Source organism: Falseniella ignava (assembly GCF_002847645.1).
Lineage (GTDB): Bacteria > Bacillota > Bacilli > Lactobacillales > Aerococcaceae > Falseniella > Falseniella ignava.
In genome coordinates this window covers 1-90970 of record NZ_PKHE01000005.1, presented here as the reverse complement: position 1 = coordinate 90970, position 90970 = coordinate 1, and the positions used below count along the sequence as shown (strand labels likewise).

Genomic DNA, 90970 nt, shown 5'->3' with positions numbered 1-90970 from the left:
CGATCAGGTAGATAGGCTAGAAGTGGAAGTGCAGTGATGTATGGAGCGGACTAGTACTAATCGGTCGAGGACTTAACCACGAGTCAGTCAGTTTAAGGAAACTTTTGGAAGAGATATTCAGTTTTGAGTGGACAAAGGTTCATTCAGATAATTTAGTGTGGTGATGGTTGCAAGAAGGACACACCTGTTCCCATCCCGAACACAGCAGTTAAGCTTCTTAGCGCCGATGGTAGTTGGACCTTGGGTCCTGTGAGAGTAGGTCGTCGCCACGCTGAATTATTGTTAATTCATTTAAGAGAAGATCTGATCTTCAGTTGGATGATTCCGCCATAGCTCAGTTGGCAGAGCGCATGACTGTTAATCATGATGTCGTTGGTTCGAGCCCAACTGGCGGAGCTTTTTATTCTAAGCCAGTCGAGCTTATTTTTTTTGCTTAAAATTAAATTATCCTGTTGAAAATTATATTTTTATGAGTTGAGAGATTAGATTATCGAATTTCGAATGGTTGAATTGGTTAGCTCGTATTTGATCTGATACAACTCCATTGAAAAAATATAAATTGGTGAAAATGATTAGAAGCTCAACTTGACTAAAATCATCAAAAATACACCTTGCAAACGCATACAAACGGTGGTAAATTATAGTTGGAAAAAGAACAAAACGCTTTTCTATACTTATAAAATCCGAAGACATCTTATTGGGTACTCTCTTTGTAGCGGCGAATGATCACTTTAAGCAGAGACTGTGCTAAGGCGTAAGAGATCTTCGGATTTAGTGTTTACTTTACTCGTAAAATCGGGTATAATTATGTTGTTATGTGTTAATAAGCTACATCTTATTTGCCGCCTTAGCTCAGTCGGTAGAGCGCTTCCATGGTAAGGAAGAGGTCGTCAGTTCGATTCTGACAGGTGGCTTAAATAGCTAATTCTTAGCTTGTATTAGCTATACAAAACCTTGATATATCAACGTTTTATATTTTTAGTAAGCGGTAGTTTTATTATCTCTTTCTACAAATTTTCAACATTAAGGCATCCTAGAAATTCAGTGCGGACTGGATTTTCTCGATGTCTTTTTCTTTTAATTTCGTCAAAAGATGCGAATACACTTTCTGTGTGACTGTGATATCTTTATGTCCTAATCGTTCAGCAACAGTTAAAATGTTTAATCCATCTGACAACAACACGCTAGCGTGTGTATGCCTTAATCCATGAGAAGTGATTTGTGGATTTATTTCAAGATGCGATTGAATGTTTTTAAGCATTTTGTTTACTCCGTTTGCCGAAATTGTATCAGGGATCACTCGATCAATTAGCAGATCGTTTTCTTCTTGGAATTTATGATATATTTGAAACAATTCAATCAGTTGATTTGGCATCGTGATCGTTCTGATTTCTCGATTTTTCGTGGGGATAAACGTTGCTCTTTCTTTCTCGTTATACGACCACGTCTTTTCGATCCTCAGTGTTTTTTCTTCATAATTTATATTATTCCACGTTAAACCTTGTGCTTCTGCCAATCGACATCCCGTGTAACACATAATCAAAATCAGGTAGTGAGAATGGTATTTACTCAACCTTGACCACGTTTCGTTGACTAAGCGTTTAAAGTCATCATATTCTAAATATTTTTCTTCTTGTGGCTTAGAGGGGATTTTACCCGTTACTACCGCTCGGTAAGTTGGGTTTATCAAGATGACTTTATCTTCCAATGCATCTGTGATGCACGCTTTTAAGTGAGAATGGAATGTTTTTGAAGTATTTAAAGAATGTGTTTTTCCGAATTCATTCAACAGTTTTTGATATTCCTTGCGATCTAAATCGCACAACCGATGATGTGGAATATATTTTTTGATATTATTGTATGTCGCTTTGTATTTTCTGATCGTAACATCTGTGATCACTTGTTTTTTATAAAGCTCATACCAATCTTTAAAATATTCTGAGAACAACATTTCTTTTTTTATCGGGTTATATCCTTCAGATATCGAGACTTCTAATTGCCTCGCTTCAGATTCAGCTTCTTTCTTCGTTCTAAATCCACCTTTAGTGAGTCTACCGTAATCTCCTTTACCTTTCTTATAAGAGACCGTGTATTCCCACGTCTTGCCTCTTTTTTTAACGCTCGCCATATTAATGCACCTCCAAATGTGATATAATAAAGCAACAGGAATAACCTTCATCATTGAAGGCATTTCGCACTACATCTCACTCATTTTGTTTGGCGACAGGGGAGTGAGGTGTTTTTGTTTTTAAATTATTGATCCAATACTTCTTTTATATAATTTGCAGCTTCATCTGCTTTTGCTGCTTGAAAGAAAGGGAAATCAATCACATCAAAAGCACCGCTTGAACGTTCGATAACCAATTGGCTTGTGATGGCTTTCGATGCAGAACGTAATAAAAATGGAATGGTTAATCCGAGTGCAGGAATAGAAATTAATAACCAAATAAATGCAAAAATAAAATGCTTAATACTATACTTTCTATTGGTGTGGACACCTGACACAGAATTTAATGTTATTCTCCGTTCATTTTCTCCCATTGGAATTAATCCGAAAAATGCTAAATTCTTTTTAATGCTCGTAATCGCCTTATCTGTTACAGTAATTTGATCAGAATACCAAAATGGCCAAAAGCCTGGAATATAGTTAACAGTTTTCTTCATTGAATATCCTCCTAATAATTAATTGAGATACCTCCGCGCTAGTTAGAACTCCTTTCTATAAATCTACTTCTAATTTAACTGCTTTTCCGATTATTCTAGCTGGATTATCTTCATTGATAACATAAGGTTCATAAGCATCATTTAATGCTTCTAATAACACAGTTTTCCCTAATTTTCGTACCTTTTTAAGGGTTGCTTCCTCATCTCCGTTCAAAAGAACGGCAGCAATTTCTCCGTTTTCTACATCGGATTGTTCTCTTACCAATACATAACTACCGTCAGGTATTTTAGGTGACATCGAGTCACCTTTTGCTTCTAAGTAAAACAGGTTTCCTGAGGGTAAATTATCTTTAAGGACTTCACGATACTCATTAATATTTTCATCGGCTGTAATCGGTTCGCCACAAGCGATGATGCCAAGGATGGGGATAGAAACGGTCTCCTCAACATTTGGAACATTACCAAAAAATGTACCAATTGGAACATTGAAGAAATTTGCAAGTTGGACAACTCTATCCATAGTAGGGAAGTTCGCACCTCTTTCCCAAGATGAGACAGTTGTTGCGCCCACATCCAATATCTTTGCTAATTCTGATTGAGTGATATTATTCTTTTTTCTTAGATATTTTATAACGTTGCTGAAATCCATTTTCCCACCTCCTATTAATATAAATTATACAGGTAAAAAATCTTTAAAACAATAGTATTTCTGTACATTAATTAATAAAACTTGTTAAAAAGTACAAAAAAAATGTATTTTTGTGTTGACTACGGAAAAAATGTAGTTTATAATGAAGACGTTGAATCAAAGGAGGTGATTATAAATTGTACACAATCAAGCAGGCAAGACAGTTAGCAGGGTACACACAAAAAGAGATAGCGGATAAGCTGAAAGTGTCTGAGACAACGTTTTTTAAATACGAAAACTACATTACTTATATGAGAATGGATACAGCGTTTCAGTTTTCTAAATTAGTTAACCTAGATATAGATGATATTTTTTTTACAAAGGAAGTACGGAAATTCAGTACTACTTAAAAGGAGGTCCGCATGGAACAACAACTCAAATTGCAAGCAACCGTGACCATTCCTCCAGAACTCATTCTCATTGAGCGAGCAGAATACGAAAGATTATCTGCAAGTGACGAAATTGGTACATGGTGGAGCTTACAAGATTTAGAAGATAGGACGAATAGAAAGTCAAAATGGCTAAAGGAGAATATCCTTGAAAATGCACGGTTTAAAAAACATATCGATGTAGAGAATGGGGGGTTTGTCAAATATCCAAGCGGAGGGAAATCGGGGTATTTATTCTTAGCGAGCAAGACAAAAGAGTTTTTAGAAGACAACTTTCGAATTATTTTAGGAGAGTGATCAAGTGGAAACAGCAGAAGATAACACGATTGAGTACGACATTCAATATTTTAGAAATAGAAAACCGAAGAAAGTTAAGGAGCTAGAACGAGATGTTCAAGGCTACCGAGAAGCGAACATTGGTTTAATCAGAACGAATAACAGATTGGTTCAAGAGAATAAAGCGTTAAAGCGTGAGTTACACGAGCGCAAAGCGAAAGAGTTATTGCTTGAAACGACTGAAAGAGAAAGCAGAAACTTATCAATTACTTTAGCAATGATATTAGTTGTTCCACCAGTAGCGATGATCTTGCTGTTCTTCATGGGGATGTAGCGATGTGGCTTGATTACAAAGTGCCAGATAACGCACCGCACAACTATTGCAAGAATTGTCGCAAAGGATCTGGGAGCAAATACAAAGAAACAGAAAAATCAATCACATATGTTTGTGGCAGATGTGGCAAGGTTTTTACGAGGTTGAAGAATTAATTTTAAAGGAGGCACAAGAATGGCGGCAGATCATGAAGAAACAAAGAAAGTAACCTGCAAGTACTGTGGAAGTGACAACTGTATAGACATTAGTGCGTATAGCGTAAAAGAAATTAGTGGGTATAGCTTATATGTATGTAGAGAGTGTGGAAAGTTATTTGAGGTCGAAGATGAACGAGATTAAGGGGTGTATCAAAAGGTTTAAGAAGACGAAAGATATCCAACATATTTTAGACGTATTTCGATTAATTGTTTACTACAGCAAAAAGCACCTGCAGTAACAGGCGCTTAACAAATATAACTAACTTCATTATAACACAGGAGGCAACGATAGAAAATGGTATTAAAAGATAAATTCGGTGTACCCATGGAACCTGAAGAGCCGAAAGCAATTGCAAAAGATTACTGGGGGTACGATTTATACGAGGGTGACGAAGTTGTGAATTTTAAGGGTGATCTTGTCCGATACGATGCTGAAGACATCATGGATTATATTCGAGAGAACTTAGATATTGAAGTCGTTGAGGAGGGTTGGAGATGAAACTTTACGAACTAGCCGATAACTTCAGAATTGCAGAAATGCAACTGCATGAAGCCGAAACGGATGCAGAGTTAAAGGAAGCGCTTGATCAGTTTACAGATATTCAAGGCGAATTAACAGATAAGGTTGAAAATATTGCGAAACTCATTAAAAATTTCGAAGCTTCAGAAACAGCCTATAAAAACGAAGCAAATCGATTATCAGAACAAGCAAAAGTGTATCGAAATCGTATTAATAGCTTGAAGCAATACGTACAACAAACGATGGAATTTAACGATATTAATAAAGTGAGTGGCGAATTATTCACAGTATCGCTTCGGAATAACAGTGTTTACTCAATGGATATTTCAAAAGATGCAAAAATCCCGAGTGAATACTATATTCCTCAACCGAGTAAATTAGATCGTCGTAAATTGCTCGACCACATCAAGGATACTGGTGAGCTGTTTGACGGTGTATCTGTACGCAAGGGCAAACACATCAGAATTAGTTAGGGGGTAATAAAATGGCATTAAAAAGAGCAGTCCGAGCCAAGATGAAAGTGCCTATTATGCTGATGGGGGCAAGTGGTTCGGGAAAGACCGTTTCAGCATTATTAATTGCAAAAGGCATTGTCCGGGAGATGTTTCCTGATTTATCAAATGATGAGAGATGGGAAAAAATCGCAGTTATTGATACAGAACACAGTCGTTCAACATTGTACGCAGGCATGACAATAAATGAACAAGAAATTGGAAGCTTTTTACATTATGACTTAACAGCACCTTTCACACCACAAAGATATAAAGAAGCTTTTATGGAATGCAAAAAGGCAGGATGTGAAGTCGTTATCGTGGATAGTATCACGCATGCATGGAGTGGTGAAGGTGGCATACTCGATAAAGTAAATTCATTAGGTGGCAAATTTTCAGATTGGAACAAAGTGAAACCAGATGAGAATATACTGATGTCTATGTTTTTAGATACTGACGTCCATGTCATTGCGTGTGTAAGGTCTAAACAAGGTTATGAGTTGACCACTTTGGAAACAGGAAAACTTCAAATCGAGAAAGTTGGCTTAAAAGCAGAACAAAAGGATTCGCTTGAATATGAGTTTGCGATTACTTTTCAGTTATATCAAAACCACACAGCTGAAGCGATGAAAGATAACTCAAATAGTTTTGACGGACGTTTTATCATCACAGAACAAACAGGTAAGCAAATTTATGACTGGGCTGAAGAGGGTATCGATATCAAAGCAATGGAACGTAAGAAAAAAGCAGAAACGATCAGTCAAATTAAAGAATTAGCTGATTTATCCGAAGAACATCAGAAGTTATTAGATGATATCCGATTTAAGATGAACGGGATCGAGTTAGAAGAATTTGAACAAGTAGCATTAAACAAAGCCTTGAAGTTATTGGAAGGGGTAGATAATGAATGACTTATCAACTCTTCCCTTACCAACAAGACCTTGTAGACCGAACTTTAAAAGCTTATACACAAGGATATAAAGCACCTTGCATCGTCTTAGGGTGTGGTGGGGGAAAGTCAATCATCATTGCAGAGATAATCAGAAGGTCAACGCATAAAGGAAACCGAGTATTATTTCTCGTCCACCGAAAAGAACTAAAGGAACAAATCGAGAAAACGTTAATAAATAATGACGTTATTATGGACAGAGTTCATGTCGGCATGGTTCAAACGGTTGTAAGGAGATTAGATCAGCATCCACCATATGACCTAATTGTGATTGATGAAAACCATCACTCGTTAGCCAAGTCGTACCGAAAGATTATCGATTATTTCGATACGTTTATTGTTGGATTTACAGCTACACCCATTCGATTAAACGGTGATGGGTTAGGAGATGTGAATGATGTGTTGATCGAGGGCGTAAGCGTGAAGTGGATGATTGAGAATCATCGTCTATCACCTTATCGATACTTTTCATTGCCAGCAATCGATTTAGCAAAATTAAAGATGTCTTCCACAGGGGATTACACCAGTAAATCGACGGGGGATGCATTAAGTAAAACGATTTACGGAGATGTTGTCGATAATTACAAACGATTAATAAACGGTCAAAAAACAATCCTTTATGCACATAGTGTGGAATTTTCAAGAGGATATGCCAAGCATTTTAATGACAACGGTATACCTTCAAAACACATCGATGCAAATACGCCTAAAACAGAAAGAGAAGAAATTATTCAAAAGTTCAGAGATGGAGAGATACTCGTTCTATGCAACGTTGATATTTTAGGTGAGGGGTTCGACGTACCCGATTGCACTGCTGTGATGCTACTTAGACCGACAAAATCGTTGTCGCTTTACATTCAACAATCCATGCGACCAATGAGATACCAGTCCGATAAAATAGCTTACATACTGGACCATGTTGCTAACTTTGATCGACACAAATTTCCTGACGAACAAAGAGAATGGTCATTGGAGAAGAAAGACCGAAAGCGAAAAGGCGAAGAAGAACATTATAGAACGTGGGAATGTGAAATTGGGAATGGGGGATGTGGTGTTCTCTTAGGTGAAGAAGATATACCTAAAATACAAATAAAATATATCCCGGTAAAAGAGAATGAGTTTGAGGTAGAGCGTTACCGACAATGTCCTATATGTGGATTAAAACATCACATTGAAAAAAACGACAAAGAGGAAGTTGAAGGCGACCTTGTTGAATATACACAAGAAGAAAGAAAAAAACATTTTTATAAAAACAGAAACTGGCGACAAGCTACCAGTTACAAAGAATTACAAGAAATTGGTAAAGCGAAAGGCTACAAAGCAAGTTGGTCAGCCTTTAAAGCCAAAGAACTAAATTTACCTGATGCCCCCTCATGGGTGTATCACTATCAACCGAAAAACAAAGGTTTTAATTTAAATGTACAATCATCAAAAATTTAAAGAAAAAAGGAGAATGAATTATGGCATTTCAATTTGATTTTAACGACACATTTGAAGGTGGACTGGCAGATGGAACTTACGAGGCAGTGATTTCCTCAATTAGCGAAGATGCAACACAAGGTGGATCAAAATTCATCAACTGTGTACTAACTGTCAGAAATGATGTTGATCAAAAAGGAAAGAATGCGTTAATCTTCCATCGTATTTGGATGGCAAAAGCAACAGGGAAATATAATAAGTCGATGTTAAATACGATTGGTAAATATGCACAGATGAGTGAAAACAAAAAATACGAGTCGCTTGAAGATGTGTTTGAAGACTTAGGCGGAAAGCCCGTGAGAGTTACTGTTAAGAATGAAGAATCAGAATATAACGGAAACACGTACAAAAACTTAAATGTGAAGCGTTGGGATTATACAAAATTCCCGAATGTACAACATCAATTCAAGAAAAAAGAAGGTTCACCGTTTGAGACCAACCAAGAAGCGACGGTGATTAGTGAAGATGACCTGCCATTCTAAAAATCAATACGATTACATTCCTGATGAACTTGTCGAACAAGATAATTGGTGTAACTTCAAACTTGAATGGGATGCAGAACGAGAGAAATTTACAAAACGTCCATACAACAGCAGTACAGGTTACTATGCAAAATCGAACGATCCGACCACATGGTCGGACTTCGATACTGCTGTATCCGTCGTAGATAAATACGATGGGATAGGCTATTTTTTTGACGGAAATTATTACGGGATTGATTTAGACAACGTAGAATCTGAAATCATGCGTTATATGCAAGGAGATAATCAAGATAACATCGTGGCTGAATTCATTGATATTCTCGGAAGTTACGCAGAAATCAGTCCATCTGGAACAGGTGTTCATATTATTTGTAAGGGAACACTCCCACCTGGAGGCAGACGAAAAGGCGACATTGAAATGTACGACAAGGGTCGTTTCTTCACGATGACGGGAAACCGATTAGGCGAGTACCGAGGTATTTATGATGATTCTGAAATGGGAAAAGTTAATTATCTACACCATAAATACATTGGCGAAGATTCAATCTCCGTTCAAGATTTATCGGCAGTGGATGCAGAACTAGGGAATAATTTATCTGAAGATGAAATTATCGAACGAGCCTCCGAGAGTAAAACGGGCATGCGCTTCAAAATGTTCATGGATGGAGCGTGGGAACAGTTTTACAATTCGCAGTCTGAAGCGGATTTAGCATTTTGTAATGATCTAGCTTACTGGACTGCATGTGATCCTCAGAAGATGGATGCGATTTACCGTGAATCAGGCATGATGCGTAGTAAATGGGATGAGAAGCGAGAGAATTCCACCTACGGAGCATTAACGATTCAAAAATCCATTCAAGGTACAACAAACTATTACCAACCCGTGGATGATTTTGATCTAAATATTTTAGATATGTCTTCAAAACCGAAACTGAAACCGAAGCATTTTTCATATGACGATACAGGAAATTCAGGTCGGTTCATGCGTGCATTTGGCGAACGAGTGAAGTATTCATTCAACAATAAAAAATGGTATTACTACTCAGGTAAAGTCTGGGTAATGGATGATTTAGGCAAGGTTTATGAGATGGCAGATATGATTGCAAGGTCAATCTATAAAGAGCCAATTGTCGTCAGTGATGAAACGAACGAAAAACTCGTTGAACAAGCCGAGAAAAACAAGGCAAAACACGTTAAATACAGTCGATCGGTCAGTGGTAAACAACGGATGATTACCGATACCCAACATCGTGTGGCGATTGGTACAGATGCATTTGACCGTGACCCTTACTTATTTAACACGGTGAGTGGCTACATTGATTTAAATAACCGTCATCTGATGAAACACAATCCAAGTAAGATGATGAGTAAAATGTCGTATTCAGAATATAATCCCGAAGCTGATTGTCCGCAATGGATAAACTTCTTGGATGAAATATTTCAAGGTGATCAAGAATTAATCGATTATATCCAACGTGCGATTGGTTATTCGATGTCAGGGGACGTATCGGAACAAGTGATGTTTTTCTTAGTTGGAGACGGTCAAAACGGTAAATCGGTGTTTGTCAACGTCTTAAACGACGTGATGGGTAGTTACGGAACAGCGATCCAACCGTCCACATTGATGGCAAGTAATCGTGACGGGTCGTCAGCGAGTCCTGATATTGCAAGGCTAAAGGGCGCACGTTTCGTCACCACCTCTGAGCCGAATAAAGGCATGAAGCTCGATGAGGGAATCGTCAAGCAGATGACGGGAGACGACAAAATCACAGCTCGTCACTTAAACGCAGAATTCTTCGAGTATAAACCTGAATTCAAAATCTGGATGACAACCAACCATAAGCCAGTTATTCAAGGAACAGACACAGGAATCTGGCGACGGATTGTCATCATCCCGTTTGAGTATCAAATACCGAAAGAAAAAATCGACAAGAAACTAACGAGTAAGCTCAAAGGTGAACTCACAGGTATCTTAAACTGGTGCGTTGACGGTTACGAGATGTGGCGAGAGAACGGACTGATGGAACCTGATTTAATCGCAAAACAACGTGGCGAGTATCGTAACGAAATGGATATCGTGCATCGGTTTGTGGACGAGAATTGTGTGATCAACCCGAATGTAGAGGAGACAGCATCTAATTTATGGAAAGCATACCATTCATGGGTCAAAGAGGGTAACGAATGGGGTCACATGAGCCGAACGAAATTCGGAATTGAATTATCGAAACGATTTGACAAGAAAAGAGACGGAAGAGGATACGTTGTATACCAAGGTTTAAAACTAAATGATTCTGAATTATCAGCAGATGCTAAACGAAGCAATGTCATTAGCTTTTTAGTAGACAATCATTAACGGAGAGTACAGAGGGTTAACGGAGAGTTGCTTTTAAACTCTCCGTATACCTAAACCGTTGGTACAACAATGATAATTATATATTTACGGATAGTACGGATAGTTTTTATATAAGTTATAAATATTTAAAATGAACACCTATATATAGTGCTAAGGGAAAATAAGGTATAACCGTCATTTTTTTCATAACAAAAACTTTCTAATCCATTGCTACACAAGGGATTAGAGATACTGATGGTAATTTTTGAGCTATCCGAAACTATTCATCTAAACATCACTTAGGAGGTGTAATTTGAACAAAGAAACAGCATTAATGAATCGATTGCGAGTTAAAGCATCAGAATATGGAGTTTGTTTTCGGGCAAACGTTGGAAAAGTCAGAATGGCAGATGGACGTTTTTTTGATACAGGATTGCCAAGAGGGTTTTCAGATTTATTCGGAGTTCGTAATGAAGACGGTAAAGCATTTTTCATTGAAGTGAAAACAGAAAAAGGCAGACCGAGCAAAGAACAGTTAAATTTTATTGAACAGATGAATAAACGAGGTGCGCTTGCAGGGATCTGCAGGAATGAAAAAGACGTGGAGGAATTGTTGAATGGAAATTTCTAAAATTAATTTAAATAAATTAGTTGAACAAGTTCAAGGCTGGTTTGTAGAGCGCAACTTGCATACATTTGACGGTACAGCGCAATTGGAGAAGTTGAAAGAAGAAGTACAAGAGTTATTAGACGCACGAGCGAATAATGATGTTGAAGAAGAAATTGACGCAATTGGAGATATTACCGTTGTTTTAATTGGGTATTGTATGCAACGAGGGTTCTCGTTCGCTAAGTGTTTATATTCAGCGTATCAAGTGATTAAGGATAGAAAAGGTAAAGTAATCAACGGGTCGTTCGTTAAAGAAGCAGATTTAAAGGAGGAGTAAAATTATGAGTAAATCAATCAATGAAATTATTAAAGAGAGTCTTATCGAAGAGTTAGATGCAAGTAACATTAAGGCGGGTGAGTTAAGCGATTTTGTTAGACATTTATATGAAAAAGGAATAAAAACGGCTGACTTAACCGAGCGAGTTACGGCATTAAAAGAAGAAATTGAAGCGATATTAGAGGAGATTGCTTTAGAAAATGGCGAGGAAAAGAAAGAAGAGTTTAAACCTGAGTTTGGCGACACGTACTGGGTTGTTAGAAGTAACGGAGAAGTTGTCCACCTATTTTGGACAGACCATTCCTATGATGATATAGCACTACAAAACAACGCAATCTTCAAAACGCAAGAAGAAGCCGAATTTGAAGCAGAACGCCTTAAAGTGTTGCGTGAGTTAGAAAAACTAGGGAGAGCGTTTAGACCATACGGAGAAAACTACAGTATCGAGTTAGAATATCCTTTACTACACAAAGAAAGATTATCTATTAGTATCTTTGGTGCAACGCAACATTGTTTTGGCAATTACTACTTTGACACCGAAGAAGAAGCGCAAGAAGCAATCAATATAATCGGCGAAGAACGTATCAAAAAATACTTATTCGGAGTGGAGGAGTAAATATGAACGAAGAAATCAACAAGCTCATTGAAGAATTTGAAGCGAGATTGAAAGAGGTAAAAGATAAATATGAAAAGATAAAGCCTAAACTTGGTTATACGGAAACGTATTGGTATATACATAATGACGGACGTGTGTTTAGTGATTTTTGGGGCGACACACAGCCTGAGCACAATATATTTGCCATTGGAAACGTCTTTAAAACTAAAGAAGAAGCGGAGTTCGAGGTTGAAAGACGAAAAGTGCTGCACGAATTGAGTATGATGGGAAGACCTTTTAAGGAGAACGCAAAAAATTGGGTGGTTTCGTTGGATATTGACAACAATATCTCGGCTACTTATTCGGTTTTCAGTAGGTTTGTTTACGGAGACTATTACTTTGACACTGAAAATGAAGCGCTTGAATATGTTGAAAAAATAGGCGCAGACAGAATTAAAAAATACCTGTTTGGAATCGAGGAATAGCTATGCAACCTTGGGAAGAATTCAAGCGTAAATATCCGTCAGGCGAAGTGATGTATTCAATTGATGGCGAATATCTCGGTCTTATTAGAATAAATACTTTAAACGTATTATGTGGTTATGTGAAATTGCCTGAAAATCATCCGTACATCGGATTAGATTTATACGATATTATGCACGTTAATAATCCGTTATACGAGCTTGATGTTCACGGTGGTGTGACTTTTGCTGATTATATCGAAGGTGGTTGCGCACACGTAGGCGATTATGCAATTGGCTTCGATTGTGCGCACGCAGGCGATTATGTGCCGAGATTTAGTGACTTTACGCCTTTAGCAGACGGTATATGGCGAGATGAAACATTCGTCATCAACGAGCTTAAAAGTTTGACGGAACAGTTAAGGGGGATATAAAACATGGGTATCGATAAAACAAATCAATTTAAAAAAATAACCGATAAACTCCTATCCATTTACATCGATAAAAACCACGATTACGGTGGCAGTTTCGGTGATACGTTTAAAAAATTAGGCATTATTTCAGCCGTAACACGTATTACGGATAAAACCAACCGATTAATCTCACTATCAACAAAAGAAGCTCGGGTCAACGATGAATCGATTGAAGATACATTAATGGACTTAGCAAATTACGCTATTATGACGTTGATTGAGTTAAGAGGTGAATCGGATGAATAACATCGACTACCTCAGTCGAAAAACATTGAAAGACATCTATGACCTTGTGGAAGAATATTTTGAGCTACCTCATGATTTCGGCGAAGTCACTTTAAGTGACATACGGATGCTGCTTTCAGATTATTATGAAAACGTTGATTTCATTCTTAACAGTCAAGCCAGACGATATGATCAATATATTAATAGGGGTGATTGATGAATGGATGGCTATGAACAATTAGCGATAGCGATCGTACAAAGTGCTGTCAGTGATTATATTGCGAGGGTTAGATCTGCTGCTTTAAAGGGTTACGTTGATGAAGATTGCAACGTGCGTGAAGAGTGTATGCTGTATGTTGATTCAGTTGAAATCCGAAAGTTAATCCGATTCTTTAAATCGGATTATTGCTACCTGCTATCAGGTGTGGATGGTGATTTAATTATTGAAAAGGCGAATCATCAAATCAAAACTAAACGTGATTTTAAACCTGTCCCATTTATAAATAAAAGGAAAAATAAAACCAAACCGTTGATTGCAACAAGAATATCAACCGGGGAAGAAAAAGAATTCGACAGTATCGTTCAGTGCTCAAATTATTTTGGGATTGCTGAATCTGCAGTCAGCACTGCTGTGAGGTACGGCAAAGTTGGATCAAGGAGCAGATTGAAAGGTTGGACGTTTAAATTTAAAAAGGACGTGACAGATTGAACGCAAAAGAGTTTTTAAATCAAGTGCGATATAATGATGCTAATATCGCCTCAAGAATCGAAGAACGAAACCGACTATGGATAAGCTTAACGTCCATTAAATCAAGCCGAATTAAAGAAATATCCGTCCAAGAGTCAAACCAAAGAAAAGATGATAGATTAGATCGTGTGGTGGAGTTAGATTGTTACATAGATAAAGAGATAGATAAATTATATAAATTAAAGTTAGAAGTATCTCGTAGGATAGACAGATGCAGCGAAAGTATAAATTCAATCATCTTAAGAGAGCGTTATTTAAACTATAAATCATGGGACGATATAGCGATACTGTTAAATTATGATAAAAGACACATTTTGAGAATTCATGGTCATGCTTTGATTGATTTTTCAAATCATAATCAAGATGTCACTAAATGTCACTAAATGTCACTGAATGTCACCCCCACTTCTGATATTATGGTAGTGTGGAAATGAACCACAAAACTCAACTATATAAACTATAAATCTTTACTCAAAACGGCAATCCATAACAGATTGCGACGGAACGTTTCAGTAAAGTCAGTCGTTACTCCATTTCCGACTGTTATATATATCGCCACCTCTATTTTAGGGGTGGTATTTATTTTTCATTTTATTAGGTGGTGGTGGAAAATCAGTAAACTGACACTGAAGCAACAACGATTCGCTGATGAGTACATCATCAGTGGGAATATCTATCAATCCGCAATTAAAGCTGGTTATAGCGAAAATTATGCTAGAACAAACGCTAGCAAATTGTTAGAAAAAGATAGTATAAAAGCGTACATAAAAAATAAAATCAAAGAGATTGAATCAAAGCAGATAGCCACAGCAAGTGAAGTATTGAAGGTATTTACATCTGTTTTGAGAGGCGAACGTTTTGAGGTTAAGCAAGAGATCAATCCGATAACTGGTGAGGTCGTTGAACTTAAACAACCGCCTGCGATAAAAGAAGTGATACGTGCTGGTAGCGAATTAATGAAACGTTATCCGACAGCTGCGGAAAGCGAAAAGCTAAAACTCGAAATCGAAAAGCTAAAACAACAACTTGCTGAGGAAGATATATCCACACAACAAATAGGCTTTACGTTTGACAGAGGTGAAGCAGATGCTAAATATAGCAACTCTGATTAATCCTGCGTTTGACGAAGTTTTATTTACAGATAAGCCGTATGTTGTGCTTAAGGGCGGACGAGCTTCAACGAAGTCATCAATAATTGTTTTAAAGATGCTCTTAGATTTTTTAGCGGATCCCAAGGCGAATGTTCTTTGTCTTAGGAAAGTCGGTAAGTATTTGTCTACTTCTGTTTATGAACAGGTAAAATGGGCGATTTACATGCTAGGTGTAGAGAAACAATTTAGGTTTTATTCCAGTCCGCTCAAAATTGTGCACAAGCAAACACAAACTGCTTTTTATTTCTCAGGTGTAGATGACCCAATGAAATTAAAAGGTTTCAAAATTGCTCAAGGGTATATCCATGCATTGTGGTATGAGGAATTGGCTGAGTTTTCAGGCAGAGAAGATATTGACGTTGTGGAAGATACATTCTTGCGTGTTGATTTGCCTAACGGTAAGCCAGTGAAAGTTTATTATTCGTATAATCCGCCTAAAAATCCATATGACTGGATTAATTTGTGGGTAGCTGAAAAGGAAACAGATCCTGATTATCTTGTACATCATTCGACTTATTTGGATGACAAATACGGATTTTTAGGCAAGCAAATGATTAAAAAGATTGAGAATTACAAAGTAACAGATCCTGATTATTATCGATGGATGTATCTAGGAGAGGTAATTGGATTAGGTACGCATATATATAACATGGGACACTTTAAGATGTTAAAAAAATTGCCATCCGACGATAAATTAATAGGAATTGTATTCGGACTAGATACCGGACACCAACAATCGGCAACAGCGTGTGTGGCATGTGGTATTACTGTAAAAGGCAAGCTTATTTTGCTTGATACACTGTATTATAATCCGTCTGGCAAAGAGAATAAGTTAGCGCCTAGTCAATTATCTGTATTAGTTCATGACTTTGTTGACGAAATAATGTTTCGATACAAAGGAGTTCCTAAGTTAAAGATGACGATTGATTCAGCTGAAGGGGCTTTGCGAAATCAGTATAAGTTGGATTATGGAGAAGTATGGCATCCGGTTGCAAAGAAGAAAAAACAAACAATGATAGATCACGTCCTTAGTTTACTTGCTGAGGGACGTTTTTATTATCTAGAAACTGAGAACAACAAAATATTTTACGAAGAGCATAAGATGTATCGGTATGATGAAAAGACCATCGAATCATCAGAACCTAAAGTGATTAAAGAGGATGATCACTCGGTTGATGCGTTTCAATATCTTGTTTTGGATAATGCAAGATTACTAGATTTGAAAGTATAGGAGTTGATACCTGTGGGGGTGATTAACACCATCAAAAATTGGTTTACAAGGGGGAAAGGGATAGTGAACCCAATCAAAAGCATCTTAGATCACGAGAGAGTTGCTGTATCGAAAGAGGAATATGCAAGAATTCAAGAGAATTTGCGCTATTACGAATCGAGAGATAATCGAGTTAGTTATACAAATACGGAATACCAAATTCGAGAACGTGATTTTAAACATTTACCCATTGCTAGAACAGCGTGTAAGAAGATTGCGGGGCTCATTTATAACGAGCAAGCAGAAGTAAAGATTGATAACGAGGCGGCTAACGAATTTATTAACGAAACACTCAAGAGAGATCGTTTTAATAAGAACTTCGAGCGCTATTTAGAATCTGCTCTGGCTTTAGGTGGTATGGCAATGCGACCTTATTTAGACGGAGAAAGAATTCGAGTTGCGTTTATTCAAGCGCCAGTCTTTTTCCCTTCTCAGACGAATACGCAAGACATATCGAGTGCTGTGATTGCGATGAAGTCAACAAAAGCGGATAAGAATAATATTCGATATTATACGCTTTTAGAAATACACGAGTGGTTGTCTGATGGTAAATATAAAATTAGCAACGAATTGTATCGTTCTGACATTAAAGAAAATTTAGGAAATCAAGTGCCACTGTCTGAGTTATACGATGATTTAGAAGAAAGTACAGTTTTCACAGGATTATCTCGTCCGTTATTTACTTATTTTCGGACTCCTGGAATGAATAACAAAGACATTAATAGCTCACTAGGATTATCTATTTTTGACAATGCTAAGACGACAATTGACTTTATTAACACGACTTACGACGAATTTGCATGGGAAATTAAGATGGGGCAGCGAAGAGTAGCTGTTCCTGCTCAAACAGTTCGAACGTATTATGACCAAAGAGGCGATAAGGTTGTAATGAAACAACACTTTGACCCCGATCAAAATGTTTTTGTTCAGTTGGATAGCGGGGCAGATGATAAACCGGTTGGAGTTCATGATTTAACAACTGAGATACGTTCGGAATCATATATCGCTGCGATTAATCAAGGCTTAAAATTATTTGAGATGCAAATAGGTGTTTCGTCAGGCATGTTTACTTTTGATGGCAAATCAATGAAAACAGCGACAGAAGTTGTGTCAGAGAATTCTGATACTTATCAAATGCGGAATTCGATTGTTTCATTAGTTGAGCATTCAATGAGCGAGTTAATTGTATCTATCTGTGAATTAGCCAAAGCGACAGGATTATATACAGGAGAAATTCCTACGTTGGATGAAATTACAATTAATTTAGACGATGGTATTTTTGCGGATAAGAATGCAGAGCTAGATTACTGGAGCAAAGCGTTAGCAGCTGGATTAGTTCCTAAACGTTATGCGATTGAGAAAGCTCTCGGAATGACCGAGGAACAAGCTCAGGTGTTGGCGGATGAAATCGAAAAAGAAACAACGCAAGCAATGAACCGAAATAGAAGCCAATTTGATATTGACGTTTATGGTGAGTAGGTGATTTTCATTGTCTAGAAAGCTAGATCTTGAAGAATTGCAATTTAATCAAGAACAATATTTTTTGACTGGTGATAAGGTGGCAGATATCTATCATCAGTTGCAAACAGATATGTTTTTGAGAACTGTTAGGCGATTAGCCAGGCGTGGCACCGCAGATTTAGAGCGTGAACCATATATTTGGCAATTGGAAAAGTTGAACGATATGCATATGCTAAACGAGCATAACATTCAATTAATTCTTAAGTATTCAGGAGTTGCTGAGAAAGCGTTGAGAAATGCAATTGAGAATGAAGGTTTCAAAGTATACAAAGATACCTACGAGCAATTAGCCGAAGATATGCAAATGGGCGGAACTGTTGCAGAGCATTATGAAGTTCAAAAAGCACTCAAGGCTTATTCTGATCAGACGTTCAGAGAAGTGAATAACATGATTAACACTAGCTTACCTACTGAATCACGACTGATGTATGAAGATGTCATTACTCAGACAGTTGCCGAGGTAGTCACTGGCACAAAATCAGCGCAACAAGCCTTAAGTGACACCATCTATAAATGGTTTGATCGTGGGTTTTATGGTTTCACAGATAAAGCGGGGCGGAGATGGCAAGCAGATGTGTACGCTAAAACTGTAATTAAATCTACAACTTACCGTGTCTACCGTGAAATGAGAGAGAGACCTGCTGAAGACTTAGGCATTGATACGTATTATTACTCAATGAAAGCTACAGCAAGAGAAGCGTGCGCTCCTTTGCAACATCAGATTGTAACTAAAGGGGTTGGATTTACAGCTGAAGATGGTACAGAAGTGTTATCCCTTGCTGATCATGGGTATGGTTCGCCTGGGGGCTGTCTAGGCATTAACTGCGGCCATATGATGACACCTTTTATCATTGGTGCGAACAGAAAACCTGACCTACCCGATTATTTAAAGAACATCACACCCGAACAGGCAGAAGAAAATGCAAGAATGCAACAAAGACAGCGTGCATTTGAACGGAACATCAGAAAAGAAAAAGAGCGCTTGGCAGTGGCTAGAGAATTAAAAGACGTTGACCGAATTCAAAAGTCACAACTTAAAATTAATTCCATGGAGTCAAGCCTGGCTAAATTGATTAAGGGTAATGAATTCTTAGTTAGAAAACAAGAACGAGAACGCTATTATAATAATCCAGAATCATACAATAAAGCTAAGCAAAACATGGAGAAAGCGATTGAAAAAGAGTATAATAAGTTTAATGAAAGACTTAAACAAAAACTCTCTAAGGAGCAGTATCGGGATTTAACAAGTCATGATTTGAAGCGGATTAATAAGGTTATGTCTGAGAATATAGAATTGGGCCAACGACTACGCTTGAAGAATAATAAGCAAGATCAACATATAATTGGTACTGAACAATACAATATTAGAAATGATGGACAGAGTTATTTTAAGAATACAACCAGCAAAGCTTTACATGATTTTATTTTGAGCAAAATTGATATGAAATCAATTTTTAGACATTATCAATTCATTGATATTGAAAAAGATGATGTAGATGCCGTTCATGTATATATGGATGGATCTGATATAGAGGCTGATCAAATAAAGGTTCACCAAAGCGGTAAAGGTATTCATGGTGTTCCGAATAAAAAGAGGTGATTTGTAAGATGGTAGAAGCTAGGAGTTATAATCTTCCTAAATATATTGGCAGAAGCATTATACTACACATGAAAAATGGGAATGTGGACAGAGGTAAATTTTTAAGCTACGATTCTATTTTTGATAACGACATTGGAGATGGTTTTGTACTCGATGTAAACGGAGACGATTCAATTGGCCGTCTAGTCCTTGAAAAAGACGTTGAGAGAGTAGAATTTGAAGATTAGCACTTAACAGTTCTGTTAGGTGCTATTTTTATGAGTTGAGTAGTGAGAAGAAAAGTTGAGAAACGATAAGTAATCGTGAGAAATCTCGATATTATTTCGAGATAAATCGCTGTAAATGTTGATAATAAAGGGTTCTTATCTCGAGAAATCGTGAGAGAATCGTGCGAAAACTACACGTAAATTCACACGATTTCAGAGTAGTTAAGAGTAAGTTCAGAGTAGTTTAAGTCGTAGCAATACGGCTTTTTATTATGTCCTGAATAGGACAATAAACTGTTCACGGACTTGGGTTCAGTCGTAAAACTGCCCACACAAAAAGCCTGGACATGCTTAACTGTCACATTGTCCATCGGACGTAAAAAAAGGAGTAGATAAGATGAGTGTTACTAGAGGAATGTTAAAAGATGCAGGTGTTACTGAAGACGTTAAAATTGATGAGATTATGGATGCTTACAGCCGTGCAATCGGAAGTGCTAAAGCACAAGGCGAATCAGATTTGAAGTCTGAGAATGAATCGCTGCGTAATCAGTTGCAAGAGGTTAATCAAACGATCGAGGAGCTGAAAAACAATGAAACGACAGCACAAGAAGCAAAAGATACCATAGCACAATTACAATCTCAGCTAGCAGATAAAGATGAAGAACATGAAGCGCAACGTTTAATTGACAAACAGACGTTTGCTGTTCAATTAGCGTTGAAAGACACAGACACTTTAGACAGTGACTTACTGTTTAGTTTGATTGACATGGATAAAGTTCAATTTGATGAAAATGGCAGACCGCAACTAGACGACACGATTCAATCACTTAGAGAAAGCAAGCCTTATTTATTTCAAACACAAGCCGAAGAACCGACAGACGATAAATCCCCGTCAATCGTTCGTGGCGGAAATCCAACGGCGGGTAGCGAAAGTGAAGGCGATCCTTTCGAAGCAGCAATGAACATGTACAAATAAATTATTAAAGGAGGCCTATTAAATGGCAGGAGAAAACTTAAACTTACCAGTAAGACGTTATGAGAAGCAATATCGAGGAATGTTACAAACAGTGTTTAGCGCAACTAATGCATTTCAAGGAGCAATCGCACCAATTCAAATTTTAGACGGAGTGCAAAATAACGCATCCGCATTCAGCGTTAAAACGAATAATACTCCAGTAGTGGTTGGAGAATATAAGACAGATAAAGATGTAGCTTTTGGCACAGGAACGTCTAACTCATCACGGTTTGGTCAAATGACGGAAGTTATTTATCAAGATACGGACGTACCATACGATTACACATTAGCTATTAACGAAGGTATTGACCGATTCACGGTGAACAACGATTTAAATGCTGCTATTGCAGACCGTTTACGATTACAGTCAGAAGCTCAAACACGTAAAATGAACAAGCGCATCGGAGAATACGCTTCGAAGGTAGCTGGCAAAGAGGAAACATTAGCTTCTTATGAAGAAAAAGCTATTAGAGATTTATTCAATAAGATCAATACTTACTATGTTGATTTAGAGGTGACAGCGCCAGCGACAGCTTATGTTAAATCAGATTTATATAATGCGATTGTAGACATGGCACACGTTAATAAGGGTAAAGGTTCATCTGTAAACATTGACCGAAACGGATTAGCTTACTACAAAGACATTGCATTACAGCCTGTGGCTGCTCAATATTTTGAAGAAAACACGCAAGCAATTGTCATGCCGAACGGTTTGATTATTCCTTTCGTGGGCATTAACACTGCACGCACGATTACTGCAGTGGACTTTGATGGTGTAATTTTACAAGCAGCCGCTAAAGGTGGACAGTTTATTTTAGAAGATAACAAGAAAGCTGTTATTAAAGTAACGGGGACACCAACTGTCCCAGGACCATAATCAAGGAGATGATAAATAATGGCGAAGTATAAAGTGTTAACAAATTTCGGCACTACAAATGATGGTAAAAACTATACCAAAGGCGAAGAAATCGAAATGAAAGTCGCAGAAGCAGACACAATCAACGAACAGGCGAAAGAGTTGCACAAACGTGAATTCTTAGAGCGTATTGAGGATAAAGTGGAAGATAAAAAAACAGAGCCATCTAAAAAATAAGGAAGGTGATCCAATATCTCTCAACTAGTGAGTGACTAGTCTTTGTATAAATGAGAGGAGTTGATAATGTTTGTATTTGACTGAGATTGAATACATCGAAATGGGTTATGATCCGACTGAACACTTTTCAAAGCTTTATTATAAAGCAAGTGCAATGATAGATATGTATACAAGACACTGTTACAGTTATTGCGATTTTGAAGATGACATAGACATTCGCAAGGATGCAGTAAAAAAAGCTATTGCTCTTCAAATTGCTTATATGGACGAAACAGGTATCGATACAGCTGAAGACAGACAGCATCTAGCCAATATATCCATCGGTAGAACATCTGTGTCTTATGGCGGAACAGATAAGAAAGGTATTAATTTCACACCTTATGGTTTGACTTTAGATGCCTTAAACCTGTTAAACAGCGTTGGGTTTGGATATAGCGGGGTGGCTTATGATCGATAAGCGACTATTAATTGACTCTGTTCAAATCGAAAAAGTTCTAGATAGAGATGAGTGGGGGAAAGAGAGTTATGGGGGCACTTTAACTCTCTCCCCTGTTCGTTTTGATAGAGCGACAACATTAACGCACGGTAGTAAAGATGATACTCAACAAAAGCCAGGCGTTATTTTTGTTTATTCACGCTACTGCAAAGTTATGCTAGATGATAGTTATATTGACGGTCGGATCATTGATGGGGATAAAAAATATAAGGTGATCGGCATTATTCCTATTGGCTTGTATAAGAAAGTAATAGGATACGAAATCGAGGTGATTTGATGAGTGTTGGAGCTGCGTTTCATGTTAATGTTGAAGTTGATTTTTCAGGTGCCGAACGGAAATTCTCGGAGTCATCGATTAAAAAGGGCGAATTAGCAATGGCGAATCAGGCTTTGCTTGATATGGAGCCATATGTGCCTTTACGTGGCGGACGTTTGCGCTCTGGTTCTCATGCTTCGCCTGGTAAGGTAACTTATCCAGGCCCTTACGGAAGAGCTCATTTTTATGGTACGAACGGGATTGTCACTTTCAGAAAATACACTACACCAGGGACAGGCAAACGATGGGATAAACGAGTTCCGAAAGGGACTATTAGAGAGTGGGGTGTCGTTGCAATTAAAGCAATGGGATTATGACAAATGCAATTGATTTTCAAATCCAATTGATAAGATTTATTAATCAGCTTGATCTATCTCTAGTAGCAAGACTCGATTTTCTGACACATGAAGAGGATTTAGTCGTTTTTACTTTGCCTGGTGGCAAAATAGATAAGATGTTTATGGATGGAACACAAGAAGTTAGATTGCCTTATCAAATCGCAATCAAGACGAAAGATAACCAGAAGGGCAGCCACACCTTATGGACGATTAACGAAGCCCTTTCTGAATTTAATCTTGATATACCAAGCGGTAACGAATCTTATCGATTTTTAAGTATTGAGTTGTCTAAACCTTTTTTAGAAGGAGTGGACGAACAGGGATATTATGTTTATTTATTACAATTAGAAGCAAAATTGGAAATAGGAGGAAATATTTAATGGCAAGATTAAAGAACGCTTTACGTGGTCACTTTGTCGCAGAGATTACAGCTGAATCTCCGGATAAAGAGCCAACAAAATGGTTAGAATTAGCAAAGTATATTTCAAATATCGAAACAGAGGACGAGGAAGAATCGGATTCGGAAGGATTCTACGACGGAGATGGAACACCTGAAGAATTCGTGAAGACGTTCGCTGCAGGGTATTCATTCGAAGGTTATCGAGATCATGAAGATGAGGCACAGAATTTAATTTGTGGTATGAAGTATAAGACAGGTGAAGGTCGTCGTGTATGGCATAAAGTTGTATCATCAGATGGTAAAAAACAGTGGGTTGGTAGAGCGAACGTTTCAGCAATAAACGACGGTTCTGGAGAGGCCACTGAAGATGAATCATTTGGATGTACCATTAAGTATGTTGAGACACCGAAAGAATCATCTGTCGTTGAAGGTTCATCAATGTAGGAGGGAAGTCCCCTCCTATTTTTTTATCATTTATTCAGGGGGAATTATATAAAATGTCAAAAGTAATTAAATTTGAGAAGCGAAACAATGTCATTCCAATTGATTTTGGAGAGTTTAAATTGGAATTTGTTGCAAATGACGTTAATTTATTGAAATTAGATAAAATGCACAAAGAATTAGTTAGAGAGTCAAATGAATTAGAAGAACGTATCAATGATGATAACGTACATGAAATGTTAGAAGCGCTACGTCAGTTAGTATCTAAAGCATGGGATGAAACATTTAGCGAAGGAACATTCAATCGTGTTTATGAGTTTGCAGGGCAGTCTGTAACTGTAACTGTGAATTATTTTGTTCAAATGTTCGAAGGGATTGCTGAAGAGTATCAAGATCAAATGGATACGGAAAAGTTAAAGAAGTATATCGAGGACTAACACATGGACATCTCTCGGAAGTTAGTTGATAAATACGTAATTGGAGACAAAGAATACACCTTAAATTTAGCGTTTAATGTAGTTTTAAAGGTGATTGAACTAATGAGGGATGATTCAGTTGATGAGATTAATCGTTTGTTTACAGCGTTATTTTTGTTCTTTGGTGAGGATGTAAGAGGAGATCTGACATTAGAGATTGCGACAGAAAGCTTCATGGATATTTTCGATACTTACGTGAGAATGGAAAATGAAGAAGCGGATGTAGTAAGAGATATTAAAGGAAATATAATTCCTCGTGAAATTATTGATAAAAGCAAGTCTGAGGAAGACGATCAACCTTTGTATGATATAAGCCAAGATGGCGAGTATATTTATTCAAGTTTTATGCAAGCATATGGAATTGATTTATTCGATGAACAAAACAAAATGCACTGGCATAAGTTCAATGCATTATTGTCGGGATTGCCTTCAGACACAAAATTTGCTGAAGTGATTCGAATAAGGTCTTGGAAACCGTCCAAAGGCGAAAGTTCTGAGTATAAAAAAGAAATGCGAAGGTTACAAGAAGTATACAGATTATCAAGTTAGGGGGTGAAACTTATTGGCAGATGGAACGGTAATTATTGAGACAAAATTAAACGCTTCAGAAGCTAAATCAGGCATTTCTAGAATAAAAAGTGCGTTTCAAGAGTTGGGTAACTCTGGAGGCCAAGGTGGACTTTTCGGAAAAATTCTAGGTGCAAACTTAGTATCTGCGGGGATTCAAAAAACAATTGGATCTATCTCTGGCGGTGTGCGGTCATTGAATGGCGAATTAACAGAATCATCGATGGCTTGGAAAACATTCGATGGGAACATGCGAATGATTGGTAAATCTAGTTCTGAGATAGACAAAGTGCAGAAGTCGCTACAAGACTTTGCGACTCAAACAATCTATTCTGCATCGGATATGGCCTCAACTTACAGTCAGATGGCAGCAATTGGCTATGATAATACAGAGAAGCTTGTAAAAGGGATGGGTGGACTTGCAGCATCATCTGAACAACCTGCACAAGCGATGAAGACGATGAGTCAGCAAATGACACAAGCACTCTCTAAACCGACAATGCAGTGGCAAGATTTTAAATTGATGATGGAACAAGCCCCGGCTGGGATGGCTATGGTGGCAAAACACATGGGCATGAGCTTGGATGAGATGGTTCTGGCAATTCAAAACGGAGAGATCTCATCTAAAAGTTTTGCAGATGCTGTTGCAGAAGTAGGGACAAACGCAGACTTTTCTAAAATGGCAACAGAATTCAAATCTGCGGGTCAAGCTATGGACGGATTGCGTGAGACACTTTCAAACAAACTCATGCCTGTCTTTGAAAAGTTAGATGGTATAGCCATTAAAGCGATTGAAGGCATTACTGATATGATAGATCGTATTGACTTCACGAAAATAACCGATGGAATTGATACGGCTTTAAATAAAATAAAATCATTTGGTAAGCAAGCAAAGCGAGCTTTTGATGATTTTATGAGTGGGTTTAAATCTACAGGCGCAGCTAAGGCTTTTAGTTCAGCCATGCGTTCAATTGGCGCAGCGATAAAAAATGTACTGAGTGCTTTGAAGCCAGCAAACGCTGACTTTAGAGAGATTGGGAAAGTTGTCGGAGAAGTTGCAAAAGTCATAGCGGATGCCGCTAAAAAAATAGCCGATTTTATATCAAAATTAGATCCTGGACTGATTCAAGGTGTCGTTAAGAGCGTTATCGCACTCAAGTTGGCATTTATGGGACTGAGAACAGCTATGAAGATAAAGAATGCCTTCAACCTATTCCAACCTATACAAAAAGGCCTTGGTGGACTGACACGGTCTGCAGGTCGTTCTAAATCTATAATCGCAAGTACTTTCAACGGAATATCGAACATTATAAAATCAGCTGGGACTTCTATAAAATCCATCCTTTCAGGAATGGGAACAATGTTTCGTGGATTAGGCACAGGCCTATCTAAAGCTTTTAAGGGGATGGGCGATGGCATAAAATCGATTCTTGTCGGTTTGGGTAAGATGACACAATCTATGAACCCAGTTAATATGTTGGCATTCGCAGCAGCAATAGGGATTGTTGTAGCGGCATTTACTCTCCTTGCTACTCAAGGGGAAGGCGTGAAGGCAATTCTTGAAGGTGTTGGATCAATTGTAAATCAATTGATTACAGGCTTTGGGAACCTCTTAGGAACAGTGATTACAAGTTTAGGTACAGCCATTAGCACTATCGCTCAAGGCATTGCATCTGGGATTGCTATGATCATAACGGCTCTTGGACCAAACGTTCAAATTATAGCAAATATGTTTGTTGAAATTACGCAAGTGATCAGTAACGCAGTAGTCCAGATTGTATCTGCTTTAGCTCCTTTTATCCCAGAAATCACAAGGATGGTTGAAGTTGTCGTATCAAATCTACCATTAATAATCGCTGCATTTGGTGAGCTTGCATCAAATGTTGGTTCTGCTATCGCTGAGGTGGTAGGAGCTATCTCGAGCGGTGTTGCTGAAATTCTTTTAGCTTTAGAACCGTTAGTTGAAACGATTGGAGAACAAATTCAAGGAATTATCAAAGAGTTTGGATCCTTCGCAAGAGAAGTCGGTCAAGCAATTAGCGAAGTGGCTGATTCGATCTCTACGGGCGCAGAAAGGATAATTAATGCTTTAACGCCATTAGTCGAGACTGTTCTTGAAGGCGTAGAACAAATTATTCAAGCGTTTGGAGATTTAGCACTTAAAGTTGGCGAAGCTATTGAGAAGGTTAATAATTCCATTGCGAAGATTGTTGATTCATGTACTGAATTCGTTGAACAAATCGGGAGCACAGCAAAAGATATTGCTGAAGCATTTGACATGATTGTGGAGTCATTTACTAAGCTTCAAGGACTAAGCCTTTGGGATATCGGAGCGGGTTTAGCACGTATTGGACTAGGTATGAAGGACATATTAAATGCACAACCTGAGACCATAGCGCAAGGGTTAACGACAATATCAGATGCGCTAGCGAATACGTTCAGAGTGTCTGCATTAGCAACAGACTTCGAAGCGTTAGGTCAAGCATTTGCTGGTTTCCCTTCGCTCGAATCAATTGGAACTGGACTTACTTCTATCGGTACAGCATTGGGTACGATATTTAGAGTATCGGCTTTAGCAACGGACTTTGAAGCGTTGAAGCAAGCGATGAGTGGTTTTCCTGATTTAAGCGGTATAGCAAGTGGATTAAATTCAATCGGAGAAGCTTTTAACTCCATCAACACAAGTGTAAGTTCATCGTTATCTTCACTATCAACCACAGTATCTACAGCGATGACAACAATCAGTAATACGGTATCTCAAAGTTTTTCAGCTGTTGAATCAACTGTGTCAAATTCAATGAGTTCTGTTCAAACAACTGTTACAAACAGTATGAATGCAATTAAGACAGCTGTAACGAATGGATTCCAACAAGTTGTTAATTCGGCTAATACAGGTATGAGTCAATTTGTTAGTGCGATTTCTAATAAAAAAGGAGCGACTTCAAATGCAATGAAAGCATGTATCAATGCGGCTGCGAATATTGCTAGAAGCGCTATTGGCACTTTTAGAAGTATTGGTTCTCAGATTGGGAACGGGCTTGCTCAAGGAATGTACAGCGCCTTAGGAGCAATCACGGCTGCAGCAAATGCAATGGTGGCGCAAGCGAATCGTGCGGCGAGAGCAAAAGCTCGAATCAAATCACCTTCTCGTCTTTTTGCTGATACAGTAGGTAAATTTATTCCTAGAGGGGTTGCAACAGGTATTGATAAGAATACTAAGTATTCAAATCAAGCTATTGAAAATATGATTAGCTCAATGAGTAAATACAAGATGCATCCTGAAGATTTGCTTGGCGGCGGGGCATCAAGTCTAAAACATAAGATGCAATCTGTAGGTAATTCTTTGGGAGTGTTGGGTGGATCTAACACAAACGCAACTTATAACCAAAGCTACACATTGAATGCAACAGGTGGAGATAAAGCGGACTTCTTCACACCTGATAATATGAAACGATTGCTTAAGGAATTTGCATACTACGTTAATCTGGAAGGAGTGAATGCATGACAGCATATATTGAATTCAATGGAATCCGAAGTGATAGTTTAGGATTACGGATTTATAACGACATGACTCATGAGTCTACAGGTTATGATGTTGAAACTGTGGTTGTTCCTGGTCGACACGGCGAGTTGCTGTTAAGCAATAATCGCTTGAAGGCTGTAAATAAATCATTTCCATTCAGATTACTCTCAGAAAAGAATGTAACAGAACAACAAATAAAAATTAGTGAATGGTTGAATGTGGAGGGGTATAAACCTCTCCTTTTATCTTGGGAAAAAGATTTTGAATATCGAGCAGCCTTTATATCCACATTTGAAATAAAAGAGATCTTAAGCAATTTTGGGAAGTTAAAAGTAGATTTTTTAGTCCATCCCATTAAATACTACAAAGATGGATTGAAAATGCGAAGTATAAATAATGGTGAAACCCTAATCGGCAAAGGAAATGTTTCTCCTCAACCAATAATAAAAATTGTCGGCTCAGGCAATTGTGAATTGTCGATTAACGGACGACTGACAAAACTTAGGGACATTCAAGGTGGGATAACCTTAGATATGCAGTCAAATACTATTTATCATGGTATGCAAGGTGCATGGGATAAATTTGTCCGTTCTCCGGAGTCCGTGAAACCTTATTTAGATACAAGTAATAATGTAATCCGGTGGACAGGAAACTTCAAAGTTGAAATTGCACCGCATTGGGGGGTTAAAGTATAGATGAAACCTATTTTATACCCTGCAAATGAAAAAACATTTCTAACATACGGATTAGGCGAGATCAATGCGATAAAAGCAATAGCGACTCGAGAACGAAACGGCAATTACACTTTATATATTGAGTATCCGTCAAACGGAGAGATGGCTAGTGTATTCCAACGAGAAATGAAAATAAAGTCCGATGTTGGTGTGCGCACAAAAAATCAGACCTTTGAAATTAATCGAATCAATAAGAACAGTGACGGTATCATAAAAATATATGCAAAGCATATTAGTCATAAAGCGGAACAATCTGTTTTGAACCCTAATGTTAGTGTCTTAGGAGCCAGTGCGCAAGATGCTCTTTCGACGTGGAACGCTAATTTAATTGGTGGATTGAAGTTCGACGTATGGTCAGATATTGAAACGAATAATTCAACAAATTGGAAAATCGAAGAAATTACTAATGCTCGTGAGGCTTTAATGGGTAAACGAGGTTCTATCCTCGATGTGTGGGGTGGAGAGTACGAATTCGATAATATGACGATAAAACTTCATAAACAGCTAGGTAGAAAGACACCTACCGTCCTTGAATATGGAAGAAACATTGTCAGTGCAGAGTCCGATGAGGACATCGAGAGTACCGTGACTTCTATCTTACCTTTTGCAGTTTATACACCCACAAACGAAGAGGGTAATTCATCTGAAAGTAAAATTGTAACGCTTGATGAAAAAATTATTGATGGTGATTACCTAGATTTATATGCCAATCGAAGAATCGCAACGATTGATCTATCTTCAAAATTTAAACAAGACGAAGTGCCAACACAAGATAAATTGAGAAGTATAGCTGAAAGCTATGTGAAAAACAATCGCATTGGGATGCCAAAGATAAACACTAAAATTGAGTACATCGATTTATCAACTACATTGGATTATCAAAGCTTGAAATTAGTTGAAGAAATCGAATTATGCGATATTGTTCCGATATTCTATCCTAAACTAGGTATCACATCAGAAGATGCAAAAGTTGTTGTTGTAAATTATAACGTCTTATTAGATCGAAATGATTCCATAGAAGTTGGGACCATAGGCTCTGGTTTTCGTTCTGCATTAACTGGAGATATCGAAGACAGATTATTTGATTTAGAAAACCGACAAGAAAACCTTGAGGATGAATTGCCTAAGTACCTCGTCAATAGTCTGGGAAATCGAATTTGGTATGATACGCCACCTTCAAATATCGAACATAAAATTGGTGATACTTGGTTTGAAAAGAATGGGAAATATCATCGAATTTACGTCTGGAATGGCGAAACTTGGGAAAAGTTAATAGATACAGAAACATTTGATCGAGAAATTCAAGAAAAAATCAACGCTTTCGAATCTAAAGTCAAAGAATTCGACGAACAATTTCAAGCGACTCAAGAGCGTAATCAATCTGAGTTGGATGCGTTTAGAAAAGAGTTGGATTCACTCGATCTACCGACCGATGTTATAAATGACATGGAAGCAAAAATCAATGCACTAAGAGATCGAACTGAAATGAGTTTGGATTTAATCGGAAATGACGGAGTCACTCGATATAACAAGAACCTGTTAAAAGGCGAGTTTAAGCGCAAAGTACTTTTCGATAACCCAATCACTGAGATCGTTGCGAATGACGGAGGCTTTAAGGCAGGTCAGACGTATACGATTAGTTTTGATGCGATATGTGAGATGCTGCAAAAAGCTATTTTAAATGTGCATCTTGAAGCTCCGTCTGAGATTTTAAAAGCACAGCTCAAATTAGTACCTGAACGAGAACGATTAGAAACGTTCGAAGTTGAGTCAAGTAGTCATGAGAACAAGTTCAATGTGATTGCTGACGAGTCTTATCAAATAACGATATCTGGTGATTGGTATAAGGAGCAAGCATTCAAGCACAGCATCAATAAAAATGACACGAAGCGTGTAGAACTGCAGTTTAAAGATATTGCGGACGGCAACCTTGACAACAGTTGGGTTGGCGAATGGTCAAGCGAGCCGATATTGATATTAAACGGTGGACGTGAGAACGAGATACCGACCGTACTAGATTCCAACGGTGGAAATTGGATAGTTGGCGAATGGGCGGAACAGCCTGAAATTATTTTTAACGAAAGGAGCTGATGTTTTTGGCAGAAGAAATAAATGTACGTGTTAAACACAAAGGTATGACGAGTGGCGAGTGGAAGTTGTCACCAGTCATATTGCTTGAACGAGAACTTGGGGTTGCCACAGATACTGGTGAAGTGCGTGTAGGTAACGGTACGGACAAATGGTCAGCGTTGCCGATTATTAAAGGTGCAAAGGGCGACAAAGGCGAATCTGTCACGGTATCTAAAATGAGCAAAGACAGCCGAGGTAACACGATTATCAAATTTAGCGATGGTGAAACCGTCACGATTGAAAAAGGTGACAAAGGGGATTCCATCACGGTTTCAAGTCACAAAAAAGACCGTCAAGGTAACACCGTCATTAATTTTAGTGATGGAAGTAACGTTACCGTTGACAAAGGCGATTCGATTAAGGTTGAATCCACATCAACGGACAGCAAAGGTAACACGTTGGTTAAGTTCAGTGATGGCAGTAGTGCTACGATTGCGAAAGGCGAAAAGGGCGACCCTTTAAAATTTGAGGATTTAACACAAGAGCAAATCAATCAGATTAAAGCGAAAGACGTTGACATGTCTAATTATGCGACTAAAGATGATTTAGCAAAGGTTGATGTAAGCAGTCAATTAGAGGGTTATGCGAAGAAAGACCACACGCACGAAATCGAAGACGTGGACGGTCTACAAACCGAGCTAGACGGCAAGGCGAATAAATCAGATTTAAGTTCAATCGATATGAGTGGCTATGCTAAAGCAACCGATTTAGATAAGAAAGCTAATTCAACACATACGCATGAAATTAGCGATATAAACGGATTGCAAACTAAATTAGACGACAAAGCAGAAAGAAACCATACGCACGCTCAATATTTAACGGTTGTGGACGCAGATAAACGTTATTCGAAAGACAATAATTCCGTTCAATTAAAAGTGATGAGTGAAGATGAATTTAACCGACTATCTGTTAAAAACTCGAATTGTTTTTACTTGGTGGTGTAGCTATGAAATTTATGACATCAGATAACAAGCAAGTAAAGCGAATTTACACAGGCGAAAATTTAATATTTATCAACAATCCCACAAAAGAAGAGGAGATTCTCTCGAGAAAAGGGGAGTTGGTAAGAAATTTGGATAGAACTTCACCATTGAAAAGCAAATACGGTGTATTCAAAGGCACTAAAGGTGCAGGTGCTGGGACATACATCTTCGTGCTTGAAGCCGAGGAAGAAGATGCTAAGAAGATAAAAACTTACGAGAGCCAAGGTGGCGTTAAAGAATATCCGTTCGCAAGAGTTTTTGGGAACGTCTATGTTGCGGAACATCAAAAAACATCAGGCGAAGACGCTAATTTTGGCTATTCGAACGATGGCGATAGTGACACAGTTAACCCATTCAAACTATCAATTTATCGAGAAGCCACTTCTCCGAGTATAGCGACTACCGCAAACCTTAGGAAAATTTATAAAGGTAACAATCTCGTGTGGTCAGGATTTGTAAACATATTAATGCGATGGGAGAGAGAATATAATAACGTTGCTAAAATTTATTATTATCCTTGGAAAATCAAACCTCAACGAGGAAAAACATATCGAATGGTATTAAATCAATATGACGGCAGTAAATATACAGTCGCTGGCGTGCTGTTAGCCGATGGGAGAGAAGTACGGTTAAAAAACACTAACGGAGAAAGTTTGAATGCCAATCGTATATTGTCAGGACAAGGTTACGTTTCAGGCGATTTATTAGAGGGGTCTATTGGAGTCACTTTTGGAACTAGTGAAGTAGACATCAAAGTTCTCACAACTTAGTAGGTATCACTATTTTGAACACAATTAAGCATACCGCTCCTGATATATACGCGGTGTTAAATATAGCTTAATGAGCAGAGTTTATATTTTTATAAGAAAGTAGGTGATAACCATTGAAAATAAATTTAAACGATTTAACGTTTAAAGATGGAAAATATACTTATACATTTACTCCTGAAAGAGACATGCAGTCGATTGAATTGGAATCGGACTGCTATGGAGACTTAGCCATTAATCATATGCAAGTTGAACGAAATCCCGATGCGACTTATTTTGTTCCTCCGGAGGTCTACGAGGGAAATTTAAGTGGTATTTTTAAGAACTTAAAAGAAATTAATGCTGAAATGAAAGACGAAGAAAATTCTGAGTTATGGTCAAGGATACGCATTAATGTGGGTGGCATGATGAGAAAGTACCATCATGATCATATTTCAACTGAAATTGTTGAAACAGCAAATGGGATAGGCATTCGTATTGATGATGTTGAGAAGAGCCTAAAACATGAAATAGCAGCAACATCAGAGGCTTTGCAAGTTAAATTATCATCGACAGATAGCAGAGTAACACAACTTGCTGCAACGGCGAATGGAATTCAGTTGAGTGTAAAGGACCTGAAGTCGGATACTGAAGCATCTATTAATCAATTAAAAGGCCTCATTGACTTAAAAGTAACGAGGTCACAAGTAGAAGGAATCATCAGAAACTCTGGTGATTCTATTTATTTAGCTGTAAAAGACAAGATTCCTGACTCGAAAATGACAGCGAGTGAGATAAAAAGTGCATTGAATTTATCCAGGGACGGAGTTCGAATTCAAGGCAAGAACATCATGCTGGATGGGAATTCTTATATCTCCAGTGGTGTAATTAAAGATGCGCACATTGGTAGTTTAAATGCGAGCAAGATTAACGCAGGAACTATAAACGCAGCAAATGTCCGGATTATCAACTTAGACATTAATAATTTAACGGGAAATCGAGCTGATTTCATTCAAACATACTGGAACGGCATTAATAGTCGGATTTCAATTAATGCGAACGGGTTGACAGCAACGCATAGAGACGGAAGTAAGACGATTATTAATGCACAGGGTCTTTATACACAAGTTGGCGGAACAAATTATCACACCCATTATCTGATGCATATTCAAGAGGTTTCGAACGTACTCAATGATGGCTCCGACCACTCACGAATTATCGACCCATTGGGGGTTCACCCATGGCACCATTGGGTGCAACTACCAGCTGTATTCAAAGGAAAAAGATTTAAAGCGATCGCTTCGATATCCGATACGATGACATTTAACTCACCTGATTATTCAAGCGGACGTTTACAGTTGCTCAGAACAGTTTGCTATGTTGATGCGTATGATTACGAGAATGCAAAAGTCGGTTTGGTTGGATACGCACACGTTTACGAACCGAGCCGAGGCAAACGTTGGAATTATCCGATTCGAGCGATGGTAAGTGTGACTTATTGATATAGGAAAGGAAGATATTATGCGACACATCGAAAAGACACTCGAAGAGTTATCAACTGAGAATTGTAATCTCAGGATTGAGAAAAATTTATTATTAGTGCAATTAGCAGAAGCTGAAGAAGAATTGGCAGCGTTGAAGAAAACCGAAGAAAAGGAAAAGGAGAATGAAAATGAATTATAGAATTGCAAATCCATCTTATTATAAAACAGCAACGAATATGACAGAGATCCAAATTATTTGTGACTCGCCTTATACTGTTGTAACTCGTGATGTTGTGGGTGACTTGACTGGACAATCAAAAGAAAAACAAATTCAAGCCGTACTAGATCAACTCGCAATGGAGTTTGATCCAACTGATAAAATCAAAGAGCTTGATGCGACATTTAGTCAAAAGATAAGTGAAATGGATGCTTTTATCGAAAAATCAAAAGAAGAATTTGGCAGCATTAAAACGCAGTATGACCTGATGAATGACACGATGTTGGATGCAGTTGAGATGTTAGGTTCACTTGTTGAAACAAAAGAATAAATCGAGAGGAGAATATAGAATGGCAAAATTCTTAGCGGTAAATATTATTAATGGGAAGTATACGTTTGATCGAGTGCCTAAATTTTTAAAAGAAAAAGTCAAAGAGATTTTGATTGATATGGGAGCTGAAGATTTAATCACAGAATAGAGAGAGTGAAACATGATTTATGATTCATTAGTAGAATATCTAACTTTAGTCGCAGGTATCGTTAGTCCTCTTGTGCTTATTTTGGGATTTGGCTATCAATACTTTATAAAGCCTTGGGAAAAGCGTAAGGCAAAGGAAGCCGAGAAAGCACAACAGGAGCGACTAGCGCAAGAAAAGAATTATCAGGATAAGATGCTTGAAATTGCAAGGCGGCAAATTGAACCGATTCATGCTGTGTTAGAGGAAATCAAAGAAATCACAGTGGACAGTGAGTATGATCGCAAGCACTTGAACAAGGTCACAAAACAAAACTCTAAGCGAATTGAGAAAGCTGAAGATAAATTAGATGACCACGCTGAACGTCTTATTGTGCTTGAAGCAAGATCAGATTCGGGATCTCAAGAAGTAATCTACAAAGAAAAATACGGAAATATAAAGGAGACGAAATAATGGATATTTTAATCGAATTATTTAAAGAGGCAGAACTTGTTGCAATTGTATTGATTCCAGTAGTGAGTGGGATAGTGGAGGTATTTAAACGTGCATTTACGATTAATGAACGTTATCTACCATTATTATCGCTCATCACAGGTATTGTGTTAAATGCAACCTTTGCAATGTTGTCAAATGCGCCAATGCAGAATGCGATTTTAGTGGGGGCAATTGGCGGGTTAGGAGCAAGTGGATTGTACGATAATTTGCAAGTTGGGAAGTTAGACGGAAGATAGCAGATATAACTAGCGCTTAGATACGTTTGTATCTTTGCGCTTTTTTATTTTATAGAAAGGAGAAACGAAATGGCAAAACTTTATCCAATTGAACAAGACATAACAAATATAAATATAGGTGGGTGGAATAATCCTCAATGGATCGTCATTCACTTTGTAGGAGCGGCAGGTCAAGCGAGAGATAACGCTAATTATTTTAGAAACGTATATCGAGAGGCATCAGCACATTACTTTGTGGATCCACACCGAATCATTCAGGTAGTGCCTGATAATCGACAAGGCTGGCACGTCGGAGATGGGTTTAATTCTGGAAGAGGACAGTTCAACGGGTATCATCGTTATGGCGCAACGAATCGGAATTCTATTGGTATTGAAATGTGTCAAGATACATCCACTGGGAATAATGTATGGGAATGGCAACCTCATGCTAAGACTTATGAACAGGTGCTGTTATTAACTCAGCACTTGCAACGGAAATATAATATCCCTGATGAACGAGTGATACGTCATTTTGATGCATCAGGTAAATCGTGTCCTGGGTGCTGGATGAAGAATAATTGGGAAAAATGGCACAAATTCAAACGTGATCTCGAAGCATTAAATAAGGGTACATTGAATTTCAAAGAACCTAAGATTCAGCCGAAAGAGAAGCCGGCACAACCTACTAACTCACAAGATATGTATACGATCCAAGTTGGAGATTCACTCTCTAAAATCGCTAAAAAATTCAATGTAACAGTGAAAGAGTTAGTAGAATGGAATGACATAAAGAATCCTGACTTGATCTATCCGGAATCACGTATCATCGTTAAGAAAGCAAAAGAAGTGAGTAAACATGGTAGATTCAGATTTAACACCACGGTCAATGTGCGCAATCTACCACAAGCGACAGGACACGTTCCAGCAAAGTATTATAAGGATGAAATCGTGTATTACGATGACTATAAGGATATCGATGGCATGAGATGGCTCAAGTATACCTCGTATGATGGGCGGACACGATGGATATCGGCAGGGACGAAAGATAAACCGTATGGGGAGTTTATAGAATAAAATACCTCAATAATAAAGTGCCCCCACCTTAATTGGTGGGGGGATCAATTATACAATGTTTTTGTTTTCTTTCCAATCAATGAATGTTTGACATTCGCATTTCTCTTGAACGTTTTTTAGCTTTTTTATAATAGTATCTAATAATGCTTCTGGAATATGACCAGCTATTTTTGCATTATTATTATCAGATTGGTATATGTATCTTAAATCTATGTAAGAAACTCTTTTTAATTTATTGTTACGGGTAGGTCTAATTTCAAAGTGGTTATCATCATCTTTGAAACGTTTATCTGTAGACATTTTGAGTAAATAACAATGATCGTCAGTAAAATTAAAATCAGATATTACTAAAAAAGGTCTCATAGAGGTTTTAACATCTATTGAATTGTCGTCGAGGAACGGAATGTGTTTAAGTAAAATATAATCTCCCTGTTCATAGTAAAACATTAATAGGCTACCAACTCTCCGCAATCTTTGTATACAAATATCTCTTGGCCAACAACGTTTAAAAAGTCACGTTCTAAATTTTTTTTATCTTCATCAGTCAATTCAGTTTCTGAAGGTTCATATATATAAGTGTTTCCGCCAATAGTAAATCTTTCTTCTCTTGGAGGATTTAATTGACGATTAATAAAATCTTTATAGTACTGAGCCATGCTATCTCTATCGATAATAACTTTATTGTAAGGCCCAACAGAATTTTCGTGAACCTTCCAAGGTTCTTCTTGATGTGTCATTTCTACTAGTTCATCGGCTGTAAAATTATCAAACAGATTTAACGTGCTTTTTAAAATTGAAATAGTTTCTTCCATTAAATTGCATACGGTCTCATTCCACAGGTCAAAATATCGATATTGTACGTAAGCAGACCTAACAACAGGTCCTTCTGACCAAGCTTCTATAGGTTCGGGGAAAAGCTCGATGTTGTTAGTTACCAAGCTTATAATATTACTATAATATAAAAGTTTTTGAAGTTTTAAATTTCCTTTTTTAGAAGGGAATTTCATATCACTACCGTTGTTAATCAACCATATACTTATGTCTTTTACTGAATCCAACGCGACTTCCTCCTTTCAATCATATCTTTTATAAGATAATGACATTATAACACACAGAAAAAACAAATACATGAAACGCATATTATTTATGAGTAACCCCTTTTGATATAGCTTGATCATCAGATAGTGAGTTGTAATACTTACATAATTTGTACGCTATACCGATTCTCATGTTTTCGATTTTACTGCCATATCTCCTATAATTATCTAGTGATTGAGTAGCAATGCCAGTAGCTTTAGAAATTTGATAAGATGTAATGTCGCTTTCTAGTAATTTTTTAATATAGTCTGTATTAATTATCATTTTTATCATCATCTTTCTTATTAAAGGTCGACCATACAACTAGACAACATAGCATTACGAAAATAAACTCTTTCATTGTCATCCAACCTTTCTATTGTTATAATTAGGGAAGAGGGGGAGCGCAGCCCCCTGTACCCTATAGGCGATTACTTAGAGGTCTTGTTATTCTTCTTAGTGTCGCCTTTTTTACTGACTTCAATTAATTTTGCAACGCTTGCTATTAAAGCGCCAATTCCGCCAGCTAATGTTCCAATTGCTTTCAACCATTCTTCCATTACCTCACCTCCTTTACTATCTATATTATACAGTTATAACTGTATAAAGTCAACCCTTTTTCCTTTTATTTTTAATAAAACCCCATTTTTTATTGGGGTTTTGTAGAATGTAATAGAAAATATATTTTCGGCAAGTTTTTGGCAACTTTTTTAAAATGCTCGCTAAAATCGCTTTGTGACAAGGTTTCTTTTCGAGTTGCGCTTCCATGGTAAGGAAGAGGTCGTCAGTTCGATTCTGACAGGTGGCTTATTTTTATTCCAAAAAGGTTAAATAATATTTTTGAACTGTTATAAGCCCTATAAATAACCCCACTCTATATCTTTTAGATAGGAGTGGGATTTTTAAAATGTGTAAATTTTCCTCGGTTTATTTTTTATTCAAATATACGTTCGATAGATTACTTACATCAATTTTGTATCCTTCTTCTAGCTTGAGTTCCATTTGATCTACGCCTCTGAACATATTTTCACCAAGAATTTCAGTGGTAACAAGGTATCCATCCTTATCGGTTACAAATACATTGCCAGACTGTTCTTTTTCTGTCGTCGCAATATATGTACCCGGTTCAACGTCAATTCCAACGATCCAAAATCCTGCATGGATTTCTTCGTGTTTCTCCTCAGGACCAACCGGTGTAAAGGTGACTGAATCCAATCCTATAATTTCAATTTTTTCGCCCCCGGTCAGATATACCCTAATTTGTTCGACTCCACCGAAATGATTAAAGCCAAGCACTTCATTAAGAAGAAGAGAGGATTTATCTTTTTGGTTTATCATTATATTTCCACTATCTTCTTCGTCTGATGGCTTAATATTATATCTACCTGGCTCAATATCTTCTCCTACGATCCATTCTCCCGAAGAAAGTTCGGTGGGCTTGATATTTTGAGAAGAAGTGATTAATGCTTCATAATCTGTTAATTCTAATCCATATGCAACTGCAGAATGACTGTTAAATAAGCATACAAAAATAAGCATCAGTAACAATTTTTTCATGATAATCCTGTTTCTATAAATTCATTATCCCAATAACTTTTACTTAATAAGTAGTTTTTTCAATCTTATTATATTTATTATGATTGCTTATTTCAATTTTCATGTATTTTTAAAAAATAATGTGATATGTTATATGCCCCCTAAAAATTAGAGTTAAAAACTAACTTTTAGGGGTCACATCATTTAAGATTTTTATTTAATTATTCATTTTTGCTCGGATATTGATCTGTGATAGTGGTACTAAGTTTATAATTATATTATATGAGCCTTTATTTTAGTAAATTAGATAATAATATAATCTCTAAGTATTTAATTATAATATCTTATCTGACTTAGTCCGATTACATTTCCAGCAAAGTGTTTGTAAATTATCTTCAGTTGACAATCCACCTTTTGATACTGGAATAATATGGTCAACTTCAAGTAGTAGTAAATCTTGATCTTTTGTTGATACTTTGCAATTCTGGCACGTATAACGGTCTCTTTGCTTTATTTTTTCTCTAAATTTCTTCGTCATGAGGGAACGCTGAGCTTTAGCACTTTTTTTATATTTGATTCTATCTGATATATATTTCATTGTTTCTTCTATTACGGGTTCGTCTAGTGTAATAGTTGTTGTTTGACTACTATTTCCACCCGCGCTAACATATTCAAATACGTAATCGACATATTCAACGTTTAAATCAGGTATATCAACTTCTAATCTCTTCATCAACTCATCTCGATAATGTTTTCGAATAAATTTTGGTGGATTAAAGTCATCTTCAATTTTACGTTGGCGCTTATTTAAGTTATCAATAGCGTTATTCAATCGATATATATTTTCGGATAGTTCTTGAAGCGTATTTAAGTTATTTTCATTAGCTCCAATATTAAAGTACTTACAAAGGTATTTAATGGGCTCTTCTGACGCTCTTCTGACAACTTGAAGCGACGCCTGATGAACGTGCTTATCATGTAATGATTTTTTATTTTTATCGCGTTTCATATTATATTTACTTTTATTTTCAAATTTAGCAAGATGAGAGTTTGAGAATTGTGTATTATCTGCGACAAAATCATGTTCTCTAGGCATGGTCTTAACGTATTCGGAGATTTCATTGTACTCGCGTACCATGTTTGAGACCTTTTGTTTTTGTTCTAGAAAATGTTCGCTTTTAAAATACCTCTCTTTTCGTATGTAGCGTATCAATCGATACAAAATATAAATTGTTAAAACTAATGGTATGATTACCATTTTATCCCTCCTACAAAATAATTTTCCTAATAATATGCGCCTACTTATCGACTATCATATCATAATATTTGTCATTGATTAATCTTAATATAAAATCTTTACCGCTTCTATACTGATCAATAGTCTGTATTAGAACTCCAATTGCTTTGGCAATCAAATAGCTTGTTTCCTCAGATACTAACATTATTTTACTGGTAATCGATGTTTTTGAGGTGGAGGGTTTTGATTTGTTCGAATAGATCCGGGCTGAGTTCGTGTTTGGTCACTTGGATGTCGCATTCTTTGAACAAATCAATAGCATTGGGGTCATTGCGGTAATCGTAGAGATAATGAACTTTTTTAATGCCAGCTTGAATAATAACTTTTGTACAATTATAACAAGGGAAATGCGTAATATAAATTTCTGCGCCGTCAGTCGAAGTTCCCATCTTGGCGCATTGGATTACTGCATTCACTTCGGCATGGATGGTACGAATACAGTGCCCGTCCACTACAAAACATCCGTGGTCAATGCAGTGTGTTAGGCCGGAAACTGAGCCATTATACCCTGTTGCTACAATCCGGTTATTTCTTACAATGACGGCTCCAACCATCAGTCGGTCGCAGGTGCTTCGGGTTGAAATCACTAGACTTTGTGCCATAAAGTAATCTGTCCAACTAATTCGTTCCATTTGCGTCACCTCATTTGATAATCTTTTCGCTTTTAATTCTATCATGAATTCAAGTCAGTTATAAGTCTATTGATTGATATTGCTTCTCGATTCATCCTATGATTAAATAATGACAAGTACGAGCGATGAAGGAGAAAATATATGAAAGAACGGACATTAACGTTATTGGAAGAGATGTTGCGAATTCATTCACCCAGTCGTCATGAGCATCAAATGACGGAATATTTAGTGAAGTATTTGAATAACATGGGAGCCCGGATCTACCTGCATGAAAATCAAGCTCAGTATGGCGGGGATTCGCCAGTGATTTTTGCCGAGATATTGGGAACGCTCGATGCGCCACCCGTTACTTTAAATGCACACACCGATGTGATTGAGCCCAATGCAGGACTTAATATTATTAAAGATGGAAATCAATGGCGGACGGATGGCACAACGACGCTCGGTGGAGATGACAAGGCGGGACTCGCCGTAATTCTCGGTGCCATAGATTATTTAAAGCGCCACGCGATTCCGCATCGGACATTTTATTTAGTCATTACACCTGGGGAAGAACAAGGAATGCTCGGCGCCCGGCATATTAACTGGGAGGAAGTTGATGCTGAGATGACTTTACCTAAAAATATGATCGTCTTTGATAATGCCGGTCGAGCCAATCGGGTCGCATACCAAGCACCTTGTTCGTATCATTTCGAAGTGACAATTCATGGGCGAAAAGCCCATGCAGGTATTGAGCCGGAAGCGGGGGTCAATGCGATCCAACTCGCAAGTCGAATTATTAGCGACCTACCTCTACTTCGGATTGATTCGGACACCACCGCAAATATCTCGACTGTTCAATCGGATTTTCCGACAAATGTAGTGCCGGATCGGTGTACATTTACTGGAGAAGTTCGGGCGCAAAGTCAAGAACGTGCGGATCAAATCCTAGCTCAATATGAATCAATTGTCCAGCAACACGTAGGAGATTCAAATTGCTATGACTTTAAAGCAACGTTAGATTATCCAGCGTTGCGCTCAAAAGACGGAGGGGCGTTCGTTCAAGAGGTGATTGAAGCCTATCAAGCGGTAGGTGTTCAAGCGGAGCCACAGATTATTGGTGGCGGATCGGATGCGAATTTCTTTGCGGCGGAAGGATTTAATGCAGCCATTGTCGGTGTGGGGATGCAACAAGTTCACACAACTGAAGAGTACTTAGAGATTGATCAACTGCTTTTAACAACGGAGATGTTAGTTCATTATTTAACCCAATAAGGAAGAGAAAAGATATGAATCCAAAATTATTATTACAACTCGCACAACAAATCTTACCTCAAACCATCCAATGGCGAAGAGCACTACATCAAATACCTGAACTCGGGCTGGAATTGCCAAAGACGGTCGCTTATGTCTGTAGTGTGTTAGATGAATTGGGTATTGAATATGATTCACATTATATCGATGGAAATGGGATTGTAGCCTTAATTCATGGGGAGCAATCCTCTAATAAAGTATTAGCTTTACGTGCAGATATGGATGGCTTACCGATTGAAGAGGACACGGGGATGGATTTTGCTTCGACCAATGGCGCCATGCATGCGTGTGGTCATGATGCACATACCGCCGTTCTGTTGTCGGTTGCAGCGATCTTATCGCAACATCGCGATCAATTTGCGGGAACGGTCAAATTGATTTTCCAGCCGGGTGAAGAATATCCTGGCGGAGCTTTGCCGATGATTAAAGAAGGTGCGCTGGAAAATCCTACCGTGACACGAATTTATGGAATGCACCAAGGACAACTTGACAGTCAACAACCCGAAGGAACGATTGGCTTGATTGAAGGGCCAATGATGGCTTCGATGGATCGATTCTTAATTGAAGTGCAAGGCAAAGGGTACCATGGTGCCTATCCAGAATTAAGTCATGATCCGATTGTCGCAACCGGTCAACTGATTACGGCGCTTCAAACGATTAAATCTCGCAATATTTCAGCTTTTGATCCATCAATCTTATCGATTACCCGTATACAAGGTGGCTTTAATCAAAATATTATTCCCGATACCGTTGAGTTGGAGGGCACGGTCCGTACTTACAGCAATCAACTGAGAGAGAATATTCACCACCGAATTCAAGGGATTGCGGATGGAGTTGCGCAAGCATTCGATGTGCAATGCAAGGTCACGTATGATTACAAATACCCTGCGATTATTAATACGCCTGAAGCTGTTGAAGAAGCCCATCAAGTGCTAGAAGAAGTTCTGGGCGAAGATGTATTATATACTTTGCCGCAACCTCTGATGTCTTCTGAGGACTTTGCCTTTTACCTAGAGGAAGTCCCAGGCGCCTTTATTTACTTAAGTAACCCTGGCCACATCGAAGGCCAATTCCACGGCCATCACCATCCAAAGTTCGATATTAACGAAGATTATCTCGAACTCGCCATCCAAACGTTTTTAGTTTTGACGTTGGATTATTTGAAGACTGCATAAAATCAAGTGGATATTTCATTTGAGATAATAACTTCTCCCACTTCCCTTATCGAACGTTTGTTCGTATAATAGAAGGTGGGAGGTGAAGTTGATGCGTTCGATTCGATACTATGAAGGGCAGCGCTACTTTAATGTGAAGTCCTTTCTCAAGGAGAAAGGCTATAAAATCCAAACGGAATATCATCTTTTTAATGACCATATCCAAATCAAAGAGCGCTGGTGTGAGATATGGTCGCTTCACTTAGACTTGGGGGCGGAGAATTATTTGATCGTACGGCAAAAACAACCGCCTTATGCGGTCTATATTATTGATGTAGCGGGGACGATGATTACTTCGCAAGCGGTGAAGCAGTATATTGAGTCGGGGATTGTTCCAGAAGGTAGAGATTATCTTGAGGGGATTCCTCCAGAAGTGTACAATGGAGACAATCATTAGTATCAAGAGATTAGAAGAGGTGGAGCATGAGAAGACCTATTATTGGTATTACGATGGATGTGGGTGCGATGCAAGCGAGTGGGACTTATACGGGGCTCACGGTGCATTATGCACAAGCAGCCTTTGCGGAAGCCGTTGAAGCAGCGGGCGGGATACCGTACCTTATTCCTTTGAATGCCCAAGCTTATTTGAGTGAAGTGATCGAGTTAATCGACGGATTGATCTTAATCGGTGGCAGTGATGTGGGGCCGATCCATTATCAACAACAGCCGCGTGAGAAGTTAGGTCTGATCAAGCCGGATCGCGATTTGAACGATATTGCATTGTTTAAAGCAGCAGTAGCAGCGCAAATACCAGTATTAGGAGTCTGTCGGGGGATGCAACTGCTGAATGCGGTCTTAGGTGGTACGTTGCATCAAGATTTGTCAGAGAATCCGAACATCTCGATACAACATGATCAGAAGTCGGCGCCGAATGTTGTGACACATACGATTGAAGTAGAATCTCAAAGTTATTGGAGTCGTCTCGTGACCGACCAAAGTTATGTGAACTCGTATCATCATCAAGTGATTGATCAATTGGCTCCGGGCTTGAAAGCAACGGTATTTAGTCCAGATCAAGTGATTGAAGCAGTGGAGAGTGAAGAAGAGGTGCCGCTCATTCTAGGCGTACAATGGCATCCTGAGACACTCTATCAAGATGCTTCAGATCAGTTAGCGATATTTCAAGATTTGATTCAACGAGCGAATCATTATCGCCAATAACGAGAGGGGGATGGGTATGCAAGAAGCAGGCAATCAAACGTTCAAAGAAGCGATTCGCGCTTATGCGCACTCGATTGGCATTGATAAGATTGGCTTTACCCATGCAGAACCTTTTCTAGCGTTGGAACCGAAATTACGTAAACAACAAGCGCTTGGTCATCAATCTGGCTTTGAGCACCCGGTCATTGAGGAGCGTATCTATCCGGAGTTGACCTTACCGAAGGCGCAATCGTTCATTTCGATTGCGTTAGCCTATCCGAGTCGGCCGAAGCAACGGGTTGAGACGCGGAAAGGCGAACCGCGGGGAAGTTTCGCGCGAGCCTCTTGGGGAATTGACTATCATCATATTTTGCGAGAGAAGTTAGCGTTATTGGTATCCTATATCGAACAATCAGCGGAAGATTATGGCATCGAAGCGGGGCAGATGGTTTCGATGGTGGATACGGGAGAATTCTCGGATGTCTCAGTGGCTGCCCGTGCGGGGCTCGGGTTTATCGGGCGTAACGGCTTATTAATCTCACGTGAATTCGGCTCGTATATGTATTTGGGGGAGATTCTAACATCAATTACCTTTGAGCCCGATCCACTGGTAGATTATGATTGCGGCGATTGTGACCGTTGCATTCGAGGATGTCCAACACAAGCGTTGTTAGGGGATGGTAGTATGAATGCTAAGCGCTGTCTGTCGTATCAGACACAGACGAAGACGCTAATGCCTCGGGAATTTCGCAAGCCGATGGGACGGGTGATTTATGGGTGTGATATTTGTCAGATTATCTGTCCGTACAATCGTGGAATCGACGTTCATCATCATCCAGAGATGGAACCGGAAGGGGAAGTCGTCTTTCCAGAGTTAAAGCCAATGCTGAAGATGAGTAATCGTGAGTTCAAGGCGAAGTTTGGCCATCTGGCAGGGTCTTGGCGAGGTAAAAAACCACTGCAACGCAATGCCATTATTGCGTTGGCGAATTATCAAGAGATGACGGCAGTGCCCATCTTATTAGAGTTGATAGAAGAAGATCCACGACCGGAGATTCGTGCCACTGCTGCCTGGGCGCTTGGTGAGATGCCAGATCTAAAGGGAAATCAAGAAGTGATTCGATTGCTCAAACGGACTCGAGAACAAGAATCCGATTCGCTGATCCAAGCAGAATATGACGATGCGATTTACCAACTTGAAATGCATAGATAAAAATAGACCGTTCGTTCTGAGAGAAAGCTCAGGTCGAACGGTCTTTAAATTGTTGAGCATTCGTCGCTCAATAATCCATGATTATTTATGGTTAAACATCCCGGTAACACCACGGGTAATGGCACGTCCCATCTCGCGGCCAACTGCACTCATCATATTCTTCGTAAAGCGATCCATCGGTGAGTCGCTGTTACGACGGCGCTTCGGCTGAGCAGATTGCGTGACCGCTTCTTTCAATGTATCAAAGATTGAATCTTTTTGCGGTGTATCGAGCGGAACTTCGGAGACTTCGGCCGATTGACCAGCTTGAATTAAAGCTTCCTCCTGTTCTTTCACAAGTGCTTGCAGGACTTCATGGGCACTTTCACGGTTAATCATTTCACCGTATTTCTCCATTAAGTCAGATTGATTGATCACTTGTAATAGGCGGCTCGGCTCAATCGTTCCGATCTTACTCATCGGTGGATAAATAATTGCTTTCTCAACGGAAGTAGGTACCCCGTCCGAATCTAAGACAGAGACAACGGCTTCTCCGACTTGTAAGTCTTGGATAACGCGCGGTAAGTCCATTGAGTCGTCCTGACGGAACGTTTCGGCGACACTTTGAATTGTTCGGATTTCTTTTGGCGTATAGGCACGTAGACCGTGTTGGATCCGGTGTCCTAGTTGACTGCTGACCGAATCGGGTAGGTCGGTTGGGTTTTGGGTGACGAAGAAGACACCAACCCCTTTTGAACGAATCAAGCGAACGACTTGCTCAATTTTGTCAACTAATGCTTTCGGGGTATCTTTGAATAAAGAGTGTGCTTCATCAAAGAAGAATACCATTTTGGGTTTGTCTAAGTCGCCAACTTCAGGCAGCTGTTCAAATAATTCCGAGAGTAACGCGAGTAAGACTGTCGAATACAAGATTGGCTGGTTATAGAGCTTGATGGCGTTGAGAATATGAATATACCCACGCCCTTGCTCGTCGGTTGAGAAAAAGTCGTCCAACTCAATGGCAGGTTCGCGAAAGAATTGTTGGCCACCTTGATTTTCAAGCACTAAAATACTGCGTAAGATGACACCAATCGACGCTTTGGAGATATTGCCATAATGTCCGCTAAGCTCTTTGGCATGTTCGCCGACATAATTCAACATAGCGCGCAAGTCCATTAAGTCGATTAATAGAAGTCCTTGCTCATCAGCCACGCTAAAGACAATATTCAATATACCCGCTTGCGTCTCATTCAGGCCGAGCAGTCTAGCGAGTAAGACTGGGCCCATTTCTGATACAGTCATGCGCAACGGAATTCCCGACTCTCCACTAACATCCCATAGGTGGACTGGGAACCCTTGCGGCTCGTAGTCGTCATAGTGGGTAGCTTTGAGGCGGTCTTCAAGCCCTTCACCTGAATTCGCATCGACAATACTCATAATATCGCCTTTAATATCGGATAGAAATACTGGAATTCCGGCTTGGCTGAGTTGTTCGGCTAACACTTTTAAGGTGATGGTCTTACCCGTCCCGGTCGCACCGGCGATAATGCCGTGACGATTGAGCTTGTCGGTCTGTAACGCAATGGGGTGCGTACTGTAACCTAGCTTAATTTGCGCCATAAGTCATGACCTCCTTCTAATTAATTTAATGGTCTGATAAATCCGGATTAATAATGAGTAATTCTTTGGTAAAGTGATTTAACACTTCGCAACCATCTTCGGTAACAGCAACTAAGTCTTCAATTCGGACTCCAAAGTTATCTGGTAAATAAACACCGGGTTCAATCGAGAAGACTTGGTTGACTTGGCATGGTTCTTCATTGAATTTAGAGACATCACCCGCTTCATGTGCCTCTTGTCCGATAAAGTGTCCTAAGCGGTGAGTGAAGTATTTGCCGTAACCTGCGCAATCAATGTGGCGACGAGCGGTTTGGTCGATTTCGCAAAGCGGTACACCTGGCTTCACCGCTTCAATGGCTGCTTCATTCGCATGCTTCACCACGCGATAAACTTCTAGAGCTCTTGGGCGGGGCGTGCCAACACAGATGGTCCGTGTCATATCAGACGCGTATCCTTTATAGAGACCGCCGATATCAATAATCACCAGGTCACCTTGCTTTAAGGTTGCATCCCCATTGACGTGGTGCGGGTCTGATCCATTAGCGCCGTAGGCAATAATTGGTTCAAAAGAGACGCTCTCGTGACCTGTTTCAGCGTAGAGTTGCTTCGCATAATCGGCCATTTCGCGTTCACTTAATGGGTCTTCTTCTAATTTCTTAATGACTTGCGCCATGACTTGGTCGTTTAATCGTGAAGCTTCGCGCATAATCGCAAGTTCTTCTTCAGTCTTAATTGCACGTAAGCCGTCGATTAAGTCGGTACGATCTACCGGTTGTAGATTTGGTTTGGCTTGCATTAAGCGTAGTAAGAAATGACTAGGCCAATATTTATCGATACTTGTTACCCCATCAAGTAGATGTTCTGCCATCGCTTCAACCGCTGGTTCGCCGTCGTGATAGGTCACTACGTTGACACCTTCCAGATGTTGATAAGGAGGGAACAAGTCATTCAAAATCAATGTCAGTGGGCCTTCCACCGGCACGATCAGTGCTAAGAGACGTTCGCCGGGGTCCGTATAGTATCCGGTTAAGTAGCGAATACTGTAAGGGTCCGACACAATCATGTTCGCAACATTTGCTGCTTGCATCGCTTCGGTCAATCGTTTCAAATTCATTTGATATTCTCCTTCTCAAGTTGGATTCACTTTCTATATCTATCTATAGTATAATGAATAAGCAATCTGATTACTATTTAAATTGTTGATTTTTTACTTTGTCAATCTAAAGGAGCTTCACTATTGAGAAGATTATCGTTAGAGACTCGGCGTCAAATCATCCGTGTTACGACCATTCTAGGAGTGATTTTGACCATCGTAGGGTCTATTTATATTAGCCGCTCTCCAATGTTTAAACCTGGAGGGGAATTTGAGGCACTCTTACGCCGGATGGGTGTTTTTGCACCGGTTTTATTTATCTTAGTTCAAACAAGTCAAATTATTTATCCGATTATTCCGCTCGGATTAACCAATGTGATTGGGGATTTAATTTTCGGGCATTTGGGAGGTTTTTTATTAAATGCGACTGGGATGATTATCGGATCAGGGATTAACTTCCATCTTGGGCGCAAATACGGCGAAGCCTTTGTGCGCGCCTTTGTGTCGGATTCGGATTTCAACCGGTATATTCAGAAGATGAATGAAGGGGAAGGGTATCGCCGTCTATTAAAAATTGGTTTTATTGCACCACTGTTCCCGGATGATATCTTTTGTATGATTTCGGGGATGTCTGATATGACGTTTAAAGAATTTATGGGTTACGTGATCAAGTATCGTCCAGCTTCGATGTTCTTGTATACATATATTGTTTCGAATGTGATTCAATTTATTTATCAATACATTCACCGTTAAGGGGTGCTCGGATGGAAAAATTATTTATTAAATTAATTCATGGCTATCAACGCTATATTTCCCCAGGGTTACCGCCAAGTTGCCGTTATCATCCGAGTTGTTCGAACTATATGATTCAAGCAATTCAAAGACATGGCATGTTCAAAGGAGTGGTCATGGGGACGGCTCGAATTATTCGGTGCAATCCATTTGTCAAAGGGGGCATCGATTATGTCCCCGATTACTTTACGATCCATCGGAATCCACTCTCACCGGAAGAACAACATGAAGTTGAATTGGCTAGGATGATGAACCAAAAATTGTGATATAATATGGAGAACGAACTGAGAAGAAAGTGGGTGTGATTGTGCAAGAATTTATTTCGCAATATATAACGGACCAACCACTCATCCGTCTATTAGATATTTTAGTGGTTTGGTATTTAATTTATTTGCTCCTGATGAATGCTCGCGGCAGCCAAATTATGAACTTACTTAAAGGGGTCGGCATTATTATTACCGCGAAGTTCATTACGGGACTGATAGGTCTACATACGGTCGACTGGCTTATAGGACAAGTACTGTCATGGGGGGTTGTCGCTTTAATTATTTTATTCCAACCCGAACTGCGTCGCGCGCTTGAAGTGATCGGACGGGACTTATTCCGCAATAAGCGCTATACCAAAAATGCCAGCGTCAAGATGATTGAAGAGCTAGAAAAGTCTCTATATTATATGTCGCGCCGGAAGATTGGGGCGCTGATTTCAATTGAAGGAACGGACTCGCTAGAAGAGTATGTTGCGACAGGCATTCCATTGAAAGCAGAGACGAGTAACCAGTTGTTGATTAATATCTTTATTCCAAATACTCCACTTCATGACGGGGCTGTAATTATTAAAGATTTCAAAATTATGGCAGCGTCTTGTTACTTGCCACTCTCAAATAGCACCCATATTCCGAAAGAATTAGGGACACGTCACCGTGCAGCAATCGGCTTAAGTGAATTAACCGATGCGGTAACCTTAATTGTTTCTGAAGAGACGGGCGATATTAGTATCGCAGTAGGTGATGAATTATATCGAGGAATTCAAGGGGAAGAATTAACAGACTTATTGATGAAATATTTATATACTAACGATGAAGAAGCACAGGAAACCTTATGGAATCAAATTATTAGCTTCCTAACTGTTCCGATGAAAGGAGGCAATCGAAATGATTGATAAATTTTTAAAAGACCGACGAGGGGCCGCGGGTGTCTCCTTAATCATTGCGATTTTCCTCTATTTATTTGTAGCTTCGGAGAACAACGCTTTGCGTTTCCAACGAGCAGCGAACCAACAATTTGCGAGTGTCAATGTGACTGAGACACTCTCCAATGTTCCGGTTGCGGTCGGTGAAATCGATGAAGGGCAATTTATTAGTGGCTTACCAGAATCTGTTCAAGTCCGACTAACTGGACCACGGAACGTGATTAATCAAGTTATTGATGGCAATCTAATTGTTATGACTGAAGATCTTAAGGGGAAATCCCCGGGGAACCAATATATTCGTCTTGTATTACCGGATTTACCTTCTTCCGTTGATTACCAGATCACACCGTCACAGCGTTATGTAAAAATTTCGACGATTAAATCTCAATCTTTAACGGTAGGTTATGAATTAGATCCAGAGCTGGTAGCAAATGGACTTGAAGTTAAACAAGTGACTCTCGCTCCGAAACAAGTGACTTTAACCGGGGACGAAGATGTTATTAATCAGATCAGCCGAGCGTACATTTATATTACGCGCTCTGAGCGCATGAGTGAGTCTTTTACAGATAAGTATCAGATTCGGGTGGTGAATCAGCAAGGCGAAGTGTTAGACGTCAATGCAGACATTACAGAAGTAGAAGCCCAGGTGGAGATTGGTCGACCAAGTAAGAAAGTTGATTTAACGGTGGTACCATTTGGTGAGAATCCAAATCGTTATCGGTATACGTATCAACTGCAAGAACCGAGTCAAGTAGAAATTGTCGGTAATCGTGCCTCGTTAGATATTATTGATCAACTCGACTTAGTCGTCGATGTCACAGGTATTACGCAAAGTGGTGACGTGGACGCAGAAATCCAATTGCCACGTGGCGTGGAATTAGTTGAGGACCTCAATCCTACGATTCACGTCGAAGTAGAACCAATTAGTGAATAGTACTTTAAGAGATGAACATAAAAGGAGAAACAACATGGGTAAATATTTTGGAACAGATGGTGTCAGAGGAGTAGCTAACACCGAGCTCACACCGGAACTAGCATTCAAGCTTGGGCGCGCAGGAGGGTATGTATTAATCCAACATACGAGTGAAGAAGAGTTGGCTGACCATGCACCACGCGTTGTTGTGGGAAGAGACACACGTATTTCAAGTCAGATGCTTGAAGCGGCGTTGACAGCAGGGTTATTATCCGTTGGAATTGAAGTGATGCATTGTGGTGTTATTCCAACACCGGGGATTGCTTTTTTAACGACAGATTTAGGCGCCTCAGCGGGCGTAATGATTAGTGCATCGCACAACCCAGCTCAAGATAATGGCATCAAATTCTTTGGCCGAGATGGCTTTAAATTATCTGATGATCAAGAATTAGAGATTGAAGCTTTGCTCGATACTGAAGAAGATACCTTGCCGCGCCCAACTGCCGCAGGATTAGGAACGATCGATGATTATCCAGAAGGCAGTGGTCGTTACGTAAGACATCTACAATCTACCGTACCGGGTGACCTGGCTGGATTGAAAGTTTGTCTCGATGCTGCCAATGGAGCAACCTCTCCGGTGGTTAATCAATTATTTGCGGATTTGGAGACAGACTTCCTTACAATGGGTGACCGTCCTGATGGCTTAAATATCAATGACAAAGTGGGGTCAACGCATCCTGAAGCCTTAAAAGCGATGGTCTTAGAGAAGGAAGCAGATGTTGGTTTAGCTTTCGATGGAGACGGAGATCGAGTGATTGCGGTAGACGAACAGGGCCAAATTGTGGACGGCGATGCAATCATGTTTATTTTAGCGAAGTATCTAAAGGAGCACGGTCGATTAAATGAAGATACCGTCGTATCTACCGTGATGAGTAATATCGGTTTCCATAAAGCGTTAGAAGCTGAAGAGATGACCGCTGTAGAAACTCAAGTAGGGGATCGCTATGTAGTGGAAGCAATGCGCGAAGGTGGTTATAACCTCGGGGGTGAGCAATCCGGGCACGTTATTTTAATGGATTACAACACAACTGGAGATGGTCTTTTAACAGGCATTCAATTATTAAGTGTCATGCGTGATACTGGGCGTAAGTTATCAGAACTAGCCGCTGAAGTTACGATTTATCCTCAAAAGCTCGTCAATATTGCGGTGCATGATAAGCGAACTGTAATGGATCAACCGGAAGTGCAAGAAATTATTCGCCAAAAAGAACAACAACTTCAAGGGCAAGGCAGAATCTTAGTCCGCCCAAGCGGTACGGAACCGATCGTTCGCGTGATGGCTGAAGCGCCAACCGATGAACAAGTCGATGACGTTGTCGATAAAATCGCAGATGTCATTCGTCAGACATGTGGCTTAGAAGAATAAGAAAATAATAAATTTAACAAAAATATTAAGCTGGGAAGGATGCTCGAAAAGGGCTTGCTTTCCAGCTTTTTGAGTGGAAACTCTTCCAAAAAATAGCGATTTTTGGAAATATTTTTCATGAATTATTATCAAATGTTAGAACTCTAACATTTGATAACGATTACATGTGGCATACTGTAGTCAAGGTTATGGAAGAGAGGTTCGACTTATGAAGGAGCGTCAAGTTGCGATCATTTCTAACAATCGATTAATTCAAGATCGTTTTGAAAACGTTATTAGTATTGATGGCGACTTTCGGGATGTATTACTTAAGGTGAGAGATTATATTCACCTTAATTACCGGCCGGTTACGCATCCCCTTCCTTCTTCGAGTCGAATGTTTCTTTCACCGATACGTACAATTATTTTAACAAAAGGAATGCTTAGCGATTCAATTGAAGTAATTGAAAGTTCAATCCAAAAGTATGACACTACACTTGGAGAGCGTCAGCCGGATTGGGCGCATCGTGAAGATTATGAGTTGATCGATGCCGAACTCTTCCAATCTTCTCTTGCTGAGATAGGTTATCTCTTTAGTTAAGGTGATGTACAAGAAGTAACTGTTGATTACATGTCTTAAAATAATAAAAATACGGAGGTTTGCAACAATGGCTGAAAACAAAGATTACAAATTCGTAGATGAGTATGGTTTTAATGAAGAAGCACTTAAAGAAGCATTTGCTGAAGCGCGTCGTATTTATAAAGAGCGTGGATTCATGCGTGAGATGGGTGTAGGTAAAGCACCTGCAATTACAACAGTTGACATGGCTAAAGCATGGATGTCTGAAGGACACCCATTCACATGTAACCATGCGGAAGAAGTATGTGCGAATGCACTGAAAGTTCTTAACGCAGCTCGTAAATCAGGAGTGCCAATTTTCCATACAACGACAGGTTATGTAGGAACTGAACAATGGGATCTTCCTCGTTGGGATGAGAAAATTCCTATGCACTCATTAGACATCAACTCTCACTGGATGGAAATCGATCCGAAATTAGAACCAAGACCAGAAGAGCCAGTGATCCACAAAAAGTTTGCATCTAACTTCTTTGGTACTCACTTAGCATCAACCTTAACTTACTTAGGTGTTGATACGGTAATCGTTATGGGTGCTACAGCTTGTGCATGTGTACGCCATACTGCGATGGATTCTACAGGATATGGATTCAAGACATTAATTCCTGAAGGAACAATTGGAGACCGTGTACCAGGTGTTATCGAGTGGAACTTATTCGATATCGAAGCTAAATTCGGTGACGTATGGCCAGTAGACAAAGTGGTTGAATACTTAGAAGGTATCGACCCATCTGTATACCGCCGTCCAGAGCGTCGTGACGAAGAAAAAGTTAAAGCTGTTGACGCATAGTTAAGCCGTATTACCAATCGGTAATCAATGCTAAGGAGTGAAATAATGGGATTATTAATTAAAAATGGCCGAATCGTTACTCCTACGTCAGAATATATTGCAGATATCTTAGTTGAAAATGAAAAAATTGAGTTAGTCGGTGAAAATATCCCAGAAGATGGTCATGAAGTTGTCGATGCCTCCGGGAAATATGTATTTCCTGGAGGGGTTGATAACCATGTTCATATGGGACCATTTGATACCTATGGCTTTGAGACATCCCATGCTGCACTAGTAGGGGGGACTACGACATTAGTTGACTTTGCCCCTCAAGACAAGGGCAAGGGTGTTATCGAGTCGATGCATCGTCACAAAGACGAAAAAGCAGATGGGATTGCATCAGTAGACTATTCTTTCCATGGAATGGTAATGGATACTTCTGAAGCTGTTTTAGATGAAATACCAAAAATGGTAGAAAATGGCATTGTCAACTTGAAATTTTTCATGGCATACAACGGAACACCTTTCCACGTTGAAGATGACTTAATCTTCAAGGCGATGCAGCTCTGTAGAGATCATGGGATTACTGTGATGACTCACTGTGAAAATGGCGACATGATTGAAGTGTTGGTCGACGAATTACATGCAATGGGGCAAAAAGCACCAATTAACCATTCATACTCTCGTCCACCGCTAGTTGAAGATGAAGCGACACAACGCGCGATTTATTTAGCAGAGATGGCAGATTGTCCTCTGTTCGTCGTTCATGTTACTTCTAAAGGGGCGCTGAAGAACTTAGTCAGGGCAGCTCGCGAAGGTAAAGATGTTTATGGAGAAACGTGTGCGCATTATTTAACATTAGATGAATCATTCTTCTTGAAAGATAATTTTGAAGGAGCCAAATATGTTTGTGCGCCTGCTTTAAGAACGAAAGACCACTTAGAAGCTTTATGGAAAGCGGTGAAAAATGACGAGCTTAAAGCGATTTCGTCAGACCATGCCGCAGTCGTAGGTGGTTTTGAAGCGAAGAAAAAGGGTATCGATGATTTTGCGAAGATTCCTAACGGAGCACCAGGTATGCAAGATCGACTTCATATGATCTGGACTCAAGGTGTTGAGAAAGGCAAAATTACGCCTCAAGACTTTGTGCGCTTATGTATGGAGAACCCAGCTAAAATTTGTGGAATTTACCCTCAAAAAGGAGCGATTTTACCGGGATCTGATGCAGATATCTTAATTTGGGACCCTGAGTATGAAGGCGTTATTACTCACGCGAATAGCTATGAAGGAACCGACTACGCATTGTATGAAGGTTTCGAACAAAAAGGTCGTGCAGATAAAGTATATCTTCGCGGAAACCTTGTTGCTGAAAAAGGTGAGTTCGTAGGTGAAAAAGGTACAGGTAAATATATCGAACCTAAACCATACGCTTTATGTTATCAAAATTATAAACCTAAAGAAGATAAAAGAATTAGAGCATAGTGCTCAATTCAAGCATACAGAAAAGAAGGGGGATTGTTTCGGCAATTCCTCTTTTATAATCAGAAAAATTGAAGAGGTGATAAGATGAAGTTAGAGCTACAAGAAATTGTAATTAATGATGTAAAATTTGGTGATCAAACAGCAGTACAAGACCAAACATTAATCATTAATCAAACAGAAATGGCGGAGTATTTAGCAAAAATAGATTATGTTAAAGAAGTCACCATTGATCTGGCTCGTCCAGGCGAACGTGTTCGGATTATTCCGGTAAAAGACTGTATTGAGCCACGCTATCGTGTCGATGGCGAATCGTCATTCCCAGGTGTGACTGGTCCTGCAGAACAAACAGGTGACGGCGTCACGAAAGTGATGAAAAATGTAGCGGTCGTAACTGTAGGGGACATTGTTGGTTTCCAAGAAGGGATTATCGATATGTGGGGCGAAGGGGCCAAATGGACACCATTTTCTAAAACATTGAATGTGGTTGTTGATATCGTACCTGAAGAGGGCATCGAGCCACATGTTCATGAGGAAACGTGTCGAATCGTGGGACTCAAGGCCAGTGAATATTTAGGTCGAGTGGTAAAAGAACATGAACCGGACCATGTTAAAGTCTATGAAGTCGAAGACCTTGTAACAGGATTAGATAAACATAAAGGACTACCACGCGTAGCTTATGTGCAAATGATGATCGCTCAAGGCTTACTTCATGATGGGTACGTCTATGGTGTCGACATTAAGAATTCATTGCCAACCTTACTGAATCCTCTGGAAGAAATTGATGGGGCAGTGATTTCTGGGAACTGTGTGGCGGCTTGTGATAAGATCACAACTTACCAACATCAAAATAATGCGGTCGTAAAAGAGTTGCTCGAACTTCATGGCAAAGAGCTTAACTTCGTTGGACTCATTGTGGTGCCAGAGTTGACTACCCTTGACGGGAAATATCGTACGCGAGACTTTACGGTGAAGTTATGTAAGATGCTTGAAGTAGATGGGGTTATTATCTCTGAAGAAGGCTATGGAAACCCAGACTCAGACTTAGTCATGATTTGTGAAGGTGTTGAACAAGCTGGCATTAAGTCCGTATTAATTACCGACGAATGTTCAGGTTGGGATGGCGATTCACAACCATTAACAGATACGAAAGAAGAAGCTGTCGCTGTTATTTCAACAGGAAACGTTTCTCACTTAGTACATCTTGAAGCAGCTGAAAGAGTCTTAGGTGATGAGAAGGCTGTAGCGAACTTAGCCGGAGGTTGGGAAGGTAGCTTGGCAGAAGATGGTACGATGACCGTTGAGCTAAACGCCGTCATCGGAGCCACGTCTGAAATAGGTTATCATAACTTAACCGTAGAAGAAGTGTAAGGAGGTGTCACATGAAAAAAGTACTATACTATGTTAACCAGTTCTTTGGACAAATCGGGGGTGAAGATCAAGCCCATATCGAACCACGACTTGTAGAAGGAACCGTGGGTCCTTCAATGGCCTTCTCGAATATGTTAGAAGGTGCGGAAGTCACGCACACGATTATTTGTGGGGATAACTACTTTAATGAACATAAAGAAGACGCTATGAAGTTTGTGCAAGATGCATTTGAGGAGGTTCAACCTGATCTAGTCGTTGCAGGCCCTGCATTCAATGCGGGACGTTACGGTATGGCGGTTGCAGGGGTAGCTGAAGCGCTTAAAGGTAAAGTGCCGATTTTGACATCCATGTATGAGGAAAACCCTGGGGTTGACGCGTGTCGTTCCATTGCATATATTGTTCCAACTGGAGAGTCCGCAGCAGCGATGCGAAAAACATTGCCTGCTTTAGCCGAATTGGCGAACAAAATTTTAGCAGGTAAAGCGGTCAAAGCCAAGGAAGATGGCTATATGCTTCAAGGACGCCGCTTGACAATTCATGCGGAAGATATTGGGGCTCGACGCGCAGTCAATATGTTGGTAAAACGTTTCAAAGGAGAAGAATTTGAGACAGAATTACCAATGCCCGAATTTGATTATGTGGATCCGGCAGCACCGATCGCTGATCTATCGAAGGCCACGATTGCACTTGTAACGACCGGGGGGATGGTTCCGAATGGAAACCCTGATCACTTACAATCTGCTTCAGCCCAGAAATGGGTAAAATATGATGTTTCAAGCTTAGATGAACTGAAAGGTGTCTATCAAACTGTTCACGGTGGGTTTGACCCGGTCTATGCTAATGAACGTGCCGACCGTGTGGCGCCACTTGATGAATTGAAGCGCCTCGAAAAAGAAGGCAAGATTGGTAAAGTGTTTGAATACTTCTATTCAACAACGGGAACTGGGACATCGGTTGCGAACTCTGAAAAATTTGGTCAAGAGATTGGGAAGGAATTGAAAGAATCCGGAGTTGATGGCGTGATTCTAACTTCCACTTGAGGGACCTGTACACGTTGCGGAGCAACGATGGTAAAAGAAATCGAGCGGTACGGGTTACCGATCGTCCATATGGCAACGATTACTACTATTTCAGAATCAGTTGGAGCTAACCGAATTGTTCCAACGGTAGCAATACCTTACCCGGTGGGTAATCCTGAATTAGGCACGAATGAAGACCGTCAGGTGCGCGATGAGCTCGTTGAACGAGCAGTAGAATCATTGGCCACTGCAGTTGAAAAACCTACGGTTTTCCAAAAAGCGAGCCATTAATTTATTTGATTTTCGACCTCTTAAATGCGGTGCATTTGAGAGGTTTTTTGTATAGAAAAATTATTTGATTGATGAAAACGTTTTTGATATATTGTAAAGTATAAAATAAATATTATGAAAGGCAGGAGTACTAGAATGTATAAAGAACTACTTGATTTTCATATATTTGAAGGCATCTCTGAACAATCGAAAGAGAGAATCATGAAAATTCCGATTCTTTATAAAGAATATGAAGCGGAAGAAATAGTTTCTTTTTTTGGAGAAGAGCTTAAATATATTCATTTTATTTTAAAAGGTACTTTAAAAACAACAGAGTATTCCATTCAAGGAAGAGAAATCGTCTCGTCATATTATCCTAAACGAAGTATCTTCCCATTTTACTTACTTTATTCTGGTGCTCAAACTCAGCCTTACAATATCACTTGCTTTAAAGATGCTCAGGTCATCCATGTCCCTGCAACATGACTCGACAAAGTGATCCGGGACGATCCACAACTTATGTTGAATATCATAAAATTCATCTCAGAATACTGTTATTATAACAAACGAGTAATTCGAACTACGATATATTCAAAGGTAATTGAACGTCTTGCCTTTTGGTTACTCACTTCTAATGAAATAGCCCCGAACAAGATTCTTATGCCGGGAACGCAGGCCGTGTTTGCGGATATACTTCAAACATCCCGCTCGACATTGAATCAAGAGTTACAAAAATTAAAAGAGGCAGGTGCTATTTCAGTTAAAGGCTCCTATATTTCAATCCATAATCGAGAATATTTAGAAAAGATCATTGGAGACGCTTAGTACAAGCAACAATCAAAAACTGTCAAATATTAAAACCTAGCAACTTGACTATACAAGCTGCTAGGTTTTTGTGTGTCTTCGTATTACTAAGAGGTTAGCTGTTTTTCTTACGGTGACGCTCACCGAAGCCTAATAAGCTATAGCGTTTACGGTATTCCGTAGGGGTACAATGATTGGCTTCTTTAAAGGTCTTAGTAAAGTGAGAAGGTGAGTGGAATCCAACCATATCTGAAATATCTGAAACTTTAGTATCGGTCTGTGATAAGAGGCGTTCGCCTTCTTGAAGTCGTACATGAATTAAATAATCAATGGGTGAAAGACCTGTCTTCTGTTTGAACAATCGGATTAAGTAGTACTTATTAATACCGACTAATTCTGAAAGTTGAGACAGCGTGATTTTGTGCATGTAGTTTTCACTAATAAAATCAAGCAATTTATCGATATCATCGTGCTTTATCTTAATGCTGGCATCTTTAATCGATAAGCTATCATTGCGTAAGATATGAACGAGCATTGATTCAGTTATTTTTCGTAAAATCATATCCGTTCCGCGGAATGGATTGGCTTGTTCGAGTACTGCCAATTCGAGGTAATCACGAATAAGTCCTGACTCATCTATAGAGGTAAAGACGGCTTGTTTTGAGTTAATATCATTGCTAGAAGTAAATAAAATTCCCTGAAGGGTAATCATCGTGCAATCAATATTCCGAATAGCTTTGAGATAAACTTCTGTTTGCGGGTTGACAATTAATATTCCACGTTTAGCTAAATCCCCGCTCAACCCACTATCTTCGTAGCTCGCTGCTCCTTTGTTGATATAGCAGATAATCACATTGTCGTCCGAGTAAATTCGTTCGACATCTCCTACCGAGATAGCGGTATGCTCAACCGACTGTAAATTAATCGATGATGAACTAATGTTAGAGATATACATCGATTCGCTCCTTTCTATATATTATATTCGTTTCATTTAAACTATATATCCATAATATAATGATATTATAAAAATGAACCTCTATCAACAAATTTTTTCAAAAAATATAAAAATTTTTTATCGCAAATTTATTTTGTTTCGCTTGCGATACTCCGTTGGTGTTAAGTGGTAAGTCCGCTTAAAGTAAGTTGCAAAGTAACTTTTTGAACGAAAGCCGGATTCGTCTGCAATTTGTTGGATAGAAAGACATGAATTTTGGAGAAGATCACAAGCATGTTCAAGACGTAATTGAATCCAATATTCTTGGGGAGAGCAACCTGTTTCAGCCTTAAATTGTGTCGAAAGAAACCAAGAGCTTCGCTGTATATGATTCGCAACTTCTTGAATCGAAAGATCTGTCCGAAAATGATGATGAATATATAGGGTAGCTTGGTGGATTAATGGGGATAAAGAGGGAAGATTAGGTTCTGAGTCATGAGTCCAATAACTAAGTAAGTGGTTGAAGACCATCGTTTGAAGTGTTTCACTATTAGGAATATGTCTCAGATGATTGAGCGACTCGATTGATTTATGTAGAAGCATATCAAGACCTTGAGAATGTTGAGAAGGGAGTATGGTAACGAAAGAAGTGTCAAAGGCTAGCATCGGTTGCGTCGGTGATTGGAGTTCGAAAGTCCAAATAACGTAGTTTAGTGGAGAATTCAGAGTAGTTTGTAATTTGTACCGCTGGTGCGGATTTATCCAGAAGGCTTGGGAATGGATGACTTGAGTGGATTGATTGATCGTGTTGAGTAATCCAGAACCTCGAAGAATATAAAGTAATTGGTATTCCCTCGATTGAATCCACCGTGTCTGGCAGTCATCCGGGAGATGAAACTCACGGTGGCTCATTTTGAGAACCGACAGATCTGTGGCTGCAGTACGGTTGGCACTGCAGCCATTGATCTGATGTATGTTAATTAACTCGCTCATAGTGTTCTGGTTCAAGTTGGCTGGCAGCGGCTTCATCTAAGAGAATGTAACAATCTGGGTGGTTTTGTAAGATACTGGCGGGAACCGCTTCGCTGATAGGTCCTTCAACGGTATCGTGGATGGCCTGCGCTTTATTTTCGCCAAATGCCAGTAAAATAATCTTTTTCGCACCCATAATGGATTGGATTCCCATCGAGTAAGCTTGTTTAGGGACATCTTCCATCCGTTCGAAGAAGCGTTGGTTGGCTTGAATGGTTGATTCGGTCAGGTCAACTAAGCTTGTTTTCGAATTAAAGGATGTCCCAGGTTCGTTAAAGCCAATATGCGCATTTTGTCCGATTCCTAAAATTTGCAGATCAATCGGATTGTCTTCAATTAGCTGGTCATATCGAGCTGTTTCTTGAAGCGGATCGGTATTTGTCCCGTCGGGTAAGTAATGATGTGCAAAGGGTTTTGCATGAAAGAGTTGTTCATTCATATAGTAAGCGTAGCTTTGAGGGTGATCGGCGCTCAGCCCGTAATATTCATCCAAGTTGATCGATGTTGCCTGAGTAAAGTCCAAGTCAGACTCACGTAGCAGTTGATACAGTGGCTCGGGTGTCGAACCAGTCGCTAGACCAAAGGTTGTGGCCCCGTCTTTTAAGGCTTGCTCAAACTGATTGTAAGCATATTGCGCAGCAGATTGAGCGTTATCGAATACGATGACTTTCATAAAATACCTCCTATAGTAATTCGCTGTAGTTATATCATAACGCGAAAAAAAGCGAGCGACAATTATTTTTTTATGACGGTGTTGTCTTTGTGAAGTAACTTTTGTTGATATTATATTAGTATCGTAAGACAAAACGATTAAATCACTATCCAAACTCGGGAAATATGGTAAAATAAGACTACATATAATCCAATAAATTAAAGGAGGTGGGCTTAAAATGTTCAAGGATAGAAAATTTCACAAAGTCGTTAAGCCGTTCGTTCTATTGATGGCGATCATATGTGGTCTGAATGCTGTTGATATCAATCGAGCGACTGGCGCGAGTGTGTTAACGAAGCGACCGTTGATTTTGCAGGCATTGACAAGTACTACCCAAGAAACAACGACCAAGTCTGATGAAACGACTGAAGAATCAGTAAAAGAAGAGGAGGAAGGGTCAGAAGAGTCAACGTCTTCCGAAGAACCCTCGACGGAACTCCCCCCACCACCCGATCCACCTCAAACACAACCAGATTCTACTACGACGACAACAACTGTAGAAGAGATTGTTACTGAGAGTACGGAAGAAACAAGCGAGACAACAGAAGTTCAAACAACCGAAGAAGAGACGGAGACTATGACGAAGGAAGCCGATAAAGTAAAAAAATCAGCGCCGGTTAATCGAGTACCATCGAGCCGTCCGACCATTTCAATGGTTGCGAAGAAAGTACCATCGAGTTTAACGGATTTGCAACGATTTTGTCATTACACTCAATTAGCGCTATTAAGTCAGCAAGAGGTGATGAAGTTAAGTACACCGGCTTATATTCCACCGATTGTCGGAACACTGATTAATGAGGGGTTAAATTGGCTTGCCACAAATGAAATTTATTTCTCAACGAACGATTAGGAATTAGCGATTGGATTCGCCTTAAGCGTTCGTTTTTTTGATGCGGTATGATAGAATATGGGTACGAATCAATCAAGGAGGACCTATGACAATACGAGCGATTATCTTCGATAAAGATGGCACACTGATCTCGGCCACACAGGCCTGGTCGATTCCTTCAATCCAAGCGACAGACTATTTGTTAAATCAATCGGACCTTGCGGAAGCGAAGCAGCAAGAGATTGCGAAGTTAGCAGGGATCGAACACGATCAATTGCAACCGAATTCGCTTTTTTTAGCAGGGAGTATTCGCGATCAGGCGCAGTTCTTCGCTGAATATGTCCCACTGGATTGTCAAGAAATCGAGCAAATTCTCGTAGATTACTACTATCAGTTTCAACAACAAGAATTAAGCGATGCATTAATTGAGCCGGGAGTGATAGAGTTATTGCAAACACTCGCACCGCATTATCATATTGGTTTAATTACGAATGACCATTATCTACTAACCCATCATATGTTAGAGGAACTGAAGTTACTTGATTATTTCGATTTTATTGGCTGTGCGGATCAATACGGTCCCAAGCCGAATCCTCAGGCATTGCATGAATTTTCCCGGCGTTTTGACATTGGGTTACATGAAATGGTCTATGTTGGGGATTCTCAATTAGATATGGCCTATGGTAAGTGGACGCGCGCTTCGATTGCGTACGATCCCACAGGGCAAGCGGATTATTTAAGTGATGCTGATTACCAATTACGTCATTTTAGTGAATTACCCTTAGTCATTGATGCAATCGATGAAGAAGATCGGAGGAAATAATATGAATAAAACAATCAAAAAATGGCTAACATGCTTGACGGTGCTAGCGCTCCTTCCCGTTACAAGTATTAAAGCCGATAATTTAACGCCAATTAAACGAATTGAGTGGAAAGGGTCGAATTCGGAAGCGTCCACAGAGGAACCGTCAACGGATTCGGAAGAGACGATGGAAGCGGAGGAATCTCCTGAAGGTGAACAAGAAAGAACAGATTCAGCTGAGGAATTATCGACCGACCAAATTAGTCATGAGAGTCCTTTAGAATTTGTTAAAACATTAAGTCGCGTGAAGCAACGTAGTTTGGAGTATGTTTCATTTGCTAAGGGTGAAGAGACGATGAGCCTCTTATCACATACGTTACATAAAGATGGTGACCGTTACTTTATTGCGCAAGTCTATCCGCCATTCTTACCTTATACTCAATATGTTGAAAGTGATCGTCAATCGATTCAACAAGCGTACCTGTCAATTGATGAGTTAAAAGCTTATGCAGCCGACGCATTGGAACAACAGCCTCAAATTTATCAAGAGAGTCCGGTCGCGCAACTTCACGACTTCTTCCAGCGGAACGAAGCAGCACCTGACTTAAGTGATAAGTGTTTGGTCATCGATCCACAAAATAGCCGACTCGGTCCAATTGTAATGGATATGTTCACGATTGAGACCTTCCTGATGGATGTGATCGAAGAGTGGTTAGGCTATGATTCTGTCAATGAGGCTTTTATGGAGACGGAATTAGGGATCCAAGTTGATATTCATGGAGCGAACGGTGAATTGTTCAACCAAATTGCACAAGAACGTATGAGTAATTACCCAGGCATCGAGTCCTTTATGGAACAATTCAGCCAAGGTATCGCTGGTACTTTAATGATTAACTATGATAAAAATCTCCTCGGATTAGGATTGATTGCAGAAGCTACGGATGAATTGGTGACGGGTTCTGAAATATACCTTGAAGCATCTGAAGATGCGCTCCCACCTTTTGCAGCCGATCAATTAATTACAACTGACCAATTCAATGAGCTGGTAGGTTTTGATGTCTTAAAAGAATTGAATGAATTCGAAGCGAGCTTAACCGCCGATCAATTTGTGCCAGTAGAGGAGAGTGGTGAATAATGAAATTAGGATCTATGAAAGCCCCTTGGGGGGACCAAGTTAAAGGTAGTTGGTGGAAAGCTTTATTAATTGTCATCGTCTATTTTGTTTTGCGCGTGATGTTTGAATCTTGGATGTATGCTCAAGGTGCCTTAAAAGTTACTGCAGAACCGACACTCGATATGTTACAAGACCCCGAATTTTTGGGTCAAGTCTTCCAAGTGACTCAAGTGGAAAGTGTTGTCGGGGGCATTCTTTTAACATTATTCGTGATTGGTGTCAGTTATAAAGTTGGCTTCCGTTTCTTCCAATTTAAGACAATGAATTGGAAAAATATCTTTCAAGCTTTAGGGATTTATCTAGGATTTTTTGCACTTCAAATCGCATGGGGTGCACTAGTGACCCAAGTTGCCCCAGAATATACCCAACCTGATAATCAAACGCTTGTCCAAGAGATGGTCGGTAATATGAACTTAATTTATGCCTTTATTACGGTCGTAATTATTGCCCCTATCGTCGAAGAATATTTATTGCGTGGGTTGATTATGAAGTATATCTTCACCTATACACCTGTGTTGGGCTTTATTGTCTCTTCAATTATTTTTGCCCTATTACATTCACCCGCTAACTGGATTGATTTTACGACCTACTTTATTCTTTCTGCTTGTTTAGCTGGAGTGTACTGGTATTCACGTCGATTAGAATATTCTATCTTTTTACATATGGTACAAAACTTGATTGGATTCTTAACGATTATTTCCATGAGTTAGTGAGTTAGTGCTTCAAGTTTTTTAAAATGAAAGGGGGAGTTCGATGTTTAAAGCAGATAAAGCACCGATGATTCGTGCTGGTATCTTAGGTATATTATTTGTGTTACAAATCATCTGGTTTATTATGATTGCAACTTCTGTTATCGAATATTTCTCCTTACTTTCGATGTTATTGCAACTAACTTCGATTTTTGTCACGTTATATTTAATTGTTAAGGATGAAAATCCTGCTTATAAGGTAACTTGGATTGCCGTATTGTTTATTGTGCCATTGTTTGGGACCGTCTTATATTTGTTAATCGGTAATAAACGTCCCGCCCGATGGATTCGTCGCCGAATCGAATATCAAGAACAACATCACATGCACGGTCTAGCCGAAGTTCCTGATATTAATGGCGTCCTTAAGCATAAAGATCCACTCTTAGCCGGGATCAGTCACTATGTCCGTCAAGTGTCGAATATGCCACTCTACCCGCTCACTGATGTCAAATATTATCCGGTCGGCGAAGCGGTGATGGAGGATTTATTAAGAGATTTAAATGAAGCGAAAGAAACGATTTTTATTGAGTTCTTTATTGTTTCTCATGGGAAAATGTTCGATCAAATCTTTGAAATATTGATTCGTAAGGCGCAAGAGGGGCTGGACGTGCGTTTTTTATACGATGGTTTTGGGGCGTTAACACGATTACCAGAAAATTTTGTAGAGCAATTGGAGCGTTATGGTATTAAGGGGGTAAAATTTAACCCTGTCCGTCCATTCCTCTCGATGGTTTATAATACACGTGATCACCGAAAATTTATCATTGTTGATGGCAAGATTGGTTACACTGGTGGAATGAACTTGGCAGATGAGTATATTAACGTTGAAGAGCGCTTTGGCTACTGGAAAGATAATATGATCCGTGTGGAAGGGCCAGTAGTTTGGTCGATGACCAATCTTTTCCTTAATATGTTCAATGCAGATTATCCCATTGACGAATCTTACTTATCTTATCGCGATGAGACTTATTTTGAGCAAATGGAAGCCTTCGCAAATGATGAAAGTGTTTTGGAAAATTATCAAGGTGGATTTGTTCAAACATTTGGAGATACGCCCTTAGATAATGAACAAATTGGTGAGAGCGTCTACCGCGAAATATTAGGGCAGGCTACCGATTATGTTTATATTTATACTCCTTATTTAGTGATATCCTATGAGATGCAAACCGCGATGCAGTTAGCAGCGAAACGCGGTGTAGAGGTCATCTTATTAACACCTGGAATTCCAGATAAAAAATTAGTCTTTCGGGTGACCCGCTCGTATTATCGTCCGTTACTGGAAGCGGGGGTCAAAATTTATGAGTATACCCCAGGATTTTTACATGCGAAGACCTTTGTGTCAGACGACGTGATTGCTACAGTAGGAACGATTAATTTAGATTATCGTTCCTTATACTTACATTTTGAATCGAGTACTCTGTTGTACTATCATCCGGTTATCCATTCGATTCGGGAAGATTTTGAGCAGACACTTCTTCTCAGTCGTGAAGTCACATTGGATGATATAAAAGTCGGTGTGCTTGGTGGTTTATGGAATGCAATATTAAGATTAGGTGCACCGTTGATATAGTTTATAGATGAGAGAGGATGTTATAAATGAAGTGGGAAGATTTACGACGCAGTCAAAACGTTGAAGATCGACGCGGACAAAATAGCTCACCCTTTAACCGTCGGATGCCAGGTGGTTCATATCGCATGCCAGGAGGGTCTGGCGGACTCGGTGGGGGCGGGTTATTCGGTTTAATTCGATTATTATTGATGATGCCTGGAATGGGTCGGATTGTATTATTAATTATTGGTGGGATGTTACTTTTCCAATTTTTTGGTGGGCTCGGCTTGGGTGATTCTTCGCAACATTCTCAACCGAATTCGGATTATCGTACCCAACAAGTCGATCGCAATAATGCTTCCGTCAATCGAGATCAAATCGATTCAGGTGAAATTAGCGATCAAGACTACGAATTTATGACACGTGTGTTAGGAAGTACCGAAGATTTTTGGCACGAAATATTTCAATCAGAAGGCCGTTCGTATCGCGAGCCGCAACTTGTTATTTACGAACGTGGAACCATGACAGGTGGGTGTGGGATTGGTCAAGCCCAAGCGGGACCATTTTACTGTCCAGCTGATGAGACGGTCTATATAGACCTATCATTTTGGGAACAATTGTCCCAACGCTTCGGGGCACCCGGAGATTTCGCACAAGCGTATGTCTTGGCCCATGAAGTAGGACACCATATTCAAAATGAATTAGGCATTATGGATGAATATCAGAGAGCACGTCGTCGTTTGTCAGAACGAGAAGGGAATGCGTTAAACGTTCGACTCGAACTTCAAGCCGATTATTTTGCCGGAGCATGGGCTAAATATGCGGAAGAATTAGGTATCTTAGATGAAGGGGATATCGAAGAAGCTCTTCAAGCTGCATTTGCAGTAGGAGATGATACGATTCAAGAGCAAACCTATGGGCGAGTCGTTCAAGACAGCTTTACTCATGGAACTGCTGAGCAGCGTCAAGCGTGGTTTATGGAAGGGTACCGCTATGGTGATTTAGCGCACAGTGATACTTTTAATCGAAGATTAAGCAATGAATAATTATAACGTATAGGAGATGGAAGGTTTGAAGTCACAGCAACATTGGCACCGTGGATTGATTTTAAGTCTTTTCGGCGCACTCATGGTTATTGTGTATCTTTATGGAATGGTCTGGGTGCCCTCTTATCAAGAGCGTGTTGCAAAAGCGGAGTTAGCATTAGAAGAATTGTGGCAAAATCCTAACGGGGAATTACCTGTTTTGCGTGAGGATGTGGATGAACAAACCTTGCATCAGATTTATTCGGAGCTAGTTAAGTTAGCACCTGAAGAATATACGCGACTTGCACCATCTTATGAGGAGGCTTTCGAACAGTTGGCGTTTCGTCAGTGGTCAGATTCAGTATTACGATTGACTGTACAGGATGGCACTTTGAAAATTGATGTGCAAGCGGATGTGAACGATCAACAAATTCTTCAGTTACGTAAAAAAGCTCAAAATATTTTAACGCAACATTTAGATCAATGGGAAGCAGTTTTTGAATCAGCGCGACACCAATTGCGTGAAATGGAGTCAGGTCTCGCATACTTAGGTGAATATGAATCGAGCGTAACCTATTCGCGAGATAACTTGAACGATGCTCTGGAATTATTAAATAAAGCAAGTGATCATCTTGAACCTTGGTTGGATCAAACTTATCTTGCTTCTTACTTGGATCAATATCAGCATCAATTGAGTTTGTTTGCGGATTATCTCGTTAAGGAGTATCAAGTTGATTCTTATACAGAAGCAACAATGCTACAAATCCAAGAGAACCCAGCGCTATTTACGTTATTGGATGGGACACCGCTCCATCAACGTCCGAAGATTGCACTGACTTTTGATGATGGGCCTAATGAAGAATTTACACCGCAAATATTAAATATCCTAAATCAATACGGGGCTAAAGGAGTTTTCTTCGTTTATGGGGCGTATGTTGAACAGTTCCCTGATATGGCGCGGCGCATTATTAACGAGGGGCATTTGATTGGGAATCATTCTTATAGCCACCCGAATTTCGATGACATATCCGACGGTGAGGTCTTACAACAAATCAATTGGACGCAAGAAATTGTTGAGGAAGCGACAGGTTATCTTCCAACAATGTATCGAATGCCTTTTGGAGCGGGTGGATTGAGAGTAGTCCAGTTGTTACCTGAGTTAACGTCAATCACTTGGAATTTAGACTCATTGGATTGGCAGCTCCAAGATGCGCAAGCAATTTTTGATCGGGTCATCCCGATGTTAAGTAATGATACGTTACTTTTAATGCATGATACGAGTCAAACATCGGTCGATGCATTGGCACTCCTAATGCCAGTATTGGTGGAGCGAGGCTATGAATTTGTCTTCCCTGATCAATTAATTTATCAAAATCGTTATTATGAATAAAAGAATCCCTCTAAAGGTTCAGGCAAATAGAGAATCTTTAGAGAGATTTTATGATTATTCGTAAAGTGAACTCATTGAAAAGAGTGAATAAGTCGATGTACCTAAATGGTATGGAATTAAGTAGTCATGTGTTTCATCATAATAGCTGATCATAACTAAACGATTGCCAATCATTGATAGTGCCGTATTCATTAAGTGGACGTCACTCGAATCGACTTTGGCTTCGGCTTCCGGATAAGTGTGCGGAACGACAATTCGAACCACATATTGACTAGTATTATTTAATTGCATGGTCACTTGATCAACGGTAGCTTCAAGTTGCTTTAATTGCTCGTCTTCGTCTAATGTTTTCTGGATTCGTTTTAAGATAGGTTTAGAGACCGGTTCGAGATTATTATCTTGTTCATCTTCTGGCACATCTTCGATAAAGTAAGCATTGACCGCTTCACGTACTTCACCAATCGGAATTTCATCAGGGAGTTGGGTTGGGGGTACAGATAAGTTATTATCAACAATCTCACCAAATACATTCTCATATTCTTTATTAGGAATTTTGTTGCCAGTACCCAGACTATCAATATCTACACCGGATTGAGTGCTTTGGTCTTTTTGAGTAGAATCGTCGTTATTAGATCCGAACCAACTACATCCAGTCATTAAAATCGTTAAGATGAGTAAGGTTATTCGTTTCATATAAATCAGTCCTTTATTTATTCGTAGTTGCATTGTAACAAGGAATGCAGCGAGATACCATAACAACTGTGTTTCATTTTGGCGAAATCTTGACATCTTTTAAAGTGATGTTTATTTTTCTAAAATGCTGGTTGCAATTAATATTTATCATGGTATTATGTCATAAGACAATAAGGACTTTTAAGGTAATCCCGTGAGGTTACTAAGGTCACCCGTTGATTTAAAGCCCTTATTCTCAAAAAATAGGGGCTTTTTGTGTGCAATCAGCTCCGTGAGGAGAGAGAAAATGGAAAATATTCAAACGACTAATCAGACGAAGATGTTACTAGATGTAGATGATAAGCCGAAATTATTACCGGGCTTACTACTTAGTTTCCAACATGTCTTTGCGATGTTTGGGGCGACAGTTCTCGTCCCCTTAATTTTAGGGCTATCCGTATCGACTGCATTATTAGCCAGTGGTGTCGGTACGCTAATTTATATGATTTTGACACAATTTAAAGTACCGATTTATTTAGGGTCAAGCTTTGCTTATATTAGTGGTATGGCGCTCGCGATTGAACAGATGAATGGTGATATTAGTGCCGCCCAAACAGGAATTATGATGGTCGGACTTGTCTATGTCTTAGTCAGTGTCTTAATTAAATTTATTGGCGTCGAGTGGATTAACTACTTATTCCCACCGATTGTTATCGGACCAATGATCATCGTGATTGGTTTAGGGCTTTCAGCCACCGCCGTTTCCAATGCGGGTTTGGCACAAGACGGAGATTTACGTAATGTACTTGTAGCGATTGTAACTTTTGCAGTAGCGGCTTTAGTCACTTCAAAAGGTAAAGGTTTTATTCAAGTTATTCCATTCTTAATTGCGATTATCGTCGGTTATATCTTCGCCTTGGCGCTTGGTTTAGTTGACTTGTCACCGGTTGCTGCAGCAAATTGGATTCAATTGCCAGAATTCAGTCTTCCTTGGGGAGAGGGAGCCGGTAGTTACCGCTTCTACTTCGGTCCTGAAGCTTGGGCGCTCGTTCCAATTTCATTTGTAACGATTGCAGAGCATATGGGAGACTCAATGGTTATTAGTGAAATTACCGGCCGCAACTTCTTGGAAAATCCAGGACTTAATCGTACAATCTTGGGGGATGGCGTTGCGACATTTGTGTCAGCGTTTATTGGTGGTCCTGCCAACACTACTTACGGTGAAAACACAGGTGTCATTGGGATGACCCGCGTGGCGAGCGTCTCAGTAATTCGAAATGCAGCGATGATTGCGATTTTATTAAGCTGTCTAGGCAAATTTACCGCCTTAGTCTCTACTATCCCATCAGCAGTGTTAGGAGGAATGTCTATTCTTCTATATGGCGTAATCGCAAGTAACGGTCTGAAAGTGCTTATTACAAATCGCGTTGACTTTGCACATACTCGTAATTTAATTATTGCGAGTGCAATGTTAGTTATCGGGCTTGGGGGTGCAGTACTAAATATCGGAGGCGTGTTGATGATTTCAGGGACTGCTCTCAGTGCGATTGTTGGGGTTATCTTAAATATAGTCTTACCTTATGAGACTTTAGTAGACGCGAATAACTAATTTATTCATAATATTTGTGAAAGCATCTCGTTGAGGTGCTTTTTTTAATGGAAATAATTTCATTAGTAAGGCATTGAACCCTTCAATAAATACAACACTATGATATAATATAATTAAGAATATTAAGGTAGGAGGAAAATATTATGCCTTACTCTTATTATGGATTTGATGCAACTTATTTATTAGTTTTAATTGCGATGGCGATTGTAGGTTGGGCCCAGTTTAAAGTAAAATCGACATTTAATAAATACGACCAGTTGATGACCGAGCACCAAGTGACAGGCCGACAAGCTGCAGAATTTATATTACAACAATCAGGGATTACAAATGTGCGCGTTGAGCCGGTTGCAGGACATTTAACCGATCATTATGATCCAAGAAATAAAGTTTTACGTCTATCTGAGGCAACCTATCAAAATACTTCAGTGTCCGCGGTAGCCGTTGCTGCGCACGAGTGTGGACACGCCTTGCAAGATGCACAAGATTATAAATTTATGCGTGTAAGAGCTGCATTAGTTCCGGTTGTCAATCTAGGGTCCACAATCGCAATGCCATTGATTTTAATTGGTTTTCTGATGCAAATAGCAGGCCTCATTCAATTGGGTATTCTAGCTTTTAGCTTGGTCTTGTTATTCCAATTAGTTACCTTGCCGGTTGAATTTGATGCGAGTCGCCGAGCGATTGAAATTTTAGGTCAAGGACATATCTTTACTGAAGCAGAAGTTCAACCTGCGAGAAAAGTATTGCGTGCAGCAGGCTTTACTTATGTCGCGGCAAGTTTAAGTACATTGTTCCAAATCGTCCGCTTCATCCTATTATCTAACCGTTCAAATCGTAATTAATCGAATTAAAATAAATGAAAAAAGTTTCAGGTGTAGCTTAATTATCGATGGTTGATAAGGTCTAACCCTTGTAATACCGAGGGATTAGGCCATCACAGAGTGGATTCGAAAAGGAACACATGAATGATTCTTCCTTTGACTATTAAAAGTCTCTGATTAATAATGTGTTATGTTTGAGCGCCGGAACGAGGTAAAAATTCTGCGCTCATCAATCATTAAAATTTGAAATAGGAGGAATCATTAATGATGAAAAAAATTATCAAAACGATGGCAGCATTCAGCTTAATGTTAAGCCATCTTGTATTGCCAACTGCGTCAGCTCAAGAAGGAATGGATATTGTAACAACGATTTATCCAGTCTATTATCTAGCTAAGCGTATTGCGCAACCCGATGCAAATATTACAATGTTAGTGCCAAGTGGTGGCGATGCGCATGGTTATGAACCAAGCACACAAGATGTAGTTAAAATTCAAGAGGCAGATATGTTTATTTATCAAAGCCAAGAAATGGAATTCTTTATGCAAGCAATGGCGCCGGTCTTAGAGGATGGCGAGGTAACCGTTGTAGAATCCGTTGAAGGGTTACAACTTCTGAAAGGTTCAGATGACCACGACCACGACCACGACCATGACCACGATCATGACCACGACCACGATCACGACCATGACCACGACCATGACCACGACCACGATCACGACCATGACCACGACCACGATCATGACCATGACCATGACCATGACCACGACCATGACCATGACCACGACCACGATCATGACCACGACCACGGACATACGCACGAATGGGATCCTCATAGCTGGTTATCACCTAAGTTTTATGCAGAACAAGCTAAAGTTGTAATGGAAGCATTGATTGCGAAAGACCCTGAAAATGAAGCGGGTTACCGTGAACGTACCGAAGCACTAATTGATGAATTGAATGAATTAGATCAACACTACCATGAAGCGTTAGAATCATTAGAAGATCGTCGCATTGTTGTACAACACCCAGCATTTGGCTACTTAGCTCATGAATATAATCTAGAGCAAATCGGTATTACTGGCTTATTAACGAATAGCGATCCAAGTGCTGAAACAATGGCAGAAATGATTGAATTCATTAAAGAAAATAATATTAAAGCAATTTATGTAGACCCAGCAATGCCAACAGAGGTTTCAGAAGCGATTGCTAATGAAGCAGGCGTAGAAGTTCGTCCATTGCGTACTTTAGAAACAATTTCACAAGAAGAGAGTGCAGAAGGACTGGACTATTTCGATTTAATGAATGAGAACTTAGCTTCTTTAACAAAATAACTTTTTAATAATTTGACCCTGGAGAGTGATCGAATGGCAATTTTAAAAGTAAATAATCTCGCATTCTCCTATGGGGAAGAGCAAGTTTTGCATGATATTAATTTCCAAATTAATTCGGGAGAATTTATTATATTAACCGGTGAGAATGGTGCAGCCAAGTCAACATTAGTTCGCCTAATATTGGGGCTTTTACTGCCTGAATCCGGAACGGTTGAATTGCAACCAACGAATGATCAAGGCGAGCCGCTTCAAATCGGCTATGTCCCACAGGACGTCACAGTCTTTAATAACGGCTTTCCAAGTACGGTTCAAAAATTAGTAGAGTCAGGGCGTTATCCGCAAGGACGTTGGTTCAAACGACTGACAGACGAAGATCATGCGCATGTCAATCGCGCTCTGGAATCGGTCGGGATGGCACACTTAAGAAATCGCAAGGTTGGAGATCTATCCGGTGGGCAAAAACAACGGATTAATATCGCACGGGTCTTCGCGCAAGACCCGGATTTCTTTATCTTAGATGAACCGACTACAGGAATGGATGTAGCTTCACGCATGTCATTCTATCAATTGTTGAATCATAGTAGTAAGGTTCACCACAAGACTATTTTGATGGTGACGCATAGCGATAGTGAAATGGAAGGATTATACGACCGTGAGATTTATTTAACGCGTGAGAAAGGGGTGGAATGGCGATGCTTCAATACCAATTCATCCAACGAGCATTAATTGCGGGTGTAGCCTTATCCTTTATTACCCCGATTTTAGGCTTATTATTAATTTTGCGTCGTCAGTCACTCTTGTCTGATACTTTATCGCATGTTTCCTTAGTTGGGGTGGCACTTGGCTTATTACTAAAATTCAATCTAACAGTGTCTACCATTATTGTCGTTGTCATCGCGTCGATGTTACTGGAGTCGATGCGACGGATGTATCGCAACTTTTCAGAAGTCTCAATTGCAGTGATGATGTCAGGTGGAATGGCTTTAGCCTTGGTTCTATTAAGTCTTTCAACGAGTGCTTCATCGGTTCAAATTGATAAGTACCTTTTTGGGACGATCTTACTTATTACGCAACAAGAAGTCTATTTATTGATTGGCCTAGCAGTGATTGTTGTCATTCTTTATGCAATCTATCATCGGATTTTGTATGTGATGAGCTTTAACGAAGATACGGCACATACGAGTGGGTTGCCCGTACAGTTTATTTCGATGGCTATTTCAGTTATCAATGGCATTGTGATTAGTTTGATGATGCCGATTGTCGGAGCTCTGTTAGTATCGGCCTTAGTTGTGATTCCAGCGGCAACGTCGATTAGTATTTCTAAGAGCTTTAATCAAGCGATTGGAATTGGAATTGTGATTAACTTAATCGGCATCATTGGAGGAATTATTTCGTCATTTTATTTTGATACTCCTCCAGGAGCGACGATTACACTCTTCTTTATTGTGATTTTTGTGGTGACATCCCTGATCAAAAATCAATTTACCGATTAACAAATCCTTAAAAGCCTCCTTCGGGAGGTTTTTTCTTGTTAATTGGGAGAAGTTCGCTATAATAAGTAAGGTATTTCAGATGAAGAGAGAATAAGTAGGTGATTCAGTGAATAAGAATATCAATTTATTGGAAGGTAACATTAAATCAACCTTATTGCGCTTGTCCATTCCTTTAGCATTAACGGCGTTTATCCAAATCGCTTACGGATTTGTTGATATGTTATGGATTGCGAAATTAGGAACCAATGCCGTTGCAGGAGTCGGTATCGCAGGCTTTGTCTTCTGGATTGCGAACTCGTTAGCATTGATACCTAAGATTGGGATGGGGGTTTATGCTTCGCAGGCTTATGGTTCAAATCATAAAGATGAGACGATTCGTGTAATCAACAACGGACTTCTACAGGCACTCATCCTAGGCCTTCTATTTACGCTGTTCTCCTTAGCCGTACGTAATGTATTTATTGAGTTTTATCAATTGGGGGCGGAGGCAGAGCAAAGTGCTAAGGAGTATATGACCATTGTCGCTTCGGGTATGTTGTTATTTTTTGTGAATCCCATTTTGACGCAATCTTTTACATCTTTAGGAAATTCTTTTACACCTTTTGTTATTAATACGATTGGTTTAGTTGCGAATATGATATTAGATCCAGTACTTATCTTTGGTTTTGGGACGATTGAACCGCAAGGTGTTGAAGGGGCGGCTTGGGCAACCGTATTGAGTCAATTATTTGTTTTCTTTGCTTTTATTTTAACAATTCTTATTGAAAATGGGCTTTTAAGACGTGCGATTACACGGATTACCTTACGTTGGGATTGGCAAGTTGCAATCTTCAAGTTAGGAATTCCAGCTGCTTTATTAAGTGGTTTTCATGCGAGTATTTCGATGGTCTTAAATCGTTTTATGTCTGGGTTCGGTCCGACACCCGTGGCAGTTACGTCCATTGGTTCTCAAATAGAATCCATTTCGTGGAACACTTCGGAAGGGCTACAAGTTGGGATTCAGGCATTAGTGGCCCAAAACTTTGGAGCTGGAAATGCTAAACGTGTTATCGAAAGTATTCGCGAATCCTTTAAGCTAATCTCAATGATTGGCGTCATCGCCACGATTGTTTTAGTAGTATTTAGCGAAGGCTTGTTTACGATGTTTATGCCACATGATCCGGAAGCAATTCGTCTAGGAAGTATTTATTTAATCATCTTAGGACTATCCCAAGCCTTTATGAGTATTGAGATTGGTTTGGCAGGAGCGTTTAATGGCTTATCGGATACTCGAACACCGGCTTTAATCGGAGTGATTTTGAACCTATTCCGTATTCCAATTTCGCTAATGCTAATGCCAATACTTGGTGTTATCGGGGTTTGGATTGCGATGAGTTCGACGTCGATTGCAAAAGGGGTCGTATCGATGTACTTACTGCGTCGTAAAGTCAATCGAATGGAATGGTTAATTGAAAATCGATAAAAGAAATTGAAGTTATAGAGAGACATTTCATTTTTTGAAATGTTCTTTTTATTTTCAGAAAAATCCTGCAATCTTAAGTGGATAGATCTTTTTTCGCTTTTTAAATTTACCTTATTTTTACGCTTAATTTACGCTATATTTACATCTTGAAACTATAATGAAAATGGGTTATGAAACTGGTAACTCAGACAAGAATAAATTTGGAGGAAAAGAATGAAGAAATTTATTAAAAAAGCTATCTCTCTAGTAATGGTTGCAATGACTTCTTTATCAATGATACCTGGCGGTGTAACAGCATCTGCTCAAGAAAAAGTCCAAATTAACTATTGGCATGTTAATGCAGACACCCAAGGTGGTAAAACCGTCGATGAATTGGTCAAAAAATTCAATGAATCACAAGATGAAATTGAAGTTGTGGCAACATTCAATCCAGATATGTATAAAGGCTTAATGCAAAACATGCAAGCAGCAGTTGCGGGCGGTAACACCCCTGACGTTGTACAAATCGGATGGGCTTTTGTGGATTATTTCTCTGAAAACTTTGAATATAACACACCTCAATCTATTATCGATCAATTTGATGCTGAAAACAAAAATTACTTGGAAGATAATTTCTTAGAAAACGTATTGGATCTAGCAGTAAATAAAGACGGTGAGTTAGTCGGGTTACCTTATTCAATCTCGAACCCTGTTTTATACATTAATAAGGATTTATTAAAAGAAGCTGGATTAGATGAAAATGGACCTAAAATATGGGAAGAAGTTCGTGAATTCGCTAAGACAGTGAAAGAGCAAACAGGCAAATATGGTTTCTATCTACAACAACCTGCAGATAATTGGGCAACACAAGCTTTGCTAGAATCTAATGGTGCTAACTTTATTGAAGACGGTAAAGCAGCTTTTGCTTCACCAGAGGGGATTGAAGCTTATAAGTTATGGGCTGATATGGTAAATGAAGACCAAACAGCCGTTAATCTACCTTGGGACCAAGGGGTCCAAAGTTTTATCCAAGGTGAAGTTGCGATGTTATTTACAACGATTGCTCAAAGAACCAATGTTCAGTCAAATGCACAATTTGATGTCGCAACGATTACTGCACCTTCATGGGGAGACAAAGATATTCGCATCCCTGCCGGAGGCGCGATGCTAGTCTTAACGTCACAAGATGAAGCTAAAAAAGAAGCAACTTGGAAATTTATGAAATTCTTATACGAAAATGAAAATGTATTAGCTTGGACTGAAGGAACGGGATATGTACCATCAACAGCTACTGTTAAAGATTCAGATGAGATGAAAAAATTCTTGGAAGAAAACCCAATGATGGAAGCGGCGATGGTTCAAATGGACAAAGTGAATAAATGGGCTTCATTCCCTGGTCAAGCGGGCTTAGAAGCTGAGCAAATGTTATTAGATATGCGTGATGCAATTTTAACAGGTAAGAAGACTGTCGAAGAAGCATTACCTGAAACGCAAGAGGCCATTAATAACTTACTTAACTAATTTATTTGTTCAAATATTACTTATAAGAAAAGTCCTTGGGTTGCCAATGACTTTTCTTTTTTAGAAAGAGGTATAAAAAGTGAAAATCCTACATTTATCCGATACGCATTATACACGCGACGTCGATGATCCTGAATTAAAGCCTGTATTCGACGCGCAAGTTCCCCTAGAGAAGAAATTCAATCAGATTTTAGAGCATGAAAACTTAGATACCTTTGATTTGGTGATGGTAACGGGAGATATTGTTCACGAAGGGACACCGGAAGATTATCGAACGATTAAAAATTTAATCGAAAGAACTTTTTCCCCGCTGCCGATCTATTTTTGCTTAGGAAATCATGACCGCAAGCCGGTATTTTACGAAGGGATGACTGGTGAGTCAAAGGATGCTAATTATGATTATGATTTTGAAATGGATCATTTCCATATTATTGTGCTCGATACGGCAAAGAATTATTCTCACAGTGGCATTTTAGACTCCACACAGATAGAGTGGCTTGAACGAACAATGGCAAAAAATAATCATAAGAAATTAATTTTTCAACACCATCCAATTATTGGGGGAATTTATTTCGATCAGTTTACGATGGAAGAACCGGATGAAGTTTTGCATTTGTTAAATAACCCCAACGTGATTGGAGTCTTTACGGGACATACCCATTCGCCGGCAATCAATATTTATCAGCATTTAAAGCAATACACAACTTATGCCGTAAGTTTTGGGTTGGAGAAAGTAAAGGATGGGACCCAATATTTTACAGATACTTGTGGCTATTCTGTCATCGAGTATCGCGATGATTCCGGACTGACTGTTGCGCCACGAATTATTCAGCCGGCATATAAAATTTTAAAAACAACCAATCCAAACCAAATGAAAGAACTAAATAGTACCTATGAGTTTGAAGATTAGGAGATAAAATGAAAAATAAATCAATATTTAATTTAAAAGCTTTCGTATTTTTATTCCCTACCTTGCTTGTTTTTGGAATGTTTTTAGTATGGCCATTAATTTACACCGTCTATTTAAGTTTTTTTAAATGGAATATGATTTCTAAAAACAAAGTGTTTGTGGGGTTCGAAAATTATTTAACAATCTTTAAGGATAGCAGTACGAAGCAAATTTTAATGAATTCATTTTGGTATATTTTTTGGATTATTTTATTTGCAGTCTGTCTACCCTATATTATGGCATTCGTCTTAAATTATCTTCTTCCAAAATTTATCGATGCCTATAAAGCAATTTTATTTGTACCTGCTGTCATGTCCTTAGTGGTTGCGTCGGTGTTATTTACTTGGATACTTAATCCTATTTCTGGACCGGTCGCTTTAATCTTACGTCAGGTAGGGATTTCGATGCCGTTTTGGTCTAATAGTGAAGGCTGGGTTATTTTCGTCATTGCTTTAATCGTTTCTTGGAAAGTATTTGGCTATAATTTCATTTTGTTATTTGCAGCTATTTCAGGGATTAGCAAAGAACTCATAGAATCAGCTAAAATGGATAATATTTCTAATGGGCGTATCTTTTTTAAGATTATTTTACCCATCTCATCTGCAACGGGGATTTATGTGTTAATTATGGCAGTTGTGCAGGCGCTTCAGTATGTCTTTACACCGATTGCTGTATTAACTCAAGGCGGGCCCGATGGGGCAAGTTCCAATATTATTTACGAATCCTACCGCCAAGGATTTGAAATGTTTAATACAGGACGCTCAGCTGCTCTTTCAGTCATCACATTATTAATCTGTGTAATCTTATTATTGATTGAATATGTCTTTGTGGAAAGAAGGGTTTATTATGAAAACTAAAAACAAAAAATATATTTTTTGGCATATTCCCTTTATTTTCTTAATGGTTATTTCGCTGTATCCGATCGTCTTTGGGATTAGTAATTCGTTTAAAACGTTACAAGATGCGTATCATACGATTTTGCAGTTGATTCCAAGGAATCCAACGTTAGAAAATTTTAAGTATCTATCGGAATCATTGCCAATCGTAAAAATAACGATGAATACTTTTTTCATTGCATCTGTCACGACCTTAGTTCGCTTGACTATTTCATTTTTGGCTGCCTATGCCCTCACGTTCTTTAAATTCACGGGAAAAAGATTATTATATTTTGCGTTAATTTCTACGATTTTTATTCCCTTTACGGTAATTATGATTCCTAATTATTCGATGATGTCTGAATACAAATTATTAAATAATAATTGGGGTGTAATTTTGCCACAGTTGGCAGACGCAACAGGTATCTTCTTGCTCGTGCAGACGATGCGACAAATACCAAAGCCGATTATTGAGGCAGCTAAAATTGATAATATTTCAGACTTGCAAATTATTAAAGGGATTGTCCTTCCGATAACACGGCACGCACTATTCTCAACAGGGATATGGTATTTTATTACGACTTGGAACGAATATGTATGGCCACGTTTAATATTAAACAAAGTAGAGAATTATACCTTGCCGATTGCGATTCAAAACTTCATTTCAGCAGAAGGTGGAACAAACTTTACGGTTGCAATGGCTGTGACGGTCATTACGATTATTTTCCCATTAGGATTGTATTTAATCTTCCAAAAATATATTATCGGAAGCTTTTCCTCATCGGGTATTAAATAGTAGGAGGCAATTATGACAGGAATAAAATTAGAAAATGTATCTAAAAGCTATGGTAATACTGAAGTAATCCATGAGATGGATTTAGAGATTAATGCTGGGGAACGGGTGGTTTTCTTAGGTCCTTCAGGATGTGGTAAATCCACGACGCTTCGAATGATAGCTGGGTTAGAATCTATTACATCTGGTAAGTTATACTTAGATGGGGAAGATGTAACAAATTTGGAGAGCGGAAAGCGAGATATTGCGATGGTTTTCCAAAATTATGCTTTGTATCCTAATATGACAGTTAAAGATAATATTACTTTCGCATTAAAAGCGAATAAAGTCGAAAAAAAGGAAATTGAAAGACGTCTTCAAAAAGCGCTTGAAATGTTAGACTTAACCCAATATCAAGATCGACTCCCAAAAGATTTGTCAGGGGGGCAAAGACAAAGGGTAGCCTTAGCCAGAGCCATCGTCAAACGCTCTAAGTATTTTTTACTGGATGAGCCACTCTCAAATCTTGATGTGACTTTACGACAATCAGCGCGGAATCAATTGATTGATATCCACGATGAATATCATCAGACTTTTATTTATGTTACACACGATCAAGTAGAGGCAATGACCCTAGGACACAGGATCGTCTTAATGAATAAAGGTAAAATACAAATGGTTGGGACGCCGGAAGAAGTCTATAATCAACCTAAGAATGTATTTACAGCTTCTTTTATCGGAACACCTAAGATGAATTTACAACCCGTGAGTTGGCGTGACAATCATCTGCTCATCGGTTCTCAAGAGTTAGAATTAAATAGCGAATGGTTGCAATACCTCAATGACTTCTCGGAGAAAGACTATATTATCGGAATTAGACCGGAACACATTAGCATCTCAAAAGAGCCTTCAGAGAATTCGATTCATGCTGTAGTTAAAATGACAGAAAATCTAGGACCGAATTATGCCGTTTATGTCGAGACAAAGTCGACCGAATGGGTTGTCATTAGCTCAATTCGAGATTGGGAAAAAGGGGATACGGCGCATATTTTCTTTGATGTGAATAAAATCCATCTATTTAACAAAACGACCGAAGAAAATATTGGTTATCCTAACAAATAAGTTAAAATGGGAGAAATTAAAAATCTAGCATCAAAAATACCAAGGTCATTGAATGGAGTTCAATAACCTTGGTATTTATTATATCTTTTATGAAGAAACTATCGACTTAAATAAGCCTTCATCACTTCTTGTGGAACAAGTGCACCGCCCGTTGCCCAACAGAGATGGGTAATCGATTGAGGGCTCGCAATGCCTGCTTGCTGAATATAGTGTTGCATGCGTTGACCAATTTTACTGTCAACTTGATGGAGTTGGTCTATCGCAGCAAAAGTCGAACAGGCGGAAGGTTCGATTTGGATGGACTCGGTTTGATTTAATAATTTCATGTCGTCAAAGAGGGTGGCATCTTCAACGGTCACAATGCCTGCAATCAAAGGATCCATCAGCTGACCGATAAAGCTTGAAGGACGTCCTACGGCGAGGCCATCCGCTTCGGTTCGACCATCAATACCGACATCTTGAACACTAATATTTCCGTACTGCTCCGTTATCATGCCGATTAACATACTCGGCGCATGGGTAGGTTCGATAAAGAAAATATGGCAAGCGTCACCGAACAATCGTTTGAGTCCGTAGGCGACACCCCCTGGTGAGCCTCCAACACCGCAAGGTAAGTAAACAAATAAGGGATGTTCTATATCGACGGGCACGGCTTGTGCTTCAAGCTGCTTTTGCAAACGCAAGGCTGCAACAGCATAGCCCATAAATAATTGGACGGACTGTTCGTCATCGATGAAGTAGCTATAAGGATCTGTTTCGGCCGCTTTTCGTCCTGTTTCAACAGCAAGGCTAAAATCCCCGTCGTATTCTTCGACTTGAACGCCTTTGCTGCGGAGTAAATCTTTCTTCCATGCTTGGGCATCGCGTGACATATGGACAATCACCTTAAATCCAAGTGATGCCGCGCTAATACCAATCGAAAGACCTAAGTTACCGGTTGATCCGACTTGTAGCGTATATCGATGAAAGTATTGACGTACTTCTGGTTTGGTTAAAGCAATATAATTATCTTGAGGTTGGATAAAGCCGGCCTCTAGAGCGAGTTGCTCAGCAAAATATAACACTTCATAAATTCCGCCGCGTGCTTTAATCGATCCAGCCACCGCCAGGTGTGAATCCATCTTCAAATAGAGCGGGGCATTGAGTTGAATGGCTCGGGCAAAACGGTCAATTCGACGCAGTTCGGATTCAATTATCCCATCTTGTTGTTTGGTCTCGGGGAAGTAATGAGCAATTAATGGAGCAAATCGCTCTAATCTTGCGTTAGCAGCTTGAATATCTTCAAGTTGATAGGGTAATCTGGTCCACAAATTTTGAGTATCACTTTGTAACTTTGGATTGAGCCACAGCGTAGGCTCGAGATTGATTATCTCCGTCAATTCAGGATGTTGGGCGATAATTGAATTAAGCATGTTGAACCCTCCCATAATAATATTTTGTAATTCGTAACAAAATGGTTACGCTTTGATTCTTCAACTATGATTATAGCTTACTTTTTGATACACTGGAATTACTAAGGAGGAGACAGAAAATGAAAGTTACTTTTTATGAATATCCGAAGTGTTCGACCTGCCGCAATGGCAAAGCTTTTCTTGAAGCGAATGGTGTTGAGGTTGAGGCAATCGATATGGTAAAACAACCTCCGTCTGTCAAAACGTTGCAACAAATTATTGAAAAATCAAACCTGCCGATTCAAAAATTCTTTAATTCCCGCGGGATGAAGTACAAAGAGTTGGGCTTAAAAGATAAACTCAATCAATTAACAGATATAGAAAAGATTGAACTTTTAAGTTCCGACGGAATGTTGATTAAGCGTCCACTCGTTGTAAGCCAAGAGGATGTTGTCCTTGGATTTAAAGAAGCAGATTACCAGCAGGCTTTTTTGTCGTAATTCGTGAACGATACGAGACTAAAGTGAAATGATAATGGAGGAAATCAAGTGGTAGCAGGGCATAGATATAAACCGAAGAGAAATGAACGCATTGTCTATATTTCGCAATATTTAGTCGACCGACCGAGTCAATTAGTTAATTATCAAACCTTTATGGACCATCTAAATTGTGCTAAAACATCTGTTAGTGAAGATTTATCTTTAATAAAATTAGTCTTTGAGCAACAACGACTTGGAACGATAAAGACCTTTCCAGGGGCTTCAGGTGGCGTAGTCTATTACCCAATTGTTCATCCGGAAGAACAGCGTCAAATTGGTGAGAAATTAATGGAGATGTTATCCAAAGGACACCGTATTTTACAAGGTAACTATATTTATCTTGGGGATATTTTACAAAACCCTAATATTGTTGATCGAATTGCGAGGTTAATGGCTTCGCGCTATATCTATGAACAAGTTGATGCAGTTATGACTATGGAATCGAATGGGATTGGGTTGGCGACATTAGTAGCCCGTTATTTGGATGCGAAATTTATCTTTGCGCGGACCGGGAAAACCACTTCTCGCGAAGCTACCCGCTCAGTAGAATTTGTCTCAGGTTCTTACCACAAAGTCGGTCGGATGGAGCTTGAAGAAAGTCAACTTGAAGCCAAAGAGCGCGTCTTAATTGTCGACGACTTTATCCGAAATGGTGGGACATGCCAAGGGATGATAGATTTAGTTAAGGCATTTGAGGCAAAACTTGTCGGGGTTTGTGTCGTAGGAGAAAATCCCGCACCGGATATCGTGCGCACCTTAGCGTTTGATTCATTAGTGAGCATCAATCTCGCATTCAACGAAGAAAGTCGACAATATGAATTAGAATTGGCCTTAGGCAGTCTTTTTGAAAAAAAGTCAGAACCTACCATAGATTAAAGGATATAAAAGACGTATAATGTGATAGGCCAGTAAAAACACAAGGAGTGTTGGGATGAATAAACGAATGGCGGTAGTGCTAGCTGCAGGCAAAGGCACCCGTATGAAATCAAATCAATTAAAAGTTTTACATAAAATTAACGGTATTACGATGATTGAACATACCGTTCGAGCAGTTCGCAAAGCAGGGGTAGATCAAGTTGTCACAATTATCGGGACCGACGGCGAAGAAATTCAACAAGTTTTAACCGGTCAAAGTGAGTGTGCAATTCAAGAAAAACAACTTGGTACAGCGCATGCGGTCTTACAAGCGAAGTCAATCTTAGAAGGACAGCCCGGAACAACGTTAGTGGTTAACGGCGACGGTCCACTCTTAACCGGCGAGACGTTAGAGCGATTGTATGATTTCCACGAACAATCAGGCGCATCGGGGACGGTCTTAACAGCGATTGCCTCATTACCGAATGATTACGGTCGGATTGTCCGAGATGAAGCAGGTAATGTTCAAAAAATTGTCGAGACCAAAGACTGCGACGAAAAAGAATTACAGATTACTGAGGTTAACTCAGGAGTCTTTATTTTCGATAATCAGAAGCTCTTTGAATTGTTAGACCAGGTTGATAATAATAATGCTCAAGGCGAGTATTATTTACCGGACGTGATTGGCTTATTACAAGAACGCGGCGAAACGGTCAAAGCATATGTGACGGAACAATTTGATGAAATTATTGGGATTAATGACCGTCAACGCTTAGCGGAAGTGACGCGCATTATGAATCAACGGATTATGAATCAGCATATGGATTATGGGGTAACTTTTGTTTTACCAGAGTCTACTTATGTTGAAGTCGATGTTGAAATTGGTAACGACACAGTGATTGAACCAGGCGTTCAGTTAAAAGGGAAGACACGTATCGGCTCAAATTGTACGATTGGAGCACACAGTGTAATTGAAGATAGTCAACTTGGTGATGAAGTCGTTGTTTGCCAATCAGTTATTGAATCGAGCCAGATTGCCCAACAAGCGACGATTGGTCCTTTTGCACACCTAAGACCTGAAACGGTATTAAACGAAGGCGTTCATATCGGTAATTTTGTCGAAGTGAAGAAAAGCGAATTAGGTGCCCATACGAAAGCGGGCCACTTAACCTATATTGGAGATGCAACGATTGGTAGAAATGTGAATATTGGTTGTGGTACGGTCATCGCAAACTATGATGGTAAGAAAAAGCATCACAGTACTATCGGTGATGAATGCTTTATCGGATCTGGTTCAGTGATTGTATCACCTGTACAAATCGGTAATCATGCGGTTACTGCAGCGGGATCAACCATCACAGAAGATATGCCAGATGAGAGTCTCGGTATTGGTCGTGTTAGACAGACGACAAAATCTAATTTTTGGCAAAAATTTATGCAAAAATAATTATTGGGAGGAAAAAAATGAGTAATCGTTTTATCGATGATCCAAGATTTAAGTTGTTTTCGCTGAGTTCAAATGAACCGCTCGCAGAGAAAATCGCTGATGCATTAGGCGTTAAGTTAGGTACGATTAATTTAACCCAGTTTGCAGATGGAGAGATCAAGTTAAATGTTGCTGAGAGTATTCGAGGTAGTCATGTCTACATCGTGCAGTCTACATCTAATCCAGTCAATGAACACTTGATGGAATTATTAATTGCCATTGATGCGTGCAAGCGTGCGAGCGCTCGAACCATTAATGTGGTGATGCCATATTATGGCTATGCTCGTCAAGAACGCAAGACGCAGTCTCGCGAGCCAATTACCGCAAAATTAGTTGCTAATATGCTCACATCTGCAGGGGCAACGCGCATGGTAACCTTAGATCTTCACGCAGCACAAATTCAAGGATTTTTCGATATACCAATGGATCACTTGCTCGCATCGCCTTTAATTGCGAGCCACTTAATGAATGATGGTTTATATGGTGATGATGTGGTTGTAGTTTCTCCAGACCATGGTGGGGTGACCCGTGCACGTAAGTTAGCGGAATTCTTAAAATCACCGATCGCGATTGTTGACAAACGTCGACCTAAAGCGAACGTCGCTGAAGTGATGCATATTGTTGGGGATGTTAAAGGCAAACGCTGTATCATTATCGATGATATGATCGATACGGCAGGTACGATTACTTTAGCATCACAAGCATTATTAGATCAAGGTGCTACCGAAGTTTATGCTTGCTGTACTCACCCTGTTTTATCAGGGCCCGCAATTGAGCGCCTCGAAGCTTCTCCAATTAAGAAGGTTATGATTACAGACTCGATTCTTCTACCAAAAGAAAAAGAGCTTGATAAGATTGAACAAATTACGGTTGCGAAGTTAGTGGCTGAAGCCTTACTGCGCATTCATGAAGATCGTTCAGTAAGTCCACTCTTTGATGAGAAATTTTAAGGTAAGTTTACGAATACGAATTTCAAATCCACTTAGCTTGCGCTGAGTGGTTTTTTAGTGATTTAAAGAGTTTTTAAGTCCATTTCTTCAGGGTCTAGCATTTTAAAGCTTGAATCAGTATAATAGATGAGAATCCAAAGCTTGGAAGGAGGATACTATGTTTAAGAAAGCCGAATGGAATACGCTGTTGCGTCTGGCAGTTGTCATTGTTAGTTCTCTAATCGCGTTAGGCAGTATGTATCTAAGTTTTTACTTACGTTTTGCTGGGAATATTCCATATCGAAATTACAGTGCATTTCAAGCGAATTATTTGTGGATTGTAGTTGGTTTTATTGTTATTAATTTTCTTTTTGGGACATATGTTTTTTACAATAAAAATTTATTAGATTTGTTTTATTTTACGATGTTGAGCGAGTTGGCATTAACGTGCTATATTATGGTATTGATATATGCACGCAGTCGTTTAACGTTTCCACGTTCGGTTTTACTGATTAACTTTGTTTTAGGGACTTTTATTTTATTTATTTATAACGCGATTGTCTATATGATTTACCAGAAAGTTCGCGGTCATAAGCGGGTGATGATTGTCGGGGAAAATGAACGTGTATTAGAGGCTGTACGCAACTTTGATGCGATGAAGAATCAGCGCCACCAAGTCACCCACGTTATTCTTTCCAATTATTTATCGAATATTAAAGCTTACGCTTCGGAAGTGGATATTGTCTATATGACCGGACAGATTGATGAAGCTGTTCGAACGAAAGTATACGAATATTTGATGCAAGAGAGTAAGAAATTATTTTTAAGTTCAGAGTTTGAACACTTAATGATGTTGAATGCCAATGTGATGAACTTTGATGACGAGAGTGTTCTGGAAATATCGAACTTTGAGATTAATCCTGAAGAAGCGGTGTTGAAACGTGCCTTTGATGTGATTGTATCAGTCGCATTGCTAATTGTTACTTCACCAATTATGTTAATTACGGCAATTTTAATTAAGTTGGATTCTCCAGGGCCGATTTTCTATAAGCAGGAGCGCATTACTAAGGGGGGGCGTCACTTTAATATTTTGAAGTTCCGTTCGATGAGTGCAACCGCAGAAAGAGAATCAGGTCCCGTCTTAGCGACAAAAGATGATGCCAGAATTACTCGCGTGGGCAGGTTTATTCGCTCGACGCGGATTGATGAGTTGCCACAGTTAATCAATGTTTTGAAAGGTGATATGTCGCTTGTAGGGCCCCGTCCGGAACGTCCATTCTTCGTAAAACAATACGCAGAGCAAAACCCGTACTATACGCTACGTCACAATGTGCAAGCCGGGATTACAGGCTATGCACAAGTCTACGGCAAGTATAGTTCAGATTTTAATCGTAAATTAAACTTTGATTTGCTATATATTAAGAACTATTCGTTAGCATTTGATTTTAAATTATTATTTAGAACGACAAAAATCTTGTTTGATAAAGTCTCTTCGCGAGGGTTTGAAGAAGAAGTCGAACGAGTGGAAGATGAGTGGCAAGATTATGAAGATCAAATGACGATTATTAAATAAAGAATACGAATGATACTATTTGATGATACTAATCATTTTAGTATCATTTTTTTTATGAAAAGCGTATACTAAAATTATCAATCAACGAAGGAGAGATTGCTATGATGAAAAAGATGAAAAAATGGCTCGTAGTTGGCTTGTTAGGCTCAAGTATCGGTATGGGTACCTTAGGTCAATCCGTTCATGCTGAAACAGATTGGCAGAGTATTTACGAAGAACTTGTTGAAACAAGCATGGAACTTCAACCTACCTCTGGAACTTATCAATTAACAGCAAACTTAGTTGGAGCGGACGAACTTAGCGTTAATGGCGATGTGAATGGAGCATTCAAATTTACAACCGAACCTTTAACGGCTCAAGGGAACGTAACAATTAAAGGGCTAGTGAACCCACCAGCATCTGAAGAAGACGCAGAACCGCAAAATATTGATTTTACAGGTGAAGCAATTTATGTCGATGACACTGTTTACTATAATACAGGTTTTGAATGGGAAGTCATCAATTTCGATGGATTTGAAGAGCAATTCGCTGAAATTTTCGATCAAATCAAGGACATGCAAGGGCAAACTCCTGAAGACTGGGAACTCGTACAACAACTGTATGATTTTGAAGAGACAGAAACAGAGTACATCATGACATTAAAAGACGATGTAAATTATGAACAAGTTCTTGAAATGATTGATTTGGAAGAATTAAAAGAACAATCACGTAAAAATACTGAAGAGATGATTGAAGAAATCGAACAAGCCATCGAAGAAGCGCGTCAAGAAGCAGAAGAAGCCGGGGAAGATCCCGAAGAATTTGTTGGACTCACAGAAGAAGAAAAACAAGAAATGCTTAACAGTGCGACTGAAAATATTGAAGAGCAAATTAAGTTAGGTATTCAATCTTTAAAAGATGCGGAAATTCATTACGATAAAGAAACAAAACGAATGACTTACACACGCATGGAAATTGAGCTTGATGGTCCAGCTATTCGTGAAGTTATGGAAGAGGTTAATGGTATGACCGAAGAAGAGTCAGCGGTCTTGGATGAATTCAAACTTATGTTAACACTTGAAATTCATATTGATCCAGAATTCCAAGGAGGTCCAATTACAGCACCAACGCTTGGATCATCTGTTGAAAATGAAGCAGCTGAGGAATCTGAAGAAGCATCAGAAGAAGCATCAGAAGAAGAGTCAAGCGATGAATCTATTGAAGAGACTGAGGCGGAATCATTAGAAGAAACAGAAGCGGCTGAAGAAGAAACAAGTGCAGAATAAGTCACGTAAATTATAAAAAGTATTATCAAACCTCATGTCAAGGCATGGGGTTTGTTTAAGTGCGCCCAGCATGGGCGTTAACTTGGCGGTTCAAGTCCGCTACAGGCTTTGCAGTAGGAACTGTTAGCTAAGGGCAAGGGTGTCCGTCGTGAGGCGGAATCTGAAGGAAG

102 protein-coding genes, 2 tRNA genes and 1 rRNA gene are annotated in these 90970 nt (G+C 39.3%); 89 read left to right on the top strand and 16 right to left on the bottom strand.

Annotated elements, in window-relative coordinates; genetic code table 11:
* Positions 1 to 156 precede the first annotated feature (156 nt).
* The 3 genes from rrf to CYJ57_RS03215 all read left to right on the top strand — a co-directional run bounded on the left by rrf (position 157) and on the right by CYJ57_RS03215 (position 914).
* Positions 157 to 272, top strand: a 5S ribosomal RNA gene (gene rrf / locus CYJ57_RS03225).
* 51 nt (positions 273 to 323) lie between these two features.
* Positions 324 to 396, top strand: a tRNA-Asn gene (locus CYJ57_RS03220).
* Between the two features lie 445 nt (positions 397 to 841).
* Positions 842 to 914, top strand: a tRNA-Thr gene (locus CYJ57_RS03215).
* A 119-nt stretch (positions 915 to 1033) separates the two neighbouring features.
* Here the strand turns inward: CYJ57_RS03215 and CYJ57_RS03210 are convergent.
* The 3 genes from CYJ57_RS03210 to CYJ57_RS03200 all read right to left on the bottom strand — a co-directional run bounded on the left by CYJ57_RS03210 (position 1034) and on the right by CYJ57_RS03200 (position 3313).
* Positions 1034 to 2128 carry a tyrosine-type recombinase/integrase gene (locus CYJ57_RS03210; RefSeq protein WP_180764369.1) on the bottom strand — a complete coding sequence of 365 codons (1095 nt, stop codon included), beginning with the start codon at positions 2126 to 2128 and terminating at the stop codon, positions 1034 to 1036.
* A gap of 125 nt (positions 2129 to 2253) precedes the next feature.
* Complete coding sequence (locus CYJ57_RS03205; protein WP_101954049.1) at positions 2254 to 2664, bottom strand: hypothetical protein; 411 nt, start codon at positions 2662 to 2664, stop codon at positions 2254 to 2256.
* Between the two features lie 55 nt (positions 2665 to 2719).
* On the bottom strand, positions 2720 to 3313 hold the full coding sequence (locus tag CYJ57_RS03200) for a LexA family protein (RefSeq protein ID WP_101954048.1): 594 nt from the start codon (positions 3311 to 3313) through the stop codon (positions 2720 to 2722).
* Positions 3314 to 3489: 176 nt separating this feature from the next.
* Between CYJ57_RS03200 and CYJ57_RS03195 the strand changes: the two genes are divergently transcribed.
* The 45 genes from CYJ57_RS03195 to CYJ57_RS02985 all read left to right on the top strand — a co-directional run bounded on the left by CYJ57_RS03195 (position 3490) and on the right by CYJ57_RS02985 (position 37217).
* Complete coding sequence (locus CYJ57_RS03195) at positions 3490 to 3702, top strand: helix-turn-helix transcriptional regulator (protein WP_101954047.1); 213 nt, start codon at positions 3490 to 3492, stop codon at positions 3700 to 3702.
* Positions 3703 to 3714: 12 nt separating this feature from the next.
* Positions 3715 to 4038 (top strand): DUF771 domain-containing protein, encoded by a 324-nt coding sequence (locus tag CYJ57_RS03190; RefSeq protein WP_101954046.1) that lies wholly within the window; start codon positions 3715 to 3717, stop codon positions 4036 to 4038.
* Positions 4039 to 4042: 4 nt separating this feature from the next.
* Positions 4043 to 4351, top strand: coding sequence for a hypothetical protein (locus tag CYJ57_RS03185; RefSeq protein WP_101954045.1), 309 nt, complete (start codon positions 4043 to 4045; stop codon positions 4349 to 4351).
* A gap of 174 nt (positions 4352 to 4525) precedes the next feature.
* The gene (locus CYJ57_RS07800; RefSeq protein WP_180764368.1) at positions 4526 to 4690 is read left to right on the top strand and encodes a hypothetical protein; all 165 of its coding nucleotides are present in this window, start codon (positions 4526 to 4528) and stop codon (positions 4688 to 4690) included.
* 153 nt (positions 4691 to 4843) lie between these two features.
* Entirely contained in the window at positions 4844 to 5047 is a 204-nt protein-coding gene (locus CYJ57_RS03180) for a hypothetical protein (protein WP_101954044.1), read from the top strand.
* Positions 5044 to 5541: a siphovirus Gp157 family protein gene (locus CYJ57_RS03175; RefSeq protein ID WP_101954043.1), complete on the top strand. Its 498-nt coding sequence runs from the start codon at positions 5044 to 5046 to the stop codon at positions 5539 to 5541. The genes CYJ57_RS03180 and CYJ57_RS03175 overlap by 4 nt, the downstream gene beginning before the upstream one ends.
* Positions 5542 to 5552: 11 nt before the next feature.
* Positions 5553 to 6470, top strand: a complete 918-nt coding sequence (locus CYJ57_RS03170) for an AAA family ATPase (protein ID WP_101954042.1) — start codon at positions 5553 to 5555, stop codon at positions 6468 to 6470.
* Positions 6467 to 7948 (top strand): DEAD/DEAH box helicase, encoded by a 1482-nt coding sequence (locus tag CYJ57_RS03165; protein ID WP_101954041.1) that lies wholly within the window; start codon positions 6467 to 6469, stop codon positions 7946 to 7948. Before CYJ57_RS03170 ends, CYJ57_RS03165 begins: the two co-directional genes overlap by 4 nt.
* A gap of 20 nt (positions 7949 to 7968) precedes the next feature.
* Positions 7969 to 8469, top strand: coding sequence for a DUF669 domain-containing protein (locus tag CYJ57_RS03160; RefSeq protein ID WP_101954040.1), 501 nt, complete (start codon positions 7969 to 7971; stop codon positions 8467 to 8469).
* Positions 8453 to 10822: a phage/plasmid primase, P4 family gene (locus CYJ57_RS03155; RefSeq protein ID WP_101954039.1), complete on the top strand. Its 2370-nt coding sequence runs from the start codon at positions 8453 to 8455 to the stop codon at positions 10820 to 10822. Before CYJ57_RS03160 ends, CYJ57_RS03155 begins: the two co-directional genes overlap by 17 nt.
* A gap of 292 nt (positions 10823 to 11114) precedes the next feature.
* Positions 11115 to 11432, top strand: coding sequence for a VRR-NUC domain-containing protein (locus CYJ57_RS03150; RefSeq protein WP_180764367.1), 318 nt, complete (start codon positions 11115 to 11117; stop codon positions 11430 to 11432).
* Complete coding sequence (locus CYJ57_RS03145) at positions 11419 to 11748, top strand: MazG-like family protein (RefSeq protein ID WP_244896574.1); 330 nt, start codon at positions 11419 to 11421, stop codon at positions 11746 to 11748. Before CYJ57_RS03150 ends, CYJ57_RS03145 begins: the two co-directional genes overlap by 14 nt.
* A gap of 4 nt (positions 11749 to 11752) precedes the next feature.
* Positions 11753 to 12364 (top strand): hypothetical protein, encoded by a 612-nt coding sequence (locus CYJ57_RS03140; RefSeq protein WP_101954038.1) that lies wholly within the window; start codon positions 11753 to 11755, stop codon positions 12362 to 12364.
* A 2-nt stretch (positions 12365 to 12366) separates the two neighbouring features.
* Positions 12367 to 12828, top strand: a complete 462-nt coding sequence (locus CYJ57_RS03135) for a hypothetical protein (RefSeq protein ID WP_101954037.1) — start codon at positions 12367 to 12369, stop codon at positions 12826 to 12828.
* A gap of 2 nt (positions 12829 to 12830) precedes the next feature.
* Positions 12831 to 13238: a hypothetical protein gene (locus CYJ57_RS03130; protein ID WP_101954036.1), complete on the top strand. Its 408-nt coding sequence runs from the start codon at positions 12831 to 12833 to the stop codon at positions 13236 to 13238.
* 3 nt (positions 13239 to 13241) lie between these two features.
* On the top strand, positions 13242 to 13523 hold the full coding sequence (locus CYJ57_RS03125) for a DUF1599 domain-containing protein (RefSeq protein ID WP_101954035.1): 282 nt from the start codon (positions 13242 to 13244) through the stop codon (positions 13521 to 13523).
* A gap of 199 nt (positions 13524 to 13722) precedes the next feature.
* Entirely contained in the window at positions 13723 to 14211 is a 489-nt protein-coding gene (locus CYJ57_RS03115) for a hypothetical protein (RefSeq protein ID WP_101954033.1), read from the top strand.
* Positions 14208 to 14633: a hypothetical protein gene (locus CYJ57_RS03110; protein WP_101954032.1), complete on the top strand. Its 426-nt coding sequence runs from the start codon at positions 14208 to 14210 to the stop codon at positions 14631 to 14633. Before CYJ57_RS03115 ends, CYJ57_RS03110 begins: the two co-directional genes overlap by 4 nt.
* A gap of 237 nt (positions 14634 to 14870) precedes the next feature.
* A complete protein-coding gene (locus CYJ57_RS03105; protein ID WP_425319851.1) occupies positions 14871 to 15362 on the top strand; it encodes a terminase small subunit in 492 nt (163 codons plus the stop codon).
* A complete protein-coding gene (locus tag CYJ57_RS03100) occupies positions 15337 to 16632 on the top strand; it encodes a PBSX family phage terminase large subunit (RefSeq protein ID WP_101954031.1) in 1296 nt (431 codons plus the stop codon). Before CYJ57_RS03105 ends, CYJ57_RS03100 begins: the two co-directional genes overlap by 26 nt.
* A gap of 12 nt (positions 16633 to 16644) precedes the next feature.
* A complete protein-coding gene (locus CYJ57_RS03095) occupies positions 16645 to 18150 on the top strand; it encodes a phage portal protein (protein WP_101954030.1) in 1506 nt (501 codons plus the stop codon).
* A 10-nt stretch (positions 18151 to 18160) separates the two neighbouring features.
* Positions 18161 to 19792, top strand: a complete 1632-nt coding sequence (locus CYJ57_RS03090; protein ID WP_101954029.1) for a phage minor capsid protein — start codon at positions 18161 to 18163, stop codon at positions 19790 to 19792.
* A 68-nt stretch (positions 19793 to 19860) separates the two neighbouring features.
* Positions 19861 to 20019 (top strand): hypothetical protein, encoded by a 159-nt coding sequence (locus CYJ57_RS03085; protein ID WP_244896573.1) that lies wholly within the window; start codon positions 19861 to 19863, stop codon positions 20017 to 20019.
* Between the two features lie 376 nt (positions 20020 to 20395).
* On the top strand, positions 20396 to 20974 hold the full coding sequence (locus tag CYJ57_RS03080) for a phage scaffolding protein (RefSeq protein WP_101954027.1): 579 nt from the start codon (positions 20396 to 20398) through the stop codon (positions 20972 to 20974).
* A 22-nt stretch (positions 20975 to 20996) separates the two neighbouring features.
* Positions 20997 to 21890, top strand: a complete 894-nt coding sequence (locus tag CYJ57_RS03075; protein ID WP_101954026.1) for a phage capsid protein — start codon at positions 20997 to 20999, stop codon at positions 21888 to 21890.
* Between the two features lie 18 nt (positions 21891 to 21908).
* On the top strand, positions 21909 to 22106 hold the full coding sequence (locus CYJ57_RS03070) for a hypothetical protein (RefSeq protein WP_101954025.1): 198 nt from the start codon (positions 21909 to 21911) through the stop codon (positions 22104 to 22106).
* 70 nt (positions 22107 to 22176) lie between these two features.
* On the top strand, positions 22177 to 22563 hold the full coding sequence (locus tag CYJ57_RS03065) for a head-tail connector protein (protein WP_219525553.1): 387 nt from the start codon (positions 22177 to 22179) through the stop codon (positions 22561 to 22563).
* On the top strand, positions 22553 to 22879 hold the full coding sequence (locus CYJ57_RS03060; RefSeq protein ID WP_101954024.1) for a putative minor capsid protein: 327 nt from the start codon (positions 22553 to 22555) through the stop codon (positions 22877 to 22879). The genes CYJ57_RS03065 and CYJ57_RS03060 overlap by 11 nt, the downstream gene beginning before the upstream one ends.
* Positions 22879 to 23235, top strand: coding sequence for a minor capsid protein (locus CYJ57_RS03055; protein WP_101954023.1), 357 nt, complete (start codon positions 22879 to 22881; stop codon positions 23233 to 23235). The genes CYJ57_RS03060 and CYJ57_RS03055 overlap by 1 nt, the downstream gene beginning before the upstream one ends.
* Positions 23232 to 23636 carry a minor capsid protein gene (locus tag CYJ57_RS03050; protein WP_101954022.1) on the top strand — a complete coding sequence of 135 codons (405 nt, stop codon included), beginning with the start codon at positions 23232 to 23234 and terminating at the stop codon, positions 23634 to 23636. Before CYJ57_RS03055 ends, CYJ57_RS03050 begins: the two co-directional genes overlap by 4 nt.
* A complete protein-coding gene (locus CYJ57_RS03045) occupies positions 23636 to 24100 on the top strand; it encodes a phage tail tube protein (protein WP_101954021.1) in 465 nt (154 codons plus the stop codon). Before CYJ57_RS03050 ends, CYJ57_RS03045 begins: the two co-directional genes overlap by 1 nt.
* 53 nt (positions 24101 to 24153) lie before the next feature.
* A complete protein-coding gene (locus CYJ57_RS03040) occupies positions 24154 to 24534 on the top strand; it encodes a hypothetical protein (protein ID WP_101954020.1) in 381 nt (126 codons plus the stop codon).
* Between the two features lie 3 nt (positions 24535 to 24537).
* Positions 24538 to 25122, top strand: coding sequence for a Gp15 family bacteriophage protein (locus CYJ57_RS03035; protein WP_101954019.1), 585 nt, complete (start codon positions 24538 to 24540; stop codon positions 25120 to 25122).
* Positions 25123 to 25135: 13 nt separating this feature from the next.
* A complete protein-coding gene (locus tag CYJ57_RS03030; protein WP_101954018.1) occupies positions 25136 to 28645 on the top strand; it encodes a tape measure protein in 3510 nt (1169 codons plus the stop codon).
* The gene (locus CYJ57_RS03025; RefSeq protein WP_101954017.1) at positions 28642 to 29358 is read left to right on the top strand and encodes a phage tail protein; all 717 of its coding nucleotides are present in this window, start codon (positions 28642 to 28644) and stop codon (positions 29356 to 29358) included. Before CYJ57_RS03030 ends, CYJ57_RS03025 begins: the two co-directional genes overlap by 4 nt.
* Positions 29359 to 31488, top strand: coding sequence for a phage tail spike protein (locus CYJ57_RS03020; RefSeq protein WP_101954016.1), 2130 nt, complete (start codon positions 29359 to 29361; stop codon positions 31486 to 31488).
* Positions 31489 to 31493: 5 nt separating this feature from the next.
* Positions 31494 to 32471: a hyaluronate lyase N-terminal domain-containing protein gene (locus CYJ57_RS03015; protein ID WP_180764366.1), complete on the top strand. Its 978-nt coding sequence runs from the start codon at positions 31494 to 31496 to the stop codon at positions 32469 to 32471.
* 2 nt (positions 32472 to 32473) lie between these two features.
* Positions 32474 to 33280 carry a hypothetical protein gene (locus tag CYJ57_RS03010; protein WP_101954014.1) on the top strand — a complete coding sequence of 269 codons (807 nt, stop codon included), beginning with the start codon at positions 32474 to 32476 and terminating at the stop codon, positions 33278 to 33280.
* A 113-nt stretch (positions 33281 to 33393) separates the two neighbouring features.
* The gene (locus tag CYJ57_RS03005) at positions 33394 to 34758 is read left to right on the top strand and encodes a gp58-like family protein (protein WP_101954013.1); all 1365 of its coding nucleotides are present in this window, start codon (positions 33394 to 33396) and stop codon (positions 34756 to 34758) included.
* Positions 34759 to 34777: 19 nt separating this feature from the next.
* Positions 34778 to 34939 carry a hypothetical protein gene (locus CYJ57_RS07795; RefSeq protein ID WP_180764365.1) on the top strand — a complete coding sequence of 54 codons (162 nt, stop codon included), beginning with the start codon at positions 34778 to 34780 and terminating at the stop codon, positions 34937 to 34939.
* Positions 34929 to 35288, top strand: a complete 360-nt coding sequence (locus tag CYJ57_RS03000) for a hypothetical protein (protein ID WP_101954012.1) — start codon at positions 34929 to 34931, stop codon at positions 35286 to 35288. The genes CYJ57_RS07795 and CYJ57_RS03000 overlap by 11 nt, the downstream gene beginning before the upstream one ends.
* Before the next feature lie 19 nt (positions 35289 to 35307).
* On the top strand, positions 35308 to 35436 hold the full coding sequence (locus CYJ57_RS08045; protein ID WP_280522414.1) for a CD1375 family protein: 129 nt from the start codon (positions 35308 to 35310) through the stop codon (positions 35434 to 35436).
* 12 nt (positions 35437 to 35448) lie between these two features.
* A complete protein-coding gene (locus tag CYJ57_RS02995) occupies positions 35449 to 35886 on the top strand; it encodes a hypothetical protein (RefSeq protein ID WP_101954011.1) in 438 nt (145 codons plus the stop codon).
* Entirely contained in the window at positions 35886 to 36164 is a 279-nt protein-coding gene (locus CYJ57_RS02990; protein ID WP_101954010.1) for a holin, read from the top strand. The genes CYJ57_RS02995 and CYJ57_RS02990 overlap by 1 nt, the downstream gene beginning before the upstream one ends.
* 69 nt (positions 36165 to 36233) lie before the next feature.
* A complete protein-coding gene (locus tag CYJ57_RS02985; protein ID WP_101954009.1) occupies positions 36234 to 37217 on the top strand; it encodes an N-acetylmuramoyl-L-alanine amidase in 984 nt (327 codons plus the stop codon).
* A 48-nt stretch (positions 37218 to 37265) separates the two neighbouring features.
* Here CYJ57_RS02985 and CYJ57_RS02980 read toward each other — a convergent pair whose 3' ends face one another.
* From CYJ57_RS02980 to CYJ57_RS02955, 6 genes are all read right to left on the bottom strand, one after another.
* Positions 37266 to 37664, bottom strand: coding sequence for a type II toxin-antitoxin system PemK/MazF family toxin (locus CYJ57_RS02980; protein WP_101954008.1), 399 nt, complete (start codon positions 37662 to 37664; stop codon positions 37266 to 37268).
* A complete protein-coding gene (locus tag CYJ57_RS02975; RefSeq protein WP_101954007.1) occupies positions 37664 to 38275 on the bottom strand; it encodes a Panacea domain-containing protein in 612 nt (203 codons plus the stop codon). The genes CYJ57_RS02980 and CYJ57_RS02975 overlap by 1 nt, the downstream gene beginning before the upstream one ends.
* Positions 38276 to 38725: 450 nt before the next feature.
* Entirely contained in the window at positions 38726 to 38854 is a 129-nt protein-coding gene (locus CYJ57_RS08040; RefSeq protein ID WP_280522413.1) for a hypothetical protein, read from the bottom strand.
* Between the two features lie 367 nt (positions 38855 to 39221).
* On the bottom strand, positions 39222 to 39851 hold the full coding sequence (locus CYJ57_RS02965) for a hypothetical protein (RefSeq protein WP_101954005.1): 630 nt from the start codon (positions 39849 to 39851) through the stop codon (positions 39222 to 39224).
* Between the two features lie 313 nt (positions 39852 to 40164).
* Entirely contained in the window at positions 40165 to 41088 is a 924-nt protein-coding gene (locus CYJ57_RS02960) for an HNH endonuclease (RefSeq protein ID WP_101954004.1), read from the bottom strand.
* Between the two features lie 188 nt (positions 41089 to 41276).
* A complete protein-coding gene (locus tag CYJ57_RS02955) occupies positions 41277 to 41759 on the bottom strand; it encodes a ComE operon protein 2 (protein WP_101954003.1) in 483 nt (160 codons plus the stop codon).
* Positions 41760 to 41900: 141 nt separating this feature from the next.
* On the opposite strand from CYJ57_RS02955, the gene CYJ57_RS02950 reads away from it, so the two are divergent.
* From CYJ57_RS02950 to queG, 5 genes are all read left to right on the top strand, one after another.
* Positions 41901 to 43013 (top strand): M20/M25/M40 family metallo-hydrolase, encoded by a 1113-nt coding sequence (locus tag CYJ57_RS02950; protein WP_101954002.1) that lies wholly within the window; start codon positions 41901 to 41903, stop codon positions 43011 to 43013.
* A 14-nt stretch (positions 43014 to 43027) separates the two neighbouring features.
* On the top strand, positions 43028 to 44227 hold the full coding sequence (locus tag CYJ57_RS02945; protein WP_101954001.1) for a M20 metallopeptidase family protein: 1200 nt from the start codon (positions 43028 to 43030) through the stop codon (positions 44225 to 44227).
* Positions 44228 to 44318: 91 nt separating this feature from the next.
* Entirely contained in the window at positions 44319 to 44663 is a 345-nt protein-coding gene (locus CYJ57_RS02940) for a hypothetical protein (protein WP_006700683.1), read from the top strand.
* 26 nt (positions 44664 to 44689) lie between these two features.
* A complete protein-coding gene (locus tag CYJ57_RS02935; RefSeq protein ID WP_101954000.1) occupies positions 44690 to 45427 on the top strand; it encodes a gamma-glutamyl-gamma-aminobutyrate hydrolase family protein in 738 nt (245 codons plus the stop codon).
* Between the two features lie 16 nt (positions 45428 to 45443).
* Complete coding sequence (gene queG, locus CYJ57_RS02930) at positions 45444 to 46619, top strand: tRNA epoxyqueuosine(34) reductase QueG (RefSeq protein WP_101953999.1); 1176 nt, start codon at positions 45444 to 45446, stop codon at positions 46617 to 46619.
* 81 nt (positions 46620 to 46700) lie between these two features.
* On the opposite strand, the gene CYJ57_RS02925 is transcribed toward queG, so the two are convergent.
* Entirely contained in the window at positions 46701 to 48218 is a 1518-nt protein-coding gene (locus tag CYJ57_RS02925) for a helicase HerA-like domain-containing protein (RefSeq protein WP_101953998.1), read from the bottom strand.
* 25 nt (positions 48219 to 48243) lie between these two features.
* Positions 48244 to 49332, bottom strand: coding sequence for a M24 family metallopeptidase (locus CYJ57_RS02920; protein ID WP_101953997.1), 1089 nt, complete (start codon positions 49330 to 49332; stop codon positions 48244 to 48246).
* Between the two features lie 123 nt (positions 49333 to 49455).
* On the opposite strand from CYJ57_RS02920, the gene CYJ57_RS02915 reads away from it, so the two are divergent.
* From CYJ57_RS02915 to CYJ57_RS08035, 12 genes are all read left to right on the top strand, one after another.
* Positions 49456 to 50064 (top strand): TVP38/TMEM64 family protein, encoded by a 609-nt coding sequence (locus tag CYJ57_RS02915; RefSeq protein ID WP_101953996.1) that lies wholly within the window; start codon positions 49456 to 49458, stop codon positions 50062 to 50064.
* A gap of 11 nt (positions 50065 to 50075) precedes the next feature.
* Positions 50076 to 50369, top strand: coding sequence for a membrane protein insertion efficiency factor YidD (yidD, locus tag CYJ57_RS02910; protein WP_101953995.1), 294 nt, complete (start codon positions 50076 to 50078; stop codon positions 50367 to 50369).
* A 41-nt stretch (positions 50370 to 50410) separates the two neighbouring features.
* Positions 50411 to 51262, top strand: coding sequence for a diadenylate cyclase CdaA (gene cdaA / locus CYJ57_RS02905; protein ID WP_244896572.1), 852 nt, complete (start codon positions 50411 to 50413; stop codon positions 51260 to 51262).
* Positions 51255 to 52226, top strand: a complete 972-nt coding sequence (locus CYJ57_RS02900; RefSeq protein WP_101953993.1) for a CdaR family protein — start codon at positions 51255 to 51257, stop codon at positions 52224 to 52226. Before cdaA ends, CYJ57_RS02900 begins: the two co-directional genes overlap by 8 nt.
* A 34-nt stretch (positions 52227 to 52260) precedes the next feature.
* Positions 52261 to 53631, top strand: a complete 1371-nt coding sequence (gene glmM, locus CYJ57_RS02895) for a phosphoglucosamine mutase (protein ID WP_101953992.1) — start codon at positions 52261 to 52263, stop codon at positions 53629 to 53631.
* Between the two features lie 208 nt (positions 53632 to 53839).
* Entirely contained in the window at positions 53840 to 54211 is a 372-nt protein-coding gene (locus CYJ57_RS02890) for a GrdX family protein (RefSeq protein ID WP_006700693.1), read from the top strand.
* Positions 54212 to 54278: 67 nt separating this feature from the next.
* Complete coding sequence (locus CYJ57_RS02885; protein WP_006700694.1) at positions 54279 to 55037, top strand: isochorismatase family protein; 759 nt, start codon at positions 54279 to 54281, stop codon at positions 55035 to 55037.
* 45 nt (positions 55038 to 55082) lie between these two features.
* A complete protein-coding gene (gene hydA, locus CYJ57_RS02880) occupies positions 55083 to 56498 on the top strand; it encodes a dihydropyrimidinase (RefSeq protein ID WP_101953991.1) in 1416 nt (471 codons plus the stop codon).
* Between the two features lie 84 nt (positions 56499 to 56582).
* Positions 56583 to 57866 (top strand): glycine/sarcosine/betaine reductase component B subunit, encoded by a 1284-nt coding sequence (locus tag CYJ57_RS02875; RefSeq protein ID WP_101953990.1) that lies wholly within the window; start codon positions 56583 to 56585, stop codon positions 57864 to 57866.
* Between the two features lie 11 nt (positions 57867 to 57877).
* Positions 57878 to 59176 carry a glycine/betaine/sarcosine/D-proline family reductase selenoprotein B gene (locus CYJ57_RS02870; RefSeq protein ID WP_101953989.1) on the top strand — a complete coding sequence of 433 codons (1299 nt, stop codon included), beginning with the start codon at positions 57878 to 57880 and terminating at the stop codon, positions 59174 to 59176.
* 135 nt (positions 59177 to 59311) lie between these two features.
* Entirely contained in the window at positions 59312 to 59641 is a 330-nt protein-coding gene (locus CYJ57_RS02865; RefSeq protein ID WP_006700699.1) for a cyclic nucleotide-binding domain-containing protein, read from the top strand.
* Positions 59642 to 59674: 33 nt separating this feature from the next.
* The gene (locus CYJ57_RS08035; protein ID WP_101953988.1) at positions 59675 to 59980 is read left to right on the top strand and encodes a Crp/Fnr family transcriptional regulator; all 306 of its coding nucleotides are present in this window, start codon (positions 59675 to 59677) and stop codon (positions 59978 to 59980) included.
* A gap of 94 nt (positions 59981 to 60074) precedes the next feature.
* Here the strand turns inward: CYJ57_RS08035 and CYJ57_RS02855 are convergent, their stop codons facing one another.
* The 3 genes from CYJ57_RS02855 to CYJ57_RS02845 all read right to left on the bottom strand — a co-directional run bounded on the left by CYJ57_RS02855 (position 60075) and on the right by CYJ57_RS02845 (position 62598).
* Entirely contained in the window at positions 60075 to 60914 is an 840-nt protein-coding gene (locus tag CYJ57_RS02855) for a helix-turn-helix domain-containing protein (protein ID WP_006700701.1), read from the bottom strand.
* Positions 60915 to 61031: 117 nt separating this feature from the next.
* Positions 61032 to 61886 (bottom strand): AraC family transcriptional regulator, encoded by an 855-nt coding sequence (locus CYJ57_RS02850; protein ID WP_180764364.1) that lies wholly within the window; start codon positions 61884 to 61886, stop codon positions 61032 to 61034.
* On the bottom strand, positions 61870 to 62598 hold the full coding sequence (locus tag CYJ57_RS02845; protein ID WP_101953986.1) for a glucosamine-6-phosphate deaminase: 729 nt from the start codon (positions 62596 to 62598) through the stop codon (positions 61870 to 61872). Before CYJ57_RS02845 ends, CYJ57_RS02850 begins: the two co-directional genes overlap by 17 nt.
* Before the next feature lie 217 nt (positions 62599 to 62815).
* Here CYJ57_RS02845 and CYJ57_RS02840 point away from each other — a divergent pair, with 217 nt between their 5' ends.
* The 7 genes from CYJ57_RS02840 (at position 62816) to CYJ57_RS02810 (ending at position 70155) form a co-directional block, all read left to right on the top strand.
* Positions 62816 to 63487: a hypothetical protein gene (locus CYJ57_RS02840; RefSeq protein WP_101953985.1), complete on the top strand. Its 672-nt coding sequence runs from the start codon at positions 62816 to 62818 to the stop codon at positions 63485 to 63487.
* 85 nt (positions 63488 to 63572) lie between these two features.
* A complete protein-coding gene (locus tag CYJ57_RS02835) occupies positions 63573 to 64289 on the top strand; it encodes an HAD family hydrolase (RefSeq protein WP_180764363.1) in 717 nt (238 codons plus the stop codon).
* Between the two features lies 1 nt (position 64290).
* A complete protein-coding gene (locus tag CYJ57_RS02830; RefSeq protein ID WP_101953983.1) occupies positions 64291 to 65403 on the top strand; it encodes a hypothetical protein in 1113 nt (370 codons plus the stop codon).
* Complete coding sequence (locus CYJ57_RS02825) at positions 65403 to 66152, top strand: CPBP family intramembrane glutamic endopeptidase (protein WP_101953982.1); 750 nt, start codon at positions 65403 to 65405, stop codon at positions 66150 to 66152. Before CYJ57_RS02830 ends, CYJ57_RS02825 begins: the two co-directional genes overlap by 1 nt.
* Before the next feature lie 43 nt (positions 66153 to 66195).
* Entirely contained in the window at positions 66196 to 67761 is a 1566-nt protein-coding gene (cls, locus tag CYJ57_RS02820) for a cardiolipin synthase (RefSeq protein ID WP_101953981.1), read from the top strand.
* Between the two features lie 26 nt (positions 67762 to 67787).
* Entirely contained in the window at positions 67788 to 68786 is a 999-nt protein-coding gene (gene ypfJ, locus CYJ57_RS02815; protein WP_101953980.1) for a KPN_02809 family neutral zinc metallopeptidase, read from the top strand.
* Positions 68787 to 68811: 25 nt separating this feature from the next.
* The gene (locus tag CYJ57_RS02810) at positions 68812 to 70155 is read left to right on the top strand and encodes a polysaccharide deacetylase family protein (protein ID WP_180764362.1); all 1344 of its coding nucleotides are present in this window, start codon (positions 68812 to 68814) and stop codon (positions 70153 to 70155) included.
* A gap of 54 nt (positions 70156 to 70209) precedes the next feature.
* On the opposite strand, the gene CYJ57_RS02805 is transcribed toward CYJ57_RS02810, so the two are convergent.
* On the bottom strand, positions 70210 to 70944 hold the full coding sequence (locus CYJ57_RS02805; protein ID WP_180764361.1) for a hypothetical protein: 735 nt from the start codon (positions 70942 to 70944) through the stop codon (positions 70210 to 70212).
* Between the two features lie 190 nt (positions 70945 to 71134).
* Here CYJ57_RS02805 and CYJ57_RS02800 point away from each other — a divergent pair, with 190 nt between their 5' ends.
* The 11 genes from CYJ57_RS02800 to CYJ57_RS02750 all read left to right on the top strand — a co-directional run bounded on the left by CYJ57_RS02800 (position 71135) and on the right by CYJ57_RS02750 (position 82762).
* A complete protein-coding gene (locus CYJ57_RS02800; RefSeq protein WP_101953977.1) occupies positions 71135 to 72436 on the top strand; it encodes a uracil-xanthine permease family protein in 1302 nt (433 codons plus the stop codon).
* A gap of 140 nt (positions 72437 to 72576) precedes the next feature.
* Positions 72577 to 73278, top strand: coding sequence for a zinc metallopeptidase (locus CYJ57_RS02795; RefSeq protein ID WP_180764370.1), 702 nt, complete (start codon positions 72577 to 72579; stop codon positions 73276 to 73278).
* Positions 73279 to 73521: 243 nt separating this feature from the next.
* On the top strand, positions 73522 to 74589 hold the full coding sequence (locus tag CYJ57_RS02790) for a metal ABC transporter substrate-binding protein (protein WP_101953975.1): 1068 nt from the start codon (positions 73522 to 73524) through the stop codon (positions 74587 to 74589).
* Positions 74590 to 74622: 33 nt separating this feature from the next.
* Positions 74623 to 75315 (top strand): metal ABC transporter ATP-binding protein, encoded by a 693-nt coding sequence (locus CYJ57_RS02785; RefSeq protein WP_101953974.1) that lies wholly within the window; start codon positions 74623 to 74625, stop codon positions 75313 to 75315.
* Positions 75276 to 76082: a metal ABC transporter permease gene (locus tag CYJ57_RS02780; RefSeq protein ID WP_040442771.1), complete on the top strand. Its 807-nt coding sequence runs from the start codon at positions 75276 to 75278 to the stop codon at positions 76080 to 76082. The genes CYJ57_RS02785 and CYJ57_RS02780 overlap by 40 nt, the downstream gene beginning before the upstream one ends.
* A gap of 106 nt (positions 76083 to 76188) precedes the next feature.
* Positions 76189 to 77544, top strand: coding sequence for an MATE family efflux transporter (locus CYJ57_RS02775; RefSeq protein ID WP_101953973.1), 1356 nt, complete (start codon positions 76189 to 76191; stop codon positions 77542 to 77544).
* 213 nt (positions 77545 to 77757) lie between these two features.
* The gene (locus CYJ57_RS02770; RefSeq protein ID WP_101953972.1) at positions 77758 to 79044 is read left to right on the top strand and encodes an ABC transporter substrate-binding protein; all 1287 of its coding nucleotides are present in this window, start codon (positions 77758 to 77760) and stop codon (positions 79042 to 79044) included.
* A gap of 79 nt (positions 79045 to 79123) precedes the next feature.
* Positions 79124 to 79954 (top strand): metallophosphoesterase family protein, encoded by an 831-nt coding sequence (locus tag CYJ57_RS02765; protein ID WP_101953971.1) that lies wholly within the window; start codon positions 79124 to 79126, stop codon positions 79952 to 79954.
* Positions 79955 to 79962: 8 nt separating this feature from the next.
* The gene (locus CYJ57_RS02760) at positions 79963 to 80850 is read left to right on the top strand and encodes a carbohydrate ABC transporter permease (RefSeq protein WP_101953970.1); all 888 of its coding nucleotides are present in this window, start codon (positions 79963 to 79965) and stop codon (positions 80848 to 80850) included.
* Complete coding sequence (locus CYJ57_RS02755; protein ID WP_101953969.1) at positions 80840 to 81664, top strand: carbohydrate ABC transporter permease; 825 nt, start codon at positions 80840 to 80842, stop codon at positions 81662 to 81664. The genes CYJ57_RS02760 and CYJ57_RS02755 overlap by 11 nt, the downstream gene beginning before the upstream one ends.
* Positions 81665 to 81676: 12 nt before the next feature.
* Entirely contained in the window at positions 81677 to 82762 is a 1086-nt protein-coding gene (locus CYJ57_RS02750; protein ID WP_101953968.1) for an ABC transporter ATP-binding protein, read from the top strand.
* A gap of 98 nt (positions 82763 to 82860) precedes the next feature.
* Here the strand turns inward: CYJ57_RS02750 and CYJ57_RS02745 are convergent, their stop codons facing one another.
* Positions 82861 to 84174 carry a D-serine ammonia-lyase gene (locus CYJ57_RS02745; RefSeq protein ID WP_101953967.1) on the bottom strand — a complete coding sequence of 438 codons (1314 nt, stop codon included), beginning with the start codon at positions 84172 to 84174 and terminating at the stop codon, positions 82861 to 82863.
* A 119-nt stretch (positions 84175 to 84293) separates the two neighbouring features.
* Between CYJ57_RS02745 and CYJ57_RS02740 the strand changes: the two genes are divergently transcribed.
* The 6 genes from CYJ57_RS02740 (at position 84294) to CYJ57_RS02715 (ending at position 90800) form a co-directional block, all read left to right on the top strand.
* On the top strand, positions 84294 to 84653 hold the full coding sequence (locus CYJ57_RS02740) for an arsenate reductase family protein (protein ID WP_101953966.1): 360 nt from the start codon (positions 84294 to 84296) through the stop codon (positions 84651 to 84653).
* A 48-nt stretch (positions 84654 to 84701) separates the two neighbouring features.
* The gene (locus CYJ57_RS02735; protein ID WP_101953965.1) at positions 84702 to 85568 is read left to right on the top strand and encodes a phosphoribosyltransferase family protein; all 867 of its coding nucleotides are present in this window, start codon (positions 84702 to 84704) and stop codon (positions 85566 to 85568) included.
* 55 nt (positions 85569 to 85623) lie between these two features.
* On the top strand, positions 85624 to 86994 hold the full coding sequence (gene glmU, locus CYJ57_RS02730) for a bifunctional UDP-N-acetylglucosamine diphosphorylase/glucosamine-1-phosphate N-acetyltransferase GlmU (RefSeq protein ID WP_101953964.1): 1371 nt from the start codon (positions 85624 to 85626) through the stop codon (positions 86992 to 86994).
* 17 nt (positions 86995 to 87011) lie between these two features.
* Positions 87012 to 87983, top strand: a complete 972-nt coding sequence (locus CYJ57_RS02725) for a ribose-phosphate diphosphokinase (protein ID WP_006700727.1) — start codon at positions 87012 to 87014, stop codon at positions 87981 to 87983.
* Between the two features lie 157 nt (positions 87984 to 88140).
* The gene (locus tag CYJ57_RS02720) at positions 88141 to 89535 is read left to right on the top strand and encodes a sugar transferase (RefSeq protein ID WP_101953963.1); all 1395 of its coding nucleotides are present in this window, start codon (positions 88141 to 88143) and stop codon (positions 89533 to 89535) included.
* Between the two features lie 101 nt (positions 89536 to 89636).
* Positions 89637 to 90800, top strand: a complete 1164-nt coding sequence (locus CYJ57_RS02715; protein ID WP_101953962.1) for a hypothetical protein — start codon at positions 89637 to 89639, stop codon at positions 90798 to 90800.
* Positions 90801 to 90970 lie beyond the last annotated feature (170 nt).

What these genes read in the sequence shown, in the direction of transcription:
- CYJ57_RS03210 (WP_180764369.1), bottom strand. Translation starts at nt 2,128, where the DNA reads ATGGCGAGCGTTAAAAAAAGAGGCAAGACGTGGGAATACACGGTCTCT.
- CYJ57_RS03205 (WP_101954049.1), bottom strand. Translation starts at nt 2,664, where the DNA reads ATGAAGAAAACTGTTAACTATATTCCAGGCTTTTGGCCATTTTGGTAT.
- CYJ57_RS03200 (WP_101954048.1), bottom strand. Translation starts at nt 3,313, where the DNA reads ATGGATTTCAGCAACGTTATAAAATATCTAAGAAAAAAGAATAATATC.
- CYJ57_RS03190 (WP_101954046.1), top strand. Translation starts at nt 3,715, where the DNA reads ATGGAACAACAACTCAAATTGCAAGCAACCGTGACCATTCCTCCAGAA.
- CYJ57_RS07800 (WP_180764368.1), top strand. Translation starts at nt 4,526, where the DNA reads ATGGCGGCAGATCATGAAGAAACAAAGAAAGTAACCTGCAAGTACTGT.
- CYJ57_RS03180 (WP_101954044.1), top strand. Translation starts at nt 4,844, where the DNA reads ATGGTATTAAAAGATAAATTCGGTGTACCCATGGAACCTGAAGAGCCG.
- CYJ57_RS03175 (WP_101954043.1), top strand. Translation starts at nt 5,044, where the DNA reads ATGAAACTTTACGAACTAGCCGATAACTTCAGAATTGCAGAAATGCAA.
- CYJ57_RS03170 (WP_101954042.1), top strand. Translation starts at nt 5,553, where the DNA reads ATGGCATTAAAAAGAGCAGTCCGAGCCAAGATGAAAGTGCCTATTATG.
- CYJ57_RS03165 (WP_101954041.1), top strand. Translation starts at nt 6,467, where the DNA reads ATGACTTATCAACTCTTCCCTTACCAACAAGACCTTGTAGACCGAACT.
- CYJ57_RS03160 (WP_101954040.1), top strand. Translation starts at nt 7,969, where the DNA reads ATGGCATTTCAATTTGATTTTAACGACACATTTGAAGGTGGACTGGCA.
- CYJ57_RS03155 (WP_101954039.1), top strand. Translation starts at nt 8,453, where the DNA reads ATGACCTGCCATTCTAAAAATCAATACGATTACATTCCTGATGAACTT.
- CYJ57_RS03145 (WP_244896574.1), top strand. Translation starts at nt 11,419, where the DNA reads ATGGAAATTTCTAAAATTAATTTAAATAAATTAGTTGAACAAGTTCAA.
- CYJ57_RS03140 (WP_101954038.1), top strand. Translation starts at nt 11,753, where the DNA reads ATGAGTAAATCAATCAATGAAATTATTAAAGAGAGTCTTATCGAAGAG.
- CYJ57_RS03135 (WP_101954037.1), top strand. Translation starts at nt 12,367, where the DNA reads ATGAACGAAGAAATCAACAAGCTCATTGAAGAATTTGAAGCGAGATTG.
- CYJ57_RS03130 (WP_101954036.1), top strand. Translation starts at nt 12,831, where the DNA reads ATGCAACCTTGGGAAGAATTCAAGCGTAAATATCCGTCAGGCGAAGTG.
- CYJ57_RS03125 (WP_101954035.1), top strand. Translation starts at nt 13,242, where the DNA reads ATGGGTATCGATAAAACAAATCAATTTAAAAAAATAACCGATAAACTC.
- CYJ57_RS03115 (WP_101954033.1), top strand. Translation starts at nt 13,723, where the DNA reads ATGGATGGCTATGAACAATTAGCGATAGCGATCGTACAAAGTGCTGTC.
- CYJ57_RS03100 (WP_101954031.1), top strand. Translation starts at nt 15,337, where the DNA reads ATGCTAAATATAGCAACTCTGATTAATCCTGCGTTTGACGAAGTTTTA.
- CYJ57_RS03085 (WP_244896573.1), top strand. Translation starts at nt 19,861, where the DNA reads ATGAAAAATGGGAATGTGGACAGAGGTAAATTTTTAAGCTACGATTCT.
- CYJ57_RS03080 (WP_101954027.1), top strand. Translation starts at nt 20,396, where the DNA reads ATGAGTGTTACTAGAGGAATGTTAAAAGATGCAGGTGTTACTGAAGAC.
- CYJ57_RS03075 (WP_101954026.1), top strand. Translation starts at nt 20,997, where the DNA reads ATGGCAGGAGAAAACTTAAACTTACCAGTAAGACGTTATGAGAAGCAA.
- CYJ57_RS03070 (WP_101954025.1), top strand. Translation starts at nt 21,909, where the DNA reads ATGGCGAAGTATAAAGTGTTAACAAATTTCGGCACTACAAATGATGGT.
- CYJ57_RS03060 (WP_101954024.1), top strand. Translation starts at nt 22,553, where the DNA reads ATGATCGATAAGCGACTATTAATTGACTCTGTTCAAATCGAAAAAGTT.
- CYJ57_RS03055 (WP_101954023.1), top strand. Translation starts at nt 22,879, where the DNA reads ATGAGTGTTGGAGCTGCGTTTCATGTTAATGTTGAAGTTGATTTTTCA.
- CYJ57_RS03050 (WP_101954022.1), top strand. Translation starts at nt 23,232, where the DNA reads ATGACAAATGCAATTGATTTTCAAATCCAATTGATAAGATTTATTAAT.
- CYJ57_RS03045 (WP_101954021.1), top strand. Translation starts at nt 23,636, where the DNA reads ATGGCAAGATTAAAGAACGCTTTACGTGGTCACTTTGTCGCAGAGATT.
- CYJ57_RS03040 (WP_101954020.1), top strand. Translation starts at nt 24,154, where the DNA reads ATGTCAAAAGTAATTAAATTTGAGAAGCGAAACAATGTCATTCCAATT.
- CYJ57_RS03035 (WP_101954019.1), top strand. Translation starts at nt 24,538, where the DNA reads ATGGACATCTCTCGGAAGTTAGTTGATAAATACGTAATTGGAGACAAA.
- CYJ57_RS03025 (WP_101954017.1), top strand. Translation starts at nt 28,642, where the DNA reads ATGACAGCATATATTGAATTCAATGGAATCCGAAGTGATAGTTTAGGA.
- CYJ57_RS03020 (WP_101954016.1), top strand. Translation starts at nt 29,359, where the DNA reads ATGAAACCTATTTTATACCCTGCAAATGAAAAAACATTTCTAACATAC.
- CYJ57_RS03010 (WP_101954014.1), top strand. Translation starts at nt 32,474, where the DNA reads ATGAAATTTATGACATCAGATAACAAGCAAGTAAAGCGAATTTACACA.
- CYJ57_RS07795 (WP_180764365.1), top strand. Translation starts at nt 34,778, where the DNA reads ATGCGACACATCGAAAAGACACTCGAAGAGTTATCAACTGAGAATTGT.
- CYJ57_RS03000 (WP_101954012.1), top strand. Translation starts at nt 34,929, where the DNA reads ATGAATTATAGAATTGCAAATCCATCTTATTATAAAACAGCAACGAAT.
- CYJ57_RS08045 (WP_280522414.1), top strand. Translation starts at nt 35,308, where the DNA reads ATGGCAAAATTCTTAGCGGTAAATATTATTAATGGGAAGTATACGTTT.
- CYJ57_RS02995 (WP_101954011.1), top strand. Translation starts at nt 35,449, where the DNA reads ATGATTTATGATTCATTAGTAGAATATCTAACTTTAGTCGCAGGTATC.
- CYJ57_RS02990 (WP_101954010.1), top strand. Translation starts at nt 35,886, where the DNA reads ATGGATATTTTAATCGAATTATTTAAAGAGGCAGAACTTGTTGCAATT.
- CYJ57_RS02985 (WP_101954009.1), top strand. Translation starts at nt 36,234, where the DNA reads ATGGCAAAACTTTATCCAATTGAACAAGACATAACAAATATAAATATA.
- CYJ57_RS02980 (WP_101954008.1), bottom strand. Translation starts at nt 37,664, where the DNA reads ATGTTTTACTATGAACAGGGAGATTATATTTTACTTAAACACATTCCG.
- CYJ57_RS08040 (WP_280522413.1), bottom strand. Translation starts at nt 38,854, where the DNA reads ATGGAAGAATGGTTGAAAGCAATTGGAACATTAGCTGGCGGAATTGGC.
- CYJ57_RS02965 (WP_101954005.1), bottom strand. Translation starts at nt 39,851, where the DNA reads ATGAAAAAATTGTTACTGATGCTTATTTTTGTATGCTTATTTAACAGT.
- CYJ57_RS02960 (WP_101954004.1), bottom strand. Translation starts at nt 41,088, where the DNA reads ATGGTAATCATACCATTAGTTTTAACAATTTATATTTTGTATCGATTG.
- CYJ57_RS02955 (WP_101954003.1), bottom strand. Translation starts at nt 41,759, where the DNA reads ATGGAACGAATTAGTTGGACAGATTACTTTATGGCACAAAGTCTAGTG.
- CYJ57_RS02950 (WP_101954002.1), top strand. Translation starts at nt 41,901, where the DNA reads ATGAAAGAACGGACATTAACGTTATTGGAAGAGATGTTGCGAATTCAT.
- CYJ57_RS02945 (WP_101954001.1), top strand. Translation starts at nt 43,028, where the DNA reads ATGAATCCAAAATTATTATTACAACTCGCACAACAAATCTTACCTCAA.
- CYJ57_RS02940 (WP_006700683.1), top strand. Translation starts at nt 44,319, where the DNA reads ATGCGTTCGATTCGATACTATGAAGGGCAGCGCTACTTTAATGTGAAG.
- CYJ57_RS02935 (WP_101954000.1), top strand. Translation starts at nt 44,690, where the DNA reads ATGAGAAGACCTATTATTGGTATTACGATGGATGTGGGTGCGATGCAA.
- queG (WP_101953999.1), top strand. Translation starts at nt 45,444, where the DNA reads ATGCAAGAAGCAGGCAATCAAACGTTCAAAGAAGCGATTCGCGCTTAT.
- CYJ57_RS02925 (WP_101953998.1), bottom strand. Translation starts at nt 48,218, where the DNA reads ATGGCGCAAATTAAGCTAGGTTACAGTACGCACCCCATTGCGTTACAG.
- CYJ57_RS02920 (WP_101953997.1), bottom strand. Translation starts at nt 49,332, where the DNA reads ATGAATTTGAAACGATTGACCGAAGCGATGCAAGCAGCAAATGTTGCG.
- yidD (WP_101953995.1), top strand. Translation starts at nt 50,076, where the DNA reads ATGGAAAAATTATTTATTAAATTAATTCATGGCTATCAACGCTATATT.
- CYJ57_RS02900 (WP_101953993.1), top strand. Translation starts at nt 51,255, where the DNA reads ATGATTGATAAATTTTTAAAAGACCGACGAGGGGCCGCGGGTGTCTCC.
- glmM (WP_101953992.1), top strand. Translation starts at nt 52,261, where the DNA reads ATGGGTAAATATTTTGGAACAGATGGTGTCAGAGGAGTAGCTAACACC.
- CYJ57_RS02890 (WP_006700693.1), top strand. Translation starts at nt 53,840, where the DNA reads ATGAAGGAGCGTCAAGTTGCGATCATTTCTAACAATCGATTAATTCAA.
- CYJ57_RS02885 (WP_006700694.1), top strand. Translation starts at nt 54,279, where the DNA reads ATGGCTGAAAACAAAGATTACAAATTCGTAGATGAGTATGGTTTTAAT.
- hydA (WP_101953991.1), top strand. Translation starts at nt 55,083, where the DNA reads ATGGGATTATTAATTAAAAATGGCCGAATCGTTACTCCTACGTCAGAA.
- CYJ57_RS02875 (WP_101953990.1), top strand. Translation starts at nt 56,583, where the DNA reads ATGAAGTTAGAGCTACAAGAAATTGTAATTAATGATGTAAAATTTGGT.
- CYJ57_RS02865 (WP_006700699.1), top strand. Translation starts at nt 59,312, where the DNA reads ATGTATAAAGAACTACTTGATTTTCATATATTTGAAGGCATCTCTGAA.
- CYJ57_RS08035 (WP_101953988.1), top strand. Translation starts at nt 59,675, where the DNA reads ATGTTGAATATCATAAAATTCATCTCAGAATACTGTTATTATAACAAA.
- CYJ57_RS02855 (WP_006700701.1), bottom strand. Translation starts at nt 60,914, where the DNA reads ATGTATATCTCTAACATTAGTTCATCATCGATTAATTTACAGTCGGTT.
- CYJ57_RS02850 (WP_180764364.1), bottom strand. Translation starts at nt 61,886, where the DNA reads ATGAGCGAGTTAATTAACATACATCAGATCAATGGCTGCAGTGCCAAC.
- CYJ57_RS02845 (WP_101953986.1), bottom strand. Translation starts at nt 62,598, where the DNA reads ATGAAAGTCATCGTATTCGATAACGCTCAATCTGCTGCGCAATATGCT.
- CYJ57_RS02840 (WP_101953985.1), top strand. Translation starts at nt 62,816, where the DNA reads ATGTTCAAGGATAGAAAATTTCACAAAGTCGTTAAGCCGTTCGTTCTA.
- CYJ57_RS02835 (WP_180764363.1), top strand. Translation starts at nt 63,573, where the DNA reads ATGACAATACGAGCGATTATCTTCGATAAAGATGGCACACTGATCTCG.
- CYJ57_RS02830 (WP_101953983.1), top strand. Translation starts at nt 64,291, where the DNA reads ATGAATAAAACAATCAAAAAATGGCTAACATGCTTGACGGTGCTAGCG.
- CYJ57_RS02825 (WP_101953982.1), top strand. Translation starts at nt 65,403, where the DNA reads ATGAAATTAGGATCTATGAAAGCCCCTTGGGGGGACCAAGTTAAAGGT.
- cls (WP_101953981.1), top strand. Translation starts at nt 66,196, where the DNA reads ATGTTTAAAGCAGATAAAGCACCGATGATTCGTGCTGGTATCTTAGGT.
- ypfJ (WP_101953980.1), top strand. Translation starts at nt 67,788, where the DNA reads ATGAAGTGGGAAGATTTACGACGCAGTCAAAACGTTGAAGATCGACGC.
- CYJ57_RS02805 (WP_180764361.1), bottom strand. Translation starts at nt 70,944, where the DNA reads ATGTCAAGATTTCGCCAAAATGAAACACAGTTGTTATGGTATCTCGCT.
- CYJ57_RS02800 (WP_101953977.1), top strand. Translation starts at nt 71,135, where the DNA reads ATGGAAAATATTCAAACGACTAATCAGACGAAGATGTTACTAGATGTA.
- CYJ57_RS02790 (WP_101953975.1), top strand. Translation starts at nt 73,522, where the DNA reads ATGATGAAAAAAATTATCAAAACGATGGCAGCATTCAGCTTAATGTTA.
- CYJ57_RS02785 (WP_101953974.1), top strand. Translation starts at nt 74,623, where the DNA reads ATGGCAATTTTAAAAGTAAATAATCTCGCATTCTCCTATGGGGAAGAG.
- CYJ57_RS02780 (WP_040442771.1), top strand. Translation starts at nt 75,276, where the DNA reads ATGGCGATGCTTCAATACCAATTCATCCAACGAGCATTAATTGCGGGT.
- CYJ57_RS02770 (WP_101953972.1), top strand. Translation starts at nt 77,758, where the DNA reads ATGAAGAAATTTATTAAAAAAGCTATCTCTCTAGTAATGGTTGCAATG.
- CYJ57_RS02760 (WP_101953970.1), top strand. Translation starts at nt 79,963, where the DNA reads ATGAAAAATAAATCAATATTTAATTTAAAAGCTTTCGTATTTTTATTC.
- CYJ57_RS02755 (WP_101953969.1), top strand. Translation starts at nt 80,840, where the DNA reads ATGAAAACTAAAAACAAAAAATATATTTTTTGGCATATTCCCTTTATT.
- CYJ57_RS02750 (WP_101953968.1), top strand. Translation starts at nt 81,677, where the DNA reads ATGACAGGAATAAAATTAGAAAATGTATCTAAAAGCTATGGTAATACT.
- CYJ57_RS02745 (WP_101953967.1), bottom strand. Translation starts at nt 84,174, where the DNA reads ATGCTTAATTCAATTATCGCCCAACATCCTGAATTGACGGAGATAATC.
- CYJ57_RS02740 (WP_101953966.1), top strand. Translation starts at nt 84,294, where the DNA reads ATGAAAGTTACTTTTTATGAATATCCGAAGTGTTCGACCTGCCGCAAT.
- glmU (WP_101953964.1), top strand. Translation starts at nt 85,624, where the DNA reads ATGAATAAACGAATGGCGGTAGTGCTAGCTGCAGGCAAAGGCACCCGT.
- CYJ57_RS02725 (WP_006700727.1), top strand. Translation starts at nt 87,012, where the DNA reads ATGAGTAATCGTTTTATCGATGATCCAAGATTTAAGTTGTTTTCGCTG.
- CYJ57_RS02720 (WP_101953963.1), top strand. Translation starts at nt 88,141, where the DNA reads ATGTTTAAGAAAGCCGAATGGAATACGCTGTTGCGTCTGGCAGTTGTC.
- CYJ57_RS02715 (WP_101953962.1), top strand. Translation starts at nt 89,637, where the DNA reads ATGATGAAAAAGATGAAAAAATGGCTCGTAGTTGGCTTGTTAGGCTCA.